103 protein-coding genes, 2 pseudogenes, 1 riboswitch and 2 other annotated features (1 of these 108 running past the window's edge) are annotated in these 115,343 nt (G+C 29.9%); of the genes and pseudogenes, 92 read left to right on the forward strand and 13 right to left on the reverse strand.

The window, feature by feature from the left end:
• The first annotated feature begins 106 nt into the window (after positions 1–106).
• The 9 genes and pseudogenes from H2684_RS05040 (at position 107) to dgoD (ending at position 10,148) form a co-directional block, all read left to right on the forward strand.
• Positions 107–784 (forward strand): annotated as a pseudogene (locus tag H2684_RS05040) (response regulator transcription factor).
• 3 nt (positions 785–787) lie between these two features.
• Positions 788–1,999: an ATP-binding protein gene (locus tag H2684_RS05045; RefSeq protein WP_182088323.1), complete on the forward strand. Its 1,212-nt coding sequence runs from the start codon at positions 788–790 to the stop codon at positions 1,997–1,999.
• A gap of 139 nt (positions 2,000–2,138) precedes the next feature.
• Positions 2,139–5,159: a sigma 54-interacting transcriptional regulator gene (locus tag H2684_RS05050; protein WP_243159284.1), complete on the forward strand. Its 3,021-nt coding sequence runs from the start codon at positions 2,139–2,141 to the stop codon at positions 5,157–5,159.
• Positions 5,160–5,238: 79 nt separating this feature from the next.
• Positions 5,239–5,868, forward strand: a complete 630-nt coding sequence (locus H2684_RS05055; protein WP_182088324.1) for a bifunctional 4-hydroxy-2-oxoglutarate aldolase/2-dehydro-3-deoxy-phosphogluconate aldolase — start codon at positions 5,239–5,241, stop codon at positions 5,866–5,868.
• An 18-nt stretch (positions 5,869–5,886) separates the two neighbouring features.
• Positions 5,887–6,342, forward strand: coding sequence for a PTS sugar transporter subunit IIA (locus H2684_RS05060; RefSeq protein WP_182088325.1), 456 nt, complete (start codon positions 5,887–5,889; stop codon positions 6,340–6,342).
• 13 nt (positions 6,343–6,355) lie between these two features.
• Positions 6,356–6,646 carry a PTS sugar transporter subunit IIB gene (locus H2684_RS05065; RefSeq protein ID WP_182088326.1) on the forward strand — a complete coding sequence of 97 codons (291 nt, stop codon included), beginning with the start codon at positions 6,356–6,358 and terminating at the stop codon, positions 6,644–6,646.
• An 89-nt stretch (positions 6,647–6,735) separates the two neighbouring features.
• Positions 6,736–7,998 (forward strand): PTS transporter subunit IIC, encoded by a 1,263-nt coding sequence (locus H2684_RS05070; RefSeq protein WP_182088327.1) that lies wholly within the window; start codon positions 6,736–6,738, stop codon positions 7,996–7,998.
• 34 nt (positions 7,999–8,032) lie between these two features.
• On the forward strand, positions 8,033–8,965 hold the full coding sequence (locus H2684_RS05075; RefSeq protein ID WP_182088328.1) for an aryldialkylphosphatase: 933 nt from the start codon (positions 8,033–8,035) through the stop codon (positions 8,963–8,965).
• 37 nt (positions 8,966–9,002) lie between these two features.
• A complete protein-coding gene (dgoD, locus tag H2684_RS05080) occupies positions 9,003–10,148 on the forward strand; it encodes a galactonate dehydratase (RefSeq protein WP_182088329.1) in 1,146 nt (381 codons plus the stop codon).
• 97 nt (positions 10,149–10,245) lie between these two features.
• Here dgoD and galE read toward each other — a convergent pair whose 3' ends face one another.
• On the reverse strand, positions 10,246–11,232 hold the full coding sequence (gene galE / locus H2684_RS05085) for a UDP-glucose 4-epimerase GalE (protein ID WP_182088330.1): 987 nt from the start codon (positions 11,230–11,232) through the stop codon (positions 10,246–10,248).
• 193 nt (positions 11,233–11,425) lie between these two features.
• Between galE and H2684_RS05090 the strand changes: the two genes are divergently transcribed.
• Together H2684_RS05090 and H2684_RS05095 are read left to right on the forward strand one after the other, a co-directional pair.
• Positions 11,426–12,406, forward strand: a complete 981-nt coding sequence (locus H2684_RS05090; RefSeq protein WP_182088331.1) for a type I phosphomannose isomerase catalytic subunit — start codon at positions 11,426–11,428, stop codon at positions 12,404–12,406.
• 217 nt (positions 12,407–12,623) lie between these two features.
• Positions 12,624–13,169 (forward strand): NADH peroxidase, encoded by a 546-nt coding sequence (locus H2684_RS05095; RefSeq protein ID WP_182088332.1) that lies wholly within the window; start codon positions 12,624–12,626, stop codon positions 13,167–13,169.
• A gap of 142 nt (positions 13,170–13,311) precedes the next feature.
• On the opposite strand, the gene H2684_RS05100 is transcribed toward H2684_RS05095, so the two are convergent.
• On the reverse strand, positions 13,312–14,583 hold the full coding sequence (locus H2684_RS05100; RefSeq protein WP_182088333.1) for an Ig-like domain-containing protein: 1,272 nt from the start codon (positions 14,581–14,583) through the stop codon (positions 13,312–13,314).
• 358 nt (positions 14,584–14,941) lie between these two features.
• Between H2684_RS05100 and H2684_RS05105 the strand changes: the two genes are divergently transcribed.
• Positions 14,942–15,757, forward strand: a complete 816-nt coding sequence (locus H2684_RS05105) for a YihY/virulence factor BrkB family protein (RefSeq protein ID WP_182088334.1) — start codon at positions 14,942–14,944, stop codon at positions 15,755–15,757.
• Positions 15,758–15,865: 108 nt separating this feature from the next.
• On the opposite strand, the gene H2684_RS05110 is transcribed toward H2684_RS05105, so the two are convergent.
• Positions 15,866–17,218, reverse strand: a complete 1,353-nt coding sequence (locus tag H2684_RS05110) for an FAD-dependent oxidoreductase (protein ID WP_182088335.1) — start codon at positions 17,216–17,218, stop codon at positions 15,866–15,868.
• A 235-nt stretch (positions 17,219–17,453) separates the two neighbouring features.
• Here H2684_RS05110 and H2684_RS05115 point away from each other — a divergent pair, with 235 nt between their 5' ends.
• From H2684_RS05115 to H2684_RS05290, 36 genes are all read left to right on the forward strand, one after another.
• On the forward strand, positions 17,454–17,930 hold the full coding sequence (locus H2684_RS05115; protein ID WP_182088336.1) for a PTS glucose transporter subunit IIA: 477 nt from the start codon (positions 17,454–17,456) through the stop codon (positions 17,928–17,930).
• Between the two features lie 267 nt (positions 17,931–18,197).
• Positions 18,198–18,545, forward strand: coding sequence for a DUF6514 family protein (locus tag H2684_RS05120; protein WP_182088337.1), 348 nt, complete (start codon positions 18,198–18,200; stop codon positions 18,543–18,545).
• A gap of 144 nt (positions 18,546–18,689) precedes the next feature.
• Positions 18,690–19,064, forward strand: coding sequence for a holo-ACP synthase (gene acpS / locus H2684_RS05125; RefSeq protein ID WP_182088338.1), 375 nt, complete (start codon positions 18,690–18,692; stop codon positions 19,062–19,064).
• Between the two features lie 25 nt (positions 19,065–19,089).
• Entirely contained in the window at positions 19,090–20,565 is a 1,476-nt protein-coding gene (locus H2684_RS05130; RefSeq protein ID WP_182088511.1) for an NAD(P)H-hydrate dehydratase, read from the forward strand.
• Positions 20,566–20,628: 63 nt separating this feature from the next.
• Complete coding sequence (locus tag H2684_RS05135) at positions 20,629–21,249, forward strand: germination lipoprotein GerS-related protein (protein ID WP_182088339.1); 621 nt, start codon at positions 20,629–20,631, stop codon at positions 21,247–21,249.
• Between the two features lie 13 nt (positions 21,250–21,262).
• Entirely contained in the window at positions 21,263–22,426 is a 1,164-nt protein-coding gene (gene alr, locus H2684_RS05140) for an alanine racemase (protein WP_182088340.1), read from the forward strand.
• Between the two features lie 257 nt (positions 22,427–22,683).
• Positions 22,684–23,004, forward strand: coding sequence for a CopG family transcriptional regulator (locus H2684_RS05145; RefSeq protein WP_182088341.1), 321 nt, complete (start codon positions 22,684–22,686; stop codon positions 23,002–23,004).
• Positions 22,964–23,314: a type II toxin-antitoxin system PemK/MazF family toxin gene (locus H2684_RS05150; protein WP_182088342.1), complete on the forward strand. Its 351-nt coding sequence runs from the start codon at positions 22,964–22,966 to the stop codon at positions 23,312–23,314. Before H2684_RS05145 ends, H2684_RS05150 begins: the two co-directional genes overlap by 41 nt.
• 154 nt (positions 23,315–23,468) lie before the next feature.
• A complete protein-coding gene (gene ftsE, locus H2684_RS05155) occupies positions 23,469–24,155 on the forward strand; it encodes a cell division ATP-binding protein FtsE (RefSeq protein ID WP_182088343.1) in 687 nt (228 codons plus the stop codon).
• On the forward strand, positions 24,145–25,035 hold the full coding sequence (ftsX, locus tag H2684_RS05160; protein ID WP_182088344.1) for a permease-like cell division protein FtsX: 891 nt from the start codon (positions 24,145–24,147) through the stop codon (positions 25,033–25,035). Before ftsE ends, ftsX begins: the two co-directional genes overlap by 11 nt.
• A gap of 176 nt (positions 25,036–25,211) precedes the next feature.
• Positions 25,212–26,387: a S41 family peptidase gene (locus H2684_RS05165; RefSeq protein ID WP_182088345.1), complete on the forward strand. Its 1,176-nt coding sequence runs from the start codon at positions 25,212–25,214 to the stop codon at positions 26,385–26,387.
• A 129-nt stretch (positions 26,388–26,516) separates the two neighbouring features.
• Positions 26,517–27,812, forward strand: coding sequence for a PDZ domain-containing protein (locus H2684_RS05170; RefSeq protein WP_182088346.1), 1,296 nt, complete (start codon positions 26,517–26,519; stop codon positions 27,810–27,812).
• 2 nt (positions 27,813–27,814) lie between these two features.
• Positions 27,815–29,800 carry an excinuclease ABC subunit UvrB gene (gene uvrB / locus H2684_RS05175; RefSeq protein WP_182088347.1) on the forward strand — a complete coding sequence of 662 codons (1,986 nt, stop codon included), beginning with the start codon at positions 27,815–27,817 and terminating at the stop codon, positions 29,798–29,800.
• Between the two features lie 72 nt (positions 29,801–29,872).
• Positions 29,873–32,695, forward strand: a complete 2,823-nt coding sequence (uvrA, locus tag H2684_RS05180) for an excinuclease ABC subunit UvrA (protein WP_182088348.1) — start codon at positions 29,873–29,875, stop codon at positions 32,693–32,695.
• A 68-nt stretch (positions 32,696–32,763) separates the two neighbouring features.
• A complete protein-coding gene (locus H2684_RS05185; RefSeq protein ID WP_182088349.1) occupies positions 32,764–33,204 on the forward strand; it encodes an FHA domain-containing protein in 441 nt (146 codons plus the stop codon).
• Positions 33,205–33,231: 27 nt separating this feature from the next.
• The gene (locus tag H2684_RS05190; RefSeq protein WP_182088350.1) at positions 33,232–34,434 is read left to right on the forward strand and encodes an FtsW/RodA/SpoVE family cell cycle protein; all 1,203 of its coding nucleotides are present in this window, start codon (positions 33,232–33,234) and stop codon (positions 34,432–34,434) included.
• Between the two features lies 1 nt (position 34,435).
• Complete coding sequence (locus H2684_RS05195; RefSeq protein ID WP_182088351.1) at positions 34,436–35,863, forward strand: penicillin-binding transpeptidase domain-containing protein; 1,428 nt, start codon at positions 34,436–34,438, stop codon at positions 35,861–35,863.
• Between the two features lie 162 nt (positions 35,864–36,025).
• A complete protein-coding gene (locus H2684_RS05200) occupies positions 36,026–36,634 on the forward strand; it encodes a metal-dependent hydrolase (RefSeq protein ID WP_182088352.1) in 609 nt (202 codons plus the stop codon).
• A 43-nt stretch (positions 36,635–36,677) separates the two neighbouring features.
• Positions 36,678–38,543: an excinuclease ABC subunit UvrC gene (gene uvrC, locus H2684_RS05205; protein ID WP_182088353.1), complete on the forward strand. Its 1,866-nt coding sequence runs from the start codon at positions 36,678–36,680 to the stop codon at positions 38,541–38,543.
• An 88-nt stretch (positions 38,544–38,631) separates the two neighbouring features.
• Positions 38,632–39,546 (forward strand): UDP-N-acetylmuramate dehydrogenase, encoded by a 915-nt coding sequence (murB, locus tag H2684_RS05210; protein ID WP_182088354.1) that lies wholly within the window; start codon positions 38,632–38,634, stop codon positions 39,544–39,546.
• Positions 39,547–39,643: 97 nt separating this feature from the next.
• Positions 39,644–40,528 (forward strand): RNase adapter RapZ, encoded by an 885-nt coding sequence (gene rapZ / locus H2684_RS05215; protein ID WP_182088355.1) that lies wholly within the window; start codon positions 39,644–39,646, stop codon positions 40,526–40,528.
• Positions 40,525–41,859, forward strand: a complete 1,335-nt coding sequence (locus tag H2684_RS05220) for a gluconeogenesis factor YvcK family protein (protein ID WP_182088356.1) — start codon at positions 40,525–40,527, stop codon at positions 41,857–41,859. Before rapZ ends, H2684_RS05220 begins: the two co-directional genes overlap by 4 nt.
• A 9-nt stretch (positions 41,860–41,868) precedes the next feature.
• Positions 41,869–42,822, forward strand: a complete 954-nt coding sequence (gene whiA / locus H2684_RS05225) for a DNA-binding protein WhiA (protein ID WP_182088357.1) — start codon at positions 41,869–41,871, stop codon at positions 42,820–42,822.
• 9 nt (positions 42,823–42,831) lie between these two features.
• Entirely contained in the window at positions 42,832–44,136 is a 1,305-nt protein-coding gene (locus H2684_RS05230; RefSeq protein WP_182088358.1) for a DRTGG domain-containing protein, read from the forward strand.
• A 52-nt stretch (positions 44,137–44,188) separates the two neighbouring features.
• Entirely contained in the window at positions 44,189–47,671 is a 3,483-nt protein-coding gene (locus H2684_RS05235) for a DNA polymerase III subunit alpha (protein WP_182088359.1), read from the forward strand.
• Between the two features lie 208 nt (positions 47,672–47,879).
• A complete protein-coding gene (gene pfkA, locus H2684_RS05240) occupies positions 47,880–48,836 on the forward strand; it encodes a 6-phosphofructokinase (protein ID WP_182088360.1) in 957 nt (318 codons plus the stop codon).
• Between the two features lie 78 nt (positions 48,837–48,914).
• A complete protein-coding gene (pyk, locus tag H2684_RS05245) occupies positions 48,915–50,672 on the forward strand; it encodes a pyruvate kinase (RefSeq protein WP_182088361.1) in 1,758 nt (585 codons plus the stop codon).
• Between the two features lie 289 nt (positions 50,673–50,961).
• Positions 50,962–52,323, forward strand: a complete 1,362-nt coding sequence (gene rlmD / locus H2684_RS05250) for a 23S rRNA (uracil(1939)-C(5))-methyltransferase RlmD (protein ID WP_182088362.1) — start codon at positions 50,962–50,964, stop codon at positions 52,321–52,323.
• A gap of 238 nt (positions 52,324–52,561) precedes the next feature.
• Positions 52,562–53,017 carry an IS200/IS605 family transposase gene (gene tnpA, locus H2684_RS05255; RefSeq protein ID WP_182088363.1) on the forward strand — a complete coding sequence of 152 codons (456 nt, stop codon included), beginning with the start codon at positions 52,562–52,564 and terminating at the stop codon, positions 53,015–53,017.
• Between the two features lie 189 nt (positions 53,018–53,206).
• A complete protein-coding gene (locus H2684_RS05260) occupies positions 53,207–53,506 on the forward strand; it encodes a hypothetical protein (protein WP_182088364.1) in 300 nt (99 codons plus the stop codon).
• 1 nt (position 53,507) lies between these two features.
• The gene (locus H2684_RS05265; RefSeq protein WP_182088365.1) at positions 53,508–53,702 is read left to right on the forward strand and encodes a helix-turn-helix transcriptional regulator; all 195 of its coding nucleotides are present in this window, start codon (positions 53,508–53,510) and stop codon (positions 53,700–53,702) included.
• A gap of 251 nt (positions 53,703–53,953) precedes the next feature.
• Positions 53,954–54,904 carry a WYL domain-containing protein gene (locus H2684_RS05270; RefSeq protein WP_182088366.1) on the forward strand — a complete coding sequence of 317 codons (951 nt, stop codon included), beginning with the start codon at positions 53,954–53,956 and terminating at the stop codon, positions 54,902–54,904.
• A 49-nt stretch (positions 54,905–54,953) separates the two neighbouring features.
• A complete protein-coding gene (locus H2684_RS05275; RefSeq protein WP_182088367.1) occupies positions 54,954–55,358 on the forward strand; it encodes a hypothetical protein in 405 nt (134 codons plus the stop codon).
• A gap of 32 nt (positions 55,359–55,390) precedes the next feature.
• Entirely contained in the window at positions 55,391–56,704 is a 1,314-nt protein-coding gene (locus H2684_RS05280; protein ID WP_182088368.1) for a hypothetical protein, read from the forward strand.
• Positions 56,704–56,955, forward strand: coding sequence for a YkgJ family cysteine cluster protein (locus tag H2684_RS05285; RefSeq protein ID WP_182088369.1), 252 nt, complete (start codon positions 56,704–56,706; stop codon positions 56,953–56,955). The genes H2684_RS05280 and H2684_RS05285 overlap by 1 nt, the downstream gene beginning before the upstream one ends.
• 4 nt (positions 56,956–56,959) lie before the next feature.
• Positions 56,960–57,985 carry a hypothetical protein gene (locus H2684_RS05290; RefSeq protein WP_182088370.1) on the forward strand — a complete coding sequence of 342 codons (1,026 nt, stop codon included), beginning with the start codon at positions 56,960–56,962 and terminating at the stop codon, positions 57,983–57,985.
• 127 nt (positions 57,986–58,112) lie between these two features.
• Here the strand turns inward: H2684_RS05290 and H2684_RS05295 are convergent, their stop codons facing one another.
• Together H2684_RS05295 and H2684_RS05300 are read right to left on the reverse strand one after the other, a co-directional pair.
• Entirely contained in the window at positions 58,113–58,310 is a 198-nt protein-coding gene (locus H2684_RS05295) for a histidine kinase (RefSeq protein ID WP_182088371.1), read from the reverse strand.
• 260 nt (positions 58,311–58,570) lie between these two features.
• Positions 58,571–59,287, reverse strand: a complete 717-nt coding sequence (locus tag H2684_RS05300) for a LysR family transcriptional regulator substrate-binding protein (RefSeq protein ID WP_182088372.1) — start codon at positions 59,285–59,287, stop codon at positions 58,571–58,573.
• 739 nt (positions 59,288–60,026) lie between these two features.
• Here H2684_RS05300 and H2684_RS05310 point away from each other — a divergent pair.
• The 3 genes from H2684_RS05310 (at position 60,027) to H2684_RS05320 (ending at position 62,697) form a co-directional block, all read left to right on the forward strand.
• The gene (locus H2684_RS05310; protein ID WP_182088373.1) at positions 60,027–61,403 is read left to right on the forward strand and encodes an SLC13 family permease; all 1,377 of its coding nucleotides are present in this window, start codon (positions 60,027–60,029) and stop codon (positions 61,401–61,403) included.
• Between the two features lie 30 nt (positions 61,404–61,433).
• A complete protein-coding gene (locus H2684_RS05315) occupies positions 61,434–62,279 on the forward strand; it encodes an SDR family oxidoreductase (protein ID WP_182088374.1) in 846 nt (281 codons plus the stop codon).
• A gap of 277 nt (positions 62,280–62,556) precedes the next feature.
• Entirely contained in the window at positions 62,557–62,697 is a 141-nt protein-coding gene (locus tag H2684_RS05320; RefSeq protein ID WP_182088375.1) for a hypothetical protein, read from the forward strand.
• A gap of 13 nt (positions 62,698–62,710) precedes the next feature.
• On the opposite strand, the gene H2684_RS12460 is transcribed toward H2684_RS05320, so the two are convergent.
• Together H2684_RS12460 and H2684_RS05325 are read right to left on the reverse strand one after the other, a co-directional pair.
• Positions 62,711–62,947, reverse strand: coding sequence for an HD domain-containing phosphohydrolase (locus H2684_RS12460; protein WP_347707526.1), 237 nt, complete (start codon positions 62,945–62,947; stop codon positions 62,711–62,713).
• A complete protein-coding gene (locus H2684_RS05325) occupies positions 62,893–63,312 on the reverse strand; it encodes a hypothetical protein (RefSeq protein WP_243159286.1) in 420 nt (139 codons plus the stop codon). The genes H2684_RS12460 and H2684_RS05325 overlap by 55 nt, the downstream gene beginning before the upstream one ends.
• A 197-nt stretch (positions 63,313–63,509) precedes the next feature.
• Positions 63,510–63,596: riboswitch (cyclic di-GMP riboswitch) on the reverse strand.
• A gap of 244 nt (positions 63,597–63,840) precedes the next feature.
• On the opposite strand from H2684_RS05325, the pseudogene H2684_RS05330 reads away from it, so the two are divergent.
• The 27 genes and pseudogenes from H2684_RS05330 to glf all read left to right on the forward strand — a co-directional run.
• Positions 63,841–64,038, forward strand: a pseudogene (locus H2684_RS05330) (GNAT family protein); the annotation flags it as partial.
• A 715-nt stretch (positions 64,039–64,753) separates the two neighbouring features.
• A complete protein-coding gene (locus H2684_RS05335) occupies positions 64,754–65,938 on the forward strand; it encodes a hypothetical protein (protein WP_182088376.1) in 1,185 nt (394 codons plus the stop codon).
• 101 nt (positions 65,939–66,039) lie between these two features.
• Positions 66,040–67,272 (forward strand): Zn-dependent hydrolase, encoded by a 1,233-nt coding sequence (locus H2684_RS05340; RefSeq protein ID WP_182088377.1) that lies wholly within the window; start codon positions 66,040–66,042, stop codon positions 67,270–67,272.
• A 39-nt stretch (positions 67,273–67,311) separates the two neighbouring features.
• Complete coding sequence (locus H2684_RS05345) at positions 67,312–68,469, forward strand: M20 family metallopeptidase (protein WP_182088378.1); 1,158 nt, start codon at positions 67,312–67,314, stop codon at positions 68,467–68,469.
• A gap of 173 nt (positions 68,470–68,642) precedes the next feature.
• On the forward strand, positions 68,643–68,990 hold the full coding sequence (locus tag H2684_RS05350; RefSeq protein WP_182088379.1) for a hypothetical protein: 348 nt from the start codon (positions 68,643–68,645) through the stop codon (positions 68,988–68,990).
• The gene (locus tag H2684_RS05355) at positions 68,983–69,633 is read left to right on the forward strand and encodes a hypothetical protein (RefSeq protein ID WP_182088380.1); all 651 of its coding nucleotides are present in this window, start codon (positions 68,983–68,985) and stop codon (positions 69,631–69,633) included. Before H2684_RS05350 ends, H2684_RS05355 begins: the two co-directional genes overlap by 8 nt.
• Before the next feature lie 2 nt (positions 69,634–69,635).
• Entirely contained in the window at positions 69,636–69,800 is a 165-nt protein-coding gene (locus tag H2684_RS05360) for a hypothetical protein (protein ID WP_182088381.1), read from the forward strand.
• Between the two features lie 5 nt (positions 69,801–69,805).
• Positions 69,806–71,542, forward strand: coding sequence for a glycosyltransferase family 39 protein (locus H2684_RS05365; RefSeq protein ID WP_182088382.1), 1,737 nt, complete (start codon positions 69,806–69,808; stop codon positions 71,540–71,542).
• 61 nt (positions 71,543–71,603) lie between these two features.
• A complete protein-coding gene (locus H2684_RS05370) occupies positions 71,604–72,221 on the forward strand; it encodes a flavodoxin family protein (protein ID WP_182088383.1) in 618 nt (205 codons plus the stop codon).
• 150 nt (positions 72,222–72,371) lie between these two features.
• Positions 72,372–73,139, forward strand: coding sequence for a DeoR/GlpR family DNA-binding transcription regulator (locus H2684_RS05375; protein ID WP_182088384.1), 768 nt, complete (start codon positions 72,372–72,374; stop codon positions 73,137–73,139).
• 603 nt (positions 73,140–73,742) lie between these two features.
• Positions 73,743–74,390 carry an FGGY family carbohydrate kinase gene (locus tag H2684_RS12330; protein WP_243159287.1) on the forward strand — a complete coding sequence of 216 codons (648 nt, stop codon included), beginning with the start codon at positions 73,743–73,745 and terminating at the stop codon, positions 74,388–74,390.
• A gap of 68 nt (positions 74,391–74,458) precedes the next feature.
• Positions 74,459–75,235 (forward strand): FGGY-family carbohydrate kinase, encoded by a 777-nt coding sequence (locus H2684_RS12335; protein WP_243159288.1) that lies wholly within the window; start codon positions 74,459–74,461, stop codon positions 75,233–75,235.
• 95 nt (positions 75,236–75,330) lie between these two features.
• Positions 75,331–77,028 carry an FAD-dependent oxidoreductase gene (locus H2684_RS05385; protein ID WP_347707522.1) on the forward strand — a complete coding sequence of 566 codons (1,698 nt, stop codon included), beginning with the start codon at positions 75,331–75,333 and terminating at the stop codon, positions 77,026–77,028.
• A gap of 44 nt (positions 77,029–77,072) precedes the next feature.
• The gene (locus H2684_RS05390; RefSeq protein ID WP_182088385.1) at positions 77,073–78,341 is read left to right on the forward strand and encodes an FAD-dependent oxidoreductase; all 1,269 of its coding nucleotides are present in this window, start codon (positions 77,073–77,075) and stop codon (positions 78,339–78,341) included.
• 4 nt (positions 78,342–78,345) lie between these two features.
• Positions 78,346–78,711 carry a DUF1667 domain-containing protein gene (locus tag H2684_RS05395; RefSeq protein ID WP_182088386.1) on the forward strand — a complete coding sequence of 122 codons (366 nt, stop codon included), beginning with the start codon at positions 78,346–78,348 and terminating at the stop codon, positions 78,709–78,711.
• 15 nt (positions 78,712–78,726) lie between these two features.
• Positions 78,727–80,136, forward strand: coding sequence for an FAD-binding oxidoreductase (locus tag H2684_RS05400; protein WP_182088387.1), 1,410 nt, complete (start codon positions 78,727–78,729; stop codon positions 80,134–80,136).
• Positions 80,133–81,257, forward strand: a complete 1,125-nt coding sequence (locus H2684_RS05405; protein WP_182088388.1) for a hypothetical protein — start codon at positions 80,133–80,135, stop codon at positions 81,255–81,257. Before H2684_RS05400 ends, H2684_RS05405 begins: the two co-directional genes overlap by 4 nt.
• A gap of 162 nt (positions 81,258–81,419) precedes the next feature.
• Positions 81,420–82,088, forward strand: a complete 669-nt coding sequence (locus tag H2684_RS05410; protein WP_182088389.1) for a haloacid dehalogenase type II — start codon at positions 81,420–81,422, stop codon at positions 82,086–82,088.
• A 58-nt stretch (positions 82,089–82,146) separates the two neighbouring features.
• Positions 82,147–82,779: a flavodoxin family protein gene (locus tag H2684_RS05415; RefSeq protein ID WP_182088390.1), complete on the forward strand. Its 633-nt coding sequence runs from the start codon at positions 82,147–82,149 to the stop codon at positions 82,777–82,779.
• Between the two features lie 163 nt (positions 82,780–82,942).
• A complete protein-coding gene (locus tag H2684_RS05420) occupies positions 82,943–83,314 on the forward strand; it encodes a helix-turn-helix domain-containing protein (protein ID WP_182088391.1) in 372 nt (123 codons plus the stop codon).
• A gap of 157 nt (positions 83,315–83,471) precedes the next feature.
• Positions 83,472–83,912 carry an OsmC family protein gene (locus H2684_RS05425; protein WP_182088392.1) on the forward strand — a complete coding sequence of 147 codons (441 nt, stop codon included), beginning with the start codon at positions 83,472–83,474 and terminating at the stop codon, positions 83,910–83,912.
• Between the two features lie 65 nt (positions 83,913–83,977).
• Positions 83,978–85,684 (forward strand): dihydrolipoyl dehydrogenase, encoded by a 1,707-nt coding sequence (gene lpdA, locus H2684_RS05430; protein WP_182088393.1) that lies wholly within the window; start codon positions 83,978–83,980, stop codon positions 85,682–85,684.
• On the forward strand, positions 85,681–86,631 hold the full coding sequence (locus H2684_RS05435) for a lipoate--protein ligase (RefSeq protein WP_182088394.1): 951 nt from the start codon (positions 85,681–85,683) through the stop codon (positions 86,629–86,631). Before lpdA ends, H2684_RS05435 begins: the two co-directional genes overlap by 4 nt.
• A gap of 69 nt (positions 86,632–86,700) precedes the next feature.
• The gene (locus H2684_RS05440) at positions 86,701–87,156 is read left to right on the forward strand and encodes a MarR family transcriptional regulator (RefSeq protein ID WP_182088395.1); all 456 of its coding nucleotides are present in this window, start codon (positions 86,701–86,703) and stop codon (positions 87,154–87,156) included.
• 430 nt (positions 87,157–87,586) lie between these two features.
• Positions 87,587–89,488 (forward strand): acyl-CoA dehydrogenase family protein, encoded by a 1,902-nt coding sequence (locus H2684_RS05445; protein ID WP_182088396.1) that lies wholly within the window; start codon positions 87,587–87,589, stop codon positions 89,486–89,488.
• Positions 89,489–89,534: 46 nt separating this feature from the next.
• A complete protein-coding gene (locus H2684_RS05450; RefSeq protein WP_182088397.1) occupies positions 89,535–90,737 on the forward strand; it encodes an FprA family A-type flavoprotein in 1,203 nt (400 codons plus the stop codon).
• A gap of 150 nt (positions 90,738–90,887) precedes the next feature.
• Complete coding sequence (glf, locus tag H2684_RS05455; RefSeq protein WP_182088398.1) at positions 90,888–92,009, forward strand: UDP-galactopyranose mutase; 1,122 nt, start codon at positions 90,888–90,890, stop codon at positions 92,007–92,009.
• A gap of 85 nt (positions 92,010–92,094) precedes the next feature.
• Here glf and H2684_RS05460 read toward each other — a convergent pair whose 3' ends face one another.
• The 3 genes from H2684_RS05460 to H2684_RS05470 all read right to left on the reverse strand — a co-directional run bounded on the left by H2684_RS05460 (position 92,095) and on the right by H2684_RS05470 (position 94,165).
• Entirely contained in the window at positions 92,095–93,111 is a 1,017-nt protein-coding gene (locus H2684_RS05460) for a glycosyltransferase family 2 protein (protein WP_182088399.1), read from the reverse strand.
• Positions 93,112–93,771, reverse strand: a complete 660-nt coding sequence (locus H2684_RS05465; RefSeq protein WP_182088400.1) for a phosphatase PAP2 family protein — start codon at positions 93,769–93,771, stop codon at positions 93,112–93,114. It lies immediately after the preceding gene.
• Positions 93,772–93,994: 223 nt separating this feature from the next.
• A complete protein-coding gene (locus tag H2684_RS05470; protein ID WP_182088401.1) occupies positions 93,995–94,165 on the reverse strand; it encodes a DUF1540 domain-containing protein in 171 nt (56 codons plus the stop codon).
• Between the two features lie 222 nt (positions 94,166–94,387).
• Between H2684_RS05470 and H2684_RS05475 the strand changes: the two genes are divergently transcribed.
• Both H2684_RS05475 and H2684_RS05480 read left to right on the forward strand, forming a co-directional pair.
• Entirely contained in the window at positions 94,388–95,779 is a 1,392-nt protein-coding gene (locus H2684_RS05475) for an amino acid permease (RefSeq protein WP_182088402.1), read from the forward strand.
• A gap of 21 nt (positions 95,780–95,800) precedes the next feature.
• Positions 95,801–97,192, forward strand: a complete 1,392-nt coding sequence (locus H2684_RS05480; protein ID WP_182088403.1) for an amino acid permease — start codon at positions 95,801–95,803, stop codon at positions 97,190–97,192.
• A gap of 84 nt (positions 97,193–97,276) precedes the next feature.
• On the opposite strand, the gene cls is transcribed toward H2684_RS05480, so the two are convergent.
• Positions 97,277–98,800, reverse strand: coding sequence for a cardiolipin synthase (gene cls / locus H2684_RS05485; RefSeq protein ID WP_182088404.1), 1,524 nt, complete (start codon positions 98,798–98,800; stop codon positions 97,277–97,279).
• Positions 98,801–98,886: 86 nt separating this feature from the next.
• The gene (locus H2684_RS05490) at positions 98,887–99,273 is read right to left on the reverse strand and encodes a hypothetical protein (protein WP_182088405.1); all 387 of its coding nucleotides are present in this window, start codon (positions 99,271–99,273) and stop codon (positions 98,887–98,889) included.
• Positions 99,274–99,866: 593 nt separating this feature from the next.
• Between H2684_RS05490 and aroF the strand changes: the two genes are divergently transcribed.
• The 12 genes from aroF to msrA all read left to right on the forward strand — a co-directional run bounded on the left by aroF (position 99,867) and on the right by msrA (position 114,063).
• Positions 99,867–100,901, forward strand: coding sequence for a 3-deoxy-7-phosphoheptulonate synthase (aroF, locus tag H2684_RS05495; protein ID WP_182088406.1), 1,035 nt, complete (start codon positions 99,867–99,869; stop codon positions 100,899–100,901).
• Positions 100,902–100,935: 34 nt separating this feature from the next.
• On the forward strand, positions 100,936–101,796 hold the full coding sequence (locus H2684_RS05500; RefSeq protein ID WP_182088407.1) for a prephenate dehydrogenase: 861 nt from the start codon (positions 100,936–100,938) through the stop codon (positions 101,794–101,796).
• 23 nt (positions 101,797–101,819) lie between these two features.
• Positions 101,820–103,091: a 3-phosphoshikimate 1-carboxyvinyltransferase gene (aroA, locus tag H2684_RS05505; protein ID WP_182088408.1), complete on the forward strand. Its 1,272-nt coding sequence runs from the start codon at positions 101,820–101,822 to the stop codon at positions 103,089–103,091.
• 22 nt (positions 103,092–103,113) lie between these two features.
• Positions 103,114–104,205: a chorismate synthase gene (aroC, locus tag H2684_RS05510; protein ID WP_182088409.1), complete on the forward strand. Its 1,092-nt coding sequence runs from the start codon at positions 103,114–103,116 to the stop codon at positions 104,203–104,205.
• 13 nt (positions 104,206–104,218) lie between these two features.
• Positions 104,219–105,061, forward strand: a complete 843-nt coding sequence (gene pheA, locus H2684_RS05515) for a prephenate dehydratase (RefSeq protein ID WP_182088410.1) — start codon at positions 104,219–104,221, stop codon at positions 105,059–105,061.
• Positions 105,062–105,406: 345 nt separating this feature from the next.
• The gene (locus tag H2684_RS05520; protein ID WP_182088411.1) at positions 105,407–106,813 is read left to right on the forward strand and encodes an amino acid permease; all 1,407 of its coding nucleotides are present in this window, start codon (positions 105,407–105,409) and stop codon (positions 106,811–106,813) included.
• A 158-nt stretch (positions 106,814–106,971) separates the two neighbouring features.
• Positions 106,972–107,166 (forward strand) — a binding site (T-box leader).
• Positions 107,167–107,227: 61 nt separating this feature from the next.
• Positions 107,228–107,423: a binding site (T-box leader), on the forward strand.
• Positions 107,424–107,586: 163 nt separating this feature from the next.
• On the forward strand, positions 107,587–109,107 hold the full coding sequence (locus H2684_RS05525) for a 2-isopropylmalate synthase (RefSeq protein ID WP_182088412.1): 1,521 nt from the start codon (positions 107,587–107,589) through the stop codon (positions 109,105–109,107).
• A gap of 28 nt (positions 109,108–109,135) precedes the next feature.
• Complete coding sequence (leuC, locus tag H2684_RS05530; RefSeq protein ID WP_182088413.1) at positions 109,136–110,401, forward strand: 3-isopropylmalate dehydratase large subunit; 1,266 nt, start codon at positions 109,136–109,138, stop codon at positions 110,399–110,401.
• Positions 110,401–110,895, forward strand: a complete 495-nt coding sequence (leuD, locus tag H2684_RS05535; RefSeq protein WP_182088414.1) for a 3-isopropylmalate dehydratase small subunit — start codon at positions 110,401–110,403, stop codon at positions 110,893–110,895. Before leuC ends, leuD begins: the two co-directional genes overlap by 1 nt.
• Positions 110,892–111,956, forward strand: a complete 1,065-nt coding sequence (gene leuB, locus H2684_RS05540; protein WP_182088415.1) for a 3-isopropylmalate dehydrogenase — start codon at positions 110,892–110,894, stop codon at positions 111,954–111,956. Before leuD ends, leuB begins: the two co-directional genes overlap by 4 nt.
• Positions 111,957–112,269: 313 nt before the next feature.
• Positions 112,270–113,508 (forward strand): methyl-accepting chemotaxis protein, encoded by a 1,239-nt coding sequence (locus tag H2684_RS05545; RefSeq protein WP_182088416.1) that lies wholly within the window; start codon positions 112,270–112,272, stop codon positions 113,506–113,508.
• Between the two features lie 66 nt (positions 113,509–113,574).
• Positions 113,575–114,063, forward strand: a complete 489-nt coding sequence (msrA, locus tag H2684_RS05550; protein ID WP_182088417.1) for a peptide-methionine (S)-S-oxide reductase MsrA — start codon at positions 113,575–113,577, stop codon at positions 114,061–114,063.
• Positions 114,064–114,115: 52 nt separating this feature from the next.
• On the opposite strand, the gene H2684_RS05555 is transcribed toward msrA, so the two are convergent.
• Positions 114,116–115,343: the 3' portion of a sodium:solute symporter family protein gene (locus tag H2684_RS05555; protein ID WP_182088418.1), read on the reverse strand. It continues 542 nt past the right edge of the window; 1,228 of the gene's 1,770 nt are visible here — the last part of the coding sequence; its start codon lies off the right edge, out of view; it ends in the stop codon at positions 114,116–114,118.

Genomic DNA, 115,343 nt, shown 5'->3' on the forward strand with positions numbered 1-115,343 from the left:
TATAAATTTTAGTGATAGAAAAAAATAGCCCTCATGGGGCTAGAAGAATGAAGGTCTTAGAGTTATGCTCAAGGCTAATATAATAGAAAAAGGGAGGGGAATAATTATGAGATTACTTTTAGTTGAAGATGAAGAAATGCTAGCGGATGCCTTGGCTTATATTTTAAAGAAAAATAATTACAATGTAGATGTTGCATATGATGGAATTAGTGGTCAGGAAATGGCAGAAACAAAAATATACGATGTTATAATATTGGATAGAATGCTTCCAGGAAAAGATGGATTAGATGTATTAAAGGAAATAAGAAGAAATGGAATTAAAGTGCCAGTACTGTTACTTACAGCTATGGATTCTATTGAAAACAAAGTTGAAGGACTTGACAATGGGGCTGATGATTATTTAGTTAAGCCTTTTTCAAAAGATGAGTTACTTGCAAGAATAAGGGCACTTTGAAGAAGACATGTGGATTTTATTCAAGATAAAAATATTCAACTTTCTTCTCTTATATTTGATCCATTGAGAGGAGAAATTGAATGTAATGGAAATAAGGTAAAACTTACGTCTAAGGAATCTCAGCTTTTAGAACTGCTAGTGAGAAATAAAAATCAAGTAATAACTAAAGAGCAGATTTTGGATAGAGTCTGGGGTATTGATTGTGACATAGAAATGAATAATAATATTGAAGTATATTTTTCATATCTCAGAAAAAAACTTAAATCTATAAAAAGTAACGTTACTATAGAAACAGTTAGAGGCGTAGGCTACTGTTTAAGAGAGGATTAAATAATGTTTCGTAAATTAAAAATACAACTTATATTGATTAATTTAATATTGACGGGGCTTGTACTTGTTACTATATTTTCCGGAATATATATTTTGATGGATAAAAGTTTTGATAATGCAGCTTATATGAGAATGTTTAATATAGGTGAAATTGGACGTATACCTCCTCAAGACCCACATCCAAATAGATTTGGTTCATCAGAAGATATTATAGTAAGGGTAGATAATAACGGAAAGATTAAAGATATATTTTCCAATTATAGTTTATCAACTGAAAACATTAATGAGATAGTAAAAGAAATATTTAACACTAAAGAAAATAAAGGTACTTTAACTTATGATGAATTTGTTTTGAGATATGTTAAGGTAGAAAAAAATTACGGATATGTTATAGTTTTTTCAGATAAATCATTTGATAATGAAGTATTAAAGCGACTTATCATTATATCAATAATAGTTTGTACAGTAAGCCTCATATTTGTACTTATAATAAGTTTAATTCTTGCAAATATAGCACTTAAACCTATAATTAATGCTTGGGAAAAGGAAAGAGCTTTTGTTGCAGATGCATCTCATGAATTGAGGACTCCACTTAGTGTAATTACTACAAATCTTGATATAATTACAGATAGAGATAATGAGAATGAAACTATAAAAAGTCAAGCAAAATGGTTAAATAATATTAAGCTTGAAACAAAAATGATGACTAAACTTATACAGGATTTATTATTTCTTGCGAGAACTGATTCTGGAAAACAATCTATTGAATTTTTTGATTTTGATTTAAGTTCAGCGGTTTTAGAGGCAATAATTCCATTTGAAGCTGTAGCTATTAAAAACAGAATAAATCTTACACATAAAATTGAGCCAAATATAAATTTTAATGGAGATAAGGGACGTATAAAACAACTTATAGCTATATTAGTAGATAATGCTATAAAACATACTAATGGAGATGGAAGTGTTAATGTAGATGTACATAGGAGTAGAAATAAAATTGAAATGATTGTATCTGATACTGGAGAAGGTATACCTGAAGAACATATAAATAAAATTTTTGATAGATTTTATAAAGTGGATAAATCAAGATCTAAAAGAGATGGAAATTTTGGACTTGGATTGGCTATTGCAAAAAGTATTGTTAAAGAACACAAGGGAAATATAAGTGTTTCAAGTGTAGTTGGAAAAGGTACTACATTTAAAATTGTAGTTTAAGTGGCAAAATTTTAAAGACTGCAGAGTATTAACTTTATAGTTAATATTTTATAGTCTTTTTTATTTATGGAAATTAGTTTTGCTGAAAAAGGTATATAAATATTATATTTTGAATAAATATAGGGAAAAATACTACAAAATGAAATATAATAATAGTATTCCACAAATTCTGCCACTGCTTGGAATGAATATTGCAGTAATAAAACCGGGGGTGTTTATTTTGTATAACAATAATAAACAAGATATATTTTCAATAATAGAAAGTGAAGATAAGAAAAATCCACTTACAGATCAAAAAATTGCAGATATTTTAAATACAACAAGGGAAAAAGTAACTGAAGAAAGGCTTTTAAACAATATACCTGACTCAAGAGAAAGAAGAAAACAGGTTATATTAGAAGACATAAGAGAGATATTGAAGCATGATATTAATATATCTGATAGAAAGCTCACAAGTTGTTTGAAAGAAATGGGATATATTATATCAAGATTTACAGTAGCACAACTTAAAGATGAAATAAAAAGAACTATGAATTTTAATAATAAAGGGGATGAAAATGTAGATAAAATAGTTGAAAATCCTAAAAATACAGATTTTAGTATTCAAAATTCTTATTTATTTAATGAATTAATAGGATGGGATGGAAGCTTAAAGCTTCAAATAAATCAAGCTAAGGCTGCTATACTATATCCACCACATGGTCTTCATACACTTTTAGTTGGACCATCTGGAGTTGGTAAAAGCTACATGGCAGAAGCTATGTATAATTTTGCAGTAGAATCAGGAACTTTTTCAAAAGATGCACCATTTATAATATTCAACTGTGCAGATTATGCAGATAATCCACAGCTTCTTTTGTCTCAGCTATTTGGTCATGTAAAAGGTGCATTTACAGGAGCGGATAGTAGTAAAGAAGGCTTAGTAGAAAAGGCAAACAATGGAATATTATTTTTAGATGAAGTTCACAGACTTCCAAATGAAGGACAGGAAATACTGTTTAGTCTTTTAGATAAAGGTAGTTATAGAAGGCTTGGGGAAACTGAAAATTTAAGAAGAGCTAAAGTTATGATTATTGCAGCTACTACAGAAAATCCAGAATCGTCTCTTCTTATAACATTTAGAAGAAGAATTCCAATGTTTATAGAAATGCCTTCCATCGAGGAAAGACCTATAATGGAAAGATACTACATAATAAAAGAGTTTTTTTTGAAGGAAATGCATAGACTTCAAAAAAAGATAGTTGTTGAAGCAGATGCAATAAAGGCGCTTATGTTTTATGATTGTCCAGGGAATATAGGTCAGATAAGAAGTGATATACAGGTTGCTTGTGCAAGAGGATTTCTAAACTGTATGGCAAATAAGAAAAGAGAAGTTTTAATAACAATTTCTGATATGCCCAACTATGTTAAAGACGGAATTCTAAAAGTTGATAAGAGAGGACCCGAAATAAATAGTATATTGAATAAAAATCTTATAATAAATGAAGATAAAACATCTAATTTGGATATAAGAAATGATAGATATGTAATGACTGAAAACATATACCAATTTATTGAAAATAGATACAGAGAACTTGAAAATAAGGAATTTTCAAGAGATGAAATAGATAATATAGTAGGCAATGAGCTTGAAGATGAACTTAAAAATTTTGCAAAGAATATAAATCAGAATACAATTATATCAAAAGAAGAACTAAGAGAAATTGTAGGAACACAGATAATGAAAACAACTGAAGAGGCTATTTCTGTTGCAAAGTCTGAAAAACTTCATATAAAGAATAATTTGTACTATTCTCTTGCAATACATTTAAGTTCTACATATGAGAGGATTATGAATAAAAAGGTTATAAAAAATCCTCACTTAGAAAATATAATAAAAAACAATCCAAAAGAATTTAGTATAGCAAAGAAAATGTCCTATGTGATTAATAAAAGACTCAATATAGATATACCAGAAGATGAGGTTGCATTTATTGCAATGTATCTTAAAACGTTTTCGAGTGAAGAAATTTTAGATGAAGGAAAAGTTGGAGTTATTGTAATTACTCATGGACATGTTGCTTGTGGTATGGTGGAAGTTGCAAATAAGCTTCTTGGTGTAAATCATGCCATTGGAATAGAGATGTCACTAAATGAAAGCCCTAAAACTGTACTTGATAAATCAATAGAGTTAGTTAAGAAAATAGATGAAGGCAGAGGTTGTCTTATATTAGTTGATATGGGTTCTCTTGTAACTTTTGGAGAAATAATAACAGAGAAAACTGGAATTCAGACAAGAGTTGTTGGAAGAGTAGATACAGTTATGGTTTTAGAAGCCTTAAGAAGGGCTATTATTTTAAATAATAATTTGGATGATGTAGCAAATAATTTAGATGAAGATAGAAAGTATGTAGCAAAAGTTAATGGAGTGTCAAATAGAAAAAAATTGTCTAAAGCAATAGTTACAATGTGTATTACAGGTCAGGGTACTGCACTTAAAATAAAAACTTATATAGAGGAGTTGCTTTCTGAATATAAACACAATATTAGTATAATTCCTATAGGATACATCGAAAATGACAATGTTGAAAATCAATTAAAGGATATATCTAATAATTATGAAATTATTGCATTAATAGGAACAGTAAATCCTAATATAGAAAATCTTCAGTTTATATCTGTTGAAGAAGTTCTAAATAAGGAAGGACTTATAAAAATAAAAAAGCTCATAGAACAAAATGAGGCTGTATATAGTCCTATAAGAGAAATATTGGATGAAAAGTTGATATTGATGAACTTTAAAGGAAGTTTGAAAAATCAAGTTATAGATTCATTGGCAAGTTTGTTAAGGAAAAATGGATATGTAAGTGAAGGATTCCTTTTAAGTGTTTATAAGAGAGAAGTATTTGGAGGAACGCTTTTAAATCAAAATATAGCTATACCACATGGAGATTCAATTTATACCACTAAACCTGCCATTGCTATTTGCATTCCGGAAAAACCAATAGAATGGGAAGGTGGAAATAAAGCAGAAATAATATTTATGATGGCATTAAATGAAGATTCTAAGAGATATATAGATGAATTCTACAGAATAACGAGAGATAGTCAGGTTATAAAAAAAATAAAATATTCAAATACTAGTGGAGAAATAATAGATTTATTGAGTTTAGTTAAATAAAAGTTTCTCTTAAATACATTATAAACATACTTTTGGCATGGCATTTGCTTTATATTTTTATGAAAGCGAGGTGTTAATTGTGTCTGATTTAAATGCAGTTTCAAAAGCTACTATAATACTTAGGGGATTTGATTATAATCAAATAAGAAATGTCCTTAGTATATTAAGTGAAAGTAGAATAAATTCTGTTGAAATATCTTTAACAGACAAAGAAAGTAAAAAGAATATAGAATTAGCTGTAAAAGAATTTGGTGATAAGGTATCTTTAGGTGCTGGTACTGTTTTAAATAAGGAAGATCTAATAGATGTTATAAATTTAGGAGTTAAATTTGTATTGTCACCTATAATGTTTACTGAAGATATGTTTGATATATGTGCTAAAAACAATATCGTAAGCGTACCAGGAGCATTTACTCCTACGGAAGCGTATGAATGTTTTAAAAGTGGAGCTGATATAGTTAAGATATTTCCAGCGGCAGTTGTGTCACCTAGATTTTTTAAAGATATAAAGGCTCCAATACCAGATTTTAAACTTATGGCAGTTGGTGGAGTGAATATTCAAAATTCACAGAAATTTTTGGAATTAGGAGCAGATTATCTTGGAATAGGATCTGGAATGTTCGACAAAAAAGATATTGTTGAAGGAAATTATGAAGGACTAAAAAATAGAATAGCTATGCTTGAACATGAAATTTATAGGTGCAAATAAGGAGGGACAAAGTAGAGTATGAACTTAATAGATCTTATAAAAGAAGATTTAATATTTGTTGATTTAAAAGTAAAAGATAAGTTTGATTTAATAAAAATATTATATGAAAAATTATATCAGAAAGGATATGTGAAAGAATCCTACTTAAAAGGGGTAACTGATAGAGAAAAGGTGTATCCTACAGGAATAAATTTGGAAACTAGCTATAGTGTTGCAATACCACATACAGAGGCAGAATATGTTTTAAAGCCTGCAATATGTATTGCAATTTTAAAAGAACCTATAAAATTTAAACGTATGGACAGTCCAGAAGAGGATATAGATGTTAATGCAGTATTTATGATAGCCTTAAACGATAAAGAAAAACAGGCAATTGTTTTAGAAAAATTAATAGAAGCGTTTACTAATAAGGATCTTATGGAAAAATTATTAAAAGAAAAAGATAAATCTAATATAGTAAATTTATTTAAATAAGGAGGATTTTATTATGAAAAAAGTATTGGTTTGTTGTGGTTCTTCAATGATTACAAGTTCAATAGCAATTAATAAGTTAAAGGAGATATTTGAAAAAGAGGGTATTGATGTTAAATTTGGTCAATGCAAATTTGCAGAAGTTCCATCTGAAGTAAAAAGCTTTCAACCGGATGTAGTAGTTCCAACTGGTCCATTAGATGATAAGGATGCAGGTGGAGTTCCAGTAGTAAGGGGAACATGCTTCATAACTGGAGTAGGGGTAGATAAAGTTGTAGATGAAATACTAGATATTTTAAAAAAATAATATGAAGATTATTTATCTGTTTAGGCATATTAAGCATTAGCCGTGTTTAAAGGGAGATGCTTAATGTGCAATATTAAAGGAGGATTAATATGAAAGGTATTCTTGATGTTTTAAATTATATTGCCGCTTTAGGACCAATGGTAATGATGCCAATTATAATTTTGATAATAGGAATTATAGCAAGATTAAAACGTGGTACATTGATAAAATCAGCTCTTTTAGTTGGTATTGGATTTGCAGGAGTAAATATTACAGTAAATTTTTTCATAGAAAGTGTAGGACCTGCAATACAAACTATGGTTAAATTGTGGAATTTAAAAACGGACATTATGGATGTTGCTTGGCCAGCTAGAGCAGCGGCTACTTGGGCATTTCCACTTGCAGCAGTTGTTGTTATTGTAGTATTGGCATTAAATGTTCTTATGCTTATTTTAAAGTGGACTAAGTGTGTTATGGTTGATTTCTGGAGTTATAATCATTTTATATTTACAGCAGCACTCATATGGTATACAACTAGAAGTGCACTTCTTGCAATTATAGGAGCTTTAATTACAGCCGCAATATCATTCTGGTTAGCTGATTGGACGGCACCTTTAGCTGAAAAATATTTTGGACTTCCAGGAGTATCATTTCCAACATCAAACTCTGTTAACTGGGCGCCAATAGCTTGGTTTATGGATAAAGTATACGATAGAATTCCAGGATTTAGAAATATAAAAGCAGACCCTAAAAATATACAAAAGAGGTTTGGAATTCTTGGAGAACCAATGTCAATGGGATTTATATTTGGGGTACTAATAGGATTATTGGGAAAACAAGATTTAAAACAAGTACTTACTGTAGGTATGAGTACTTCAGCAGCAATGGTTTTGATACCTAAAATGATGCAAGTTCTAATGGATGGATTAATTCCTTTTGCAGATGCAATGAAAGATATGCTGAATAAAAAGTTCTCAGGTTCAGATTTTACTATAGGTATAGATGCCGCACTTACAGTTGCAAATCCAGCAGCTATTACAGTAGGAATTCTTATGGTTCCAACTACTCTTGTATTAGCAGCAATATTACCTGGAAACAGATTATTGCCATTACCTGATATATCATATCAAGCTATGTGGCTTGCTGCTTGGCCAGTTGCATTTTCAAAGGGAAATATAGTTAGAGGATATATAACTACGGTTATAATAACATCAATAGTTTTATTAACTGCAACAGGTATGGCAGAAGTTCACACTCAACTAGCTATAGCTGGAGGATTTAAGATCCCAGATGGAATGAGTCTGATTTCCACAGAAGACGCAGGTACTCATCTTCTTAGTTGGATAATATGGAAAATAGCTTCATTATTTTAATGATTTATATTATTTAGAATAGAGATGATTGTTTATGAAAGATATTACTTATGCTATAACGGTTCTTGGAAAAGTAGATACTGAAAATTTAGGTGTAACTTATAGTCATGAACATTTAATTGTAAAGCCAAATAGTGATGATCCTAAATATTATGATTATACTTTAGATGATATAAATAAGTCCATTGAAGAAACATTTTCTTTTAAAAGATCTGGTGGAAAAACCGTAGTTGAAATGACTCCAATTAATTATGGAAGGGATCCAAATGCTTATAAAAAGATATCTGAAATTACTGGAGTAAACATAATATGCTGTACTGGGTTTCACAAAACAGAGTTTTTACCTGATTTTGTTTATAATTCTAAAGACGAAGATATATTTAATTTGCTTATGAAAGAAATAAATGAAGGTATAGAAGATACTGGCATAAGACCTGGAGTATTAAAAATAGGAACTAGCTTTAATACAATAAACGATATTGAAAAAAAACTTATAGGTATTGTAGCAAAAGCTCATAGCTGTACAGGTCTGCCTGTAAGTACTCATTGTGATAAAGGTACTATGGGAGTAGAGCAAGCTCAGCTTTTAATAAAAAATGGTGTAAATCCAGAAAGAATTGTACTTGGGCATGTAGATATACCTAAAGATATAGATTATGTGAAGAAATTATGCAGTATGGGTGTAAATGTACAGATAGACCATGTTGGGAGAGAACTTGACAGTAAAGATAGTTTTAGAATTAATATGATAAATGATTTAGTTGCAGATGGATATGTAAAACAGATATTTATTTCTGGAGATATGGGAAAAAAGGATTATTTCAAATCTTATGGCGGAAAGCCTGGTTTAGAGTATATTGCAGATGAGTTAAAATACAATTTAGTTGAGAAAATAGGCATAAAAAACTTTAACCAAATAATGATTGATAATCCTAAAAGATTCTTTAAAATTCAGAAAAATAAGTGAAATAAGAGATAGTAGTATTGAAAGGAGAAAATATTGCATGAAGATTACTAACATAACTACTTATAAAGTAAAACCTAGGTGGATATTTGTAAAGGTAGATACAGATGAAGGAATATCCGGATGGGGAGAATTAATATCTGGAACAAAAACTGAAACTGTAGTAGCTGGTGTCAAAGAAATTTCTGAGGATATAATAGGCAAGGATCCTATGAAAATAGAAGATATGTGGCAATTTATGTACCGTTACTTTTTTAGAGGCGGAGCTATAAATATGACAATAGTTTCAGGAATAGAAATGGCATTATGGGATATTAAAGGAAAGTACTATAATATTCCTGCATATGAATTCCTTGGAGGAGCAGCAAGAGATAGGCTTATGGTATATTCTTGGATAGGAGGAGATAGACCATCAGATGTTGGAGAACAAGCTCTTGACAGAAAAAATAAGGGATTTAAAGCGGTAAAGATGAATGCAACTTCTGAACTTCACTATATTGATTCCTTTGACAAGGTTCAGGGAGTAATAGACAGAATGGCAAGTATAAGAGAAAAGGTTGGAAACGACATACAGGTAGGTATAGATTTCCACGGAAGAGTTCATAAGGCTATGGCTAAGGTTATAGCAAAAGAAATAGAACAGTTTAGACCTATGTTTATTGAAGAGCCTGTGCTTCCTGAAAATGAAGATGCACTTATTGAATTTGCAAAAAAGTGTCCTATACCTGTTGCTACAGGAGAAAGACTGTATACAAGATGGGGATTTAAGAATATACTTCAAAGTGGAGCTGTAGACATAATACAGCCAGACATTGCAATAACAGGAGGAATTTTAGAAGGCAAAAAAATAGCAGCCATGGCTGAAGCATATGATGTAGCAGTAGCTCCACATGCTCCTTATGGACCTATATCTTTAGCTGCAACTTTCCAGTTAGATGCATGTACTCCTAATGTATTTATTCAAGAACAAAGTCTTGGAATACATTATAATAGAGGTTTCGATCTATTAGATTTTGTAAATAATAAGGAAATATTTGAATATAAAGATGGATTTGTAGATATTCCTAAAAAACCTGGACTTGGTATTGACATTAACGAAGATTATGTTAAGGAGATATCAGCTCAAGGATTGAAGTGGAAAAATCCTAAATGGAGAAATTATGATGGAACTATAGCTGAATGGTAATATAGCTGAACTGTTATTTGAAAATTTAGACTTTTATTTAAAAAAAGAAGGAGTATATATTGATTTTAAGAAAATATATACTTCTTCTGTTTTTATTCTATTGTTCATATCCATTAGGATGACTGGAATGCCATTTCCATGCGGTATCTATAATAGTTTCGAGAGAATTGAATTTAGGCTTCCAGCCTAATTCGTTTATAGCTTTATCTGAAGAGGCTATTAAAATGGCAGGATCACCTGCACGTCTTTCTGAAATCTCAGATTTTATATTTATTCCAGTAACTTTTCTTGCTACATTAATTACTTCTTTTACAGAAAATCCCTTTCCATTTCCCAAATTGTAGATTCTACTATCTCCTCCATTTTGAAGCCTTTTTAAAGCCAATAAATGAGCAGATGCAAGATCAGAAACATGAACATAATCTCTAACACAAGATCCGTCTGGAGTTTTATAGTCATCTCCAAAAATCATTATCTTTTCCATTTTACCTGAAGCAGCTTGAAGTATTATTGGTATTAAATGAGTTTCTGGATTATGATCTTCACCTATTTTTCCATTTATATGGGCACCGCAAGCATTAAAATATCTAAGAGCTGTGTATTTTATGCCATAGGCTCTGTCACACCATTTTAGTATTTTTTCTACGGCTAATTTTGATTCACCATAAGGATTTGTAGGCAGCGTTCTGTCACTTTCCTGTATTGGAGTATTTTGTGGTTCACCATAAGTTGCAGCAGTTGAAGAAAATACAATATATTTCACATCATGTCTTTTCATTGCCTCTAGAAGTTTTATAGTTGAGTAAATATTGTTTTCAAAGTATTTTAGAGGGTTTTCCACACTTTCACCTACTAGTGAGTTTGCTGCAAAATCTATTACTGCATCAATGTGATTTTCGGTGAATACTTTGTCTAAAATATAGTCATCTCTTAAATCTCCAACATAAAGTTTTCCACCTAGAAGAGAGGCTTTATGACCAGTTTGAAGATTGTCAAGTACTATTACATTAATATTTTGTTCTAATAAGTGGGCTACCATATGACTTCCTATGTATCCTGCTCCACCACAAACTAATATATTCATTATAAATTCCTCCTAAAAATTATTGATTAAATTATAGCAGAAAAAAATGTACAAACTATAATATAATTGTAAATTAATTATTTATTTAAAGTATAAAAATATTTTAATACTAGGTTATAATATAATTAGAATTAGGTAATGATACATTTGATTGATTTAAAAATAAAATTTTATATGTAAGGAGATGCTTTTTATGTACCCAATAAAATTTAAAAGCTTATATTATGATAAAATATGGGGTGGAAGAGGTTTTGAAGTATTTAGAGATGATCTCCCAGAGGGCAAGATAGGAGAGAGTTGGGATGTAGCATGTCATCCAAATGGAATGAGTATAGTAGCAAATGGGAATTTTAGTGGTATGAGGTTCGATGAGCTCATTGAAAAAGAAGGAGATAAATTATTAGGAACGAAGATAGATAAAGACAATTTTCCGTTACTTGTAAAGCTCATCAATGCTACTGATAACCTTTCGATACAAGTACATCCAGATGATGAATATGCAAATAGAGTAGAAAATCAAATGGGAAAAACAGAAGCTTGGTATGTAATAGAAGCACTTCCTGGTGCAAGTTTGATAGTTGGTACCAAAGAGGGATGTACTATTGAAGAATTTAAAGAAGGAATTTTAAGTGGGAAATTAGAAAGCTATATGAATAGAATACCTGTTAAAAAAGGAGATGTGTATTTTATTCAAAGTGGCATGGTACATGCTATATGTGAAGGAGTCACTGTAGCAGAAATACAACAGAGCAGTGATGTAACTTATAGGGTGTATGATTATGGGAGAGGAAGAGAGTTACATATAGATAAGGCATTAGATGTAGTAAATTTAAATTTGAAAGGTAAAAACACAAGAGGAATTAAAGTAGAAAAAGAAGGATATTCAAAAACATACTTGTGTCTTTCAGAAAAATTTACTATGGAATTATATGATATATCATCTAAAGTAGATGAATGTAGTGATGAGGAGAGATTTTATATATTTACTTGTGTAGATGGACAGGGAAGTATAGTATACGATACTGGAATGGAAGAGATAAAAAAAGGAGATAGCCTTCTAATTCCAGCTACTTTGGGAGAATATACATTAAAAGGTAATATGAAATTAATAAGAAGTTATGTTCCTGATGTTTCTAAAGTTAAAAAGGAAATTTTAAGTGAGATTGAAAAATAACAGTATGTTATTTGACTTCAAGGGTATAGGCAGCTGCCTATACCCTTTTAATTTCAAAAGATTATTTAAAAACTAAAATTATATAAAAAATATAAAAAAAATTAAATAAGTACTTGCAATATAATAATTATTATTATATAATAATAACTGTTGAAGGAAAAATAAAACTTGATTAATAAAATGATAAAAATTGATTAATATAAGGAGGATATTTATTATGAAAAAATTTGTATGTACAGTATGTGGTTATGTTTATGAAGGTGAAAAGGCACCAGAGAAATGCCCTGTATGCGGAGCAACTGCTGATAAATTCGTTGAAAAAACTGATGATTCTATGTCTTGGGCTGATGAACATAAAGTTGGAGTAGCAAAGGGAGTTGATCCTGAAGTTTTACAGGGATTAAGAGATAACTTTACTGGTGAATGTTCAGAAGTTGGAATGTATCTTGCAATGGCACGTCAGGCAGACAGAGAGGGATATCCAGAAGTAGCTGCAACTTATAGAAAGGCTGCTGAAGAAGAAGCAGTACATGCATCAAAATTTGCAGAACTTTTAGGTGAAGTATTGACAAATGATACTAAGAAAAATCTTCAAATGAGAGTAGATGCTGAAAGAGGAGCTTGTGCTGGTAAGAAAGCATTAGCTACACGTGCTAAGAAATTAAACTACGATGCAATCCATGATACAGTTCATGAAATGGCAAAAGATGAAGCTAGACATGGAGCAGCTTTCCAAGGTTTATTAAACAGATATTTTAAATAAAATATTGAATTTATCTGAATTAACCATTTTAAGTTATTCCAAAATTCATAATTAGATATATAAAGGTAAGCTAGACCTAGTATTAGGTCCAAGCTTACCTTTATTATTATTAATTTAAAAGAGTTTAAATTACATGTAATATTTATGATAAATACATAAAATAAGATATTTTATCTTTTATTGGAGTTGAAAAGTTAATGTTTCTTATATGATAGGCATCATTTCCATACTCATTTCCTTGATTATCACATACATATCCGTAATTAAAATGTTTAGGGTCAACCCAACCCATAAATGTGTAAGCATGAGTAGGTCCAGATGAATCGTAGGCAATTGTAAAGCAGATATCTCCAGGTAGCAAAATAGATAAATCTTCAGATTTTTTCCAACCCATATTTAAAAGTACATTTGTTAGACTACGAGTATTTGATATATTTTTTGGAATATTTATTCCAATACTTCTTAAAGCTTCACTTTGATAAAATGCACAATTGTTTCTATATGGATCATCATTAGGTAACTCGGATGCATGTACACTTACAGCTCTTGAATATACATCATTTCTATTTTTGTAATTCATAAGATAATTATACAATTTTACTCCTGTACTTGATTGAACCCTTTTGCCATTCGATATTGTAGTTACTGGCTTAAATGGATTTATAGTTAAATTTAATGTTATGTTCCCATAGTCTGCTATACTTCCTGTAAAAGTGTAATGACCAGGAGCATTTGTATTGTCTAATGATTTGTTCCATGAAACACTTACTGAAGATGTTGAGCCATTTGACATGTGAGCAGTAACTAGAGTAGGAAGATTAAATGTATCACCTTGATTTATTATTTTACTAATATTATCAACATAAGATATTACTGGAGCGGTTTTAAATTTTACTATAGTAGGATTAGAAAGCTGTTTGCCAAATTTTGATACTATGCCATTTGATATAGATAAACTATAGTTGCTTTCAGGATTAAGGGTTACAAGTGATGATATTGTAACAACTTGCTCAGTACTATCCATAGTCATATCAATTGGTAAAGTTTTGCCACTAGAAGTATCTTTTAATTTTATTTTGTCTTTTAATTTATTCAGCTCAACAGGTTCATTGAAAGTTACCTTCCATGATTTTTTTACTGGTACATTTTCTTTTGTAATTACATTTTCACTATTTTTAGATTCAGTTTTTAGATTAGTATTTATTTCCTGTGATTCTATATATGTAGTTTTAGAATTATTATCTTCTTCAATATTAGATCCTAAATCATTTTTTATTATGGAAGAATTAGAACTTATAGAAGATTCTATAGATTGCTTGTCTACAATTTCTTTAGCAAATACTGCATGTCCAGGAAGCTGTGTAAGTGCATATATTCCACAAATAAATATTATATTTTTTGTGATTTTTTTCATTTTAAATATTCCTCCTCTCTTTTATTTTCTTCTAGCATAAGTTTATTTGATATCAGTAATTGTAAATTTAAATAAGTCATCACTTCATGATATAATGATTTCGCTGAAAAATCAAAATATATCAGTAAAGGATGACTTAGTTATAATTATAGCATTAAATATTGAGGGCGAAAACACCTATTATAAAATTTATGAAATAATTTAAAAAACTATAAGTTTTAAGTATTTAACAAAATAATATATATTATAATAGTGTTTAATTTAAAATGATATTAGTAAGTTTAAGTTTTGGAATAGGTATTAATTATAATTAGTTGAATAATATAAATTATATAATAAACACAAAGGTGGAGATGATATGCACAAAAGGTTACTACACTATTTAAAATATGTGATAATAAGATTTATAAAGGATGATGTTATGGCACTATCCTCTCAGCTTGCATATAGTCTTATATTTTCGTTTTTCCCATTTTTGATATTTATAATAAGTCTTATAGGATATATGCCAATTGAAAGTGGTGATGTACTTACAATACTAAATGGAATATTTCCAGAAGACATATTGAATCTTATAGATAATACTGTTATAAGTGTAGTAGATACTAGAAACAGCAAAATATTAATTCTAAGTTTGATTTTTACTATTTGGACTGCTTCTAGTGGATTTCAGGCTGTTATAAGAGGACTTAATATGGCATATGGATTGGAAGAGAAAAGAAGTATTCTTAAACTTTATGCCACATCATTTTTAGGAACAATTGGATTTATAATTATTATGTTGATAACTAGTATGCTTTTAGTATTTGGTCAGATTATTGGAGAATTTTTAATGTATGAGTTTAGTTTTCCCTATGAGTTTAATATTTTTTGGAATATTATAAGATATATTGTAATGTTTTTTTCTATAAATTTTATATTTGCTGCAGTTTATAAATATGCACCTAGTATTAATCTTAGATGGAGAGAAGTGATAAGCGGAACACTTTCAGCTACTTTTAGTCTTGTAATTGTGTCAATTGGTTTTGCGTTTTATGTAAATAATTTTTCAAATTATTCTGTGCTTTATGGAAGTATAGGAGCAGTAATAGCTCTTCTTACATGGCTTTTTATTCTTTCTAATATAATAATATTAGGAGGAGAAATAAATGCGCTAGTATATAGAAAGAGATAGATTTATAAAAAGATACAAAATGATGAAGGTAAAGTAGACTCCATCATTTTGTATCTTTTTATAAATGGCATAATTAAGTTATCTTGATTACTATAAGATTTAAATCTGTTAAAATAAAATATTTTCTTTTAATATTTCAGTTATAGTAGTTTTATTTTGAATTGCTAGCATTATTTTACCTGAATTTTTAGTATCACCTAAAAGTATTCCACCTACAATTTTGTCTTCTTCATTGAAGAATAATTTACAATAGTTTACTTTAGAAGGATCTGAATAAGAGATATTTTTTGACTCTTCAGTAAATTGACCACAGGAAAATAATTTACAATTCATAGAAGCAAAGTTTGTTGATGTAACAAATGAAGTAAAATGAGATTCATCACCTACAGAATTAGATCCTGCTATTTTACCCATTTTTACAGAAGCAGGCCAATTACCATATACTGTTTTATTGTATTCACAAACATCTCCACATGCATAAATATCTTTTACTGATGTTTCCATTTTATCATTTACTATAATTCCCCTATCTGTTTTTATGCCAGCTCTTTCAGCTAATTGTTTATTAGGACGTATACCTACTGAAAATAGTACAATATCGCATTGTATAGTTTTGCCACTTTTTAATTTTACATTGGAAACTTTAGAGGTACCTTCAATTTCAGAAACACTGTCACCTAGAATTATTTCAACGCCAGACTTATCAATTGATTTTTTAAACAATTTGGCACCCTCGCTGTCAAGTTGACGTGGTAAAAGTCTATTAGAAAATTCTACAATAGTTACAGAAAGACCTAACTTTTTTAGTTCCCAGGCTGCTTCAAGACCTAGTAATCCACCTCCTACTATTACTGCCTTTTTGCTTTTATTGGCGTAATTACGTATAGCGTATACATCTTTTAAAAATTTTAACGTAAATACACCTTCTTTATCAGTGCCATTTATATTTGGAATAAAACTTGAGCTGCCGTTTGCCAATATTAATTTGTCGTATTCAAATTTTTCCCCATTTTCAGTTAAAACTTTTTTGGATTTTGTATCTATATCCTTCACTGGAGTATTTAAAATAAGATCTATTTTATTTTTATCATACCATGACTGATCCTTTACATAAAAGTAATTGTCAGGTACATCTTCTGATAGATATCCAGATAGTCTTGGTCTGTAATAGGTTGCATAATTTTCTGATGATATTATTTTTATAGATGTTTTACTGTTTTTAGATCTTATGGATTTTGCAGCATTAAATCCTGCAGCACCATTTCCGATTATTACAAATTTAGATGAAATATTAGATGAATTTTCACTATTATTTTCTTCGCTATCATTTATCTCAACAAATTGACTTGAATCTGCACCACATACTGGACAAATTTTTGGAGGTTTTTCACCTTCAAATATCATTCCGCACACAAGACACTTCCATTTTTTATTTATGGATTGATTTGTTTCATTATTCATATTCATCCTCCTATTATTATTTAATAATAATTATTATTTAATACAATTATAATATATAAAATAAATAATATCAATAAAATAAGACTAATATTTAAATGTAATCAATTTCGATACAATAAAAAGATCTATTGACAAAATTTTCATAAATATATATAATTATAATGAAATTATTATGTATTTATCAAAATATAACTTAATATTAATATTATTTTTATCATGATAGGGGAATATTTTTATGTGTAATTGTGAGTGTAATTTTCAGTTGCTTGCTCCAGTTGATGGTAAAGTGTTAGATTTATCAATGGTTCCTGATAAGATTTTTTCTAGAAGAATAGTAGGTGATGGTGTTGCTATACAACCTAAGGGGAATATAATTGTTGCACCTGCATGTGGAGAACTGTCTGTTGTTTTTAAAACAAATCATGCTTTTGGAATGATTCTTGAAAATAAAACCGAGGTTTTAGTACATATAGGAATAAATACCCTAGAGTTAAATGGAAAAGGATTTGAAAGACTTGCAGCGGAAGGATCAAAAGTTAAAGTTGGGGATCCTATTATAAAGTTTGATAGAGATTATATGGAAAAGAAAGGTTACTCAGTTATTATTCCAGTTATTATTACTAATTTAGAAAATGTATCAAATATAAATTATTTAAATATCAATTCAAATGTAAAATCAGGAGAGGATGCAATTTTAGATTATAAATTATAATAAAATATCAGAAAATTTAATATATCAAAAAACAGTTTGCATTCTATTACAATATTCGACACTAGTATACATTGAAAATCCCTAATATATTATTTGTGTATTTACTATGATATTTTTTATGGTATTAATTAATTTATGATGTCATATAAGAACGATAATTTATAAATACCCTTATCACAAAGTGACAGAATTTTTTTATGATATGTGTTAAGATGTTTTTTGTAAGCTTAAAATGTTCTTAAATCATTGTATAGGGGGAGTAAGTGTATGGTAGTAGAGAATTTGTCAAGGACGAAGAATGCTGGAGATTTGAAAATGGTTTATTTTTATAGATTAGTTAAAAGCAGTATAGATATTGCAGGTGATTGGCAGGCTTTTTCACTTCAATCTTACGGCATAGAAATAGAAAGACAGGATATATTAGGGGATAAGTTAATAAATATATGTAGAGATTGTATAAAAACTATAAGTCCAGATAGATATAAAGTACATAAATTGATTAAATTATTGTACGATTATAATGTATCTCCAATACATTTAGTTGATGTTATTGGTGATTATGTAGATAAATATATTTTGGATTTTGATAAACAGATTGAAACTATTGTATATTAAAAATTAAATTGTGCTTCCTTAAGGATAAATGTTGGCATTTATCCTTTTTATATTTATATTAAAAATTTATATATTGTGCTTTTAAAAATTTAATTTTTATTTTATCATATAAATAAAAATATAATTTAATTTGGAGATGATTTCTTGATTATAGGGATTGGGACGGATATAGTTGAAATATCAAGAATAGAAAAAGCTTTAAGCAGGCATTCAAGTTTTATTGAGAGGATTTTTAGTGAAGAAGAAATAGAATATTTTAGTAGTAAAAAGTTAGGTCCGGAATTTATAGCAGGACGTTTTGCAGCTAAAGAAGCAGTTTCAAAGGCACTTGGAACGGGATTCAGAGGATTTACTTTAAAGGATATATGTATAAAGAGGACTTCTTTAGGTAAGCCTACTGTAATTTTAAAGAAAAAGGCAAAATTTATAGCTGAAAAGTATGGTGATTATAAAATACATATAAGTATATCTCATGAGAGGAATAATGCAGTAGCATTTGCTATAATGGAGGTTGATTAAATTGGAAATTGCATCTGTACAGATTATGAGGAATATTGATAATTATTGTATAAATGAATTAGGAATACCTGGCATAGTACTTATGGAAAATGCAGCTTTGAAAGTTGTTAAAAATATTGACTTCCAAAAATATAAGTCTTTTTGCATAGTTTGTAGTAAGGGAAACAATGGTGGGGATGGATTTGCAGTTTGTAGGTATCTTTATAATTTAGGAAAAAACATAAAAGTATTTTTAGTTGGAAATGAAGAAGGGATGAGTCACGATTGTAAAATTAACTACACTATATTGAAAAATCTTGGAATATCTATAAATAAGATAAATGGCTTAAAAGAATTACAAGAATTAAAAAACTGCCTAAAGATTTCAGATGCCACAATCGATGCTATATTTGGCACTGGACTTTCAAGAGATGTAGAGGGAATATATAGTGATGTTATAAGTTGTATAAATGATAATGCAAATTATATTTTTTCGATAGATATACCCTCTGGACTAAGTGGGAATACAGGTAATGTTTTAAAAAATTGTATAAGGGCAGATAAAACTATTTCATTTCAACTTTTTAAGAGAGGATTTATGAAATATGGAGTAGATTCTTTTATTGGAGATTTAATAATTGAAGATATTGGTATACCAAAATCAGTTATTGAAAAATTTAATATTCAGGAATTTTTAATGGATAAATATTATATAAAATCTAAATTGAAGGAAAGAAATATATATGCACATAAAGGAGATTTTGGAAGGACTCTTGTTATTGCAGGATCAGCTGGATTTTCAGGGGCAGCTTATATAAGTACACAATCTGCAGTTAAAAGTGGATCAGGACTTGTTACACTTGCTTGCAGTAAAGACATACAAAATATTATGAGTGAAAAATTAACAGAAGCTATGACTGTTAAGCTAGAAGAATTTGATAAGGTAGAAAAGCTTATTAAAAATGCAGATTCCATAGCAATAGGACCTGGAATGGGAAATAATGAAACTACATTAAAAATACTGAAAAATACTATAGAAAATTCAAAGAGTACAGTTGTTATTGATGCGGATGGAATTAATGTTTTAAAAGATAATTTGTCTATACTAAAAAATAAAAGTTGTAGGATTATAATGACACCTCATTTAGGTGAAATGTCTAGAATTACTGGACTAAGTATAGATTATATAAAAGAAAATAGAATAGAAGTTTCCAAAGAGTTTGCTAAAAAAAACAATGTGATAATTGTACTGAAAGGATATAATACTGTTATTACAGATGGTTGGAAAGTGGCTATAAATTCCACAGGAAATAGTTCAATGGCATCTGGCGGAATGGGAGATTGTTTAACAGGTATAATTGCATCATTTTTATCACAAAAATATGAGGATTTTGATGCAGCTTGTATTTCGGTATATTTACATGGGCTTTGTGGAGATAGACTTTCAAAAGATATGTTCTGTGTAAGTGCAAGCGATATTATAAAAGAGATACCTTATGCAATAAAAGATCTATTAATATGATGAATATAAACTAGCACAGTAGAATAGTATTAGTAGTGGAATACATGTATTTGGAGGAGTAAAATGGTAAGGAAACTACTAATTGGTTTTATTATGTGCTTTATTATGGTTTTTGGGTTTACATCTTGTACCAAAAATTCAAAAAATCCAGAGGATACAATAAATGATCTTAAAGATTTAGATAGCTATAGTTGTAATGTAAACATTGAAATACAAAATGACAAGCAAAAATTGAATTACATGGGAAAGCAATTTTATGACGGAACATATGGCGACAGGTTTGAACTTGGAAAGGATAGAATATTTATATATAAGAAAGATAAAATATATGTAAAAGATTTAAAAAATGGAAGTACATACAATACAGATGAAGATTTTGATGGACTGTTTAAATTATGTTTTATAGATAAATATATACATCTTATCTATACAAATGAAAAGGTTGATAATTCCTTCAAAAATGTATATAATAAGGAATATCAAATTATAACTTTAGATATTCCTGGCAACAATAAAAATATATGTAAGGCTCAATTGTATATAGACACAACTAATAATAATCCAAAATATTTAATAATTTATGACTCCTTTGGGAAAAAAAGAGTAAGAGTTGAATACAATAATTTTAAACAAAATGTAAAATTGGATAAAAGTTTATTTAATATAGGTACTGCTAATAAATGAGGAGTGAAACGTTGTGGAAGAAGTTTTTAGACCTGCTTGGGTAGAAATTAATTTGGACAACTTAAGTTACAATGCTAAACAGATAAAAAATAAAGTAGGAGATAGGGATATAATAGGGGTAGTAAAGGCTGATGCATATGGACATGGTGCTGTTCAAGTGGCACCGGTACTTTTGAAAAATGGGTTTACAAAACTTGCTGTAGCTATTATAGATGAAGCTATAGAACTTAGAAAAAATGGAATAGAAAGTCCTATAATGATACTTGGAATAACTCCTGATAATTTGTTGGATAGTGTTGTGGAGTATAATGTAGAGCCAGCAGTATCATCATATAAATGTGCTGAAAAATTATCTATATTAGGTAGGAAATACAATAAAAAGATAAAAATTAACATTGCAGTAGATACAGGAATGGGAAGGATAGGATTTATACCTAATAAATCAGCTGTTGAAGATATTCATAAAATAAGTGAACTACCAAATATAGAAATAGAGAGCATATTTTCTCACTTTTCTACAGCAGATGAATTAAATAAAGATTATGCTAATTTACAATTAAAAAAGTATAATGAGTTTTATAATTTACTTCTAGATAGAAAAGTTCAAATAAATATGAGAAATTTAGCTAACAGTGCTGCAATAATGGAACTTCCGCCTACTTATTTTGATGAAGTAAGACCAGGTATAATAATTTATGGGTATTACCCATCAGACGAAGTAGATAAAAATACTTTAAATATAAAACCTGTTATGACTTTAAAAACTAGTATAGTTCATATAAAGACTTTAGATGCTGGTAAATATGTTGGATATGGAAGAAAATTTAAAACTTGTAGGAAAACTGTAGTTGCAACTTTGCCTATTGGATATGCAGATGGTTATTCGAGAAGACTATCTGGAAAGGCACAGGTTATCATACATAATAAATTTGCACCTGTAATCGGTAATATATGTATGGATCAGTGCATGATAGATGTAACTGATATTGAGAATGTAAATATTGGTGATGAAGTGATACTTATGGGAGAGAAAAATGATTTAAAATTTGATGCAAATAACATAGCCGCAATACTTGGAACTATAAATTATGAAGTGCTGTGCATGATGTCAAAAAGACTTCCTAGGGTGTATATAAAAGATAGTAAAATAGTAAAAGTTAAAAATTATATTATATAGTGTACTTAATAGTGTACTTAAAAATTAATATTTTCCTATTACATAAAATTGCAATATTTCTGTGAATACATATTGAATTTAAAATTTCAGAAATTAATTTATATAAGAGTTTATGCATGGCATAAGATATATTATTCAAAAAATAGGTAGAATAATGAAAGAATTTGAAATTTCTTTGACATACATATATATTATAGATATAATTGTCTTATGTTATATATCTTTTGCTTACGTTAATAGGAGGTATTAATTTTTAAATGTCAAATTCAAAAAGATTAGTAGTGAGCCTCTCAGAAACACTATATGATGAATTTAATAGAGCCCTTAAAGAAGATTGCAAAAAAAGAAGTGAATTTATTAGGGATGCTATCATATTATATATTAAGGAGAAAAAAAGGTTAAATAATATAGCTTTGATGGAAAGAGGATATAGGGAAATGGCACAACTTAATCTTGAGTTTGCGGAAATGGGCTTTGCACGCGACATAAAGGAATTTAAAGAATATGAAGCGAAGCTTTCGGAGAGTGATTTGCCTAATGACAACGGTAGTGAAAAGAGGAGATATATTTTATGCTGATTTAAGTCCAGTAGTAGGCTCTGAACAGGGGGGTATTAGACCTGTTATTATTATTCAAAATGATATTGGTAATAAGTATAGTCCTACTGTTATAGTTTCAGCTATTACATCGCAGATAAATAAAGCAAAACTTCCAACTCATGTAGAGGTTTCCTCAGAAGCTTATGGACTAAATAAAGATTCGGTAGTATTGCTGGAACAGATAAGAACATTGGATAAAAGAAGATTGAAGGAAAAAATCGGTCATATGACTGATGAAGATATGAAAAAAGTAGATGCTGCACTTTTAGTAAGTGTAGGTATTCAATAAACTGTTTTACATTTATAAGGGCAATTTATGCCCTTATTTTTTAATGCCAATATTTTAATAGTTTAATTTTTATTTATTTATGGTATCATGTTATTATGCTATAATGAAAAATATAGTGAGAACTTTCATAAGATGAGTATGAGGAGAGTTATAGATGATAGAGTTTAAAAATGTAAATAAAGTTTATAATAACAACATATTTGCACTATCTAATATAAACCTTAAAATTGAAAAAGGTGAATTTGTATTTTTGGTAGGTCCAAGTGGAGCTGGTAAAAGTACTTTTGTAAAAATGTTGCTTAAGGAAATTGATCCCACAAATGGAAGTATAATTGTAAATGGACAAGATATAACTTCTTTATCTAGAAATAATATACCTATTTATAGAAGAAAACTAGGCGTAGTTTTTCAAGACTTTCGTTTAATACCTACGCTTAATGTATATGAAAATATTGCTTTTGCTATGAGGGTAATTGAAGCCCCAGCAAAAGAGATAAGAAAAAAAGTTCCTTTAGTGTTATCACTTGTTGGATTATCAAAAAAATATAAAGCCTTTCCTGATGAGCTATCTGGAGGAGAACAGCAGAGAATAGCTTTGGCAAGAGCTATAATAAATAATCCTTCTATACTAATAGCAGATGAACCTACAGGAAATTTAGATCCGGATACATCGCTGGAAATTATGGATATAATAAATGATATAAATCAGGCAGGTACTACAGTACTTATGGCAACACATGCAAGGGATATAGTAGATGATATGAGAAAGAGAGTTATAGCACTAGATAAAGGCATTGTAGTAAGAGATGAACAAAGGGGTGCATACGGCGATGAGGATTAGCACAATAAAATTTTTTATACAAGAATCTTTTAGAAATTTGAAGAGAAATAAAACTATGAGCATTGCGGCAATAACTACGGTAGCAGCTACTCTTTTTATATTGGGGATATCACTTCTTACTCTGACTACTATAAGACAAGGCATACTTCAGGTTGAATCTAAAGTTGAAGTAAAGGTCTATTTAAAAGATGATATAACTTCAAAGCAAAAAGATGCTATAAAAAATAAAATTGAATCTATAGATGGAATTGTGAATTTGGATTATGAAACTAAACAGGAAGCTGTAGATAAATTTAAAACTCAATTGGGAGAGCAAAATGAATCATTAGTAGAGGGGTTAAAAAAGGATAATCCTCTTCCAAATTCATACATAGTTAAAGTCAAAACACCAGAAATTGTATCTCAAGTAGTAAATAGTATAAAGGGAATGGATGGAATTGATACTATTCAAGACGCTAGAGGAGTAGTTGATAAAATTATAAAAATAACAAATGCAATAAAATGGATTGGTACAATTGTTTTGATTATATTAATAGGAGTATCACTATTTCTAATTGGAAATACAATAAAGATTACTGTTTATTCTAGAAGAAAAGAAATTGGTATAATGAAATACATAGGTGCTACTGATTGGTTTATAAGGTGGCCATTTATAATAGAGGGTATAGTAATAGGTATAATAGGAGCTATTGTTTCGGATATTGTTTTATACTATATGTATAAAATAGTATATGCAAAAGCTTCATCTGCACCTTTATTGATGTGTTTTGTAAATCCACAATATGTTTATACACATATACTTGGTATATTTATTTTAAGTGGTAGTATAATAGGCGCAGTTGGAAGTATACTATCTATAAGAAAATTTTTAGCAGTTTAACATATAAATTTTTGACAAGATTAGCATGCAGTTTATTCTGCATGCTAATCTTATAGTTGTTTCAAGGAAATAGTTTTGCATAATTAAATTTTTTAGTGTTATAATTATTGAATATATATGAATAAGTAGTATGATGATAAATTACCATGTAGATATTATAAAAGAGGTGGGATAACTTGAATAAAAAGAAAAGGTGGTTATTTTATACTATAATAATCGTCCTCTTAACAAATGTTATGACAATATTTGGAACGTATAACTTTTGGAAAATAAAGCAAGGCGATGCTATTAACAAATTTTCAAAGCTATTTGAAGTCAGAAATATTCTCTATAAATATTATGATGGAAAGATAAGTGACGATGTGCTTTTAGAGGGTGCCTTAAAAGGAATGACTTCTTCATTGAATGATCCATACACAGTTTTTATGGATAAAGATGAATTTGAAGAGTTTAACACTGAAACTGAAGGAAGCTATGCCGGCATAGGAATTCAGGTAACTTCTAAAGATAATAAAATTCAGATTGAAAATGTGTTCAAAGGGACACCTGCTGAAAAGGCAGGTCTTAAAGATAATGATATAATACAAAGTGTAAATGGAACTGCAGTAGATGGAAGTCAACTTGATAAAGCAGTATCTATAATGAGGGGAAAAGAAGGAACGGAAGTTACCCTTACTATTTATAGGCAGGATAAAGGTAGTTTTAATGTTAAAGTAAAAAGAGAAAAAGTAAGTATGCAAACAGTTAATGGAGAAATGATAAATTCACAAATAGGATATATACAAGTAACTATGTTTGATGAGAATACGGCTGAAAACTTTAAAAATAAACTTGTAAGTCTCAAAAATAAAGGTATGAAATCATTGATAATTGATTTAAGAGATAATCCAGGAGGAGTTCTTAGTCAATGTGTAGATATGGTTTCAAATTTTATACCAGAAGGTAAAGTAGTTGTTTCAACAACTGATAAATATAATAATAAAAAGGAGTATAAATCAGATGGAGGAGATTTTAGTAATTTACCTATAACTATACTTACAAATGGCAATACTGCAAGTGCATCAGAAATATTCTCAGGAGCTATAAAGGATTATAAAAGAGGAACTTTAGTTGGAGAAAAGACTTTTGGGAAAGGTGTAGTTCAAACTATGTTCGATACAGGAGATGGAACTGCTTTAAAAGTAACTATTTCAAAATGGTATACTCCAAATGGATATAATATACACAAAAAAGGAATAACTCCAAATGAAGTTGTGGAATATCCGGATAGTCTTAAAGGGAAGACTTATGATAGAAATTTAGATCCACAATTTAAAAAGGCACTTGAGATTGCTGAAAATAAGATAAAATAGATAATTTAGTTAGACTAAATACTAAAGTATTATTATAATATATTATATATTTGACATTTTAAATTAGACAGACAAAATTCTGTCTAATTTAATTTATGTGTGTGGTTTGGAGAGGGGTATTAACTTTTAATGAATATACTGATATATACTTTAAGGTCTATAGCTTATGCACTTACGGAACCATATTTATTGATCGTGCTAGTTATTTTGGCCTTTGTATTACATAGAAAAAATACACAAACTGTAGCTATGCAAAAGATGATAATTGGAGAAAAAGTAAATTCTTCTTTTGAACTAACTATATCCCAGATTGTAATAGGAATTTTTGCAGGAACTTTAGCAAGTATTATAATGTCTTATTTGGGAATAGTATTTGATCAAAGTTCTGCAGTTGATTTGGTGTTTTTGGCTTCTATTGTATTTATGTTTTTCAATCCAAGGTTTATATGTTTTTCATATTCTGGATCAATAATTGGACTTTTAAGTGTTTTTCTTGCTATGGCTTCTTCGTACTTTAAAATTCCAGATTTAGATTTTTTAAATATAGATGTGGTTTCACTTATGAGCATGATTGCAGTACTTCATTTTATAGAAGGCATACTTGTTATGATTGATGGTAAAACAGGGAGTATACCTATATTTACAAGCAAAAATGGAAAAATAATTGGTGGGTTTGCACTTAAAAGATATTGGATAATTCCAATAGCTATATTCTTAGCTATACAGACTAAATCAATAAGTTACTATTCATGGCAAGTTGTTTCTATGCCTTCTTGGTGGCCTGTTTTAAAAGGGCAAACACTAAGTGGTATTTTAAACAATGTAGTACTTATACTTATGCCGTTTTATGCTGTAGTTGGATACAGTTCAGTGACATTTACTAAAAATACAAGGCAAAAGTCATTTATGTCAGGTATAATTATAATGACTTATGCTGTAGTTATATTTATCTTAGCCCAGCTAGCAAGTGTGAATTTGTTTTTTAAGATATTCGTTCTTATAATGGCTCCTGTTGCACATGAAGGAATGAGGATTATACAGACATATTTTGAAACTACAGGAACGCCCAAATATATAAGTAGTAGTGAGGGCATTATGGTACTTGCAGTTGCTCCAAATTCTCCTGCACATGAAATGGGTATAAAAAGTGGAGACCTATTAGTTGAAATAAACAATATAAAGGTTGAAAGTGAAGATAAAATAATAGAAATACTAAATGAATGTTCAAATTTCATATGGCTTAAAGTAAAAAGGGTTACTGGAGATTTTGAACAACTTACTTATAATAAAATGAATAGCGAAAAAAGACTTGGAATAGTTTTTGTACCAAGAAATGTTCCAAAGAACAGTATGGTTGTAAAACTTAACAAAAATAAATTTTCAGATATATTAGATAAAATAAAAAACAATGATGAGGATGATTAAGAATGGGAGTTTTCAAAATACATTCTAAGTTTAAACCAAAAGGTGATCAACCACAGGCAATAGAGAGTATAAGTCGTGGAATTTTACGAGGAGATAAATTTCAGACACTTATTGGTGTAACTGGATCTGGTAAAACATTTACTATGGCAAATATAATAGAAAAGGTTCAGAAGCCAACTCTTGTACTTGCACATAATAAAACATTGGCAGCTCAGCTTTGTTCTGAATTTAAGGAGTTTTTTCCCGAAAATAGTGTAGAGTATTTTGTATCTTACTATGATTACTATCAACCTGAGGCATATGTACCTCAAACAGATACATATATTGAAAAAGATGCCTCAATAAATGATGAAATAGATAAATTAAGACACTCTGCTACGTCTGCTCTTTTTGAAAGAAGAGATGTTATAGTAGTGGCATCTGTGTCATGTATATATGGACTTGGAAATCCAGAAGAATATAAAAAACTTACTATATCTTTAAGACCAGGAATGGTAAAGGATAGAGATAAAATTATAAAGAAACTTGTGGAAATACAATATGAGAGAAATGATATAAATTTTGTAAGAGGAACTTTCAGAGTTAAAGGAGATATACTTGATATATTTCCAGCATCTTCTTCTAATCATGCCATAAGAGTTGAATTTTTTGGTGATGAAATTGACAGAATAAAAGAGTTTGATGCCTTAACTGGGGAAACAATTGGGATTAGAAATCATGTGTCTATATTTCCAGCATCTCACTTTGCTACATCTAAGGAAAAAATGGAGATAGCTATAGAAAAAATAGAAGATGAATTGGAGGATAGATTGAAAGAATTAACCTCACAAGATAAACTCTTAGAAGCTCAAAGAATAAAACAGAGAACAAATTTTGATATAGAGATGATGAGGGAAGTTGGATACTGTAGTGGTATTGAAAATTATTCTAGGATACTAGATGGTAGGGCTAAGGGAAGTCCTCCACAGACACTTATAGATTATTTCCCAGATGATTTTTTAATGTTTATAGATGAAAGTCATGTAACTTTGCCACAGGTAAGAGCTATGTATGCAGGTGATAGATCGAGAAAACAGTCACTTGTAGATTATGGATTCAGACTTCCATCTGCATTTGATAATAGACCACTTAAATTCGAAGAATTTGAGAAAAAAATAAACCAGGTTGTATTTGTAAGTGCTACTCCTTCAGATTATGAAAAAGAACATTCCCAAAATATTGCAGAACAGATATTGAGGCCAACTGGACTTTTGGATCCTGTAATTATAGTAAAGCCAGTTAAAAATCAGATAGATGATCTGTACACTTCTATAAATGAAACTATAGAAAAGGGATATAGAGTACTTGTGACAACACTTACGAAAAAAATGGCAGAAGATTTAACTGATTATTTTAAAGATATGAATATAAAAGCAGGATATATGCATTCAGGTATTTCTGCAATTGATAGAATGAAAATAATAAGGGATCTTAGAAAAGGTGAATTTGATGTACTTGTTGGAATTAATCTTTTACGAGAAGGACTGGATATACCTGAAGTTGCATTAGTTGCAATACTTGATGCAGATAAAGAAGGATTTTTAAGATCTGAAAGATCACTTATACAGACAATTGGAAGGGCAGCTAGAAATTCAGAAAGTAAGGTCATAATGTACGCAGATACTATTACAGATTCCATGAATAAAGCTATTACAGAAACTAATAGAAGAAGAAAGATACAGATAGAATATAATAAAAAGCATGGAATAGTTCCAAAAACTATAAATAAAGATATAAGAGAAGTTATAGAAGCAACAGTTGTAATGGAAGATAAAAAGAAGTATAACAGTTTAGATGAAGCAATAGAGGGCAATAAAGAAAGTATAGATAAATTAATAGAAGAGAATTTGAAACAGATGAAAAAGGCAGCAAAAGAGCTTAGGTTCGAAGAGGCAGCTAGGCTAAGAGATAATATAGAAAAACTAAAAAAACAAAAAAGAGCCTTATGATTTTAATATACTAAGTTATAGTAGTATACTATAATAATTTAAAATATTGATATACACTAAGGAGTTATAAACATGAAAAATAGCATAATTATAAAAGGTGCTAAAGTCCACAACTTAAAGAATATAGATTTGACTATACCTAGAGATAAGCTTGTAGTTTTTACTGGACTTTCGGGATCAGGAAAGTCTTCGCTTGCATTTGATACATTGTATGCTGAAGGTCAGAGAAGATATGTAGAATCATTATCTGCCTATGCTAGACAATTTTTAGGTCAGATGAATAAACCCGATGTAGAGTATATAGAGGGACTATCACCAGCAATATCAATTGATCAGAAGACAACTAGCAAAAATCCACGTTCTACAGTAGGTACAGTTACTGAAATATATGATTATTTGAGGCTATTATATGCAAGAATTGGTGTACCACACTGCCCTAAATGTGGAAGAAAAATAACACAACAAACTGTAGATCAAATGGTAGATAAAGTTCTTTCAATGCCTGAAAGAACTAAGATACAAGTGCTTGCGCCTATTATAAAAGGGCGTAAAGGGCAACATATAAAGGTTATGGAGAATATAAAGAAAAATGGATATGTTAGAGCTAGAATTGATGGAGAAATTTTTGATCTAGAAGAACAGGAAATAAACCTAGATAAAAACAGAAAACATACTATAGAAGTAGTGGTTGATAGATTAATTGTCAAAAATGGAATAGAAAGTAGGCTAACAGATTCAATAGAAACATCTTTAAAACTATCAGACGGTATAGTAATTATAAATGTTATTGGAGGAGAAGATATACTCTTCAGTGAGAAATTTGCATGTGTTCACTGTGGTATAAGTATAGAAGAAATTACTCCTAGAACATTTTCATTTAATTCTCCATTTGGAAAATGTAATACTTGTGATGGACTAGGTACTCTTATGGAAATAGATGATAAGCTTGTAATACCAGATAAAAGTAAGAGCATACTTGAAGGAGCTGTACTTCCATGGAAAAGTGGAAGCTTGAGAGAGGATTCATGGACATTTAGTATATTAAAAGCACTTTCTCGTAAATACAAGTTTAAGTTAGATACTCCTATAGAAAAACTTAGTGACAAGGTTGTAAATATACTCCTTTATGGATTAAATGGTGATAAAATAAAAGTTAAGTACGAAAGAGAAGGAAGACTTATGGAATTCAATCATGCTTTTGAAGGAGTAGTCAATAACTTAAAAAGACGATATATGGAAACAAATTCCGATTATATAAAAGGTGAAATTGAAAATTATATGAGTGATAATCCATGTCCTAGTTGTAGAGGTGCAAGACTTAATCCTGAAGCATTGTCTGTAACAATAGGAGATAAAAATATTTATGAACTGTGTAGTATGTCTATAAAAGATGAGCTTAAGTTCTTTGATAATATAAATCTTTCTGAGAGGGATACTATAATAGCAGATCAGGTGTTAAAAGAAATAAAGAAAAGGCTTAAGTTTTTAATAGATGTTGGTCTTGATTATTTAACATTGTCTAGATCTTCAGGTACACTCTCAGGTGGCGAATCTCAGAGAATAAGACTTGCAACACAAATAGGATCCAGTTTAGTAGGTGTTCTCTATATACTCGATGAGCCAAGTATAGGACTTCATCAAAGGGACAATGATAGACTTATAAAAACGCTAAAAAATCTTAGAGATGTTGGTAATAGTGTAATTGTAGTGGAACATGATGAGGACACTATAAGAGCTGCAGACTATATAGTTGATATAGGACCGGGAGCAGGAGAACATGGTGGTGAAGTAGTTGGAGTTGGAAAATTATCTGATATAATTAAAAGTGAAAGATCAATAACTGGGCAATATCTTAGTGGAAAGAAGAAAATAGAAGTTCCTAGATCTAGGCGAAAGGGAAATGGAAATTATATAAAAATAGAGGGAGCTTGTGAAAATAATTTAAAGAATATAAATGTTTCTATACCTCTTGGAGTTTTTAATTGTGTAACTGGTGTGTCAGGCTCTGGGAAAAGTACACTTGTAAATGAAGTACTTTATAAAGGTCTTAATAAACAAATTAATGGTTCTAAAGTAAATCCAGGCAAGCATAAAGATATACTTGGAATAGAGAATATAGATAAGGTTATAAATATAAATCAAAGCCCAATAGGAAGGACTCCAAGGTCAAATCCTGCTACATATACAGGAGTTTTCGACATTATAAGAGAAGTATTTTCAAATACACCTGAGGCTAAAATGAGAGGATATAAACCTGGACGATTTAGTTTCAATGTAAAGGGAGGTAGATGTGAGGCTTGCAGAGGTGATGGAATAATAAAAATTGAAATGCAGTTTTTATCAGATGTTTATGTACCTTGTGAAGTATGTAAGGGAAAAAGATATAATAGAGAAACTTTGCAGGTTAAATATAAAGGCAAAAATATAAATGATGTTTTAAACATGACAGTAGAAGAGGCACTTGAGTTTTTTAAAAATATACCGAGAATAAAAAATAAACTTCAGACTTTGTTCGACGTAGGACTTGGATATGTCAAGTTAGGCCAACCTTCAACTCAACTATCTGGTGGAGAAGCGCAGAGAGTTAAGCTTGCATATGAACTTTCTAAGAGAAGCACAGGAAGGACTCTTTATATATTAGATGAACCAACTACAGGACTTCATACAGATGATGTAAAAAGGCTTATAGATATACTTCAGAGAATTGTAGATAAAGGGAATACAGTTGTTGTTATAGAGCATAATTTAGATGTTGTAAAATGTGCAGATTATATAATAGACCTTGGACCAGAAGGTGGAGAAAAAGGTGGAAAAGTAATATGTGCGGGTACTCCTGAAAAAATAATTAACAATCGAACTTCTTATACAGGACAGTACCTTAAAAAAATGTTATAATCTACATATCGACTAGCATATCTGAGTTATTATGCTAGTTGTTTCATCTTTATGGGAGGATATTAAAAATGGATCTAAGTAAATTAAGCTTGATTTTTAAGATTATAATTATAGGTATAGTCTATATTATAATATTTTGGTCTTTAAGGATAATGTACAAAGATATAAAAAATGGCAGTAGAAGAAATAAGGTATCAAATAGAAAGTCATTTGGACTTGAGGTGATTTCAGTAGGAAGTAATTCAAACCTTAGGAAGGGATCTGTTATACCTATAAGAAGAGGAATAACAATAGGTAGAAAGAGTGACAATATATTAAGACTTGAAGATCCATATGCATCGTCACACCATGCTAGATTGTATATAAAAAATGGTAAGGACTGTATTATAGAAGATTTGGGAAGTACCAACGGAACTCTTTTAAATGGAAAGAAATTAAATGGACGAGAGTATCTCAGTTCAGGAGATGAAATAAAAATAGGGAATACATCTTTTAGAGTTATAGAATAAATGTTGTGTTAATGGGTGGTGAATAAGTTGGATACTACTAAAGGTGAAAAAAAGCTCCTTAGATATACATATTTACTGTGTTTAGTTTGCTTTTTTAATATTGCAGTGATAAAACAGCCTTTTGATAAAGGAGCTATGATAATGGCCGTAGTTACATGTCTTCTTATAGGATATTCTTATTTTGTAATAAGAAAGTTTTTTTCTGATGGCGACAAGTACATATTTATTTTTTCAAGTATACTGTCAGTTATAGGAATGGTTATGCTTTATAGAATAAATATGACATTTTCTATTAAACAAATTATATGGTTTGCTCTTGGTGTTACTGGATTTATACTAATTGTGGTTTTAATGCCGGATACAGTCAGCTTTAGCAGGTATAAGTACATATATTTAATAATGACTTTAATATTTATGAGTGCAGGTACAATTTTTGGGGTTGAAATAAATGGATCTAAAAATTGGGTTAGTTTTGCAGGAATCCAGTTCCAGCCATCTGAGTTTGGGAAGTTAACTTTAGTAGCTTATTTAGCATCGGAATTGAAAGATTATAAAAATTTTAAGAATCTTATAGTTCCTGGGATAGTTGTAATGATAAGTCTTGGATTCATGGTTATTCAAAAAGATCTAGGTTCAGCTTTAATATTCTTTGGAATATCTATAACAATGCTATATATAGCCACATCAAAATTTAAGTATGTTATAGTATGTTTCTTACTTGCAGCAGTAGGTGCAGTTTTAAGTTATAATATGTTTGACCATGTCAAAACAAGGGTTATGATATGGAGAAATCCATGGCCATATGTAAATAATCAAAGTTATCAGATAGTTCAATCAATGTTTTCAATAGCATCTGGAGGACTTACAGGATCGGGACTTGGACTTGGACATCCAGAATATGTTCCAATAAATACTACTGACTTTATATTTGCTATTTTGTGTGAAGAATTTGGCATATTAATGGGATTTGCAGTAATAATATTGTTTTTTTTGCTTTTTTATAGGTGTATGAGAGCTGCTGTATATTGTAGTGATAAATTTTCAAGACTTTTAGCTGTAGGGTATAGTGCTATGATTGCATCTCAGGTATTAGTAATAGTTGGAGGAGTTATGAATGCAATTCCACTTACAGGTGTAACACTGCCCCTTGTAAGTTATGGAGGAAGTTCTATGCTAATAACGTTTTTTTCCTTAGGTATAATTCAAAAGATATCCGAGGAGGCTAGATAGTATGAATAATATAGTTAATAATATAAAGAAAGTAATGCTTGTGTTTTTGATGTGTTTTATAGGACTTATTTCATATATGACATATTTTGAAATGATTGTTGGTCCTAATATAGTAAACAGTAGTTACAACAGAAGAATGTGGATTAAGAGAAATGAAGTATTAAGAGGTACTATATATGATAGAAATGGTAATGCTTTAACTAAAAGTGAGCCTATAAACGCAGAAACACAGAAAAGGGAATATACTGGAGGAGAAATATTCGCTCATGTACTTGGATATGTTAATGAAAAGTATGGTATAACTGGACTTGAAAGAAAATATGATTCTGAGCTCATGTCTACAGATGTAAAAGACAGCTTAAAAAGTCTTATTGAAAATAAGGGAAAATCTGTGAAGAAAGTTGGAAATAGTGTAAAAACAACTCTTGATACAACTACACAGAAAAAAGCCTATGATCTTTTAGGAAATAATAAAGGTGCAGTAGTAGTGCTTAATCCTAAGACAGGAGCTGTAATTGCTATGGTATCAAAGCCTTCTTTCAATCCTAATAATTTAGAAGAGGAATGGGATTCTATTAATAAGAACTCAAGTAGACCATTACTTAATAGAGCAACGGCAGGATTATATCCACCAGGATCTACTTTTAAAACTGTTACTGCTATAAGTGCTCTGGAAAATATAGATAATGTAAAAAGTAAAACTATAAATGATACAGGATCAGTGCAAATAGGATCAGATTATATATTACATAACTATAATGGGGAAGTTCTTGGAAATATAAATTTTGAGCAAGCATATGCTCATTCAAGTAATGTATATTTTGGAACTCTCGGATTGGAACTTGGAAATGAAAATTTAAAAAATACGGCAGAAGAGTTTTATTTTAATAAGGAGATCCCTACAGATGGAATACCTGTAGAGCCAAGTAACTTTCCAAAATTGAAATCATATGAAAAAGGAAGTATAGCACAAAGTGCAATAGGACAGAGCAGTGTTCTTGCAAGCCCGCTTCAGATGGCTGTTGTAGTTAGTACAATAGCTAATGGTGGAGTCATGATGAAACCTCATCTTGTAAGTTCTGTAAGTACAAGTACAGGGAATCTTGTAAAATCTATAGAACCGGAATCAGTAGGTCAGATAATATCTCCAGATATTGCAGATACAATGAAAAAAATGATGAAATCTGTTGTAGATTATGGTACTGGAGGTCAAGCTGCCATAAATGGAATAGAAGTTGCTGGAAAGACTGGAACTGCAGATAATACTGAAATGGGAACTAATTCACCACCTCATTCATGGTTTATAGGATTTGCGCCTTATGATGATCCCCAAGTAGCTATTGCAGTAATTGTTGAAAATGGAGGCCAAGGCGGAATTTTAGCTGCATCCATTGCATCACAAGTAATGTATACTGCACTTGAAAAATAGATACTAGAAATACAATGAAATATGTAATTTCCCGGGAAATTTTATTATAAAAAGTAATATTATAATTCATTTAATGTTATAATATAGTCATTAAGAGAGATATTAAACCAATGAATTAACATTTTGCAAATTATAATAAATTATAATAAAGAGGAGAATAGAATGAAGGGTAAAACTCACGTAGGTATGGGAATACTTGCATTCTTATCTATATATAAAATAATTCCTGGGGGATTTACTTATGTTGGCTTGATCATAGCTGCATTTTCATCAGCACTACCTGATGTTGATCATCCAAAGAGCATAATTAATAAGTACATTCTTCCTTTTAAAAATAAAATGACTAAGGTTACTATATATAGTTGCTTAGGTATAATAGTATTATGGTATGATTACCTTTTTTTAAATGAACCAATAGTAAAAGCAATTGGTATAGTCCTTATAATGATAGCTGTATCTTCACATAGAAATGGACTTACCCATAGCCTTACGGGAATGTCCATGTTTTCGTTTATTGCAGGATATATTGGTAATATGTATGATGTACAATATTTGGTATATTATTTTATGATAGGATATGGCATGCATCTTTTATGTGATATGTGTACGGATAGAGGAGTACCTCTTTTCTATCCTTTTAGAAAGAAGAGAGTAAAATTTCCAGTTACATATAAAACTAACTCTAAAATTGGCTCTGCTATAGAACAGCTTCTTATGATATTTGGACTTCTTTTTACTATCTATAAAATACCTGTTATATTTTATAAATAGATTTTTAAAAACTTAATTCTATAGATAGGTGGTAGACAATAGAATGTTTGATTTTGATTATCAGTTAAAAGTACTTCCAGATAAACCTGGAGTATATATAATGAGAAATTCTTCTGAAGAAGTCATATATGTAGGAAAAGCAAAGGTATTGAAAAATAGAGTTAGACAGTACTTCCAAAATTCAAGAAATCATTCAAGTAAAGTAAAAGCTATGGTGGATAATGTAGCAGAGTTTGAGTATATAGTTACAGATTCGGAAATAGAAGCTTTAATATTAGAGTGTAATTTAATAAAAAAGTATAGACCTAAATATAATATATTGTTGAAAGATGACAAGCATTATCCATTTATAAAAATAACTATGGATGAAGATTTTCCAAGAGTTATGATTACAAGAAATATAAAAAGAGATGGTGGAAAATATTTTGGACCTTTTCCAAATCCATCTTTTGTATATGAAACTATAGAACTTATAAAAAAGATATTTCCAATAAGAAGCTGTAGAATGAAAATAGAAGAAGGTAATACAAATGTAAGACCTTGTTTAAACTATTTTATAGGATTATGCAAGGCACCTTGTGCTGCCCATATAAATAAAAAAGATTACAAAAAAATAGTAGATGAGATTATAGAGTTATTATCTGGCAAGGATAAAGATATAATAAGAAAATTAAAACTGGACATGGAAGCAGCTTCAGAAAATATGGAATTTGAAAAAGCTGCAAGTCTGCGAGATAAGATATTTGCAGTGAAAAAAGTAACTGAAAAGCAGAAAATAATAACCGGGAATTTTGAAGATGAAGATTTCATAAATATATCTTCTGATGAAAATGACAGCTGCATACAGGTGTTTTTTCTGAGAAATGGGAAAATAGTTGGAAGAGAGCATTATATTATAGAAAACACAGGGGGATTGCCAGAGGATGAAGTAATAGCAAACTTTATCAGAGAGTTTTATGGGGGAACTGCACATATCGCAAAGAACATATATGTACCTTGTGTTGAAGATATTGAACTCCTTTCTGAATGGTTGAGTATGAAAAAGGATTCTAAAGTGACAATTAGAATTCCACAAAGAGGAGATAAAAAATTAACATTGGATTTAGTTAAGAAAAATTCTGAAACTATGCTTAAAAATTTTAAAAGAAAGTTTATTCAAGATAAGAATGATAAAAAAGAGGCGTTAGAACAAATTGCTGAAATTTTAGGACTTGATGACATTCCACATAGGATAGAAGCTTATGATATATCTAATATTCAGGGAGTGGATTCAGTTGGCAGCATGGTGGTATTTGAAAATGGAATTGCAAAGCACAGTGATTATAGAAGATTTAAAATAGATACAGTTAAAGGAGCAAATGATTATGATAGCTTAAGGGAAATACTGACTAGAAGATTTAAACATGGTTTAGAGGAAATTTCCAGAATACAGCAAAGAAATTTGAAACTAAGTTCAGGAAAATTCTGCATATTTCCAGATTTAATACTTATGGATGGAGGAAAAGGTCAGATAAATATAGCTCTTGAAGTACTTAAAGGATTTGAAATAGATATACCTGTTTGTGGTATGGTAAAAGATAATAATCACAAAACAAGAGGAATTATCTATAATAATATAGAACTTAAAATAGATTCTCATTCAAGCCTTATGAAACTTATAACTAGGATACAAGATGAAGTCCATAGATTTGCTATAACATATCACAGAAGTTTGAGAAATAGAAGAGTTTTTCATTCTGTATTAGACGATATACCAAATATAGGAAATAAGAGGAGAAAAGAACTTTTAAAAAAATTTGGAAGTATAGAAAATATAAAGAAGGCAAATTTTGATGAACTTTTAAAGACACCTTCTATTAATAAAAGTGCTGCAGAGAGCATTATAAATTATTTTAAAAAAACAGAATAATTAAGTTTGAATAGATCTTGATTAAAATATGTGCATAAATTATACTAAGTTAGGATTTTAAATTTTATATTTCAAGGAGAATAGAATTATGAATGAATATATAGACTTTGCTATCAATTTAGAAAATGTTTTGGATAAACACAACATAATGATAGATGAGCCAATGAAAAATCATATTTCTTTTAAAGTAGGGGGTCCGGCAGATATACTTGTTACTCCCGAGAGTTCAAAAGAAGTGTTAGATATTATAAATATGTGTAAAGATAAGGGTGTGCCATATTACATAATGGGAAATGGTTCAAACTTATTAGTTAAAGATGGAGGAATAAGAGGAGTTGTAATTAAATTAAGTAAACTTAATAAGATATATGCACATGGGAATAAGCTCATAGCAGGAAGTGGAGCAGCAATAAAAGATGTATCTCAAGTTGCATTAGATAATAATCTTACAGGTATTGAATTTGCCTGTGGTATTCCAGGAAGTGTTGGAGGAGCTGTTGCAATGAATGCAGGAGCTTATAATGGAGAAATATCTAATATAATAGAAAGTGTGCGTATAATAGATGATAAATCAAAAATTAGAGATATAAATTTAGAACAATTGGAACTTGGATATAGAATGAGCTCTATACTAAAATATGGATATACGGTATTGGAAGTAACTTTTAAACTTGAACCAGGAGATCACGAAAAAATTTATAATAGAATTGAAGACTTAAATAGAAGAAGAAGAGAGAAGCAGCCACTTGAATATCCGTCGGCAGGAAGTACATTTAAAAGACCCAAAGGACATTTTGCAGCAAAATTAATACAAGATAGTGGACTTAAAGGAATGAGTGTAGGTGGAGCACAGGTTTCTGAAAAACATTCAGGATTTATAATAAATAAAGGAAATGCAACTGCAAAAGATATATTGGATTTAATAAAGAAAGTTCAAAAAACAGTTAAATTAAGGTTTAACGTAGATCTTTATACTGAAGTTAGAATTATAGGTGAAGATTAGTTGTATATAGAGAATCTATGTGGTTTAAGTAAGTTTAGGTTCTCTATTTTTTATGTTATAATTAAAAAAATAATAGTTGTAAATAGGAGGGATAGATATGAGATTTGTTATAGTAACAGGTCTGTCAGGAGCGGGTAAGACTCAGGCTGTAAGAAATCTAGAAGATTTAGGATACTTTTGTGTAGATAATCTTCCTCCTACTTTAATACCTAAATTTGCTGAAGCATGCTATCAAACTGATGGAAAAATAGATAAGATAGCTTTAGTTATAGATATACGAGGGGGACAGTTCTTTGATGATATATTTGAAAGTCTATCTTATTTAAAAGAGCATTACTATAAGTATGAAATACTTTTTTTAGATGCTTCAGATGAAGTATTGGTAAAGAGGTTTAAAGAATCTAGGAGAAAACATCCATTAGCACCAAAGGGAAGAATATTAAACGGAATAACAATGGAAAGAAAGAGGCTAAGGGAACTTAAAGATAGAGCTGACAATATAATAGATACTTCAAAATTAGCCACAAGGGAACTTAGAGAAGAAATAACAAAAATATATTCTGAAAAAGGTCAAATTGAAACTGAACTTATGATAACAGTTCTCTCTTTTGGATTTAAATATGGCCTACCAGTAGATTCGGATTTAGTATTTGACGTAAGATTTCTTCCAAATCCATTTTATATTTCAGAGTTAAAGAAATATTCTGGCAATGATAAGTTAGTAGTTGATTATATAATGGGATTTGAACAAACTAAGAAATTTATAAATAAACTTTCCGATATGTTAGAATTTTTGATACCTTATTATATTAAAGAAGGAAAAAGACAGCTTATTGTGTCCATAGGTTGCACAGGTGGAAGGCATAGATCTGTGACAATTGCAAATGAAATTTATAAAATATTAAAAGAAAATGGGCATAAGGTAAGTATAGACCATAGAGATATTGAAGAAGATGTTAATAGAGGTGGTAAAAAACTATGAGAATTACCTCTTGGCTAAGGCCTGGAATAAAAGTAAAAAGATGGATTATGCTTGGAGCTATGGGTGGGCTCTTTATAATATTTGGAGTAATTGAATTTATAAACAGGAGATTTTACAGTATCTATTACATCTCGTTTTATATTTTTTTAATTGTATCTGGAATTTTTGTAGTATATATTTCAGTTACTCAAGGAATGCGTTCTATAATAGCACTTATAAATAGAGGATACTTGAATGTATCTTTGAATTCAAGAAAACTTGAAGATTTGATATATGAAAAGAGACTTCTTGTAAAAGGTCCTAAAATAGTTGCAATTGGTGGCGGAACGGGACTTTCAACAATGCTTAGAGGACTTAAATACTATACATCTAATATAACTGCTATAGTGACAGTTGGAGATGATGGAGGTGGTTCAGGAGATTTAAGAGAAGATTTAGGTATACTTCCTCCTGGAGATATAAGAAACTGCATTTTAGCTCTTGCAGATACAGAGCCACTTATGGAGGAACTTCTTCAATACAGATTTAAAGATGGAAAGTTAAAGAATCAGAGCTTTGGTAATCTTTTCTTGGCAGCTATGGATGGAATTTCTTCTAATTTTGAGGAAGCTGTAAAAAAAATGAGCTCTGTACTTGCTGTTACTGGTAAAGTAATGCCTGTTACACTTGATGATCTTGTTCTTAAAGCTAAATATAAAGATGGAACAATTGTAGAGGGAGAATCTCATATTCCTGAAGAGGCCATAAAAAGGCATACAAAGATAGATAGAATATTCATTGAACCGAGAGGTGCTAGAGCGTTAAAAGAAGCAGTTGATGCTATAATGGAGGCAGATGCTGTAATTCTTGGTCCAGGAAGTCTATATACAAGTATTATTCCTAATTTATTAGTTAAAGGTATAGATTCAGCTCTTCAAAAGACAAAAGGAATAAAAATATACATTTCAAATATAATGACACAGCCTGGAGAAACGGATGGGTTCTCTGTAGAAGATCATATAAAAGCTATTTATAAACATGGTGGTAGTGGAATAATCGACTATGTTATTGTGAATGTTGGAAAGATAGATAAAAAACTTGAAGGAAGATATAAGGAAGAAGCATCTCATCTTGTAAAAATAGATGAAGATGCTGTAAATAGACTTGGAGTAAAACCTATAGAAGGTGATTTTATAAGAGTAAAAGATGGATTAATAAGGCATAATTCTGAGAAACTTGCCTCTATTTTAATAGAAACTATTATGGATAAGAAACTTTTATTTGATAGAAAGAAGATAATTGAATATTTTTATTTGTCTGAAAGAATTAAGCAAAAAAAAAGTAGTAGGTAGGAGAGTTATATGTCATTTTCAGTAAAGGTAAAAAATGAGATTTGTAGATATACGAATATGAGCAAAGAGGAAGCTATAATGGAATTGTCTGCTATAATGAAAGTGAGTGGTACATTGTCATTAGGTGCAAATAGACAGTTTAGTTTTAAAATAACTACAGAAAATCCAGCTATAGCAAGGCTTGTATTCATTTTGTTGAAAAAAGAATTTAATATACATACAAAGATAATAATGAAAAAGAACAATTCGTTGAAAAAGAATAATATATATGTTGTTATCATTACAGAAAATGCTAATGTTAAAAGATTACTAAATGATATAGGACTTCTTAAAGAAAATAAGAAGGTATTTTCTTTAAACTATAATATATCTGATATGGTTTTTAAAAGAGATGAGTATAAAAAGGCATATATAAGAGGTGCATTTTTAGGAGGAGGTAGCGTAAGTAATCCTGAGAAAACTTATCATCTTGAATTTGTAACACATAATAGTGATTATGCTGCTGATTTGAGTAAATTAATTAATAGTTATGGATTAAATTCTAAGGTTATTCAACGAAAGAACAGTTTTATAGTATATCTTAAAGAAGGAGAACAAATAGTAAATTTACTTGGAATAATAGGAGCGCACTCTTCACTTTTGGAGCTTGAGAATGTTAGAATAATGAAAGAAATGAGAAATAATGTAAACAGATTGGTGAACTGTGAAACTGCAAATTTAAGCAAAACTGTAAATGCGGCTGTAAGACAAACTGAAAGTATAAAATTAATTGAAAGAGAAATAGGACTATCACGTCTTTCAGATAATTTACGAGAAATTGCAGAATTAAGATTGAAATATCCAGATGATTCATTGAAGGAGTTAGGAGAAATGCTAAATCCTCCAGTTGGTAAATCTGGAGTAAATCATAGGTTGAGAAGGATAGAAAAAATAGCTGAAGAACTTAGAAAAGAGGGAAGGTAGGATAACTCCATGTCAAAGCATGAAGATGTAATAAAGTATATACTATCTTTAGATGTAGGTACAAAAATATCTGTTCGTGGAATAGCTAATGAATTAGGAGTAAGTGATGGAACAGCTTATAGGGCAATAAAGGATTCAGATAGATTAGGTATTGTAACCACTATTCCAAGAGTAGGTACTGTAAGAATAGAAAAGGTTGAAAAGAAAAATATTGAATCCCTTACTTATGGAGAAGTAATTAATATGGTAGATGGGACGTTGCTTGGAGGAAAGGACGGAATATACAAGATACTTCACTATTTTGTAATAGGTGCAATGACTATAGATGCTATGGAAAAATACATAAGAAAAGATTGTCTTTTGATAGTAGGCAATAGAGAAGAGGCACAAAGACTTGCACTTTTGAATAATTCAGGAGTTTTAATTACAGGTGGATTTTCCTGTAGTGATGAGATAAGGAATCTGGCAAATAGTAAGTGCTTACCAGTTATATCTACTACATATGATACTTTTACTGTTGCAAGTATGATAAATAAGGCTATTTCTGAAAATATGATAAAGAAAGATATACTGCTAATAGAAGATATAATGCAAAGTAATCCTGAATATCTTAATGTAAATGATAAGGTATCTAAATGGAGAGAAAATGTTGAAAAAACTAATCATGAAAGATATCCTGTAGTTGATAGTAAAAAGAGGGTTGTTGGGATTGTAACTTTAAAAGATGTGCCAAGCAAAACCCCAGATGATGAAATTATAGGAAGAGTAATGCATAAAAATCCAATAAATGTGACACCTAAAACTACTGTAGCTTATGCTGCCCATATAATGGGCTGGGAGGGAATAGATTTATTTCCTGTAGTAGATGGAAAAACTTTAATAGGAGTCGTTACAAAGGGTGATGTTATAAAAGCTCTTCAGTATATGTCAAGGCAGCCACAGTCTGGAGAAACATTAGAGGATCTCGTACTTAGAGAATTTGAGTTCGATGCAAAATCTGAAGGAATTTATTTTCATGGAAGGATAACTCCAGAAATGCTAGATCCTATAGGAACTGCTTCATGGAGTTCACTTAATATGCTTCTTTCTACTATGGGAACTATGACATTAAGACAAAAGAGCAATATAAATGTTCTGGTGGATAGCATAAATACATATTTTATGAGGCCCGTACAGATAGATAGTACTATGGATATATACTCTAATATAATTGATATAGGAAGAAATTCATGTAAAGTAGAAATAGATATGTACAATAATAAAAAAGAAATAGTTGGTAAATGCATTTTATCTGCAAGGATAATAAGAAGATAAGTTACTTTAAATTTAATAATTTATTGTAGATTGAAAAGAGGTGATATAATAAATGGATGAAAAAGATATTCAGTGGGTGAGTTTACATCAGCATACGGAGTATTCTCTTTTAGACTCTTCTGCGAAAATTCCGAAACTTATAAAAAGAGCTAAGGAACTTGGAATGAAGAGTATGGCAATAACAGATCATGGAGTAATGTATGGATGTGTTGATTTTTATAAAGAGGCAAAATCCCAAGGAATAAAACCAATAATAGGATGTGAAATATATGTATCCCAGAAATCTATGAAGATTAAAGAGAATAACGGTGAAAACCACAACTATCATTTAGTGCTTCTTGTAAAAAATGAAGTTGGATATAGAAATCTCATGAAAATAGTATCTACGGCATCTATAGAAGGATTTTATTATAAACCTAGGGTGGATCATGATTATCTTAGACTTCACAGTGAAGGATTAATTGCACTAAGTGCATGTTTAAATGGTGAGGTTCAATCAAATATATTAAATGGAAATTTAAAAAGAGCCAAAGAAGTAGCAATATTTTATAGGGATGTTTTTAAAGATGGATTTTACCTTGAACTTCAATATCATGGTATAGAAGATCAGCTTAAAGTAAATAAAGAATTGAAAAAAATGTCCAAAGAGTTAAACATACCTATGGTTGTAACAAACGATGTTCACTATATATATAAAGAAGATTACAGAGCTCATGATATACTTTTATGTATACAAACAGGAAAGACAGTAAATGAAAAAAATAGAATGAGGTATCCTTCAGATCAGTTTTATCTTAAATCTCCTAAGGAAATGTATGAAATGTTTCAAGATATTCCTGAGGCACTTGAAAATACAGTTAAAATAGCAGATGAATGTAATTTTGATTATGAATTTCATAAGTCGAAGTTGCCAAAGTTTCCACTTCCTGAAGGTGTGGATTCATATGAGTATATGAGAAAATTGTGTTATGATGGATTGAAAAAAAGATATTCAAATATAACTGAAAATTTAAAAAACAGGCTTGAGTATGAACTTGGAATAATAAAGAAAATGGGATATGTTGATTATTTCCTTATAGTATGGGATTTTATAAGATTTGCAAGACAAAACGGCATAATGACAGGACCCGGTCGTGGAAGTGGAGCAGGATCAATAGTAGCATATACTTTGGGAATAACTAAGATAGATCCTATAAAATATAATCTTATATTTGAACGTTTTTTAAATCCAGAAAGAGTATCTATGCCTGATATTGATAGTGACTTTTGTTATGAAAGACGTGGAGAAGTGATAGATTATGTAGTTCAAAAGTATGGGAAAAATAATGTATCCCAGATTATAACTTTTGGAACTATGGCAGCAAAACAGTGCATAAGAGATGTTGGAAGAGCAATGGATTATTCCTATGGAGAAGTTGATAGAATAGCAAAAATGATTCCAATTGCACCGAATATAAATGTAACTATAGATAAAGCACTTGATATGAATAAGGAGCTTAAAGAAGCTTATGAAAGTGAAGCAAGGACAAGAGAACTTATAGATGTGGCAAAATCTCTTGAAGGACTTCCAAGACATACATCAACTCATGCTGCAGGTGTAGTAATATCATCTAAACCTCTTGTTGATTATGTTCCACTTCAAAAGAATGAGGACAGTATAGTAGCTCAATTTACTATGGGTACTTTAGAGGAACTTGGACTTTTGAAAATGGATTTTTTAGGTCTTAGAACTTTAACAGTGCTTAGAGATACAGTTGCAATGGTAAAGAAAAATAGGAATATAGATATTAATCTAGACAATATAGACTATGATGATAAATCTGTATATAATATGATAGGTGAAGGTAAAACTGTAGGTGTATTTCAGCTTGAATCTCCAGGAATGACATCATTTATGAAGGAATTAAAACCGGATTCATTGGAGGATATAATAGCAGGAATAAGTTTATATAGACCAGGTCCTATGTCTGAGATACCGAAATATATTAGAAATAAGAAAAATCCAGATGAAATAGGATATGCAACTCCAGAGCTTGAACATATACTTTCTGTAACCTATGGTTGTATGATATACCAGGAACAAGTAATGCAAATTGTAAGAGATCTTGCTGGATATTCTATGGGACGAAGTGATCTTGTAAGGCGTGCTATGTCAAAGAAAAAACATCATGTAATGGAAGAGGAAAGACATAATTTTATATATGGAATAGTAAATGAAAATGGAGATATTGAAGTTCCTGGTTGTGTAAGAAATGGTATATCTGAAAAAGTTGCAAATGAGTTATATGACTCTATGATAGATTTTGCATCTTATGCATTTAACAAGTCCCATGCTGCAGCTTATGCAGTTGTTGCTTTCCAAACGGCTTACTTAATGCATTATTATCCGGTAGAGTATATAGCAGCTATGCTAAATAGTGTAAAAGGGGATAGTGAAAAAGTTGCCTACTATATAAGATTTGCAAAAGATATGAATATAGAAGTACTTCCACCGGATATTAATGAAAGTTATGCAAGATTTACTGTAAAAGGGAATACTATAAGATTTGGACTTTCAGCTATAAAGAATGTAGGAGAGAATGTTATAGATAGTATAGTAAAGTCAAGAAAAAAACATGGCAAATTCAAGGATTTAGTTGATTTTTGCAATAATATCGATATATCATCTATAAATAAAAGAGTAGTAGAGAGCTTGATTAAGTCTGGAGCTTTTGATTGTTTTGGTGTTTATAGGTCTCAACTTATAGCTGTATACGAAAAGGTATTAGATGGTATAGGAAATGCAAGAAAGAGAAATATAGAAGGTCAAATTAGTCTTTTTTCTACAGTAGATGATAATAGCATAAGGATACACTATCCAGATATAAAAGAATTCAATAAAATGGATAAACTTGCTATGGAAAAGCAGATGACAGGTTTGTATTTGTCTGGTCATCCTTTAGATGAATATAAAAAGACTTTGAAGCTGCAAACCAGTGTAAAGATTTCGGATATACTAATGGATAAAACTTTAGAAGATGGAGTATTAGTTGAGTTTAAAGTAAAAGACGGTGATAAAGTTATAGTTGGTGGAATAATATCCGAACTTTCAAAAAAGATTACAAAGAAGAATGATATGATGGCATTTGCAAGATTAGAGGATTTATATGGTGCTATAGAAGTCATAATATTTCCAAAAGCATTTGAAAAATTTAAAAATCTTATTTATGAGGATTCTATGATTATAGTTAAAGGAAAAGTAAGCATAAGAGAGGAAGAAGAACCTAAAATACTTTGTGAAACTGTAGAACCACTTATAAGAATTGATACCAAAAAATTGTATGTTTTAATTGCAAGTGAAGATTTTTTAAGAGAATCTGTAGTTAAATTAAGAAAAGCTGTATATAAATACAAGGGTAATGTTCCTGTATACATATGTACTAAAAAAGAAAGAAAGAAATTCAGATTGGATAGAGAATTATGGATTAAAAATGAAGAAAACGCAATCGACAATATAAAAGAAATTTTCGGAGATAAAAATGTAAAACTGATATAGATATGAATAATTTTAATTTAACAAGGTAAAACTACTAAGTAAAATGGTGTATTTTCTTTAAGGCAATTATTTAAATTAAAGTACCATTGATAGTGAAATATGGTTGAGTTTGTGCTATAATTAAGTACATAAATTACTAGGAAAAACAAAGATGTTGTGATATATGTGGGACGTTTTATGTCCCTATGGTCATAGGAGGTATAGATATATGAGAACAATAGCTGTGTTAACAAGCGGTGGAGATGCACCAGGAATGAATGCTGCTATAAGAGCAGTTGTAAGATCAGGATTAAATAAGAATTTTAATGTAATGGGTATACTTAGAGGATATAATGGCTTAATAAGTGGCGAATTGGTTCCTATGGATAGACAAAGTGTAGCAGATATAATTCAGCGTGGAGGAACCATTCTTAGAACTGCTCGTTGTGAAGAGTTTAAAACAGAAGAAGGAAGAAAAAGAGCAGTAAATATACTTAAGACTTTTGGAATTGATGGATTAGTTGTAATTGGTGGTGATGGTTCATTTAGAGGAGCTCAGTTGCTATCAAAACTTGGAATACCAACTATAGGTGTACCTGGAACTATAGATAATGACTTAGCTTATACAGATTATACAATAGGTTTTGATACTGCAATTAATACAGTGCTTGATGCTATAAATAAATTAAGGGATACTTCTACTTCACATGAAAGAGTAAGTATAGTTGAAGTAATGGGAAGAAATTGTGGAGATATTGCTATGTATGCTGGTTTAGCAGGTGGAGCTGAAAATATAATTATTCCTGAAAAAGGATATGATCAAGATGAACTCTGTAGGAATATATTAGAGGGAAAAATGAATGGCAAAATGCATAATTTGATAGTACTTGCAGAAGGAATTGGTGGAGCAGAAGAACTTGCTAAAAAAGTAGAGGAAGTAACAGGAATTGAAACTAGAGCTACTAAACTTGGACATATTCAAAGAGGTGGAAGTCCTACTTGTCAAGATAGAATCTTAGCTTCAAGATTTGCATTTAGAGCAGTTGAATTACTGGAAGAAGGAAAATCATCAAGAGTTGTCGGAATTAAAGATGGAAAGATAATAGATATGGACATTGATGAAGCTTTGGAACAAACTAAGCAATTTGATGAAAGATTATTTGAAATAGCTAAGGCATTGTCATAATAAGCTTGTTTAATTATAAAATTTTTTAATTGTGAATAAGTAAATTTATAAAATAAGTTTTTATAAGGAGAGTAAGCAATGCAAAAGACCAAAATGATTTTTACAATAGGACCTGCTAGTGATAGTGAGGAAGTACTATCAAAACTTATAGAAGCTGGTATGAATGCTTCAAGACATAATTTCTCACATGGAGATCATGAAGAACATAGAGAGAGAATAAATAGGGTAAAAAAACTTAGAGAAAAGTACAATAAGCCTATAGCTATTATACTTGATACAAAGGGACCTGAAATAAGAACAGGTAATTTTAATAAGGATAAAATTCAATTAAAAGAAGGTCAAAAATTTACAATATATTGTGAAGAAGAAATTGTTGGCGATGAAACTAAATGCTATATTACTTATGATGGACTTTATAAGGATGTAAAAAAAGGAGATAATATACTTATAGATGATGGATTAGTAGGTATGGAAGTAGAAAGTATAGAAGACAATAAAATTAACTGTATAGTAAAAAACAGTGGGGTTATAAGTAATCATAAAGGAGTTAATGTACCAGGTGTACCTATAAAACTTCCTGCTACAACAAAGAAAGACGAAGATGATTTAAAATTTGGATGTGAAATGGGTGTTGATATTATATGTGCATCATTTATAAGAAAAGCATCTGATGTTTTAACTATAAGGAAGATTATTGAATCAAATGGAGGAAAAGATATACAAATATTCTCTAAGATTGAGAGTCAAGAGGGTGTAGACAATATAGATGAAATAATAAAGTTCTCTGATGGAATAATGGTAGCAAGAGGTGACATGGGAGTCGAAATACCAATGGAAAAAGTTCCATTAATCCAGAAAAGTATAATTGCAAAGTGTAATAAGGCAGGAAAACCTGTTATAACAGCTACCCAAATGCTTGATTCAATGATAAGAAATCCAAGGCCAACAAGAGCAGAGGCATCTGATATAGCAAATGCAATATTAGATGGAACAGATGCAATAATGTTAAGTGGTGAGTCTGCAAATGGAAAATATCCAGTTGAAGCTGCTCGTACTATGGCAAAAATAGCACAATCTGCAGAGAAAAGTATAAATTACGGAGAACTACTTGAAAAAAAGAAAGAAGCTCATATGCAAAATGTTCCAAATGCAATAAGTTATGCTGCTTGTGCTACTGCTGCAGAATTAAAGGCAACTGCTATAATAACAGCAACTCAAAGTGGGCATACAGCTAGAATGGTTTCTAAATACAGATCTTCTTGCCCCGTTATTGCAGTTACTCCAAACGGAAAAGTAGCAAGAAAATTGGCTTTAAATTGGGGAGTATTTCCTATACTTGCAAGAAGATTTGATTCTACAGATGAGTTAATAGAAAAATCTGTAGAAATGTCATTAAAAACTGGTTATGTGAAAAAAGGTGATCTTGTAGTTATAGCTGCAGGAATACCAGTAAGCTATTCAGGTACTACAAATATGTTAAAGGTTCATGTAGTAGGTGATATACTCGTTAGCGGTACAGGCGGAGGAGTTAAACCTGGATATGGAACTGTAAAAGTAGTTAATAGTCCAGAAGAAGCAGAAGAAGTTATTGAAGAAGATGATATACTTGTAGTTAAAAATTTGAATAAGAACTATATGTCAGTATTAAATAGGGTTGCAGGAGTTATAGCTGAAGATGGAGGGCTTACATCACATATGGCTATTGAATGTATAACTAATGAAATTCCTATTATATGTAGTGCCGGTGGAGCTACTGAAGTTTTAAAAACTGGTGCTTTTGTAACTATGGATACAGCAAGAGGAATTGTTTATAACGGAAGAACTAACGTAATGTAATTTGCAATATATGGGGATAATCTAGTATTAAAATTTAGATTATCCTCAATTTTAATTAAAAAAATTAACAAATCTTATTGAAATATTATATATAATTAATGTATAATGTTATAATATATGGTTATAATTAATTGAAGAAAAAGAGACAACTGATTCTATATTTTATGCACCTTGCTATTTTAGGTGCTATTTTTTTAATTAATGCTATTTTAATCGATTTAAAGTTATGCGAAAGATATGATACTTAAGGTTTTTATAATATATAAAATTTGTTAGGTGGTTTGATAAAATGCTGGAGAAAAATAAAGAGTACATTATTATCATAGATGGAATGGGATATGAAGGAGAGGGAGTTGGCAAAATAAATGGATTTACAGTATTTGTAGAAGGTGCAATAACAGGTGAAAAAGTAAAAGTTAAAATAGTAAAAGTGAATAAAAAATTTGCTTTTGGAAAATTAATTGATATAATAGAGCGTTCTGAATACAGGGAAAAGCCTATATGCCCAATATATAAAAGATGTGGAGGATGTCAGATTCAACATATATCATATAATGGACAGTTGAATTTCAAAACTAAAAGGGTTAAAGATTGTCTTGAGAGGATAGGTAAAATTAAGTTAAATGATATTAAATTTCATGATACTATAGGCATGAAAAATCCGTATAGATATAGAAATAAGGTTCAACTTCCAGTAAGAAAAAATAATGGCAACATAGATGTAGGATTTTATGCTAAAAGAACTCATGAAATTATAGATATGAGTTGTTGTTATATACAAGATGAAACTGCAGATAAGGTAGTTAAAATTATAAAGAAATGGATAAAAAATTATAATATATCTATTTATGATGAATTAACTGGAAAAGGTTTTTTAAGGCATATAATGGTAAGAAAGGCCTATTCAACTGGAGAAATAATGGTTGTAATTGTAACTTCTTCACTTAATATCAAGCATAAAGAAGAATTGGTAAAATTACTATGCAATAATTTAAATGGTGTAAAGAGTATAATTCAAAATATAAATACTCGAAGGGACAATGTAATATTAGGTGAAAAGTGTATAACTCTGTGGGGAGAGGATACAATAAGCGATTATATTGGAGATTTGAAGTTTGAAATATCGCCGCTATCATTTTTTCAAGTAAATCCTGTTCAGACAGAGGTGCTTTATAATAAAGCATTGGAATATGCAGATTTACAAGAAAATGAAATTGTATTTGATGCTTATTGTGGTACGGGAACTATATCCCTATTTTTATCTAAAAAAGCAAAAAAGGTTTATGGAGTAGAAATTGTTGAACAAGCAATAGAGAATGCCAAGGAGAATGCTAAGAAAAATGGGATAGAAAATGTGGAGTTCATAGTTGGAAAATCAGAAATAATTGTGCCAAAGTTAATAGGTCAGGGAATAGTGGCTGATGTTGTAGTTGTTGATCCACCAAGAAAGGGATGTGACAAGGAGCTTTTAGTTTCAATTTCAAAAATGAAACCTAAAAAAATAGTATATGTTTCCTGTGACCCAGCAACTCTTGCAAGGGATTTGAATATTTTAGAGGAATTTGGATATAAAACTGTAGAAGTTCAACCTGTTGACATGTTTCCTCAAACTGCACACGTTGAGGTTGTTACTTTGCTTACAAGAAAGTGAAGACAAAAAAGTCTTAAAAATACTATATTTAATAAATTAAAAGTGATTCTGTTAATTCGGCCTAAGCCCTTGATATGTGCCTATGAGAACATATCAAGGGTATTTTTGTCCATTTAGAAAACCACCTGCTATGCAGGTGTGTTCAGAAGAGCTTAAGCGTTGAAAAAAAATACCTCACTTTGATAAAATAGAAAAGGTTTCGCCAGCCAATCTAAAATCAAAGGAGGTATTGCCCAAAATGGACAATAATAGTTTAGCACATACAAAGTGGAGATGTAAATATCACATAGTATTTTCACCTAAATATAGAAGGAAAGAAATATATGGAGAGAAGAAAAAAGAAATAGGAAAGATACTGAGAACATTATGTGAATGGAAAGGAGTAGAAATAATAGAAGCTAATGCATGTAAAGATCACATACATATGCTTGTATCAATACCACCAAAAATGAGTGTAGCAGGTTTTGTAGGTTTCTTAAAGGGCAAAAGTAGTTTAATGATATTTGAGAAATTTGCAAATTTAAAATATAAGTATGGTAACAGACATTTTTGGTGTAGAGGATATTATGTTGATACAGTAGGTAAAAATAAAAGAGCAATAGAAGAATATATAAGAAATCAACAAAAAGAAGATATGATAGCTGATCAAATAAGTATCAAAGAATATATGGACCCTTTTAAGGGTGGCAGGTAACAATTAAATTGCGGCTGGCGAGATCTTATAGGTGCCTTAAGGCACAACGCTGGTAAGGTGCCCTTATAGGGCTTAGGAAAAATTTATTCAAATTATTCATGATTAAAATGTAAAAAGTATTTGACATTTTTTAAAATGATTGATACAATTAAAATGTAAAAAGTATTTGACATTAAGGAGGGTATTAATTTGCATAAAATGGATGAAATGGAAAAAGTCATTACACTAAAGTCAATACGAGTATCTTGGATTTTTATTGCTATGTTTCTTTTGGGATGGGGTCTTAAAAATTACATTAATGGGTTAGGACAAACGCTACCGATGGTATTGTTTATTTCCCAGGTTGTAATTGTTATAATTTCAAAATATATTTATATGATTAAGGTTGATGATAAGGAAAGTAAAGGCAATTTAGTTAAATTAGTTATAATTATTTCAATTCTTATTTTAGCGGGTTACCTTCTTTATTATTTTAAGGTTGGTTTTTAATATGAAGAATAATATCAAAGAATTACGAAAATCAAAAAAAATAAGACAAGAAGACTTGGCTAACTTAGTTGGTGTAACTAGGCAAACAATTAATGCAATAGAAAATAACAAATATGACCCAACGCTTGAACTTTCTATGAAGCTTGCAAAAATTTTTAATAAACATGTTGATGAAATTTTTACTTTGGACAACTAAGAAAAATAAGAACGATATATCTCGTATACTATGTTTATAGATGAATAAAAACAACATAGTAATATTTATATTTTAGTCTTAGAGTATAATTTTTAGTGGGCAAAGATAGTATTAATTAATAATAAAAAAATAAAGGGAGATGAAAAAAACATCTCCCATGTACATATATATAAAAAATAATATAATGTGTGAGATAGACATCTTCTGTCATTTTCACATAGTATAATGACATTATAAGGTGGTTGATACTTATGGGTAAATGTAAGAATGATAAGATAGAACGAGTGCTTGGCATTTATACGAAGCTTATGAATGAAAGTTTGGTGAATAAAGCAGAAGAAGCTATAAATTATGGTGTAAATGAACGAAGTATCCAAAGGGATATTGATGATATAAGAAGTTTTTTAGAACGTGATTATGAAAATACAGGATGTATCAATTCAGTTATTTATGACCGTATTAATAAAGGATATCGTCTTGAACAAATACATAAATTGAAACTTGAGAATAGCGAAGTACTTGCTATTTGTAAAATTTTATTAGAAAGTCGGGCGTTTACGAAACAGGAAATGACTAATATTATTAATAAGTTAATTTCATGTTGCATTCCAAAAAATAACCAGAAATTAATAACAGATCTTATCAGTAATGAGATATTTCATTATGTAGAGCCACGGCATAGAACACATTTCATAGATGATATGTGGGATATAGGACAAGCTATTCGAAATTGCCAATATATTGAGATTGATTACACTAGAATGAAGGATAAAGCTGTTGTGAAAAGAAAGTTAAAACCTGTAGCTATAATGTTTTCAGAGTATTACTTTTATCTCACAGCATTTATTGATGATGAGAATATTAAAAAGAACTTTGATGTTATAAATGATTCTTTTCCTACTATTTATCGAATTGATAGGATAAAAAAACTGAAGGTTCTGAAAGAGAAGTTTCGTATTCCTTACAGCAGTCGCTTTGAGGAAGGTGAATTTAGAAAGAGAATTCAATTTATGTATGGTGGGAAGCTTCGAAAAGTAAAATTTAAGTTTTTAGGAACAGATATTGATGCTGTATTAGATAGATTGCCAACGGCAAAAATTATATCTAAAGAAAATGGAGTTTATACCATTTCAGCAGAGATATTTGGTAATGGTATTAATATGTGGCTAAGAAGTCAGGGAGATCTTGTAGAAATTTGTTAAAGTAATAACTAGAATATATTACTCAAAATTGTATATGGAGGGGAATAATATGTTTTTAAATCAATTGGAGTCAGGTAATAAAGAATTATTTTTGAAAGTATGTGTTCTTGCATCACTATCAAATGGAGTGCTTGCAGAACAGGAAAAAGAAATGATACAGGCATATTGTAGGGAAATGGATATTGCTGAACATATGCCAGATTGTGATAATTCAATTGAGGAAATTGTTGAGAAATTGGCTAAAAGCACAACTAATACAGAAAAAAATATAATATTACTTGAAATTTTAGGCATGTTAAAAGTAGATGGTTCATATGATAATTATGAAAAGAAATTTATGGAAAATTTAGCGAAAGGACTTCAAGTAAAGGAAGGAATGCTAAACAAGATAAATATCTTACTTGATAAATATACTGCTGTATACAAAGAAATGTATGATACAATTTGTGAATAAAAATTGTTAAGTTTATTATGGAGAAAGCTAGAATGTGGAATGATTTTTGGATAAATAATCTAGAAAACAGAATATTGTACAGAATATTATTACGAAAAGAAAATAAGTGTGATAAGTATGATTATCTTACAGCAGTAGCTTGTGGTGTGGTAGGAGGTATAGTTGATATCTTACTAGTAGGAGATCCTAAAAATAGCTTATTGGGGAATTGGACAGATACACAGGTTGATAATGCAATAAAGAGATTTGCAAGAATGGTTGGCTGGAATCCTAAAGAAACACAGGTTGGTAATGTAGCAAGTGCTATTGGATTTTTGGAGAGAAAATTTAAAGTAAACTATGATCAAAGGTATAGCAGTGATGTTGAAAATATTTTTGATATGTCTACTAAAAATCATCATATTATGTCATTATCTCATTCGACAGATATTGTAGGATTGTTCTTTTCTTTGATTAATCAATTTACATCAACGGCTTCTTTTGTGTCAAAAGGGAAAATAGTCACAATTAACACGAAAACATATGAATTACAAGGTGATAATTTTATAGCAAAATTATTTTGTGGAATTGCAAATTGGTTTGGACATATCATGTCAGATATTGCTGGAAGTTCAGGAATTAGAGGAAAATCAGGAAGAGGAACTGGCGTTAGTATGCCTTTCTATGAACTATTTCAATTTTGTAGATTTGGAAGTTTACATGTAGGAAATGATAGACAAGATTTATCAACTATTGCAGTTAGAGCGTTTCAAGAAGGATATGATTTTAGATTTGGGTTGACATCAGCTATACCTGTTGTAATTACGGATCTATTAATAAGATTGATCTGGTCAATACGCAGACACTTTCAGTATGGCAAACCAGTAAAAGAGTGTATTCCAACAAATAAATATTCAAATTTGCGAATTATGTTGTTGTTTGGTAATGGAACATTATGTGTTATGGATGCAATTGATGCAGGAATTAGATCTGGAGGAAATTTTTTAGCGTTTTTTATGAAATTAAATTTAATTGCATGGTTTCGACTTGTAGCTCTTGTTCTGAAAGAAGTTTGCATTAGAGTTGGAATAACAGGTCCTTTACAAATGAACATTGAGGCATATAAGAGAATTAATAGAGCTCTTCAATCGTATTTATCAGAACTTGAAAAGATAGACATAACATTATTTAAAAAAGAAACTGAAAAATATGAAAAGATTGTTGGATTGTTTTCTAATGTAAAGACAGATAAAGAATTGAATGATATGCTTTTAAATATATTCGATAGATTAGGATTTGATAAACCTTGGGAAGGTAATTTTTATGATCATATGGCAAATAAAAATGGAACGCTGGTGTTCAAATAGTGTTTAAATGTGATTGTTGTGGATGTTGTTGCAGAAATTTAGATAAATCAGAATTATATGCTGAATTAGACCGTGGTGATGGAATATGTAAGTATCTTGTTGGAAATTTATGTTCAATATATAGTAAGCGACCACTTATATGCAGAGTGGATGAGTGTTATAAATTATATTTTAAAGACACTATGGAGCTAGATGAATACTATAGACTAAATACAGAAGAATGTAAAAAACTTAAGAAAATGGAGGGATAAAATAATGCCATTACCGTTAATTTTAGGAATAGGCGCAGCTGTAGCTGGATTAAGTGGAATAGGAAATGGTGTCCATGGAGCTGTAAAAATGAAAGAAGCAAATGATACAATAACAAGTGCAAATAGACGCCATAAACGAAATATTGAAAAATTTGAAGAAAAAAGTAAGGCAACAAATATAGCAATGGATTCTTTGGGAAAGTTGGAGTTAGAAATACTTAATAGCTTTGATGATTTTGCAAACACAATTGAAAAGATACAAAATCGCCCAGAATTTAAAGAATATAATAAAGATGGTGTGAAACTGCCTAAATATGATAAAGAAAGTTTGGAAGATGTGTCTATTGGTGCAGGTGTTTTACTTGGTGGTTTAGGAAGTGCAGCTCTTGGAACTGCTGGAGGATTTGCAGCAGCAGGAGCGACAACTGCAGCTGTTACGGCATTGGGTACAGCATCAACAGGAATAGCAATAGAATCACTTAGTGGAATTGCCGCTACAAACGCAACATTAGCAGTGCTTGGTGGTGGAACATTAGCTACTGGTGGAGGAGGTGTAGCCCTTGGATCAACAATATTAGGTGCTACAACATTAGGTGTTGGTTTGTTAGTTGGTGGTGTTATTTTTAATTTTACTGGTTCAAAACTATCAGATAAAGCTGATGAAGCATATAGACAAATGAAAAAAGCGGAAAATAAAATAAATAAAATTTGTAACTATTTAATTGAATTAGAAATTGTTGCTAAGAAATATAGGAGTTCTTTAATAAAAGTTAGAGATAAATATTTAGAAAGTTTTAACTACATTTCTTATGTTGTGAATAAAATTCACAAAGTAGATTGGAATGAGTTTACTGAACATGAACGAGTTGCAATTGAAAATACGGTGTTATTGGTAAGTTTACTTTATAAGATGTGCAAGGTTAATATCGTAAATAAATCCGAAAATGAAAATGATATGAACACAATTAATAGAAGTGGCATTGATGATGCTGTTAAAGAATCAGAAGTGGTTCTTGATAGTATTGAATAATTATTAAAGTATTAAATATTTATTGGAGGGTTATTTATTTTTTAGAATATATTTTTAAATTGATGGCTTTCTTGATAAATGAATATATAACAGGAAAGCCATTTGTATGTTTATGCTTATATTATATTTAATTTATAAGCCTTGATATTAATGCAATCAAAAGTGCTATAATAATTCCAATGTCCTTTCGAATACTGATATCATCTCTATTCTTTTTAGTTATAGTTAGTATTTTTCCTAGTATGATAAAAGTAATTGATGTAGAAATAAGTATTTTACTAACAAAGGAACTGAAAGTAAACTCTGTTACAAAAACTAAAGACATAGGAATAAAGATTACTAATGCAGCAATTATGTACAATGTAGAACTTAATGCTTTAGTATTAATGTTAATCTACTCCTTTCTAATTAGATGAATATTCATTTATGCATAATGAATTACCATTCTTATTTTATTTTTAAATATTATATCATATGCTAGTATTATACATCAATCATATGTAATACAAAGATTACAGTCAAAAGAACATATTCTCCTATTTGCGGGTAATATAGTAAATGAAAGAAAAGGTGAGTTTACTGCAGTTATAGTTTTTCACTAAGTGTAGAATAGTCAAATGGCATATATGCATTTTTATCTCCATAAATATTCTTAACACAATCTATAAACGACTGTAATTCAGGAGAAATCACTTGATTGCGATGATATACACAGGCAAAAATCCTATATGTTCTGTAGTTACTTTTAATGTGGTAGTAGTTTATTTTTTTATGTCCCTTTTCTGCAAACCAATATGGGACAATTGAGAGTCCAAAACCATTTTCTACGAGAGCATGGCTACTATCCCAGTTAATACATTTAAGTATAATATTAGGTCTATATCCTGCTTCATGAAAAAGAGGATTAATAAAATGCTCATATGCTTTAGCATATAGTGAAATAAATGGCATATTTTTTAGTTTTGATAAATCTGCATAATTAGTTAAACCATTTTTATTAATTAAGGAATTAGCAATATGATTTTTAGGAACGGCAAGGTAAAACTCTTCACGACGAATAGTTGTGTATACCAAATCAGGATGATAGTATAATGCAGGAACAAGCAAAAAATTCAGCTTTCTTTCTAAAAGTAGTTCAATGAGATTTTCTAGTGAATTTTCAGTTAGGGTAACATTTGTTGAATTTAATTGTGATACGCTTGACATAATACTATTTAGATAGTGTAAAGTGTAACCTACTGGCCATCCTAAATGAATATTTGTAGTGTTAGAATTAGCAATATTCTGAACTTTTCTTAACATTGAGTCATATTGTTCTAATAGTACTTTGCCTTCTTTTAGCAGTATTTTTGCAGGTTCAGTTGGAATACACTTTCCATTTTCTCTATTATATAAAGGAAATGAAAGAGATGATTCTACTCGCTTTATATATTGAGTTAATGCAGGTTGGCTAATATATAATTTTTTAGCGGCTTTTGAAAAACTTCCTTGCTGTTCAATAGAAGCATAATTTTTAGTGTTTTTAATTCAATATCTATATGCATAGTGAATTCCTCACTCTCAGAATATATAATATTTTGTTATAGGAGTATATTATATATTGATATTATTCAAAAATCAATATATATGTTAAAATTATGTCAAACATAATTGAAAATGGTGCACTTTTTATTAGTTTTAATTAAGTTTTGAAAGGTGAATATAATGAGTATTTTTTCGAATTGAATTATATTTATGTGGTATTGCACAGCTCATTAGTCATATAATACTAGGATGTACAGGCTTTGGAGGAACTGTAGTAGCGGCACCATTTACTCAGAAATATTTAGGAATTAGTGTTGCAATTCCATTTGGTAATTTAGTAACATTTCCAGTATTAATTGATATTCTAATTAAAGAATATAAAAAAATTAAAGAATATAAAAAAGTGCATTGGAAAAATATATTAGTTTTAGAAATTAGTTACTTATTGGTTTTAATATGTTTATTAGAGCACTTATTATATTCATTTAGTTATATTGAATAGTGTAGGTGATTAAAAATGGAAAAATTAAATAGTATCAGAATCAAATGGTACTGTACAATTTGTATTCCTCTGTTGCTGGTATTTGTATGTAAATTAAATCAAGTTGATCATACAACTATGATGTTTCTTGCACTAACAACAATGGGAATACTGATGTTTTTATTTGAACAAATTCATATGGTAATCACCTCTGTATTTCTTATGATGACATATGTAATTTTCGAAATTGCTCCTATGAAAGTTGTTTTTTCAGGATGGCTTCAAGAGAGTATTTGGATTACTTTTGGATGCTTAGTATTAGTTGCTATTTTGGAAAAAACAACACTTGTAGAGCGTGTTACATTTCATTTGATTATTTTAAGTGGAGGTACATATAAAGGAATTTTATTTGCATTAATTATTGTTGGAATTCTTACAAATCTTTTGATTCCAGGTGTAATGGTAGGTGTCATGATAGCAGCACTGGCTTTTAATTTATGTGAAACATTAGAATTGGGAAAATCAAAAGCATCTGCAGGTATTATGATAGGTGCATTATGTGTAGGATTCTATGATGTAGAAACATTTATACTTTCGCCAGGAAATTATACATTGATTACTAATTCTGCTAAAGAAATAATTGACTTACCAATGAATTATTGGATTTTTTTTAAAGATAATTTTATATTTTTCCCATTAGTAATAATTGAAGCGCTTGTATTGAATAAAATGTTTGCTCCTGAAGAAATTGGTAATGTTAAAGAGCAGTTTCAGAAGAAGTTAAATGATTTAGGAGAAATATCATATAGGGAAAAAAAGATGATTGTAGTATTAATTTTACTTTTATTATACTTATTTACAGAACCATTTCACAATCTATCTATGTTGTATGGTTTTATCATTGCTCCAACAATTTTGTTTTTGCCAGGGTTTGATTTAGGAGATTCTGAAGATATTTCAAAAATCAACTATAACATTTTAGTATTTATGGTTGCTTGTTTAGGAATAGGAAATACAGCTGTATATATAGGAATGGGAGATAAACTTGCTAACTGGGCAGTAAATAATTTAATGGTAGAAAATTTATCAATTATGATGGGAATGATTTTTTTAATTGCAGTAGTTGTTAATTTTTTAATGACACCATTCGCATCTATGAGTTCTTTAGGAGGATCATTAGCGCAAGTAGCTCAAAGTCTCCATATTAGTTTTTATCCACTGTCCTATGCATTTTTCTTTGGATGCCAGACAGTAATATTCCCATATGAAACAGCATTATTCGCAATACTTTACGGATTTGGAAATGTTCGATTGAAAGATTTTATAAAGTTTATGATTATTAGAGCATGTATGTGGTTAGTGTATCTCATGGTTATAGGAACTAATTATTGGAAATTTATAGGGCATTTATAATGCAGAATATAAATATTAGGAGGAAATAGTATGATTAAATATGATTTTAATTTAAAGGGCAAGGTAGCAGTAATCACAGGAGGTGGCGGTGCTTTAAGTGGAGTTTTTGCAGAAGCTTTATGTTCACATGGTGCAAAAGTTGCATTGTTTGATATTAACAAAGAAGCAGCTGATAAAGCAGCAGCAAAATTAGAAGCGGCTGGAGGAATTGCTAAAGGATATAAAGCAGATGTTCTCTCAAAAGAAAGTATAACAGAAGCTTATGAAGAAGTAAAAAAAGACTTTGGTACTTGTGATATTCTATTAAATGGGGCAGGTGTTCATCATCCTTTAGCAACAACTGAACATGAACAAATTACAGAGGAAAATATGAATGATGGAAGTAGAAGTTTTTTTGATTTAGATATAGAAAAAGTAGAATGGGTGAATCGTTTAGATTTTATAGGAACTTTTATTCCATCACAGGTTATCTGTAAAAATATGATAGGAAAATCTGGATGTTCAGTTATCAATATATCATCTATGAATGCTATTAGTCCAACTACAATAGTTCCTATTTATTCAGCAGCAAAAGCAGGTGTAAGTAATTTTACAGCGTGGCTTGCTAACTACTTTGCATTAGTAGGAATTAGAGTAAATGCCCTTGCACCTGGATTTTTTGTTACAAATCTTAATAAAAACATTATGTACAAAGAAGATGGAACATTAAGTGGACGTTCTGAAAGAATTATTGCAGGAACTCCAATGTCAAGGTTTGGAAATCCAGAGGAGTGTGCAGGAACACTACTTTATTTAGTAGATCCTGAGCTTTCAGGTTTCGTAACAGGAGCAGTAATACCGATTGATGGTGGTTTCAGTTCTTTCTGTGGAGTGTAGATTTTTTTAGATTGATTTTAAATAATTAAAAATATCAGATAAAATAAAGAATGAATTTGAGTAAAATGCCCTTTCTAAATGACAGGGCATTTTTTATATGATTTTATTAAAAATTATATTAATAATGTAATATAAATTACGGAACTAATATAAATTAATAGATATAATATTACTATATAGGAGAATTCAATTTAGAAAGGTATTTATTTCTATAAAGAAGAATCTAGAGGAGGGAACATAAATGAATTAGCAACAAGATTTAGTAAACTTGACGAGTTTGTACAATAAATCTAATGAAACTGTTGCAAAAGGAGTTAAGATTTCAAAAAATGCTACGAAAAAAATAGAGGATAACTTATCCTCTATAGTAAGATATGAATTGTTAAAAGTTACTTTAAATACTATAGTAAGAAATTAATGTAGTTGATATTTTACTTCAATAATTTTTCCAATAAAGTAATTAACTCTTGGGAATATCTTTTTGTATCATTTTTTAGTATTTTTATAGCAATATCTATGTCATGTGGTTCATCATAGTATGAACTACATGTAATCACATCAATGGTATCAGCAATTATTACAATTTTGGAGTTTAAGGATATTTCATATCCTTTTAGCTTTTTTGGATATCCGCTTCCGTCAAGTTTTTCATGGTGTTGTAAAATAATATCAGTACATTCTTTGCAACATCAATGGAGTGCGCATATATCCATTTCACATAGTTAGCTAATGAGTTAACATAAATCCACCAAGGCTCATCTTTAGAATCAAATAGTATACTACTTAATATTTTATTAGGTTTATCCAAAATGACATGGTCAGGTATATTCATTCTTGCTCTGAATTCATCAGAAATTTTGGTAATACCTACATTCTTCTTATCATTAAAATTAAACATATTTTTTAGTTTATCCATGCTAATTCCAGCATTTCTTAACTTTGTAATAATTGTGCTATCTACCTTTTGGCCTTTCTTTAGTAATAAAATCCCCTTTTCATTGTAGATATCTTTCTTTGAAAAATACTTATGCATCGCATTAACTCCCATCTGTATTTATTTTAATTAACAATAGAAATTTGATTTAAGAGAAATTTTATAAGAATAAAATTCTAAATATGTGTATATAAAAAAAGGTAGGGAGTATATAAACTACCTACTTACATGCTACACGATTTAGGATATAAAAAATTTCTCATATAAAAGTCAATTTCTCAATGCATATTAAGTATTTTGGTAGCCCAACCATCATGACAATTTATTGCTTTAGACTTGTGGCTTTGCGTCTCCATCTTTAGATGGATTTGCCTTTATCAATTTACTTATTGAATATATTTTTTAAATTTTATTAAACGTTTCTATAATATTATTCTATAGCATACATAGACTTATGTCAATATATTAACTGTTATGTAATATATTATATTATTATGTTATATATTATGATATTATCAAAATTTTATATAATAATTTAGAAGCGCAATAAAAACTATATAATATAATTTGTAACTAAAAATAACGTACACAGATATGTAAGATATGGAGGGGGATAATGAAGGATCTTTAATTTACTTCTTTTTTAAAGAAGTAAAATTAAATCGAATTGAATCAATGCATGATCCTAGAAATTCTAATTCAGGAAAAGTTATGGAAAAATGTGGATTAATTTATGAAGGAACTATAAAACAGGGAGATTGGAATAATCAAGGTATTTGTGATTATTCAATGTATGGACTTGTTGCAGAAGATTATAAGTATTGAATTTAGTGGATTAAAATATAGAGTATATTTATAGGGGATGTTTCACTAAAATTGATGAAACATCCCCTATACTATTATAAAATAATTTCTTAAATTATATTTAATGGTAAATTATAGAAAATATTTAATAAAAATTTAATAAAAAATAATAAAAATATATGAAATTTTAAATTTTATATACCGAATATTCTGATAAATATATTTATTTTTTTTGATATGAGATAGTACAAGTGTATTAAGGCAAGTCAGTAAGTATTTAAATGAAAAAGTAAAATTTATATGATTAAGATTATTGTTCTGCCTAAAAAAATATCCAAAAGTAGTAATTTATTAGAAAACTTTTACTACAGAATTAAAATTGTTTACATACTACTACTTCGAGAATTTAACTATTTAATATAGCAATTAAGAATATTGACATATATATTGCAAAATAGATTAAATTTAGAATTAAATAATGCTTAATAATGCTTAAAATAATGTATTTTTGATATTAAAAAAATATATTAAATCATATGATTATAATTATTATTGACACCATAAAAATTAGTTGCTATAATTGAAAAAATAATAAAATAGAGTGATAAAATTGATAGAATGAGAAAATAATATATTGAATTTATATGATAAGTTATTTTTATTTGTTACCTATAAATAAGGGGCAATATAGATAACAAAGTTGAGTAAAAATTAATATTTAAGAGGGGGCTATTTTATGAATTTAAGTGTTATTGCAGCATTTACAATTATATTAGTTGTATTAGCAGTAGGTGAATTTGTTTCTACTAAAACTAAGGCTTTTATACCTTCAGTTTTTGTATCAGCAGTATTATTTTTAATTGGATTTTGGACTTTTATGCCTAAAGATTTAATTGCTAGAGGTTCATTTGAAACGCCGATAGTTACTATGTCAATGTATTTATTATTAGTTCATATGGGTACATTAATGAGTCTTAGAGAATTATTAGCTCAGTGGAGATCTGTTATAGTTTCAATTGGAGGAATTGTAGGAATATGTCTTATGACTATGACTATAGGAAGATTGTTATTTGGAATGCAAACTGCAGTTGTTGCTACTCCACCACTTACTGGAGGAGTTGTTGCATCTATATTAATGGCAAAAGGTGCTACTGATAAAGGGTTACCTGCTCTTGCTGTTCTTGCAACATGTATGTATGTTATGCAGGGATTTGTTGGATATCCAATTTCAGCATTTTGTCTTAAAAAGGAAGCAAAACGCGTTTTAGGGGTATATAAAAATGGTGATAAAAAAGTTAAATTAGAAAAATCTGCAACTAGTACACAGGTTAATGTTCAAAAGAAAAAACTTATACCACCGCTTTCAAAGGAATATCAGACTCCATATGTAATACTTCTAAAGTTAGGATTTGTTGGATTTCTTGCTTCTAAAATTTCACCAATTGTGCATGTTAACCAGTTTGTTATTTGTTTGATTCTAGGAGTAATTTTCTGTGAAATTGGATTCTTAGAAGAAAAGGCTTTAAATAAGGCCAATGCTTTTGGATTTCTAATGACGGTTCTAATGGGATATATTTTTGCTAACCTTTCACAAGCTACTCCAGCAATGCTAAAACAAATATTAGTACCATTGTTTGGAATTATAATTTTGGGTGTAATAGGAATGTTTATCGCTTCTTTAGTTCTAGGAAAACTATTAGGATTTTCAAAAGAAATGGCTTTTGCTTCAACACTAACGGCACTATATGGATTTCCGGCAGATTATATTTTAACTAATGAGGCAATTAAATCAGTATGTAAAAGTGATGATGAAGTAGAATATGTAACTGAGGATATGCTTCCAAAAATGCTTGTGTCTGGTTTTGCTACAGTTACAATAGCATCAGTTATTATAGCCGGTATATTTGTAAAATTACTATAATCCTTCTTTGATATATGATTAAAAATATTTATATATTTACTAGGACTGTGTTATAGTAATTCACAGTCCTAAATTATCTTAATTATAAGAGGATGATAAATATGAAAACAAAAGTTGAAAGAATTAAAAAAGATATTGAGAAGTTATCAAAATTTAATTCGACACCCGGTAGAGGACTTACTAGATTTTCTTTTACTAATGAGGATAGGAAAGCTAGAGAATATATAAAAAGTGAAATGAAAAAAGCAGGACTTAAGGTATATGAAGATGCAGCAGGAACAATATTTGGAAGGTTAGAAGGAGAATTTGAAAATGGGCCGGTTGTAATGCTTGGATCTCATTTTGATTCTGTAAAAAATGGTGGTAATTTTGATGGACCTGCAGGTGTTGTTATGGGTCTTGAAGTTGCTAGAGTTTTTAAAGAGAACAATATTAAACCTAAATATCCAGTAGAATTTATAGCTATGATTGAAGAAGAAGGTGGAAGATTTGGGGGAGGTTTATTTGGGAGTAGAGCTATTACTGGCCAGGTTACTCGAGAATCTTTAAATAAATTTAAAGATAAAGAAGGCATATCTATAGCACAAGCTATGAAGAATTTTGGATTTGATCCTGATAAAATAAATGAAGCTAAAAGAGAAAGTAAAGATATAAAAGCATTTATAGAATTACATATTGAACAAGGTCCTGTATTAGAGAAGAGTAACATGGATATTGGTATAGTAGATTATATTGTAGGTATAGAAGAATTTGAAGTAGTAATAAAAGGAAGACCAGATCATGCAGGTACAACACCTATGAATATGAGATCTAATGCGCTTGATGCAGCAGCGCCAGTTATTGCAAAAATAAGTGAGTTTGCGATTGAAGCAGGTGAAGATACAGTAGCTACTATTGGCGTTTTAAACGTAGGACCTGGGGCTGCCAATATAGTTCCTAGTGAGGTTAGATTTACTGTAGATATAAGATCTAAAAAAGAAGAATGTAAAAAACAAGTTCATGATAAAGTTGTTAACTTACTTAAAAAAAGTGCTGGTAAAACGAATTGTGATTTAGAAATTATACAAAAAATTGATGTAGCTCCAGTTAAATTAGATGAGGGTATAGTTGAAGATTTTTCAACAATTTGTAATAAATTAGGATTTAAGAAAAAAACAATGATCAGTGGAGCAGGGCATGATGCTATGATTATTGCGTCTATTGCAAAAGTTGGATTAATTTTTGTACCTAGTAAAGATGGAAGAAGTCATTGCCCTGAAGAATGGACAGATTATGAAGACCTTCAAAAGGGAATTGAACTAGCATATTATGAGGCTTTAAACCTCAGTGAGTAAAATATAAAAAATATTAAAAATAATTTAGGGGGTAAAAATATGACAGTAAAAGAATTGGCTAAAAAGTATAAAAAAGATGTTATTAATTTAAGAAGGGAGTTCCATAAATATCCAGAGGCTAGTTTAAAAGAAGTTAGGACAAATAAGAGGATAAAAGAAGAATTGGATAAGATTGGTGTACCTTGTAAGACTGTTGCAGGTACTGGAGTAGTTGCAGAAATTAAAGGTAAAAAGCCAGGTAAAACAGTTCTTTTAAGAGCTGATATAGATGGATTATCTGTTACAGAATTAAACGATTGCGAATTTAAATCTCAACATGATGGATTTATGCATGCTTGTGGACATGATACTCATATATCAATGCTTTTAGGTGCGGCTATGATATTGCAAGATATTAAAGATGAACTTTGTGGTACTGTAAGATTAGTTTTTCAACCTGCAGAAGAAGTTGCCCAAGGAGCTAAGATGATGATAAAAGCTGGAGTACTTGATGGTGTAGACGGAGTATTTGGAATGCATATATGGAGTAACATAGAATGTGGCTCTGTATGTGTTCAGAAAGGACCTTTAATGGCTTCAGCTGATTTATTTAAAATTAAAGTTAAAGGAAAAGGTGGACATGGTTCAGCTCCTCACCAGGGTGTCGATGCAGTTGTAGCATCTTCAGCTATTGTTATGAATTTGCAATCGGTAGTAAGTAGAGAAATAGATCCACTTGAGTCTGCAGTAGTAAGTGTAGGATCAATAAAATCAGGTACAAGATTTAATGTTATTGCAAGTGAGGGAGTTTTAGAAGGAACAACTAGATGTTTTAATCCTGAAATAAGGGAAAACTTTCCTAAAATGCTTGAAAGAGTTGCAAAAGACACAGCAGCTACATTTAGAGCGGATGCTGAATTAGAATATACATGGGGAACACCTGTTGTAATTAATGATGAAAAATATTCTAGTATAGCAGAAAAATCTGTAGAAAAAATTGGAGCTAAGCCTATTATAATGGAAAAGATTACAGGTGGAGAAGATTTCTCAGAATATATGAATAGAGTACCGGGAGTATTGGCATTAGTAGGTTGTAGAAACAAAGATAAAGGTGCAATTTATCCACAGCATCATCCTAAATACACTATTGATGAAGATTCACTTGAAATAGGATCTGCTTTATATGCACAATATGCACAAGATTTTTTAAGTGAATAGTTAATTAGGTGTAGATATATAATTTGATTTATTTTAAGCAGCGGTAAATAGGTAAATATTTATCACTGCTTTTTTATCTTAGTTTTATTGGTATGAACTTTGTTATAATTAAATTATCATGTTTAGATTATATTAATAGTTTTAAAAATAAAATTATAAGGATGCTGTATCTGATGAAAAATAATTTAGATATTATTAAAAAATTAATGGCGGAATATCAAAGACCTTTTTATATTTATGATGAAAGTGTGATTTTTAGGCAAGTTACAACTCTTTCAAAAAGATTTCCACATTTTGAGTTTTTGTATTCAATAAAGACTAATCCGTATACACCTATAGTAAATTACATAGTATCAAGAGGATTTGGTGCAGATGCAGCTTCAGCAGAAGAGGTAGCTATAGCACAGAAGGCAGGATTATCTTATGAAAAAATATTATATTCCTCTCCAGGGAAAACACATAATGATATTGAAAAAACTATAGAAAAAGCAATAATAGTTGCAGATAGTTATTTTGACTAATATAGATATCGTTGGTATTCATGTTCACCTGCGTTCTCAGATTCTTCACCACAATATACTTTATAGATACTACGAAAAAATTTTTGAATTAGCTTTATTCTGTAAAGAAACTATGGGATGGAAATTAGAATTTATTGATTTTGGCGGAGGACTTGGCATAGCATATTCTTCATTAAATGATAGTCCTCTCGATATCCAATTACTTAGTGATGAATGTGAAGAACTATTTCAAAGATTTAAGGGTAAAATCAACGCTAGACTTATTATTGAAACTGGTAGGTTTTTAGTTTGTGAGGCTGGCCAATATGTTACACATATTGTAGATATAAAGGAATCTAGAGGAGTAAAATATTTAATTGTAGAAAATGGACTTAATGGATTTTTAAGACCTTCTATTGCAGAACTTTTAAAGGACTATACACCTGAAGGTAGTAAATTAAAAGCTTCGGAGCCATTATTTACAACTAAAGATGCATTTGAATTTACTATTCTTGAAAGAAAAGAACCTTTTCTTGAGAAGGTAAGCATAGTAGGTAATTTGTGTACATCAACTGATATAATGGCAAAAGATATAATGCTTCCAAAAGCTGCACTATATTTTTATATAAGTCAGTACTATTGGAAAATATTAAAGGAGAGATAACAATGAAGTTTAAATTAAAGGAGCATATTCCAATAATGCTTACAGTATTATTAGCATGTTTTGTTTATATATGGAAACTTTGGAATGAGGGATTGGGTAATCTTTATTACTCCGCAGGAGTATATTCTATGGGACAAAATTTTCATGCTTTTTTTATAATAGCATAGATTCAGTGGGTTTTATTAGTATAGATAAACCACCACTAGGACTTTGGATACAAGTTCTATTTACAAAGATATTTGGATTTAATGGTATGGCTATATTGCTTCCAGAAGCACTTTCTGGTGTTTTTTCCGTATATCTTATATATAAAATTATAAATAAACGATTTGGGAAATTTGCAGGTATAGTTTCGGCGTTGATTCTTGCTTTAACGCCAATTCTTGCAGCTGTTAGTAGAAATAATACAATTGATGGTATATTAATTCTTATGCTCGTCTTAGCTTCCGACCAGGCTATTAAAGCTGCAGAAAAGTCTAGCTTTAAACATCTTGTTTTTGCAAGTTTATTTATAGGCCTTGGATTTAATGTGAAAATGCTTCAGGCTTATATGATAGTTCCTGCTGTTTATCTAACATATTTTTTATTCTCTAAAGAAAAAATATCAAAAAGAATAATTCCATCTGTAATATCTATTGCTATACTTGCTGTGGTTTCATTTTCGTGGATTATTGCAGTTGACTTGACCCCAAGTGAAAACAGACCTTATGTTGGAAGCAGTGGAACTAATAGTGAGCTAAGTCTTACTTTGGGAAATAATGGTGTGGGTAGATTAATTGGTAAACAATCTGTAGGTGGAAACAATAAAAATAAGCCTAGTAAAGGTAATCCTCCACAGCAAAATAACATAAATAAGAGAAATGATGATAATAAGAGAAATGATGACAATAATAGAAATGACGGAAATAACATGAATAATAGTAATAATAGAGGAACAGGTGGAGAAGGTGGAGATACATCTATATTTAGACTATATAATAGTAATATTGCGGGACAAATATCTTGGTTTCTTCTCCCAGCTTTAATGGTTAGTTTACTGTGTTTCTATCAATTATTTAGAAGAAAATCTAAAATGAGCTCCAAAAATATTACTCTTTTCTACTTTACTATGTGCTTTTTACCAATGTTTATTTATTTTAGCTTTTCAAGTGGAATGGCACATCGCTACTATCTTGCTATGATTTCAGTACCTATTGCTGGACTTGTTGGAATAGGAGTTTCCTTTTTACTTGAACAACACTCTCAAAATAAAAATATTCTTGTACCTATATTTGGGGTTTCGGCGGCAGCACAGTTATATATTCAAAGTCTTTATAAAGATTGGATTAATTGGCTGTTACCAGGATGTGCTGCTATTTTTATAATTATAATTGTAATAATGTTTTTCAAAATTAAGAATATAGCAATGAATAATATTATTTCATTAACTATTGGACTTCTTTTGATACTACCTGCTATTTGGTCATTTACACCAATTATTTATGGAGGTAATGCTCAAATACCAATTGCAGGCCCAGAACTTGCAAATAATGGAGATCTATTTGACGTACATTCGGATCTATCAAATCTCATTAAATACCTAAAAGATAATAGAGGAGATGCAACATATATTGCCTCTGTCCCAAGTGCTATGGATATGGGAGCTGAGTTAATTCTTCAATCTGGAGAACCAGTTATGGTTTTAGGTGGTTTTAATGGAGGAGATAATCCTTTAACTTTAGAAGAATATAAGAATATGATTAGTGATGGTAAGATTAAATATGCAATTGTTACAAATAATAAAGATAGTAAATCATCTAAAGATATTGATAAGAGAAGAGAAAATATAAATGACTGGATAGTTGAAAATTGTATTCCTGTGAGTGAACAATTTAATGGATTTACATTGTATAAATTAAGTATTAATTAATGATTGAGTAAAAAGTAATATCATATCAATAAAATTGTCGTATATTTATGGAGGTAATATAATGAAAGTATTAGGCGTAGTTGGTAGTAAAAGGAAAAATGGTAATACAGCATATTTGGTTAAGCAAGCACTAGATGCAATTGAATCAAAAGAAATTGAAACTGAATTGATTTTTCTTGGAGATTATAATATTAATGAATGTACTGGATGTGAAGGATGTGAAGATACATGCAAATGCGTAATAATGGATGATATGCAGAAATTATATCCCAAGATACTGGAAGCAGATGCTATTATTACAGGTTCACCTGCATATTTTTATAATATAACTGCAGATATGAAAGCTTTTATTGATAGACTCTATTGCTTTGAAATTTTTGATGAAGATGATCGCTCAGTTTGGTCAAGTATAAATGAAGTATTAGGAGGAAAATATGCTGTAGTTATAGCTGTTTGTGAACAAAATGATGAAAAGGATATGGGATTTACTGCTGAAGCCATGAGTAGACCTCTTGAAGCTTTAGGGTATAGAGTAATAGATAATGTTAAAGTTTTAAATTCTTTTAAAAAAGGAGATGTACTAAAAAATCAAGATGCTTTAGAACAAGTAAAAAGAGCTGGAAAAAAACTTGAAAAAATGATTAAGTTAAAAAAGATACATAAAGTGTTTTACATATAAATATTTAATGGTATAATCATAATCAAGCCATCCTTTACTGATATTTTCTTCTAAGCTAAAATATTATATCATAAAGCGATGGTTTATTTAATTTAATGTTGATTATTATTTTTAAAATAAGTACTATATCAATAAAAGGAATGATAAAAGATGCTTTATATAGATAGAAGGAAAGAAATATTAGATTTAATAATGAAAGATGGTTCTGTAAAGGTTTCTGAGTTGGCCAAAAAATATGATATTGGTGAAGCTACTATTAGAAGAGATTTAAAGTTTTTAGCTGAACAGTATGGGGTACAACTTACTTATGGAGGAGCTTTTCTATATAAGTCAGATAACTATACAAATATTACAGAAATGAATATAAACAAGAAAAAGGCACAAAACTTAGAACAGAAAAAAATTATTGCCAAAAAAGCAGCAAGTTTAATAAAAGATGGAGATACTATTGCTTTAAATCAAGGAAGCACTGTTGAGTTAATATTGAGTTATTTAGGAAATATTAGCAAATTAAATGTTATTACATTGTCATTAAATGTTGCAGTAAAAGCATCTACGCTACCATTTATTGATGTCTATATGCCTGGTGGTAAATTGAGAAGTTTTTCAGGAGCTTTTTATGGTAGAGATTCGGAAGAATTCTTAAAAAAATTTAATGTTGATAAAGCTTTTCTTGGAGCTGCTGCAGTATCTCTTGAAAATGGTGTAACTCATCCAGTACTTGAAGAAGTAAATAGTAATAGAGTATTAATTGAGATAAGTAGGAAAAACTTTTTAGTTACAGATACATCTAAATTTGATAAGATTTCTCTTGTAAAAATGGCTGATTTAGAAGAATTTGATGCATTTATTGTGGATGATGACATTGATGACAAATATAAAGATTATGCAGAAATGAATAATATTAAAATAATATAAAGTGAAATAGAAGATGAATAATTACTTTATATGTAGATATTATTTTGAAAATAATCCAGGGATAGATTTTTACTCTGGATTGTTTTTTTTATTAATTTATTTAGATGATAATGTAAAATATGTACATAAATTTAATATAAAATCAATATAAATATAAATATATGAGTGAAATAAGCAATGTTTATTGCCAAAAAACTTTTTAAACGCTCATTATTAAAAATAAAATTACTATAAAGCAGGTGAAAAGTTAAAATTATATTGAAATATTAAAAAAATGATATAGAATATATATATAAAGTTGATATAAAGTTGATATAAATTTAACATAAATAAAAATAAACTTACATAAGCTAATATTAAAAATAAACTTTATCTTAATTTAGTAAATTTAGATATATTTGAAAGAGGGAGGGGATAAAACATAGAGGTAAATAAAATTAAAAATATAATCTATTAGGGTTTCCTTTACTTATGGTATGGAAATTCTGAATAGTATTATTGTGTAAACGATATGATTCGTGGGGTTCTTAATATTGAAATGGCAAGATTTAAAAAGCTATATGTTATCTATATTAAATTATATTAAATTGTGGGGGAAATTAAATGAAAAAATATGTAATGGTTATAGATGAAGGCACAACAGGGACAAGGTCTTTAATATTTGATAAAAATTTCAATATTGTATCACAAAGTTATGTTGAATTTACTCAATATACACCTAGTGAAGATAAGATAGAACATGATGCTGAAGAAATTTATATGAAGAGTATAAAAATGTGCAAATTTGCTATGGAAAAAGCGAATATAACAGCTGATGATATCGATTGCATAGGTATTACAAATCAAAGAGCTACATGTGTTGTTTGGGATAAGGATACTGGAGAACCTTTGTATAATGCTATTGTTTGGCAAGACAATAGAACAGCTGATTTTTGTGAAAAATTAAATAAAAGTGAATTAGGAGAAAAAGTTAGAAAATCTACGGGATGGACAATTGCACCAGTTTATTCATCTATTATGCTTAAGTGGTATTTGGAGAATGTACCAATTATAAAAGAAAAGATTGAAAAAGGTAAAGCTCTATTTGGAACAATGGACACATGGTTGGCATGGAAATTGACAAAAGGAAGAGTTCATGCAGTAGGATATTCTAATGCTTCAGTTATGGGGAGTTTAGATCTTGAATCTGCACAGTGGAATAAAGAATTTTTAGATTATCTCGGTTACCTATTTCTATATATCCAGAATTAATTAGTGATTCAGGAGATTTTGGATATACAGATAAGAGCATATTTGGAAAAGAGATCCCTATTACGAGTATGATAGCAGATCAACACGCTGCATTGTTTGCTCAGGGATGTATTAAAACAGGTATGGCAAAGTGCACAAATGGAACTGGTACATTTATAGATGTAAACGTTGGAAATAGATGTGTTATATCAGATAAAGGTTTAAATACAGTTATTGCTTGGAAAATTAATAATGAAATTAGCTATGGAGTTGAAGGATATGCTGCAGTTACAGGTTCAGCAGTACAGTGGCTTAGAGATGGTATGAAAATTATTAAAAATTCTTCAGAAACGGAGAAACTTGCAACATCTGTTCCAGATTCTAATGGAGTAGTATTTGTACCTGCTTTAGCAGGGCTTAGTGCACCATATAATGATCCTTTTGCAAGAGGTACTATTATAGGAATTACTAGAGGAACCAAAAGAGAACATATTATAAGAGCTACTTTAGAAGCAATTGCATTTAGGTGTAAAGATATTTGTAATGCTGTAGAAAGTGATGCCCAAATAAAAATAAGAGCTTTAAAAATTGATGGTGGAGCTTCAAAAAATAATTTCTTAGCACAACAAATTTCAGATATAACAGATGCTGTAATAGAAAGACCTGTTTCTGTTGAGGCTACTAGCTTAGGATGCGCAGAGTTAGCTGGATTGTATACAGGATTTTGGAGTATGGAGGATTTTGCTAATGCTGTAGATATAGATAAAAGATTTGAGCCAAAAATAACTGAAGAAGAAAGAAATGAAAGATATTTACAATGGCAAGATGCAGTAAATAGAGCAAAGGGTTGGAAGACACAAAGGTAGTACTGCATAAAGGTAGTACTACTTTAAAGTAAATTATTAAATACATCTAATACTTGAAAACTATATGAAAATTAATTAAAGGGTAGGTGGATTAAGTGATTAATGAGTTCTATGAAACTTTACAGAAAGATGAAGGATTAAAAGAATATAATATAAAAGCTGAAATCACTGAAGAAAATGTAATACGTTTAGAAGGAGAAGTTGATACTTGGCAACAAGTTGTAGATATAGGACATATTGCTGGAAGAATCAAAGGTGTTAGAGGTGTTCTTAATTTAATAAAAGCAAAAGATGTGAAATTAGAAAAGAAGGACAGGACAGAAGAAATTAATCGTGCTAAAGAGAAAGGAGTTATCGATTCAGCAGATGTTGTAATTATAGGGGCAGGAGTTAGTGGTTGTGGAATTGCAAGGCAGCTATCAAAGTATGATTTAAAAATATTAGTTGTAGAAAAAAACTCAGATGTTTCAGAGGGTACTACAAAGGCAAATAATGGAATGATTCATGCTGGATATGATTCAAAACCAGGATCTCTTAAAGCAAAGCTTAATGTAAGAGGAAATGCACTTTATAGTAAGTGGGCTAAGGAATTAAATTTTAAATTTGAGAGAACAGGTTCTTTTGTAGCTGGATTTGATGATTCAGATGATGAATATTTAAATATGTACCTTGAAAGAGGAATTAAAAATGGTGTTCCAGGTATAAAAATTTTATCTGCTGAAGAAGCAAGAAAAATTGAACCTAATTTGCATCCATCAATTAAGAAGGTTTTGTGGACTCCAAGCGCAGGCTATGTAGAACCTTATGAGGTTACACTTGCATTAGCAGAAAATGCTGTAGACAATGGAGTAAAGTTTATGCTTGAAACAGAAGTTTTAGATATTATAAAAGATGGACAAAAAGTTGACTCTGTTGTTACAGATAAAGGAATTATAAAGACAAAATATATAATAAATGCAGCTGGATTATATGCAGACCAAATTGCCGAAATGGTTGATGATAGATTTTATACTATTCATCCAAGAAGAGGAACATTGATTATATTTGATAAAAATAATAAAGATATTGTAAAAAGATTTATAGGTACGCCACCTAAGAATTTTACAAAAGGAGGAGGACCAACTCAGACTCCAGAAGGGAATCCATTATGGGGACCGTCTGCAAAAGAAGTTCCAGACAAACAGGATTTAGCTGTAGAAGAAGATGATATTGAATTTATTATGAACAAATGTTCACATTTAGTAAATGGAATTAAAAGAAATAGTGTTATTACATTTTTCAGTGGTTTAAGAGCAAGTAATTATATAGAAGATTTTATTATAGAAATATCTAAAAAAGTAGAAGGATTTATTCATGTTTCAGGAATTCAGTCACCAGGGCTTGCGTCTTCTCCAGCTATAGCAGAGAGAGTTGAAAAATTGTTTAAAGAAATATGTCCATCTGTAAAAGAAAAAATTAATTACAATCCAATAAGAAAAGCTACTCCTTGTTTTAGAGATTGCACTATGGAACAAAGAGATGAGCTTATAAAGAAAAATCCTAAATATGGGCACATAATTTGTAGATGCGAAACTATTACGGAAGCGGAAATAGTTAATGCTATTCATGGCAAAATTCCAGCTACTACAGTTGATGCAGTTAAGAGAAGAACAAGAGCTGGTATGGGTAGATGTCAAGGAGGATTTTGTGGACCAAGAGTAGTAGAAATATTGGCGAGAGAATTAAATATATCCCCAACTGAAGTTACACAAAAGGGTAAAGGATCAAGGATCCTAATGTGTTCTTCAAGATAAATTTAAAGTATCAATTTAGAAATAAGAGATTAGGAGGATATGTAATGAAAAAATTAAGTAAAGATTTAGTCATAATCGGTGGTGGACCTGCAGGTATGGCAGCTGCTGTAGAGGCTAAAAATTTAGGAATTAAGGATATACTTATAATTGAACGTGATGTGGAATTAGGAGGAATACTTCAGCAGTGTATACATGATGGATTTGGGCTAATGACATTTCATAAAACATTAACAGGTGGTCAGTATGCACAAAAGTTTATAACAAAAACAAAAGAGTTACAAATTGAAGTGAAGTTAAATACCATGGTGTTAGAAATAACACAGGATAAAAAAGTTTATGCAACAAATGAAGATGAAGGATTGCTTGAGATTCAAGCAAAAAGTATTATATTGTCTATGGGATGCAGAGAAAGGACAAGAGCTCAAGTCTTTATTGCAGGAACAAGGCCAGCAGGAGTTTATACAGCAGGAACAGTACAAAGATACATTAATATGGAAGGTTATTTGCCAGGGAAAAAAGCAGTTATATTGGGTTCAGGTGATATTGGTCTTATTATGGCAAGAAGAATGACATTAGAGGGAATAAAAGTTGAAGGAGTTTATGAAATTATGCATTCTCCAGGTGGCCTAACAAGAAATATAGTTCAGTGCCTAAAAGATTACGATATACCACTTCATTTAGGAACAACAGTAACAAAAATACATGGCAAAGGCAGAGTTGAAGGTGTAACTGTTTGTGAGGTAGATAAAGATTTAAAACCTATAAAAAGTACAGAAAGATATATTGAATGTGATTTAGTAGTTCTTTCAGTTGGATTAATTCCAGAAAATGAATTAACTACTAAGGCTAATATTGAAATTGACCCTGTAACAAGAGGACCTGTAGTTGATGAGAATATGATGACATCAATACCAGGAATTTTTGCAGCAGGAAATGTTGTAGCTGTATTTGATTTAGTTGATTATGTATCTAAAACTGGAGCTGTGGCTGCAAAAGGTGCTTTTAAATATATAAATAATCGATTGAATTTAGATTCTAAATATTTAAAAGTAAAAGCAGGAGAGAACATATCTGTTCTTATACCACAGAGAATAAGAAGAGAAAATATGGAAGATAAGATGGATGTTTTTTTGAGAGTAAGAAAGCAAGAAGATAAAACTAAGCTAATGCTAAATTTTGATGACAAAGAAATTCAATCTGGCCGTTATTTAATAGTAAAACCACCTGAAATGGTTCATACAAATGTATTAAAAAAGGATATTGAGAAGGCATGTAATGAGAGTATTTGTTTTAATATGTTAAAGGAGGTTTAGTAAGTTGGATGTTAAACAATATACATGTATAGTTTGTCCTCGAAGTTGTAAGATTGATTTAACTATAAAAGATGATAATAGTTATGAAATTAAAGGGAACAGTTGTAAAAGGGGTGAATCCTATGTAATTAATGAATACACTAATCCTAAAAGAATGCTTACAACAACAGTGAAAATTGAAAATGGATTATATAAAAATATACCTGTAGTAAGTGATCAAGAAGTTGAAAAAAGTAAATTGTTTGATTGCTTAAAATATCTTTATTCAATTAAGGTAAAAGCACCAATTAAAGAGGGAGATATTATAGTAGAAAATATCTTAGGTACTGGAGTTAATATTATTGCAGCTAGAGATATGGCAAAAAAATAATAAGGAGGAATTGTTTTGGATAATAATACTAGAAATTTTATTGAAAAGATCAAGAGTAAATTACCAAATGTAGACGTGCTAGACAGAGAGGAAGAGCGTTTAATTTATGCTCATGGATGTTATCCTAAAGAATATAAATTTATTTTGCAGGGTAAGTATAAAAAATTGCCAAGTGCAATTTTAATTGTTAACAATGAACAAGAGATCAGTGAAATTTTGAAACTTGCAAATGAAATGAAAGTTGGAATTATTCCATATGGTGGAGGATCTGGAATTGTTGGTGGAAGTATGCCTGACAACGAAGAAGTTATGATTGACATTAAAAGATTAAGGGACTTCTCTATAAATCCTATTAACTGTACAGCTACAGCTGGTGCAGGAATAACAGGAGCAGATTTTGAAAATATGTTAAATGAGCATGGATATACATGTGGGCAATATCCACAATCTTTCCAAAGTGCTGTTCTTGGTGGAATGGTTGCCACAAGGGCTATTGGAACCTTTTCAACTAAATACGGTAAAATGGATGATATGGTAAATTCAATTGAAGTAGTTTTGCCTACAGGAGAAATAGTAAGAACTCACAAGGCACCTAAAAATTCAACAGGACCAGAATTAAAAGATTTATTTTTAGGAAGTGAAGGTGTTTATGGAATAGTAACTAAAGTTGAAATGAAAATTTATCCAATAGCTGAGAAGAGATATTTTGAGGCATATACTTTTCCAAAAACCGAAATTGGACTTGAAGCTATCAGAAATTTCGTTCAAAAGGGAATTAAACCAGCAGTTATTAGACTTTATGATGAAACAGAATCAATCTCTAAAATGCGTAAATATGGTTTCGAAAAAGGTTATGCACTTCTAATTGTAGGTTATGAAGGCTTAACTGAAATGGTTGATTTAGAAAGGAAGATAGTTAATAGTACATGTGTTGCATTTTCTGGAATTCCTAAAGGAGAAAAAGCAGGAAATGACTGGTTTAAAACAAGATTTAGTACAAAGAAGATGTTAGATTATGATGTAATGAAAGGTGGGACAGCAGACGCTATTGAAGTTGCTGCACCTTGGGACTCTATTGCTAAAGTTTGGTCTGAAATGAGAAAGGCGTTAGAGCCGTTATGTGTTGATGTCGATTGTCATTTCTCACATGTATATCACACAGGAGCTAGTGTTTATGTTATATTCCATGCTAAAACTTCTGGAGATGATTTTGATGGAGCCAAACGTTATCAAGAATGTTTAGATATTGCATGTTCAACTAGTTTGAAATATGGTGGAAATGTATCACATCATCATGGAATAGGAAAAGCAAAAGCGGCATATATGCCAATAGAACATGGAGAAGCTGGATTTGGAGTTATGAAAAAAATTAAAAATGCATTAGACCCAGAAGAAATACTTAATAAGGGGGTATTAGGACTATGATAAACTATACATTAGAGAATTATGAAGATAAATTAACAAGACAAGTTATACACATGGATCAAGCTATATGTTATTGTCCAGAATTTAGAGCTACTAAGATGATGCATGACTATCCATCAAGAAAATTACAAATGGCAAGAGCTGTTTATAAAAATGAATTAGAGCCAAATGAATATATATCAGATCTATTGTTTCAATCAATATTATCTAGACAAGGTGAGAGATGGCAAAACTTTGGTGAATCTCCTGAGGACTGTACGGATGTTATGATTTTATCTCGTGAGATGATGCTTTCTAAAGGCTTTGGAAAGCATATAGTTGATAAATTTAAAAGCACTTTAAATAAAAATAACGGCCATATTTTAAAAATACAGGATAAAGATATTAATAGATTTAAAAGATATATACCTGTTTCTGATAAGTCTACTACTTATTTGTTTATAGATGATGCTACTTGTACTTATGCAGGTAAATCAGCTAGAAATATTGGAGAGTTCTTTTCAAAAAATGGAGTTACTTTTTATCCAGAAATAAAAGCTACATTTGCAGGATGGGAATATTTTGCATATGGCTTAGTAGAAGAAGGAAAAGAATACATCAAAAAAATGCTTGATGATTTAGAAAGTAAAGGCATTGATACTATAATGACTTTATCTGGTCAAACTCAATACTTATTTAAAATATATATTAAGAAATTAGGTTTAGAAAATGAAATTAAAGTCGAAAGTATTTTAGATTATGTTGATGAACTTAAAGTAGATACACCAGCATATCTATATGCAGGAAGCTTTTATAGTAGATATTTAAGAATGGAAGATAAGATAAATAGTCTGGTAAAAAATACAAGAGAACAATATATTTCAAATTGTGCAGAATTTAATCCTCTAATAGATGGAGATAAGAGAGTTAATGAAGTTACAATTTGGCAAAAACCAGTAACAGCAGAATATAAATTATTTGGATTTGATGAAAATATACTTAATAATATTGTTGAAGATGGTATATGTGATATTAAAAAAGGAATACAAAATATCACTATAGTATTTGATCCATATGAGTACAAAGTAATTAGTGAAAAAATGGGTTCAAGTTCAGTTGTATATTTTGCTGAACTATTATAGTAAAAGTAATTTAAAACTATAGTGTATAAATGTCTTCTAATTACAGGGATTGAGATTCAGTAGTTAGAAGGCATTTTTTATTTATTTTATTTGACTTCTAAAATTAATAGATGATACAATATATTTCACCAGTTGATTAGTAAATTTGGAAGGAAGAGTATAATGATAAAAGCAGTATTTTTTGATATGAATGAAACATTGCTAAATTTAAGTTTACTTAAAGAGAGTTTTGATAAAAATTTTCATGATGATTTTGCTTTAAAGTATTGGTTTACCAAGCTGCTTCACACCTCTACTGTATTAGGCAGTATGAATGAATATAAGAACTTTGGAGAATTATCAGAGGTTGTATTAGAAAATGTATTTTATGAAAGTGGAAAGGAGCTTACAGAGGAAACTAAAGCTGAAATATTGGGATCTTTTAGAAAATTGCCTGCATATGATGATGTTTTTCAAGCACTTAAAATACTAAGGAAAAATAATATCAAGGTAGTTGTTGTATCAAATTCATCTTTAGAAATGATAAAAGAACAGCTAATAAATGCAAATATATTTGATTTAGTTGATACATATTATTCAGTAGACTCTGTAAAAAAATATAAGCCATTTAGTGATATATATAGCTATGTAGCTAATGAAGAAAAGTTACCTTGTGATAATATTGCAATGGTTGCATCTCATGATTGGGATCTATTTGGAGCAAAAAAAGTAGGATTTACAACAGCATATATTAAGCGTAAAAAAGAAATATACAATCCATATTATGCACAGCCAGATATATGTAATACAAATTTAATTGATCTGGTTAAAGAAATTGTAAAAATTAAATAATAAATAAGCTAAATTCAATGCACAGATAAATTCAATTAAATAAAATGGAGGAAAATTTATGATACTTGGAATATCAGGAAGTCCAAGACCTAATAGTGTTACGGCTTCTGCAGTTAAAAGAGTTCTAGCTGAAAGTGGCAAAGAAACGGAATATATTTCACTTGCTGGGAAAAAAATAAGTGGATGTATAAGTTGCCTTGGTTGTACTAGCAAAAATATGTGTGTTGTAAAAGATGATTTTCTTGAAATAGCAAAAGCTATGTTAAAAGCAGATGCTATTGTTTTTGGAGCTCCAAATTATTTTGATCAACCAAATGCTCTCTCCCATTGCCTTTGGGAACGTTGTTTTTGTTTTAGACATAATGGTGAATTTTTACTTAAAAATAAATTAGAAGTTATAATTTCTACAGGATATTCTAATGAAGAAAAAAATAATCCTGTTATTGAAACTATAAAAATGTTTATGAATAGAAATAAAATGAAGGTTGTTTCAAAGTTCACTGTAGGAGCATATTCTCAGTGTTATGATTGTAATCAGGGAATAGGTTGCAAAGTTGGAAATATAGTTAAAGATCATGGGTTTGTAGATAAATTGACACCTGAAATGTATCCGAAGAAATTTGAAGATCAACATATATCTATATTGAAATGTGATAATGCAGCAAAATGTTTGAAAAATATGCTAAGTTGACTATAAAAGTTCCTTTAGCATATTTTTATATAATAATTAAGTATTATAATAGAATTTATTCATTTCCCAATTTATGATATAATAATATAGCATATTAATAATTAATCAAGTACAATTGTTAAAGCTAGTAAGTATCATAAATAATAGTAATGGGGAGATTTTGATGAATAAAAAATATATAGAAGAATGCCGTAAATGTAAAATAAGTAATGAAATAAAAAAAGAATTATGTCCTTATTGCATAGCACAAAAAGTAATAAATGGAAAATGGAAAATGCTAATTTTTTGGCATTTAAAAGATAAAACGATGAGATTTAATGAGTTAAATAGATTGATACCTGCAACTTCCTCAACTCTTTCAAGACAATTAAAGGAATTAGAAATTGATGGAATGGTAGAACGAAAATCATATAATGAGATACCACCTAGAGTGGAATATTATTTAACTCCCATGGGGAAAAAATTTAAAGATGTGATGAAATCAGTTAAAAGTTGGGCAAACTTATATCTTATAGAAGAAAATATATCACTGTAATAAATTAAATTAAGATAAACATTTCAAGTAAGAATAAAGGGTACTCTCATAATAGAAAGTACTCTTTTTAAATTATAAATACTTACTTAGCTTACTATTGACTTTAGATTTCAAATCTGTTATTATATTATCAAATAGAATTAAGGAGATGTTAATCATGTTAACTACTTTTAAGGCTAGTGCCAAAAAGTTACCAAAAGGATTACAAGTTGAAACAAATTCAAGAGGATTCAAGATTGTATTTGATGAACCTGAAGAATTAGGTGGAACAAATGCTGGATTAAATCCTGTAGAAGCTCTTCTTTGTACATTAGGTGCTTGCCAATCTATTGTTGCAAGTTCTTTTGCGGCTGCTAAGAATTTTACTTTTGAAGAACTTTCAATTGAACTTGAGGGAGATTTAGATCCAGATGGATTTCTTGGAGTTTCAGATGCAAGAAATGGTTTTCAAGAGATTCGTTATATTATGAATTTTAAAACAAATGAAAGCCAAGAAAAAACAGAAGCGTTTGTAGATTTTATTGAAAAGACTTGTCCTGTAGGAGATTGTCTTGCAAACGGTGTGAAACTTGTAAGGGCTGGTGTAGTAAGAAGTTAATGATTATAATCTATAATTGGGGGAATGTTTAACTCATTCCCCTATGTAAATATAGGAGGTATATTATGGAAGTTAAAATGTCATTAATTCCTGGAGGAAAAAAAGGTAAGGTAGGAAAAATAAATGTAAAGTTAGGGGATAAGGTAAATAAAGGAGATATATTAGTTCAAGTTGAAACTGGTAAAGGAAATCGCCCTATAAAAGCTACTGAATCAGGAACTATTACAAATATATTATGTGAAGAAGGAAAAGAAGTTGCTTCCAATGAAGTATTATTTGAAATAAAATCAGAAAATTCTAAAACAATGAAAGAAACAAAAGAATCTTTTCCATTATCAAGTATTTCATCAAATACCTCTAATAAAAAAGAAATAGAATATCTAAAAACAGATTTGCTCATCATAGGAGCTGGACCTGGAGGATATGTTGCGGCTATTTATGCAGCAAAAAAAGGTATTAATGTTACTTTAGTTGAAAAAGAAAAGCTTGGAGGAACTTGCTTAAATGTAGGTTGTATTCCAACAAAAGCATTTGTTAAGTCTTCTGAAATATGCCATAGCGTAAAAAGAGCATCAACTTTTGGTATAAAAACCTCAGGAGAATTTGAAGTTGATATGGAAAGGGTTATTTCACGCAAAAATGAAGTAAAGGAAAAATTGATTTCTGGTATTTCCTTTTTAATGGATAAAAATAGGATTAATGTTATCAGCGGAGAGGCTTCTTTTATTTCTAATAAAGAGGTTTTTGTTAAAGGAAATGAAAGTTATAATATTAGTGCAAAAAATATAATAATAGCAACTGGCTCTAAAATATCAGATATTAAAATTCCTGGCATTGATTTACCATTTGTTTTAAATAGTACGAAAGCTCTTGATTGCACAGAACTCCCAAAATCAATTACTATTATTGGAGGCGGAGTAATTGGTATGGAGTTTGCATTTATTTATCGTAATATGGGTGTAGAAGTTACTGTTATAGAATTTATGGATAGACTTCTTACAATGGTAGATAAAGATGTTTCAGAAGAAATCAAAAATATAGCTGAAGAAGCAGGAATTTCTATTCATACAAGTTCAAAGGTGCTTAAAATTCAGAGCTCAACAAATAATCAAGCAATTGTAACATATGAGGACTCAAATGGTGAGCATTTAGTTGTTAGCGAAAAGGTTTTGGTAGCTATTGGAAGACAGCCAAATTTAGATTCCATTCACATTGAAAACACAGAAGTTGAGTTAAATGATAGAGGAAGAGGAATTAAAGTTGATAGTAATATGCGTACAAATGTAAAAAATATTTATGCAATTGGAGATGTTACTAATATTATTCAACTTGCACATGTAGCTTCTCATCAAGGTATTGTAGCAGTTGACAATATCATAGGAGAAGATAAAGAAATAGATTATTCAGCTGTTCCAAATGTTATATTTACATCTCCTGAAATATCAAGCGTAGGATTAAGTGAAGATGAATGTAAGAATAAATCCATTGATTATAGTGTAAGTAAATTCTCTTTTGAAGGTAATGGCAAAGCACTTACAATGGATGAACCTAGAGGATTTATTAAACTCATAAAGGACAATAGTACAAACAAAATTATAGGTGGTACTATTATAGGTGCAGATGCTTCCTCACTTGTAAGTACACTTACACTTGCAATTAAAAATGGATTGACAGATAAAGAAATAACTGAAACAATATTTGCACATCCAACTACTGCTGAGGTAATTCATGAAGCGGCATTTGGACTTAGTATAGGAGCATTACATCAATGATGAATAAAATTTATATATCTCTTGAAACGGATCCTTATTTTAATATTGCTGCAGAATATCAGATGTTCCTTGAAGCAGATGAAGGAATAAGCTTTTTCTTATGGCAAAATCAGTCTGCTGTGATTTGTGGACGTAATCAAAATCTATATGCTGAATGTAATATGGAATATCTGGAAAATAATCACATACTTCCAGTTAGAAGATTTTCTGGTGGCGGTACTGTTTTTCAAGATATGGGAAATGTAAATTTTACTTTTATAGCCAAAGAAAAAAATGTTAATATAAAAAAGTATATGAATGTTATAAAAAGAGCATTATCTTTTTTTGATATCTCATGTGAATTTAGTGGTCGGAATGATTTACTTTATAATGGAAAGAAATTTTCTGGACATGCTTATTATGTAGATAAGGGAAATCATATGTATCATGGTACCATTATGGTAAATGTAGATATGAATGTGGTATCTAAAGTACTCAATCCTTCTTTTATAAAGTTAAAGTCTAAAGGTATTGATTCGGTAAGAAGTAGAGTTATAAATTTATCTGAAGTGAATAAAGATATCACAGTTGAATCAATGATAGATGCTCTTTCTAGGGCATTTATAGATGTTTATGGGAATAGTGAGCCAATTAAGTATATTGATAGAAACTCAATTAAAGTACCTCTTTTTGAAAAAATAAATAAAAATGAGTGGATATTTGGTCAGTCACCAAATTATAGTATAAGCTTTGAGAGAAAACTTCTTTGTGGAAATGTTACAATTTATGTTGATGTAAAAGAAGGGATTATAAATAGTATTAATATAAATACAGATAGTCTTACTGTTTTTGATTTTTCAAAATGTGAAAAGTCCTTAATTGGAACATTGTTTAATGAAAATTATGTTTTTGATTATATAGAAAAGTATACTCAAGCTAATATGAAAAAGGCAGGTTACAATAAATAAAATTATATAGAAAAGTAAATAAGAGTATGCTATAATTAAAGATATCGACTAAAGTAGGTTGAGGTATATATGTTTAATTTAGATGACTGTTTTGCTTTAATAACTAGTAGAAGTGCTAAAATATTTTCAGAAGTTTTGGAAAAAGAATTAAGACCTTCCAATGTCACTAGATCTCAGTGGATAGCTATGTATTATATATATGTAAGCGAAATTATTACTCAAAGGGAACTTGCTGATAAACTATGTGTTAAGGAGCCAACTCTTGCAAGATTACTTCAAAAAATGGAGAATGACGGTATTGTGTGTCGCTCAAATAGTACATCAGATAAACGAATGAAATATTTGACATTAACAGAAAAAGGGAAAGCTATATGTTTTAAGTTAGTTCCTGTAGTCGAAAAATATAAAGACGATATAGTTTCCGGAATTGATGATTGTGAACTTCAAATATTTAAAAAAGTTCTTGATAAAATGACAGAAAATGCTTTGAATATGGAGAAAGGTATAGGAAAAGTTAATAATTAAAAGTAATGTAAAATTAGAAAATAATTATATATAAAAATGTACTCATTAATATGTGAATGAGTACATTTTTATATATAATTGGCTGTTAAATTTGCAAATGATGCAAATATTGATTCTTTGGCTGTATCAAAAAGAAAGGATTAGGGAGTTCCTTAATTCTTTCTTTTTTATTGTTTGTTAAAATAAAAATTATATATTTATTAAATTCAAAGTAATGTAAAGGTATACTAAGAAATACAGAGATAAATAGGTATTGTGTCATTTATTGTAATATTAATGGTAAGTTATGACTAAAATTAGACTGCAATAAATTTGTAATCTTAGATATTAAGTATTATAATAAAAGTATACTGATTAGATATATTTTATAAATATGATTAAATAGTATAACTGATTATTTTAGTTGTCTTCATTAAAAGGAGGGATATAAATGTTTTTTAAAACTACTGAACAACATGAAAATTTGAGAATGAAAATTAGAAAATTTGCTGAAGAAGAAGTAAAACCTATTGCATTTATGTTAGATCAAAACAATGAATTTCCCGATGATATTGTTAAAAAATTAGGCGAAATGGGAATGATGGGTATTCCATATCCTAAGGAATATGGCGGAGCTGGTTTAGATGTAATTAGCTATGCTATAGCAGTTGAAGAATTAGCAAGAGTTGATGGTGGAACAGGTGTAATACTTTCCGCACATACATCTCTAGGAACATATCCAATTGCAGCATTTGGAACTGAAGAGCAGAAAAAGAAATACTTAGTACCTCTAGCAAGAGGAGAAAAACTCGGTGCATTTGGTCTTACAGAAGAAAACGCAGGAAGTGATGCAGGTGGTACAGAAACTACTGCAGTACTTGAAGGCGATCATTATGTATTAAATGGTGAAAAAATATTTATAACAAATGCAGGTAAAGCAGATATCTATGTCGTTTTTGCAGTAACTACACCTGGTATAGGAACTAGAGGAATAAGTGCATTTATTGTTGAAAAAGGCTGGGAAGGATTTACTTTCAGCGATCATTATGACAAAATGGGTATTCGTTCATCTGCAACTGCAGAACTTAATTTCAACAATGTAATAGTACCTAAGGAAAACCTTTTAGGTAAAGAAGGACAAGGCTTTAAGATTGCAATGGCTACATTGGATGGTGGTCGTATAGGTATTGCAGCTCAGGCACTTGGAATAGCTCAAGGTGCTTTTGAAAGTGCTGTAGAATATTCTAAAGAGAGAATTCAATTTGGTAAACCTTTATTCCACAACCAAGTAATATCATTTAAGTTAGCTGATATGGCTACAAAGCTTAGAGCAGCTAGATTGCTTGTTTATAGTGCAGCAGAATTGAAAGAAAACCATGAACGCTATACTGTTGAGTCTGCAATGGCAAAACAATATGCATCTGATGTATGTCTTGAAATAGTTAATGATGCACTTCAGATATATGGCGGAAGTGGATATATGAAAGGCATGGATGTTGAACGTGCTTACAGAGATGCTAAGATCTGTACAATATATGAAGGAACTAACGAAATTCAAAGAGTAGTTATTGCTGCAAATGTTGTTGGTAAAATACCAAAGAATAGTGGACCAGCAATTAAGCAAGGACCTGCTACAGGTTATCGTAAGAAGATAATCTTTAAGGAAGGAACTCCAAAAGAACAAGTAGATCAACTTGTTGCAGCTCTTAAAAAGGATGGACATGATTTCACAGTTGGAATTCCAATTGATACACCAATAACTAAAGCTGAAAGAGTAGTAAGTGCAGGTGTTGGAATAGGCAAGAAAGAAAATATGAAACTTATAGAGGAACTAGCAAAACAGGCTGGTGCAGCTATAGGATCATCACGTCCAGTTGCTGAAACACTTAAGTATGTTCCACTTAATCGTTATGTAGGTATGTCTGGTCAGAAATTCAAAGGTAACTTATATATTGCCTGTGGTATTTCAGGAGCAGGACAGCATTTGAAAGGAATAAAAGATGCAAGTACAATTGTTGCTATAAATAACGATCCTAATGCAAAAATCTTTAAGAATGCAGATTATGGAATAGTAGGAGATGTTGAGGAGATATTACCATTATTGGCTAAAGCTTTAGATACTGGAGAACCTAAGAAACCAGCACCACCAATGAAGAAGATGAAGAGAAGCGTTCCAAAGAAAGTTGTTCCAAGTTGGCAGCATTATGTATGTAATGGTTGCGGTTATGAATATGATCCTGGCGTTGGAGATCCAGAAGGTGAAATATTCCCAGGTACTCTTTTCGAGAAGTTACCAGATGAATGGACTTGCCCTGCATGTGGTGAAGGTAAAGATATGTTCATAAAATGTTAGTAATGAATAAACGAGTTTTTCTTTAAAATGAAGGAGGGTTAAACATATGTATTGTGTTAGAAAAATAGATGAAGATCTTTATTGGGTTGGTGGAAATGATCATAGACTTGCTCTATTTGAAAATGTTCATCCAATTCCTCAGGGAGTTTCATATAATTCTTATTTACTTTTGGACAAGAAGACTGTTCTCTTTGATACAGTAGATTGGTCTATTTGTCGTCAATTTCTTCAAAATATTGAAAAGGTGCTTGACGGCAGACCACTAGATTACATGGTAATTAACCATGTAGAGCCAGATCATGCTGCTTGCGTTGAGGAGGTTCTTCTTAGATATCCTAATGTAAAGATTATATGTACTGAAAAAGCTTTCATGTTTATGAATCAGTTCGGATTTAATATTGATGGAAGAGTTACACAAGTACAAGAAGGAGATAAAAAATCATTTGGAAAACATAACGTAGTATTCGTAGCTGCACCAATGGTACATTGGCCAGAGGCTATGGTAACATTTGATACTACAACTGGTACATTATTTTCAGCAGATGCATTTGGTTCATTTATAGCTTTAGATGGAAAGATGTTTAATGATGAAGTAAACTATGATAGAGATTGGATTGATGAGGCTAGAAGATATTACACAAATATTGTTGGAAAATATGGACCTCATGTGCAATATTTACTCAATAAGGCTAGTTCATTAGATATTAAGAAAATATGTCCACTTCATGGACTTGTTTGGCGTAGTAATTTAGGATATTTCCTTGATAAGTACAATAAGTGGAGTAGTTATGAGCCAGAAGAAAAAGGTGTAATGATAGTATATGCATCAATGTATGGTAATACTGAAGCAGCAGCTACTGACATAGCAACAAAACTTGTTGAAAAAGGTATGAGTAATGTAGTTATGTATGATGTTTCAAAGACTCATGTATCATACTTGATATCAGAAGTATTTAAGTATAGCCATTTAGTTCTTGCAAGTGTAACTTATAATCTTAAGATTTATCCTCCAATGTTAAACTTCCTTATGGATATGAAGGCATTAAATCTTCAAAAACGTACTGTTGCCCTTATAGAAAATGGTTCATGGGCTCCTCAGTCAGCAAAACTTATGCGTGAGGTTTTGGACGGAATGAAGAATATGAATGTTTTAGATAGTGAAGTATCAATAAGCTCTAGCATGAGGGAAGAAGACGGAGATGCAATGAGTGATCTTGCAGATGCTATTATTGAGTCAATGAATAAATAGTTTTGAGAAAGATATAAAGTATGAACGGCTTGTGAATAAATTTCATGGGTCGTTTTTTATTTTAAATAGACAACTAGCTATAAATTAGATATACTATAAAAAGTGATTTCAGCACTGTAGATATTATGGTATAGTGAAGGAGAATTTAAAATGTATGATTATTTAGTTGTTGGATCAGGACTATTTGGATCAATATTTGCACATGAGGCTAATAAAAGAGGTAAAAAATGTATTGTTATAGACAAAAGGTCACATATTGGGGGAAATGTATATACAGAGAATATAGAGGGAATTAATGTACACAAGTATGGAGCACATATTTTTCATACTAGTAATAAAAAAGTTTGGGAATATGTAAATAAATTTGCTGAATTTAATAGATATACAAATTCACCTATTGCTAGATATAAATCTGAAGTTTATAATATGCCATTTAATATGAATACATTTAATAAGATGTGGGGAGTTATAACACCTATTGAGGCAAAATTTAAGATCCAGCAACAAATTGAAGAAGCAGGAATTACTGAGCCTCATAATCTTGAGGAACAGGCTATAAGTCTAGTTGGGAAAGACATATATGAAAAATTAATTAAAGGTTATACGGAAAAACAGTGGGGACGTAAAGCAACAGAGCTTCCTAATTCAATTATAAAGAGAATTCCAGTTCGATTTACATATGATAATAATTATTTTAATGATAAGTATCAAGGAATACCAATTGGAGGTTATACACAAATTATTGAGAAAATGTTAGATGGTATAGAAGTACGTCTAAATACTGATTTTTTTAAATATCGTGATGAACTTGAGAATATTGCAGATAAAATTATCTTTACTGGTATGATTGATCAATATTATAATTACTGCTACGGAGAGCTTAAATATCGATCATTGCGTTTTGATACAGAAGTTTTGAATTGTGAGAACTATCAAGGAAATGCAGTTGTAAATTTTACAGAGTATGATGTGCCATATACTAGAATAATTGAACATAAGCACTTTGAATTTGGATGCCAAGGTGAAAATATTAATCCTAAAACAGTGATTACAAAAGAATATCCTATTGAATGGAAGCGCGGATACGAGCCATACTATCCTGTAAATGATAGTAGAAATAATGAATTATATGCAAAATATAAGAAACTATCCGATAGAGAAGAGAAAGTTATATTTGGTGGACGACTTGGAATGTACAAGTACTTTGATATGAATAATGTGGTAGAAGAAGCTTTTGATTGTGTAAAAAGAGAATTACTAAAAGATATATAGAAATTGAATATTACAAAAGTAATTGATATAAAAGTTACTGTAGGAGTACATAGTCCTATAGTAACTTTGAGCTGTAAATTTACTATTAATTAAATCCAAATATTTTTTTTGATAGTGAATATCCTAATAATATAATGTTTCTTCCTATGAATCCATTTATTTGCATAACCAAACCAAAAAAGGATTTATTTACTTCTTTATAAAGATTTTTATTTTTAGAGTTTAAGTAATTCCACAATTCTTCCTTTTTTCTTATACTTTCTTCTGTGTTTTCTTTTAGTAAAAGTACTGTAGTAATTGTCATCATCATAACTAAGTATTTAATCATATATTTACGAAGTTTTATACATTCTATTACCATTGGATCATAACAGTCGATCATCATTTTTGTAACTTTAATTTGTTGATCAATACGACTTATCATTATCTTCTCATTAACTGACTGATCATCTCTTCCAATAAAATATCTATAAAGGTCTGTATTTAAATAATACATTGTTTTTACATAAGGTAGAGGTTTATATACAAAAATATTATCTACATAAAATGTATGCTTTGGAAGTTTTAAATTGCATTTTTTTAGAATATCTGTACGATAAATAACTGAATGCATCAATATATTTTGACTTTTCTTGAAGTGACCAATGTCATTCCAAGTAAATATTTTATCTTGAGGCATTGCACTTTTGTAATTGATGCTTTTTGACTTATGTATAATCACATTCTCATATACATAATTAGTAATGAGCATATCTAATGGTTTAGAATTATTAATCATATTTTTTAATGTGTCAAGCACTTTTATAAAACTGTTTTTATCAAACCAGTCATCACTATCTAGAACTTTAAAATATATACCTTTTGAATATTTAATACCTGTATTTACTGCATCTCCATGACCACCATTTTTTTTATGTATTGCATGTATTATATTTGGATATTTTTTTTCGTATTTATCCGCAATTTCTGGAGTATTGTCGTTAGATCCATCATCAATAATTAAAATTTCTAAATCCTCGCTACCAATCAGCAGTGATTCTATTGCTCTATCCATATATGCTGCTGAATTATAACAGGGAATTGCTACAGTAAGAACTTTCATTTATACCTCCTGATTAATGAATTTAAGCATTTTATAAAGTTTTAGATGTAAAGATAGCTGCCAAGTCAATTCAGCTAATGTAACTCCGCCTATAACATCAACTATAACGTGCTGTTTTGTTGTTAATGTTGAAATACATATGAGTATAGCCATAAATAAGGAAAAATATCTATAAAAAGCGGGAATATTTTTGCAATTTCTTAAACCAGCAAAACAATACCAACTGACCAGACAATGAATTGAAGGAAAAAGATTGTTTGCTGGATCTATATTATATAAAAATTTAAGCATGTCCGAAAATATATCTGATTTTATGATATCAGGTCTTACATTAGTAGTAGGAAAACATATATATATAATACCACATATTAATTTCCCCAATAAGTCTGCTGTTAAAAAACGATAGCAGTGTTTTTCGTTTATACCACTGATTAATATATAATTTGTAATCCAAAAAATATAACTTCCAAAGTAGATTATTGTAAATGCAGGAATTACAGGAATCTTATTATCATAATAAGTTGTTAGATTATGAAAAATTCTTTGTGTGTAAAACAATCGTACTCCAGAGTACACAGTGAAATTAAAAATTACACACAAAATTAAGGGCTTAATAGCATATTTAGGGATATAATTAAATATTTTTTTAGTTGAGTCCATTTTGTATAAATCCTTTTTTAAAATTCTAAGTAACTTTGATAAATTCTCTTTTAAATTACATGTTTTATTTTAAGTATAATGTTTTAAGCTGTAATAAGTCAACATATTATAAGTTGTTTTATGAAAAATAAAGTTTATCTAATATACTGCATATACTAGAAAGAAGAAAGTGACATATCTAATAACCACTTTCTTCTTAAATTGAAATAATTAAATCGTATTTCTAATTTTCTGGAGTAAATGTTGCACAATCTGTTTCCTGTGCATTGTGTGCATTTTTAGGTTTAACTTCTATTTGTTTAGCACAACAGTGATCACCACTCATATGATAATGGCAACTATCTACAACACATCTAACTCCCTGATTGATATTATTCATTTTTTGATTATTCATTTAAATTCCTCCATATAAAAAATTATTAACAGTAATATGATTTGTAAAATGAAATTTTTTATGCTATGTATTTAAAATATTTTAAAATATTTTAAATTCTAAATTGCAATTTATTTAAATTTATATTTTATTATGTCATAAAATAGTATATAATAATAGAATATATAATTATATGTAAATTTATGATAGCTAGTTATCAAAAAAATTAGAAGGTGTAATTTTGTGAATCTTTTTAAGAAGAAATCTTTAAATCAGTTACAAGACATTGTAAAAAAAACAGACTTGAAAAAAAGTCTTAAAGCAGTAGACATAGCAGCACTTGGAATAGGTGCAGTTGTAGGCGTTGGAATATTTGTTGCAACAGGTGAAGGAGCTCACATGGCTGGACCAGGAATTATACTTTCATTTATATTTGCTGGAATTGTTGCCTGTCTTTGTGGACTTTCTTATTGTGAACTTTCTACTATGTTTCCTGTGTCTGGGAGCACATATTCTTATGCATATATTGCTTTTGGAGAAATTATTGCAGTAATTATAGGCTGGTGCCTTACAGCAGAGTATATCGTAGCTGCAAGTGCAGTTGCTTCTGGTTGGTCAGGAACACTTAATGGTATATTGAGTGGTTTTGGTATTTATCTTCCTAAAATTATATCCGCATCTCCAAGTGGTGGTGGTATAGTAGATGTGCCAGCTATTTTAATAATAGCTGTTATTACTAGCTTGCTTTATACAGGAATGAAGGAGAGCTCAAGGGTAAATAATATTATTGTTGCAATAAAAATTTCAGTAATTATTCTGTTTATAGTTTTAGGTGTAAGTCACATAGATATGGCCAATTATAAACCATTTGCTCCACATGGATTGAAAGGAATTTTTACAGGTGCAAGTACTGTATTTTTCTCATTTTTAGGATTTGATGCAATTTCAACTTCAGCAGAAGAAGCTAGAGATCCAGGAAAAGATGTATCGCGTGGAATTATAATGTGCCTTGTAGTAGTTTGTATTCTATATGTTTTAGTTGCGTTTATACTTACTGGTATTGTTCCGTATAATGAAATAGTAGCAAACAATGCAGTTCCTGACTCACTTTCAAGAATTGGTATAAGATGGGGATCTTCATTGGTTGGTGTTGGAGCTATTCTTGGAATGATTTCTACTATAATAGCTGTTTTATATGGGCAAGTTAGAGTGTTTATGGCTATGTCAAGAGATGGACTTCTTCCAAAAGTATTTTCAAGAATACACAAAAAACACAAAACTCCGTATATAGCTACTATTATATCTGGAGCAATGGCAGCATGTATAGCAGGCTTTCTTCCACTTAATATAATTGTTGAATTTGTAAGTATAGGTACGCTTCTTAGTTTTATAGTTGTATCAGCAGGGGTTATATATCTTAGAAAAGCAATGCCAGATGTTAAGAGAAAGTTTAAGTGTCCTGGTGTTCCGTACACACCTGTTGTGACTATATTGTGCTGTATTTCACTTTTAGTATCTATGAGACGTATAACTTGGATTGGATTTTTAGTGTGGTTGAGTATAGGAATGGTAGTTTATTTTACTTATGGAAGAAAACATAGCGTAGTTCAAAATGAAAACAAAAAAATTATATAACTAATAATTAGGGGGCTTTTTATGAATCTTTTCAAAAAGAAATCACTAGAGCAATTAAGCGATAGTGTAAAGAAGACAAATTTAGAGAGAAATCTTACGGCAAAGGATATAGCAGCACTTGGAATAGGTGCAGTTGTAGGAGTTGGAATATTTGTTGCTACAGGTGAAGGGGCACATGCAGCTGGTCCAGGAATTATACTTTCATTTGTGCTAGCTGGAATAGTAGCTTGCTTGTGTGGACTTTGTTATTGTGAACTTGCAACTATGTTTCCTGTAGCTGGAAGTACATATTCTTATGCATATATTGCTTTTGGTGAATTTATAGCGATGATTGTTGGATGGTGTTTAACTGCAGAGTACATTGTTGCAGTTAGTGCAGTAGCATCTGGATGGTCAGGAACATTTAGAGGAGTTTTAAGGTCAATAGGTATTAATTTTCCACATATTATAGCTGCTTCTCCTCAAAATGGTGGAATATTTGACCTTCCTGCAGTTGCTATAATATTGATATTAACAACTTTGCTTTGCTATGGAATGCGTGAAAGTTCAAGAGTAAATAACATAATAGTTGTGATTAAAATAGCTATAATTCTTTTGTTTATAATTCTTGGAGTATCTCACATAAAGATATCAAATTATAAACCTTTTATGCCTTATGGTTGGAAAGGAATTTTTACAGGTGCAAGTATGGTATTTTTCTCATTTATAGGATTTGATGCAATTTCAACTTCAGCAGAAGAAGCTAAAGATCCTAAAAGAGATGTATCAAGGGGTATAATAATGTGCCTTATAGTAGTTTGTATATTGTATGTTTCAGTAGCAGTAGTTCTTACTGGAATGGTACCTTTTAATCAAATAGTTTCAGATAACGCAGTTCCAGATGCATTGTCCAAAGTTGGAATTACTTGGGGCTCGGCATTAGTAGGAGTTGGTGCAATACTTGGAATGATTTCAGTAATGCTTGCTATGCTTTACGGACAGGTTAGGATATTTATGGTTATGTCAAGAGATGGACTTTTGCCAAAGATATTTTCAGATATTAATAAAAAACATAACACCCCAGTTAAAGCTACTGTAATAACAGGAGTTATAGCCTCAATTGTAGCAGGGGTTTTACCACTTAGTATAATAGTTGAATTTTTAAGTATAGGAACTTTACTTAGTTTTATGGTAGTATCTATAGGAGTTATATATCTTAGAAAATCAATGCCAAATTATGAAAGAAAATTTAGGTGTCCGGGGGTTCCATATACACCAATAGTAACCGTTCTATCTTGCATACTATTATTAGTTTCAATGCGTCTTATAACATGGATAGGATTTTTAGTATGGCTTTCAATTGGAATTGTAGTTTATTTTACTTATGGTAGAACACACAGTGTTGTTCAAAATGAAAATAAGGATGCTTCATAGATTTGGAATAGAATATTTCTTTTTAATTAATTAGCGGTTATGAAATTTCATAACCGCTAATTAATTGTGTATTTTTTAATATATTTACGCAAGAGGTGCAAATAACCTAAGAATTGATTCAATAACTTTTTTAGAAAAACTTCTTTTCTCCCAAACATCTTTTTCTACTTTTTTAGATACTGATAGTGTTTTTAGAAAATCATCATGAATATTTTTTATAGCAGGAACATCATACATATAAGTAGCACACTCAAAGTGTAAAAATAAGCTTCTATAATCCATGTTGATTGTTCCAACAACAGCACATTCGTAATCTGAAATTAATACTTTACCATGTATAAATCCTGGTGTATATTCATATATTTCTATTCCAGAGTCCAATAATTTATCATAATGGGATCTAGTAAGCATTTGAATAACTCGCTTATCTGGAATAAAAGGAGTTATAATCTTTACATCTACTCCTCTTTTAGATGCTAGAGATAGTGCTAATATCAGTTCATAATCTATTATTAAGTAAGGAGTTGCAATATAGATATAGTCTTTAGCACTATTTATTATGTCCATATATACATATTCAGCAGTGCTGTCTACCTGTTCTGGTCCACTTGAATAAGGTACAACAATACCTTTTGTATTTTTGATTTTTGATGGGAGTTTATATTTTTGAAAATCTTCTTTTTCTTTTGTTATAGATTGCCACATTCTAAGAAACATTGTGGTAAAACTGAAAACAGCATCGCCTTCAAGGCGAACGGACATATCCTTCCAATATCCGTATTTGGGATAGGAATTTATATACTCATCACCTATATTCATTCCTCCAGTAAAGCCAATTGAGTTGTCTATAATTACTAATTTTCTGTGATCTCTGTAGTTGAGCATTAAATTTAAAATGAGTTTTATAGGATTAAAAATTTTAAATTTTATATTGTTTTCTTTTAAGGACTTTCTAAAATCTTTTGGTAATACAAATAGAGATCCTATATAATCTACTAATATCCTTACTTCTACACCATTTTTCGACTTTTCTTTTAGAATTTTAAGAATTTCTTCCCACATTTCTCCTTTGGATATTATAAAAAATTCAAGAAAAATAAATTTCTTGGCTCCATTTAAATCTTCTAATAGTTTTTTATACATTGATTCTCCATTTGGGAAATAAGTTATATTTGTATTTTCATAGGAAGGATAACCACAGATGTTTTTAATCAGTCTTGTTTCATTATATCTTATTCTATTTTTTTTCTTTAGAGAATCAAGCATATTTTGATTTTCTTCCACCAGTATTTTTTTACCAGAACTTATTTTATTTATTTTGGTAAAGTTTCTGTTAGTGCCTAGTCTAGCTATAATATAAATTATAGCACCAATTATTGGGATTAGTAATATAAGAGCAATCCAACTTACTTTATATGATGTGTTTTTATACTTGTAATTTAAATGAACTACTGCAATAAAACTTATGATTTCAAATAGAGCAAAATAGTATATGAAAAATACATTTAGCATATTGGAGATTAGTGTTATAGCTATAAATTGAAATACTAACCAAAATGCAAAGACTATCAATTTTAAAATTGAAATAAATATTTTCCTTTCGCCCAAATATAGTCACCTGCCTTTACATTTTTATATTATTTTCTCATAAACAGTGGTATAAAAGATAACATGTAAAATAGGTTCTATTTAATCTATGATTTGCCTTTAAAGGAGGTTCCACAATTTTTACAAGTTATTATTATTTTACCTTTGTGTTTAGGAACTCTTAACTTTTGGGAACAATTAGGACATTTAAATATTTTATAATATCTTCTTTGATTTAATGAATGTAGGAATTTATTTATTCTTATATTCATAGGTGCAATAAATCTTTCATAAGATTGTAGTTCTCTATATCTTTTATATTTATTTTTTGAAATGCATCTCCAAGTTCCATAAATAATACAGACTAATCCAAATGTAGATCCATGTTTAAATATTGAAAGTATTAAACCTAGAATAAAAAGATGTTTTGAAAGAGTATCAATACCATAACTATCTCTGAAGTAGTAAGAGAGTTTATTTAGAAAGTTATTCAAATTTATCACTCCTATAAATTGATAGTAGTCACATAATAGTATATTTTATTTTTAAAGATTCTACAATATAATTTTAAAGTGTATATATAAACTTTAAAGTATTATAATTGATTTGTCTACACATAAGTCAATTTATTCATAATGTATGAGATAAAATAGTAAAAAAATGAAATTATGTATTGACATAGATTTAAAAACTGATATAATTATTGACAAACACAAATTAATTATATTTTAAAAATTTTCGGAGGAATACATTATTATGAAAAACATCATTGGAAAGGAAATTGGAAGCAAAAGTGCATACTTTGGTTTTAGCTTTAACTGGGGCTACTTTTATTTTAGCGCTAGTTACTTCTTTTGCAAAAAAATATCCAATCAATTTCTAATGAGTAGAGTAATAATTTAAATACAATAGCTTGATATATAAACTTTTAATCAACCAATATAAATTGTGTATTTTAATTAGCAGAACCTCATTAGAGGATCTGCTTTTTTATATGTTAAATTAATTTGTAATCCGGAGTATAAATTATTTAACAAATATCAAAATTTTATTAAATTCAAATTTATTTAAGATAGGAGAATAAATTATGGTAATTGTTATGAAACCTCATACACCTAAAGAGGAAATTATGGTATTAAAGAATAAACTTGAAAAAGAGAATGTTAAGGTTAATGTTTCAATAGGAGAGGAATATATTGTACTTGGATTAATTGGCGATACTACAAAAATTGAAATTAGTAAAATTCAGGCAAATGATTATGTTGAAAAAGTTATAAAGGTTCAAGAAAAATACAAGTTAGCAAATAGATTATTTCATCCTGAGGATACAGTTGTAGATGTAAACGGAGAAAAAATAGGAGAAAATAATAGTTTAGCTGTTATAGCAGGTCCATGTTCAGTGGAAAATGAGAAGCAGATAATTGAAATAGCAAAACAGGTAAAACAAAGTGGTGCAAATTTTTTAAGAGGAGGAGCATTTAAACCAAGGACATCACCATATAGTTTCCAAGGACTTGAAACTAAAGGACTTGATCTTTTAAAATTAGCAAAAAGGGAAACTGGATTACCTATAGTTACTGAGATAATGTCTGTAGATATGATAGATAGATTTGTTGAAGATGTAGATGTAATTCAAGTGGGAGCCAGGAATATGCAGAACTTTTCTCTTTTAAAAGAGCTTGGAAAAACAAGGAAGCCAATACTTTTAAAAAGAGGGCTCTCAGCTACAATAGAAGAACTTTTAATGTCTGCTGAATATATAATGTCAGAGGGAAATAAAAATGTAATACTTTGCGAAAGGGGCATAAGAACTTTTGAAAATTATACTAGAAACACTTTGGATTTAAGTGCTATTCCGGCTATAAAAAAGTTAAGTCACTTGCCAGTAATAGTTGATCCAAGTCATGCTGCAGGATTATGGTGGATGGTTGAACCGCTGTCTAAAGCAGCAGTGGCAGTTGGAGCAGATGGTCTTATAATTGAAGTCCACAATGATCCTGAAAATGCACTAAGTGACGGTCAGCAGTCAATAACTCCAAAGAGATTTAAAAAATTGATGTCAAACATAAATAAGTTGATAGAAGCAGGCATAAGACAGGAATACAATACTATTAATGCATAAAGGCATTTAACTATCTACTTACGGGGGGATAAACTTGGAAGATTGTGATTTTAGTAACTTTAAAATTGCTGTTGTTGGAATTGGTCTTATTGGAGGTTCTTATGCAATGGCGTTAAGAACATTAAAACCAAAATATATAGTTGGAATAGATAAAGATATAAATACTTTAAATAAAGCTTTAGATATGGATATATTAGATTCTGCATATACAGAACCTGGAGTATTCTTAAGAGATATGGACATGATAATAATATCTCTTTATCCTAAAGATACAATTGATTTTATAAGAGAAAATATAGAATATTTTAAGCCTGGAGTACTTTTAACAGATACTTCAGGCATAAAGAAAATAGTTCTAGATTCTGTAAATTCTTTTTTGCCAAGTGACATTGAATTTGTAGGGGGACATCCCATGGCTGGGCGGGAGTATAAAGGAATAGAGTATGCAGATGCTTCTATATTTAAAGATGCTAATTATATAATAACGCCATGCAGTAGAAACAAAAAGTCGAGCATTGAAATAATATCAATTATGGCTAGGAAATTTGGCTGTAAAAATGTAGAATGCATTTCCGCAGAGGAGCATGATAATATAATTGCATATACAAGTCAGCTTCCGCATATTATAGCGGCGGCACTTATGGATGAAAGCATAGAAGAAATGAAGCCTGAATTATTTGCAGGTGGAAGTTTTAGAGATGCAACTAGGGTAGCTTTAATAAATTCTAAATTATGGACAGAACTTTTTATGCTTAACTCCGATAAGCTAATTTCTAAGATAGAGCAGTTTGAAAATTCACTTTCAAGAATTAAAAAGGATATTAAAGATAAAAATACCAATGATTTAAAAGCTGTATTAGAAAATTCAGTTTTACTTAAGAAGAAACTTAACTAAATACACAAAAAAGGGGAATCTACATGAAAACTGTTAAAATTATTCCCAATGCATTTAAGGGAAAAATAAAAGTTCCATCGTCAAAGAGTTTTTGTCATAGAAGCATAATTTGTTCATCTTTGGCAAAAGGTAGAAGCGAAATAAAGAATATATATTTTTCCAGAGACATAGCAGCTACAATAGAGGCGATGAGATCTCTTGGAGCCAAAATTGAAGTATACAAGGATTCAGTTATAGTAAATGGCGCTGATAGGATTACATTAAAAAATGATTCTATATTCTGTGGTGAATCTGGATCTACAATCAGATTTATAATACCTATAATTGCTACATTAGGAAAAAAGGCAGTTTTATCTGGACAGGGCAAGCTTATAGAAAGACCGCTTGATGTGTATTATAAAATATTTGAAGAACAAGGTATATATTATAAGAATTCAGATGGTAAACTTCCTCTTGAGATAAATGGGAAGCTAAAACCTGGAAAGTATATGATAAGAGGAGATATAAGTTCTCAATTCATAACTGGACTTTTGTTTGCTCTTCCACTTTTAAAAGATGATTCACAAATAGAAATAACAACAACTCTTGAATCGAAACCTTATGTTGATATGACTTTAGACATAATAAGAAAATTTGGGATAATTGTTGAAAATATAGATTATAAAAAATTTATAATACCAGGTAACCAATCCTATAAGAGTTTTAATTACACGGTAGAGGCGGATTTTTCACAGGCAGCCTTTTTACTTGCAATGGGATTACTAGGAGAGAGAGTTTCCTGTGAGGGGATGAATATTAATTCATGTCAAGGTGATAGAGTTATAGTTGATTTATTAAAGAAAATGGGAGCAGATATAAAAATAGAAGGAGATAGTATAATTTCAAATAAATCACAGACTAAAGGTATTGTGATTGATGCTTCTCAATGTCCTGATCTTGTTCCAATAATTGCAGCTGTTGCATCTGTAAGTTGTGGAACTACTGAAATTATAAATGCAGCTAGACTTAGAATTAAAGAATCAGATAGACTTACTGCTATTTCTTCACAATTGAATAAAATAGGTGCTAGTGTTTATGAAAAATCTGATGGACTTGTGATAAAAGGTAAAAAATCACTTGAAGGTGGAGAAGTGTCAAGTTTTAATGATCATAGAATAGCTATGTCACTTGCAGCTGTATCTTCCATGTGTAAAAATGCTCTTATAATTAATGGAGCAGATTGTGTAAATAAATCTTATCCAGATTTTTGGAGAGATTTTGTAAGTCTAGGTGGAAATATAGAAGAATTAAAATAATTAATGATTAGGGGTTTTATGTATGAGTGGAATTTTTGGAAATAATATAAAAATATCTATTTTTGGAGAATCTCACGGTACTGCTATAGGAGTTACTATAAATGGATTAAGGCCTGGAATAAAATTGGATATAGATTACATAGAAGAACAAATGAAAAGAAGAGCTCCAGGTACAAGTAATCTTACCACATCTAGAAAAGAAAAGGATGAATTTAAAATATTAAGTGGATATTTTAACGGAAGGACTACAGGTACACCACTTTGTGCAATTATAGAAAATAGTGATAAACATTCAAAAGACTATGAGAGAACTAAAAATCTTATGAGGCCTGGTCATGCTGATTTCACTGGGTTTGTAAAATACAATGGATTTAATGATTATAGGGGTGGAGGACATTTTTCAGGAAGAATTACAGCACCACTTGTATTTGCAGGTTCCATATGTAGAAAGATTTTAGAAGAAAAGGGCATATTTATAGGGAGCCACATAAAGAGTATAGGTAATGTGCAGGATAATTTTAAAGATAAGAGTTTATTTGATCCTGTTTATGTTAAAGAAGATATATTAAAAAAGCTTTCTAAAAGTAAATTTCCTGTAATAGATAAAAAATCTGCTGAAGAAATGAAAAAAGCAATTATTGAAGCAAAATCTGATTGTGATTCTATTGGAGGAATTATTGAAACGGCAATTATAAATATTCCAGCTGGAGTTGGAGATCCTTTTTTTGATTCAGTGGAAAGTACTCTTTCTCACCTTTTGTTTTCAGTACCAGCAGTTAAAGGTGTTGAATTTGGACGTGGATTTGAAATTGCAACTATGAGAGGATCTTCTGCAAATGATGAATATTATATTGATGAAAATGGAAATGTAAAGACATATACAAATAATAATGGAGGAATTTTAGGAGGAATTACAAATGGAATGCCAGTTTTTTTTAGAACAGTTATAAAACCTACAGCATCTATATTAAAAGAGCAGAATACTGTGGATATAGAAAAAAAAGAAAATTCAAAAATTATTATACATGGAAGGCATGACCCATGTATTGTTACAAGGGCAGTTCCAGTTATAGAGGCAGTGAGTGCTATTGCAATATTAGATATGATGTATTGATGGAGGGATTATTTTGGAAAGTTTAAAACATGATAAATCATATAAAATAGGATTTTATGGGGAAAAAGCTTCTTTTACTCATCAAGCCCTTCAGGAATACTTTGGAGATACTGAGAATGTTTTAAGTTGCAGCAAGTTTAAAGATGTATTTGATGCTTTGGAATCTGGAAATATAAAATATGGAGTAGTTCCTATAGAAAATTCATCTACAGGTGGTATAACAGATGTCTATGATTTGTTTAGAGATTATGGATTTTATATAGTAGGAGAAAAATGCATTCATGTAAGTCACGATTTACTTGGATTAAGAGGAACAAAGCTAGATGATATAACAGAAGTGTATTCACACAATCAGGCATTTTTACAGAGTAGAAAGTATTTAGAAAATAAAAATTGGAAACTTATACCGTATTTTAGCACTGCTAAAAGTGCTAAATATATAAGTGAATCTGGGTGTAAAAATAAAGCTTGTATAGCAAGTAGAAAGGCTGCAGAGTTATATAACTTAGATGTTATTGAGAAAAATATAAATTATAATAAAAATAACTATACAAGGTTTGTAATTGTTGGAAGAGAAGTTGAATTAAACAGTTATTCGGATAAGATAAGTGTTGTATTTACACTTGAACATAAAGTAGGTACTTTATGTAATATATTAGGATATTTTAGAGATAATAATCTAAACATGACTAAAATAGAATCAAGACCAAAGATAGATACTCCATGGGAATATTTTTTTTATATAGATTTTTACGGAAATTTACTTAATAGAGAGGTAAAAGATGCTGTAAAGCAAATTAGAAGTAAATGCAAATATTTTAAATTACTTGGAAATTATAAAACTGATTTAAAATAAAGTAGATAAATTATAGAAAATTATACAAATAAATTGTATAAGTACTAGTTATTGAATGATTTTAATGACTAGTGCTTTATTTTTATATTAAAAGTTTTATTATGAAATATATTAAAATTAATTATTCATTATGTAATTCAAAAATATTTATTTATTAACAAATAGGTTAAAAAATTTATTGATAAATATTTATTTATCAATAAATTTATAAAATACTATTGATTTAAAATTAAAATGGTAGTAATATATTTAAAAATGCAATAGTAAAAATATTTCATATAGTTTAATTGCAGATAAAATTATGATAATAATTTTAATTATTAAATTTTAAGAGGAGGAAAAAATATGAAAGACATCTTTAGGACTAAATCTATAGAAGATTTAATAGACGAAACTAAAAAAGAAGGAGGATTACAAAAAGTCCTTGGAGCTTTTGGACTTACTATGCTTGGAATTGGAGCTATAATTGGAACAGGAATTTTTGTACTTACAGGAGAAGCTGCTGCTGATTATTCTGGACCTGCACTTATAATTTCATTTATTATAGCTGGTATTGCTTGTGGTTGTGCTGCACTTTGCTATTCAGAGTTTGCAGCTATGGTGCCAGCTGCTGGAAGTGCATATACCTATGGATATATAGCATTAGGTGAGTTTTGGGCTTGGATCATAGGATGGGATCTAATACTTGAATATGCCTTTGCAATTGGAGCTGTATCAATTGGATGGTCAGGATACATGGTAAGTATATTGAATAGCTTTGGGATAAATCTTCCAGCTAGCTTAATAGCATCACCATTTAATGGAGGAATTATAAATCTACCTGCAGTATTTATAATAGCACTTATAACTTATATAAATATTATAGGAATAAGACAAAGTAGCACAGTAAATAATATAATAGTTGGAATTAAATTGTTAGTTGTATTTTTATTCATAGCTCTTGGAGTAAGACATATTACACCTGCAAACTGGCATCCTTTCATGCCTTATGGATGGAGTGGTGTGTTCTCAGGTGCATCGGTAATATTTTTCGCATATATAGGATTTGATGCAGTATCTACAGCAGCTGAAGAAGTTAAAAATCCACAAAGGGATTTACCAAGAGGAATTATAGCTTCTCTTATAGTTTGTACAATACTTTATATTGCAGTATCGGGAATTTTAACAGGTATGGTTCCATATCTTAAGTTCAAGAATAATGCAGCTCCAGTTGCATTTGCTCTTCAACAAGTTGGATATCATTGGGGATCTGCACTTGTTTCAGTAGGTGCTATATGTGGACTTACTTCTGTACTTCTTGTTATGATGTTTGGACAAACTCGTGTACTTTTTGCTATGTCAAGAGATGGATTGCTACCTAGCTTTTTTGGACATGTTAACAAAAGACATAAAACTCCTGTTAGAAGTTCACTATTAGTTGGTATTGTAACTGGAACTGTTGCAGGACTTTTACCTATTAATATAGTAGCTGAACTTACGAATATAGGTACATTAAGTGCATTTATAATAGTATCTGCAGCAGTTTTGGTGCTTAGAAAAAAGGATCCAAATAGAAAAAGAGCATTTAAATGTCCTTGGGTGCCTGTAATTCCAATTTTATCTATAGTATTTTGTGGAATACTCATAATTAAGCTACCTGTTGTAACTTTAATTAGATTTGTAGTATGGCTTGCACTTGGACTTATAATCTATTTTTTCTATGGATATAAGCATAGTTTGGTTACAGCAGGATATCACAAAAAAGGTGCCTAGAAGTTACTAGAATCAATTGGTTAAATTAGTAGAATATGAGGAGCTAGTTTTCTTTATATTCTACCTTTATATTTTGATTAAAAAGTTGTTTAGAATTTTTGAAAAGTATTGACAGATATATAAGTTTATATTATACTACACCTATATTAAATTTTAAATTAAATACTGTGAAGGGGAAAAGTAAATTTACTTGATTCTTTAAGCGAGTGGGGATGGTGAAAGCTCACAGATATTGTAAATTGAAGCTCGCCCTGGAGTTACAAGCTGAAATTAAAGTAAGCTGTGTCGGCTTAGGTCGTTATTTAATGAAGTAATAATTTGGGTGGTACCGCGACAGATCCATCGCCCCAGAGCGATTGTGACCTGTTTTTTTATACAAAATTTTAAGTATATATAGGTTAAAAATGTTAATAGTTAAAAATTATGATGGAGAAAAGTAGATTTATATTAATTTGAAAGCGAGTGAGAATTGGTGGGAGCTCATAAATTTTATAAATCGAAACTCACTCCTGAATTGCAGGCTGAAATTAAAGTAAGCTGTGTCGGCTTAGGTCGTTATTTAATGAAGTAATAATTTGGGTGGTACCGCGGTATATTTTTCGCCCCAAAGCGAGAAATATGCCGCTTTATTTATTAATTGATAAAAAATATTAACTGGCCAGTTAATAATTATAATATAAATATAAATTACAATATAAGTTAATAAGAAATATTTATAAAATTAAGAATATATTTTTAAATGAAAATATTAATTATATTTTGGAGGAGTAAATATGAAAAACGAAAAAGTTTATATATTTGACACTACAATGAGAGATGGAGAGCAGACACCAAGAGTGAATTTAAATGTAAAGGACAAGGTAGAAATTGCAAAACAATTAGAAAGAATGAATGTTGATGTTATAGAGGCAGGATTTCCTGTGGCATCCAAAGGAGATTTTGAAGCAGTTAGGGCTGTGGCGAAATCTGTAAGTAAGCCGGTTGTAGTTGCACTTTCTAGAGCTGTAAAAGGTGATATAGATAGAGCTTGGGAGGCCGTGAAATACGCACAGAAACCTAGAATACACACATTTATAGCAACTTCTGATGTTCATATGAAATATAAGCTAAAAATGAGTGAAGATGAAGTTTACAAAAGAGCTGTTGATATGGTCAAGTATGCAAAATCAATTTGCCCTAGTGTTGAGTTTTCACCAGAAGATGCTACAAGAACTAATCCTAAATTTCTTTATAGAGTAGTTGAAGGTGTAATAGATGCAGGAGCAGATATAGTAAATATTCCAGATACAGTTGGATATGATATACCTGATGAATTTGGAGAATTCATTAGAAAAATAAAGGAAAATGTACCTAATATAGATAAAGCTATTATAAGCGTTCATTGTCATGATGACTTAGGTATGGCAGTTGCCAATTCAATAGCAGCTATAAAAAATGGTGCAAGACAAATTGAATGTGCAGTTAATGGAATTGGAGAAAGGGCTGGAAATGCAGCACTAGAAGAAGTAGTTATGGCAATTAAAACAAGAGGGGACTACATTGGATGCAGAACAGATATTGTAACTGAGGAAATAGTAAAGACGAGTAAACTTATAAGTCATGTAACTGCAATGCCAATTCCAAATAATAAATCTATAGTTGGATCAAATGCATTTGCTCATGAAGCAGGGATTCATCAGCATGGAGTACTTGCATGTAGAGATACCTATGAAATTATGACTCCAGAATCTATAGGGCTTAAGAAGAGTACTCTAGTCATGGGTAAACACTCTGGCAGACATGGTTTTGTACAACATTTGAAAGAACTTGGATATGACAATTTAAGTGAAGAAAATATAGATGATGCGTTTAAGAAATTTAAAGATTTAACTGCTAAGAAAAAAATAATCTCTGATGAGGACATTGAAACAATAATTAATCATGAGATATTCCAGGTTCCAGAAGCATATGATTTGAAGTATTTTCAATTTTCAAGTGGCAATACAATGGTTTCAACTTCAACAATAGAATTAGAACACAACAATAAAAATATAAGAGAAGCAGCTTGTGGTGATGGTCCTGTAGATGCAGCATTTAAGGCTATTGAGAAGGCCTCTGGTATGGATATAAAACTCAAGGATTATTTTATAAGGTCTATTGGCAGTGGAAAAGATGCTGTAGGAGAAGTAACTGTGAAAGTTGAAAAAGATGGCAGAGTATTTACAGCTAAGGGAATTAGCACTGATGTTGTAGAAGCTAGTGCAAGGGCTTTTGTAAATGCAATAAATAGAATTCACTATGAAATTGGATGTTAATTTTAATTTATTAGGAGGAGATATATAAATGGGAATGACAATGACTCAAAAAATATTAGCTAAACATGCAGGGCTTGAAAGTGTAAAGGCTGGACAACTTATTAATTGTAAGCTAGATATGGTTTTAGGAAATGATATAACTACACCTGTTGCCATAAGAGAATTTGAGAAAACTGGAGTAAAAGAAGTTTTTGATAAGTCTAAGGTAGCGATTGTCCCAGATCATTTCTCTCCAGCAAAAGATATAAAATCTGCTGAGCAGTGTAAATGCGTTAGAGATTTTGCAAAAGATAAAAATATAGAAAATTATTTTGAAGTTGGACAGATGGGGATTGAACATGCTCTTCTTCCTGAAAAAGGACTTGTTGTTGCAGGAGAAGTAGTAATAGGAGCAGATTCACATACATGTACCTATGGTGCACTTGGAGCTTTTTCAACTGGAGTTGGAAGTACAGATATGGCAGCAGGAATGGCAATAGGATCGGCTTGGTTTAAGGTACCTGAAGCAATTAAGTTCGTATTAAAAGGTAATTTAAAGCCATGGGTTAGTGGAAAAGATGTAATTCTTCATATAATAGGAAAAATAGGAGTAGATGGTGCACTCTATAAATCTATGGAGTTTACAGGAAGTGGAGTTTCAAATTTATCTATGGATGACAGATTCACTATAAGTAATATGGCTATTGAAGCAGGTGCTAAAAATGGAATATTTGAAGTAGATGAAAAAACTATAGAATATATGAAAAATCACTCTTCGAAAGAATATAGTATATATACTGCAGATGAAGATGCCGTATATTCAGATACTATAGAAATTGATTTAAGTACTATAAAGCCAACAGTTGCTTTCCCTCATCTTCCGGAAAACACTAGAACAATTGATGAAGTTGGAGATGTTTATATAGATCAAGTTGTAATAGGATCATGTACTAATGGAAGAATAAGTGATTTGAGAATAGCGGCAAAAGTAATGAAAGATAAAAAAATTAAAGACAATGTAAGGGCAATTATAATTCCAGCAACTCAGCAAATATATCTTCAAGCTATGAAAGAAGGACTTATTGAAACATTTATAAATGCTGGAGCAGTAGTGAGCACTCCAACTTGTGGACCATGTCTTGGAGGTTATATGGGAATACTTGCAAAAGGAGAGAGAGCTATATCAACTACAAATAGAAATTTTGTAGGTAGAATGGGACATGTTGAAAGTGAAGTTTATTTAGCTAGTCCTGCAGTGGCAGCAGCTTCTGCAATTACAGGTAAAATTTCATCACCAGAGGAGGTAATAAAATAATGATAGAAGGAAGAGTAATTAAATATAAAGATAATGTAGATACAGATGTTATAATACCTGCAAGATATTTAAATACAAGCGATCCTAAAGAACTTGCATCTCATTGTATGGAGGACTTAGATGAAAATTTTAAAGAGAAAATAAAAGAGAGATCAATTATTGTTGCAGGAAAAAACTTTGGATGTGGTTCTTCAAGAGAACATGCTCCAATAGCTATAAAAGCATCTGGAATAAAATGTGTAATTGCTGATAGCTTTGCAAGAATCTTTTTTAGAAATTCAATAAATACAGGACTTCCTATAATGGAGTGCAAAGAAGCATCGGAAGATATAGAAGATGGTGACAAAATAGCTATAGATGTAACTACAGGAATTATAAAGAATTTAACTAAGGGAAAAACCTATAAGGCTGCACCTTTTCCAGAATTTATGCAGAAAATTATAGATTGTGATGGACTTATAAATTATATAAAGAAAGAAGTGGCTGAAAAATGAAAATAGCAGTTATAAAAGGAGATGGAATAGGTAAGGAAATTGTTTCTGAAGCTTTAAAAGTTTTAGATGTTATATCAAAAAAGTATAAAGTAAATTTTCAGTGTGAGGAAGTACTTTTAGGTGGAGAGGCTATAGATAAAACTGGAGGTCCTATTCCACAGGAAACTATAGATATTTGCAAAAAAAGTGATGCTGTACTTCTTGGAGCTGTTGGAGGACCAAAGTGGGATCATATACCAAGTAATTTAAGACCGGAGGTTGGGCTTTTAGGCATTAGAAAAGCACTTGGAGTATTTGCAAATTTAAGACCTGCTATTTTGTTTCCTCAACTTAAATTTGCATCAAATTTAAAGCCAGAGGTTTTAGGTGATGGTTTAGACATAATGATTGTAAGAGAATTAATAGGTGGAATTTATTTTGGAGAAAAGAAACGTATTGATATACCAGGTGGTCAGAAAGCATGGGATGTTATGGCATATTCTACACCTGAAATAGAGAGAATTGCACACAAGGGTTTTGAAATTGCAAGAAAGAGAAATAAAAAACTTACTCTAGTTGATAAGGCAAATGTGCTTGAAAGTTCAAGACTTTGGAGAGAAACTGTAACTGAAATCTCAAAAGAATATGAAGATGTAGAGTTTAATTGCATGTATGTAGATAATGCATCGATGCAGCTTATTAGAGATCCAAAGCAATTTGATGTTATTGTTACAGAAAATACATTTGGGGATATATTAAGTGATGAAGCATCAATGCTTACAGGTTCACTTGGAATGCTTCCATCTGCAAGTATTGGAAATGGCAAAATTGGAATTTATGAACCTATACATGGTTCAGCACCTGATATTGCAGGAAAGAATATAGCAAATCCAATTGCTACAATTATGAGCGTAGCTATGATGCTTAGATATACTTTTAATATGGATTCTGCGGCATTAGATATTGAACAAGCAGTGTCCAAGGTTTTAGATGAAGATTATCGTACTCAAGATATTATGGAGTATGGGAAAAAATTAGTTGGAACTAAGGAGATGGGAGATTTAATATCAAGTAAAATATAAATTTTTGTTACTCCATAATTTATGGAGTAATTTTTTTATTAGCATATGTAGTATAATTAGTTCCTTAATAGGTTTTTTAAAAATTAATCTTAGCCTATAAAGAGGTATATTTGTTAACTTATGAAATCATATTAAAGTTTTGACATGGAATGATTAGACATATATAATTAAAAAAGGCATAAATATTTTTGAAAAAGAAAATGAGTAGTGTAGAAAGAGCTCGAAAAATAGCCTAATTATAGGTGTTTTTTTATTTTTAAAAGAGGAGACTTATTATGGAAATATTAAAAAAACGTCAAAAATAAAAGATGATATGTTTAAAAATATTGATAACATTATATCAATTAATTATAATAAAGCAGAAAATAATTCTCTTAAAAATGCTTCTTTATATCTAAAATCTAAAGTTTTTGTTATTGTATTTATAATATTAGGAATGATCCTGGCAGTGGCTATTGGATTAATTACTGCAAAGGGAATAAATTCTGTTCTTAAACAAATATTAAATTTTGCTACAAATATTTCAAAATATGATCTTTCATATAAATGGAAAATAACAAGACGTGATGAGTTTGGCGATACAGGTCAGGCACTTAGTAAGGCTCAGGATAATATTAAGGAAATTCTAGACACAATAATGAATAGTTCTCAAGACATGAGTGCTTCTTCAGAGGAGCTTTCGGCTTCTGTTGAAGAATTAAATGCAAAATTTCAAGATATAGATAGTTCAACAAATGAAATTGCATCTTCTGTAGAAGAAAATAGTGCTTCTTCACAGGAAATTTCAGCTTCTGTAGAGGAAATAAATGCAAGTATTAATGAATTATCAAATAGAGCTGTAGAATCAAGCAATGTATCTACTAAATCTAAAAGTGAAGCTTCTGAAATAAAAAACAAGGTTGAATGTTCTATTAAAAAAAGTCAAAACGTGTATAAGGAAAAAAGTGAAAATATATTAAAAGCTATAGAAGACGGAAAAATTGTAGAAAATGTTAGGGTAATGGCTGAAACTATTGACAGTATAGCAGAACAAACAAATTTGCTTGCATTAAATGCAGCAATTGAAGCAGCACGGGCGGGGGAACATGGTAAAGGATTCTCTGTAGTTGCAGATGAGGTAAGACAGCTTGCAGAGCAATCTCCACAGGCAGTAGGTGCAATTCGGAGTACGATAGATAAAGTTGAAAAAGCATTTAGAAATCTTTCATATAATAGTAGTAATATATTGGAATTTTTTAATGATACACTAAATAGACAATTCAATTATTTTTCATTTATAGGTGACAAATATAAAGAGGATGCAGATTTTATAAATAATATGTCTAATGAAATTGCGTGTATGACGAAACAACTTGCATTAACTACTGATCAAGTAAGTAGTAGAATACAATCTATGTCTGAAGCATCTCAAAAATCATCTGAGAATATAATTAGGATTAAAGATAGTATTAATCAAATTACAAAAGCAATGAATGATTTATCATCTACGGCACAAAATAATGCAGAAATGTCACAAAATTTAGGTGAAGTAGTCCAGAGATTTACTTTATGATTGTAGAAAAAGTATTATTGAATTTTATATTTATTGGTATAATAAATAGTAGGAGATGAAATGTTTATGAAAAGTATTGTATTTGCAGGAGGTTGTTTTTGGGGAGTTCAAGCATATTTTGATACAAAAGATGGTGTTGTTAAAACTAAAGTAGGATATGCAAATGGAAATGAAAATATTAAAAATCCTAGTTACGATGAAGTATGTACTGGGAAAACAGGATTTGCAGAAGCTTGTTTTATAGAGTATGATCCTAAAATAATATCCCTTTATAAATTGTTAAAGTTATACTGGAGGATAGTTAATCCTACACTTTTAAATAGGCAGGGAAATGATATAGGTAAGCAGTATAGAACAGGAATTTATTATATTGATGATAGTGATGTGGAAGTTATAGAAAAGTCTAAGGTGGAAGAACAAGAAAAATATGAAAGACCAATTTTAACTGAAATATTACCTCTTAAAAATTTTTATGATGCAGAAGAATATCACCAAAAATATCTAGATAAAAATCCAGGAGGATATTGTCATATACCGAGAGAATTAATGAAATAGAAGGCACAAATGTGCCTTCTATTTCATTAAAATTTTAATTTATAGAATTATGTTATTTTTGATTAATTACTTTTTCATTTTCTTCACTTTTGGTTATAGCTTTTATTAATCCAAATCCAATAAGGAGAACTATAGCACTTACTCCAACGAATACTAATCTTTGTGATAATGGGTTAGGAATTAATACAAGAGTCAATATACAGGCTCCCATAACTATAATGAGTTTTCCAAGCATTTTTCTTTGGTGATTATCTGATTCTACTTCATTTTCATAGTCAGCTTTTACTTCAGTAGATATATTTTTAAAGTATAAATCAACTTCTTCTTTTCTTTCACCTGTAGGTTCTTTATAAAATAATTGTGAGAGTAGGAAGAATGGAACAGTTATGCATACATGGAGAGTTACTGGTAAAGTTAAAGATTTTATGTCTCCCCATTCTCTATCTGTTAGTGGTTGAGCAAGTCCAAATAAATGTTGTATCATTGATGCATCTGCTACAAATGCAACGAAATATGATACGCAAGCACCTACTAAAAGAGTTGCCCAAGCTGCCCAATCCGGAGTCTTTTTTACAAAATATCCTAATAATGAAGGGACTAACATTGGAAACGAAATTAATGTACCAATCATCATCATCATATTAAATAAACTTGTTGTCTTTAATGAATTTAAGAATAATCCTCCCATAATTATTAAAAGTCCAAAAATTATTGATGTAACTTTACTTACAAGCATTAATTTCTTTTCATCGGCATTTTTATTTATGATAGGTTTGTAGAAATCTCTAACAAATATTCCTGCATTTCTATTAAGTCCAGCATCCATAGATGACATAGTTGCTGCAAACATAGCTGCAAGCATTAACCCTACCATACCAGCTGGTAATTCTCTTTTAACGAATATAAAGTAAGTTGCATCTGTTATATTTTTGCCAAGTGAGTCAAGTCCCCATGTTGATGTGTCAGGAAAGTTTCCTGCAACAAACCAATCAGGAAGAAACCATAAAATAGGTCCTACAAGCATTAAACCGAAAGCGAGTAATGCAGCTTTTTTGGCATTTTTAGTATCTTTTGCACATAAGTATCTGTATGAACTTCCCATACTGTTTGTACTAAAAAATTGTTTTGCAAATACAGCTATAGTCCAAGCAACAAATAAGAACATATAATTAATGCCGTTACCTGCAATAGGGTGAGCAGGTAATCCATTGTGGAGTATAGGAGTAATACCACCAGAGTGAGCAATAGCTACAATACTTGCTACAACAGATACCGACATA

This window comes from Clostridium sp. cel8 (assembly GCF_014050525.1).
Classification (GTDB): Bacteria; Bacillota; Clostridia; order Clostridiales; family Clostridiaceae; genus Clostridium_B.

Bases quoted from the DNA above. Each gene is read 5' to 3' on its own strand.
- H2684_RS05045 (WP_182088323.1), top strand. From the start codon at position 788: ATGTTTCGTAAATTAAAAATACAACTTATATTGATTAATTTAATATTG.
- H2684_RS05050 (WP_243159284.1), top strand. From the start codon at position 2,139: ATGAAATATAATAATAGTATTCCACAAATTCTGCCACTGCTTGGAATG.
- H2684_RS05060 (WP_182088325.1), top strand. From the start codon at position 5,887: ATGAACTTAATAGATCTTATAAAAGAAGATTTAATATTTGTTGATTTA.
- H2684_RS05065 (WP_182088326.1), top strand. From the start codon at position 6,356: ATGAAAAAAGTATTGGTTTGTTGTGGTTCTTCAATGATTACAAGTTCA.
- H2684_RS05070 (WP_182088327.1), top strand. From the start codon at position 6,736: ATGAAAGGTATTCTTGATGTTTTAAATTATATTGCCGCTTTAGGACCA.
- H2684_RS05075 (WP_182088328.1), top strand. From the start codon at position 8,033: ATGAAAGATATTACTTATGCTATAACGGTTCTTGGAAAAGTAGATACT.
- dgoD (WP_182088329.1), top strand. From the start codon at position 9,003: ATGAAGATTACTAACATAACTACTTATAAAGTAAAACCTAGGTGGATA.
- galE (WP_182088330.1), bottom strand. From the start codon at position 11,232: ATGAATATATTAGTTTGTGGTGGAGCAGGATACATAGGAAGTCATATG.
- H2684_RS05090 (WP_182088331.1), top strand. From the start codon at position 11,426: ATGTACCCAATAAAATTTAAAAGCTTATATTATGATAAAATATGGGGT.
- H2684_RS05095 (WP_182088332.1), top strand. From the start codon at position 12,624: ATGAAAAAATTTGTATGTACAGTATGTGGTTATGTTTATGAAGGTGAA.
- H2684_RS05100 (WP_182088333.1), bottom strand. From the start codon at position 14,583: ATGAAAAAAATCACAAAAAATATAATATTTATTTGTGGAATATATGCA.
- H2684_RS05105 (WP_182088334.1), top strand. From the start codon at position 14,942: ATGCACAAAAGGTTACTACACTATTTAAAATATGTGATAATAAGATTT.
- H2684_RS05110 (WP_182088335.1), bottom strand. From the start codon at position 17,218: ATGAATAATGAAACAAATCAATCCATAAATAAAAAATGGAAGTGTCTT.
- H2684_RS05115 (WP_182088336.1), top strand. From the start codon at position 17,454: ATGTGTAATTGTGAGTGTAATTTTCAGTTGCTTGCTCCAGTTGATGGT.
- H2684_RS05120 (WP_182088337.1), top strand. From the start codon at position 18,198: ATGGTAGTAGAGAATTTGTCAAGGACGAAGAATGCTGGAGATTTGAAA.
- H2684_RS05130 (WP_182088511.1), top strand. From the start codon at position 19,090: ATGAGGAATATTGATAATTATTGTATAAATGAATTAGGAATACCTGGC.
- H2684_RS05135 (WP_182088339.1), top strand. From the start codon at position 20,629: ATGGTAAGGAAACTACTAATTGGTTTTATTATGTGCTTTATTATGGTT.
- H2684_RS05145 (WP_182088341.1), top strand. From the start codon at position 22,684: ATGTCAAATTCAAAAAGATTAGTAGTGAGCCTCTCAGAAACACTATAT.
- H2684_RS05150 (WP_182088342.1), top strand. From the start codon at position 22,964: ATGACAACGGTAGTGAAAAGAGGAGATATATTTTATGCTGATTTAAGT.
- ftsE (WP_182088343.1), top strand. From the start codon at position 23,469: ATGATAGAGTTTAAAAATGTAAATAAAGTTTATAATAACAACATATTT.
- ftsX (WP_182088344.1), top strand. From the start codon at position 24,145: ATGAGGATTAGCACAATAAAATTTTTTATACAAGAATCTTTTAGAAAT.
- H2684_RS05170 (WP_182088346.1), top strand. From the start codon at position 26,517: ATGAATATACTGATATATACTTTAAGGTCTATAGCTTATGCACTTACG.
- uvrB (WP_182088347.1), top strand. From the start codon at position 27,815: ATGGGAGTTTTCAAAATACATTCTAAGTTTAAACCAAAAGGTGATCAA.
- uvrA (WP_182088348.1), top strand. From the start codon at position 29,873: ATGAAAAATAGCATAATTATAAAAGGTGCTAAAGTCCACAACTTAAAG.
- H2684_RS05185 (WP_182088349.1), top strand. From the start codon at position 32,764: ATGGATCTAAGTAAATTAAGCTTGATTTTTAAGATTATAATTATAGGT.
- H2684_RS05195 (WP_182088351.1), top strand. From the start codon at position 34,436: ATGAATAATATAGTTAATAATATAAAGAAAGTAATGCTTGTGTTTTTG.
- H2684_RS05200 (WP_182088352.1), top strand. From the start codon at position 36,026: ATGAAGGGTAAAACTCACGTAGGTATGGGAATACTTGCATTCTTATCT.
- uvrC (WP_182088353.1), top strand. From the start codon at position 36,678: ATGTTTGATTTTGATTATCAGTTAAAAGTACTTCCAGATAAACCTGGA.
- murB (WP_182088354.1), top strand. From the start codon at position 38,632: ATGAATGAATATATAGACTTTGCTATCAATTTAGAAAATGTTTTGGAT.
- rapZ (WP_182088355.1), top strand. From the start codon at position 39,644: ATGAGATTTGTTATAGTAACAGGTCTGTCAGGAGCGGGTAAGACTCAG.
- H2684_RS05220 (WP_182088356.1), top strand. From the start codon at position 40,525: ATGAGAATTACCTCTTGGCTAAGGCCTGGAATAAAAGTAAAAAGATGG.
- whiA (WP_182088357.1), top strand. From the start codon at position 41,869: ATGTCATTTTCAGTAAAGGTAAAAAATGAGATTTGTAGATATACGAAT.
- H2684_RS05230 (WP_182088358.1), top strand. From the start codon at position 42,832: ATGTCAAAGCATGAAGATGTAATAAAGTATATACTATCTTTAGATGTA.
- H2684_RS05235 (WP_182088359.1), top strand. From the start codon at position 44,189: ATGGATGAAAAAGATATTCAGTGGGTGAGTTTACATCAGCATACGGAG.
- pfkA (WP_182088360.1), top strand. From the start codon at position 47,880: ATGAGAACAATAGCTGTGTTAACAAGCGGTGGAGATGCACCAGGAATG.
- pyk (WP_182088361.1), top strand. From the start codon at position 48,915: ATGCAAAAGACCAAAATGATTTTTACAATAGGACCTGCTAGTGATAGT.
- rlmD (WP_182088362.1), top strand. From the start codon at position 50,962: ATGCTGGAGAAAAATAAAGAGTACATTATTATCATAGATGGAATGGGA.
- tnpA (WP_182088363.1), top strand. From the start codon at position 52,562: ATGGACAATAATAGTTTAGCACATACAAAGTGGAGATGTAAATATCAC.
- H2684_RS05265 (WP_182088365.1), top strand. From the start codon at position 53,508: ATGAAGAATAATATCAAAGAATTACGAAAATCAAAAAAAATAAGACAA.
- H2684_RS05270 (WP_182088366.1), top strand. From the start codon at position 53,954: ATGGGTAAATGTAAGAATGATAAGATAGAACGAGTGCTTGGCATTTAT.
- H2684_RS05275 (WP_182088367.1), top strand. From the start codon at position 54,954: ATGTTTTTAAATCAATTGGAGTCAGGTAATAAAGAATTATTTTTGAAA.
- H2684_RS05280 (WP_182088368.1), top strand. From the start codon at position 55,391: ATGTGGAATGATTTTTGGATAAATAATCTAGAAAACAGAATATTGTAC.
- H2684_RS05290 (WP_182088370.1), top strand. From the start codon at position 56,960: ATGCCATTACCGTTAATTTTAGGAATAGGCGCAGCTGTAGCTGGATTA.
- H2684_RS05295 (WP_182088371.1), bottom strand. From the start codon at position 58,310: ATGTCTTTAGTTTTTGTAACAGAGTTTACTTTCAGTTCCTTTGTTAGT.
- H2684_RS05300 (WP_182088372.1), bottom strand. From the start codon at position 59,287: ATGTTAAGAAAAGTTCAGAATATTGCTAATTCTAACACTACAAATATT.
- H2684_RS05310 (WP_182088373.1), top strand. From the start codon at position 60,027: ATGGAAAAATTAAATAGTATCAGAATCAAATGGTACTGTACAATTTGT.
- H2684_RS05315 (WP_182088374.1), top strand. From the start codon at position 61,434: ATGATTAAATATGATTTTAATTTAAAGGGCAAGGTAGCAGTAATCACA.
- H2684_RS05325 (WP_243159286.1), bottom strand. From the start codon at position 63,312: ATGCATAAGTATTTTTCAAAGAAAGATATCTACAATGAAAAGGGGATT.
- H2684_RS05335 (WP_182088376.1), top strand. From the start codon at position 64,754: ATGAATTTAAGTGTTATTGCAGCATTTACAATTATATTAGTTGTATTA.
- H2684_RS05340 (WP_182088377.1), top strand. From the start codon at position 66,040: ATGAAAACAAAAGTTGAAAGAATTAAAAAAGATATTGAGAAGTTATCA.
- H2684_RS05345 (WP_182088378.1), top strand. From the start codon at position 67,312: ATGACAGTAAAAGAATTGGCTAAAAAGTATAAAAAAGATGTTATTAAT.
- H2684_RS05350 (WP_182088379.1), top strand. From the start codon at position 68,643: ATGAAAAATAATTTAGATATTATTAAAAAATTAATGGCGGAATATCAA.
- H2684_RS05360 (WP_182088381.1), top strand. From the start codon at position 69,636: ATGAAGTTTAAATTAAAGGAGCATATTCCAATAATGCTTACAGTATTA.
- H2684_RS05370 (WP_182088383.1), top strand. From the start codon at position 71,604: ATGAAAGTATTAGGCGTAGTTGGTAGTAAAAGGAAAAATGGTAATACA.
- H2684_RS05375 (WP_182088384.1), top strand. From the start codon at position 72,372: ATGCTTTATATAGATAGAAGGAAAGAAATATTAGATTTAATAATGAAA.
- H2684_RS12330 (WP_243159287.1), top strand. From the start codon at position 73,743: ATGAAAAAATATGTAATGGTTATAGATGAAGGCACAACAGGGACAAGG.
- H2684_RS12335 (WP_243159288.1), top strand. From the start codon at position 74,459: ATGATAGCAGATCAACACGCTGCATTGTTTGCTCAGGGATGTATTAAA.
- H2684_RS05390 (WP_182088385.1), top strand. From the start codon at position 77,073: ATGAAAAAATTAAGTAAAGATTTAGTCATAATCGGTGGTGGACCTGCA.
- H2684_RS05405 (WP_182088388.1), top strand. From the start codon at position 80,133: ATGATAAACTATACATTAGAGAATTATGAAGATAAATTAACAAGACAA.
- H2684_RS05410 (WP_182088389.1), top strand. From the start codon at position 81,420: ATGATAAAAGCAGTATTTTTTGATATGAATGAAACATTGCTAAATTTA.
- H2684_RS05415 (WP_182088390.1), top strand. From the start codon at position 82,147: ATGATACTTGGAATATCAGGAAGTCCAAGACCTAATAGTGTTACGGCT.
- H2684_RS05420 (WP_182088391.1), top strand. From the start codon at position 82,943: ATGAATAAAAAATATATAGAAGAATGCCGTAAATGTAAAATAAGTAAT.
- H2684_RS05425 (WP_182088392.1), top strand. From the start codon at position 83,472: ATGTTAACTACTTTTAAGGCTAGTGCCAAAAAGTTACCAAAAGGATTA.
- lpdA (WP_182088393.1), top strand. From the start codon at position 83,978: ATGGAAGTTAAAATGTCATTAATTCCTGGAGGAAAAAAAGGTAAGGTA.
- H2684_RS05435 (WP_182088394.1), top strand. From the start codon at position 85,681: ATGATGAATAAAATTTATATATCTCTTGAAACGGATCCTTATTTTAAT.
- H2684_RS05440 (WP_182088395.1), top strand. From the start codon at position 86,701: ATGTTTAATTTAGATGACTGTTTTGCTTTAATAACTAGTAGAAGTGCT.
- H2684_RS05445 (WP_182088396.1), top strand. From the start codon at position 87,587: ATGTTTTTTAAAACTACTGAACAACATGAAAATTTGAGAATGAAAATT.
- H2684_RS05450 (WP_182088397.1), top strand. From the start codon at position 89,535: ATGTATTGTGTTAGAAAAATAGATGAAGATCTTTATTGGGTTGGTGGA.
- glf (WP_182088398.1), top strand. From the start codon at position 90,888: ATGTATGATTATTTAGTTGTTGGATCAGGACTATTTGGATCAATATTT.
- H2684_RS05460 (WP_182088399.1), bottom strand. From the start codon at position 93,111: ATGAAAGTTCTTACTGTAGCAATTCCCTGTTATAATTCAGCAGCATAT.
- H2684_RS05465 (WP_182088400.1), bottom strand. From the start codon at position 93,771: ATGGACTCAACTAAAAAAATATTTAATTATATCCCTAAATATGCTATT.
- H2684_RS05470 (WP_182088401.1), bottom strand. From the start codon at position 94,165: ATGAATAATCAAAAAATGAATAATATCAATCAGGGAGTTAGATGTGTT.
- H2684_RS05480 (WP_182088403.1), top strand. From the start codon at position 95,801: ATGAATCTTTTCAAAAAGAAATCACTAGAGCAATTAAGCGATAGTGTA.
- aroF (WP_182088406.1), top strand. From the start codon at position 99,867: ATGGTAATTGTTATGAAACCTCATACACCTAAAGAGGAAATTATGGTA.
- aroA (WP_182088408.1), top strand. From the start codon at position 101,820: ATGAAAACTGTTAAAATTATTCCCAATGCATTTAAGGGAAAAATAAAA.
- aroC (WP_182088409.1), top strand. From the start codon at position 103,114: ATGAGTGGAATTTTTGGAAATAATATAAAAATATCTATTTTTGGAGAA.
- H2684_RS05520 (WP_182088411.1), top strand. From the start codon at position 105,407: ATGAAAGACATCTTTAGGACTAAATCTATAGAAGATTTAATAGACGAA.
- H2684_RS05525 (WP_182088412.1), top strand. From the start codon at position 107,587: ATGAAAAACGAAAAAGTTTATATATTTGACACTACAATGAGAGATGGA.
- leuC (WP_182088413.1), top strand. From the start codon at position 109,136: ATGGGAATGACAATGACTCAAAAAATATTAGCTAAACATGCAGGGCTT.
- leuD (WP_182088414.1), top strand. From the start codon at position 110,401: ATGATAGAAGGAAGAGTAATTAAATATAAAGATAATGTAGATACAGAT.
- leuB (WP_182088415.1), top strand. From the start codon at position 110,892: ATGAAAATAGCAGTTATAAAAGGAGATGGAATAGGTAAGGAAATTGTT.
- H2684_RS05545 (WP_182088416.1), top strand. From the start codon at position 112,270: ATGTTTAAAAATATTGATAACATTATATCAATTAATTATAATAAAGCA.
- msrA (WP_182088417.1), top strand. From the start codon at position 113,575: ATGAAAAGTATTGTATTTGCAGGAGGTTGTTTTTGGGGAGTTCAAGCA.